This window comes from Exiguobacterium sp. s89 (genome assembly GCF_018617735.1).
GTDB lineage: Bacteria > Bacillota > Bacilli > Exiguobacteriales > Exiguobacteriaceae > Exiguobacterium > Exiguobacterium marinum.
Window position 1 is genome coordinate 629,465 of record NZ_JACSKS010000002.1, and the last position, 115,343, is coordinate 744,807.

The 115,343-nt window shown below is 48.5% G+C and carries 107 protein-coding genes, 1 other RNA gene, 1 pseudogene, 3 riboswitches and 1 other annotated feature (1 of these 113 cut by a window edge); of the genes and pseudogenes, 85 read left to right on the plus strand and 24 right to left on the minus strand.

All coding sequences use genetic code 11. The features are described from left to right. The first annotated feature begins 80 nt into the window (after positions 1-80). The 7 genes from KNO96_RS09160 (at position 81) to KNO96_RS09190 (ending at position 6,257) form a co-directional block, all read left to right on the plus strand. Complete coding sequence (locus KNO96_RS09160) at positions 81-833, plus strand: alpha/beta hydrolase (protein WP_371742748.1); 753 nt, start codon at positions 81-83, stop codon at positions 831-833. A gap of 15 nt (positions 834-848) precedes the next feature. Beyond that, positions 849-3,254: a ribonuclease R gene (rnr, locus tag KNO96_RS09165; RefSeq protein ID WP_214703427.1), complete on the plus strand. Its 2,406-nt coding sequence runs from the start codon at positions 849-851 to the stop codon at positions 3,252-3,254. A 54-nt stretch (positions 3,255-3,308) separates the two neighbouring features. Continuing rightward, positions 3,309-3,779, plus strand: a complete 471-nt coding sequence (gene smpB / locus KNO96_RS09170) for an SsrA-binding protein SmpB (protein ID WP_026825453.1) — start codon at positions 3,309-3,311, stop codon at positions 3,777-3,779. A 49-nt stretch (positions 3,780-3,828) separates the two neighbouring features. Then, positions 3,829-4,184: a transfer-messenger RNA gene (gene ssrA, locus KNO96_RS09175) on the plus strand. Between the two features lie 114 nt (positions 4,185-4,298). Next, positions 4,299-4,442, plus strand: coding sequence for an alcohol dehydrogenase (locus KNO96_RS09180; protein ID WP_214703428.1), 144 nt, complete (start codon positions 4,299-4,301; stop codon positions 4,440-4,442). A 176-nt stretch (positions 4,443-4,618) separates the two neighbouring features. Beyond that, a complete protein-coding gene (locus KNO96_RS09185) occupies positions 4,619-5,227 on the plus strand; it encodes a hypothetical protein (RefSeq protein ID WP_214703429.1) in 609 nt (202 codons plus the stop codon). Positions 5,228-5,297: 70 nt separating this feature from the next. Then, on the plus strand, positions 5,298-6,257 hold the full coding sequence (locus KNO96_RS09190; RefSeq protein WP_214703430.1) for an HNH endonuclease signature motif containing protein: 960 nt from the start codon (positions 5,298-5,300) through the stop codon (positions 6,255-6,257). 37 nt (positions 6,258-6,294) lie between these two features. Here KNO96_RS09190 and KNO96_RS09195 read toward each other — a convergent pair whose 3' ends face one another. Both KNO96_RS09195 and KNO96_RS09200 read right to left on the minus strand, forming a co-directional pair. After that, positions 6,295-6,795, minus strand: coding sequence for a hypothetical protein (locus tag KNO96_RS09195; RefSeq protein ID WP_214703431.1), 501 nt, complete (start codon positions 6,793-6,795; stop codon positions 6,295-6,297). 79 nt (positions 6,796-6,874) lie between these two features. After that, positions 6,875-7,063, minus strand: a complete 189-nt coding sequence (locus KNO96_RS09200) for a hypothetical protein (protein ID WP_214703432.1) — start codon at positions 7,061-7,063, stop codon at positions 6,875-6,877. Between the two features lie 135 nt (positions 7,064-7,198). Here KNO96_RS09200 and KNO96_RS09205 point away from each other — a divergent pair, with 135 nt between their 5' ends. Further along, a complete protein-coding gene (locus KNO96_RS09205) occupies positions 7,199-8,611 on the plus strand; it encodes an NAD(P)H-binding protein (protein WP_214703433.1) in 1,413 nt (470 codons plus the stop codon). Between the two features lie 133 nt (positions 8,612-8,744). Next, entirely contained in the window at positions 8,745-10,301 is a 1,557-nt protein-coding gene (locus KNO96_RS09210; RefSeq protein ID WP_251125095.1) for a SulP family inorganic anion transporter, read from the plus strand. Here the strand turns inward: KNO96_RS09210 and KNO96_RS09215 are convergent. Beyond that, complete coding sequence (locus KNO96_RS09215; protein ID WP_214703435.1) at positions 10,298-10,627, minus strand: YolD-like family protein; 330 nt, start codon at positions 10,625-10,627, stop codon at positions 10,298-10,300. The genes KNO96_RS09210 and KNO96_RS09215 overlap by 4 nt on opposite strands. After that, complete coding sequence (locus KNO96_RS09220; RefSeq protein ID WP_214703436.1) at positions 10,624-11,919, minus strand: Y-family DNA polymerase; 1,296 nt, start codon at positions 11,917-11,919, stop codon at positions 10,624-10,626. Before KNO96_RS09220 ends, KNO96_RS09215 begins: the two co-directional genes overlap by 4 nt. 252 nt (positions 11,920-12,171) lie before the next feature. Here KNO96_RS09220 and secA2 point away from each other — a divergent pair, with 252 nt between their 5' ends. The 6 genes from secA2 to KNO96_RS09250 all read left to right on the plus strand — a co-directional run bounded on the left by secA2 (position 12,172) and on the right by KNO96_RS09250 (position 21,699). Continuing rightward, entirely contained in the window at positions 12,172-14,538 is a 2,367-nt protein-coding gene (secA2, locus tag KNO96_RS09225; RefSeq protein ID WP_214703437.1) for an accessory Sec system translocase SecA2, read from the plus strand. Further along, a complete protein-coding gene (locus KNO96_RS09230; protein WP_214703438.1) occupies positions 14,538-15,341 on the plus strand; it encodes an SLAP domain-containing protein in 804 nt (267 codons plus the stop codon). Before secA2 ends, KNO96_RS09230 begins: the two co-directional genes overlap by 1 nt. A gap of 134 nt (positions 15,342-15,475) precedes the next feature. After that, positions 15,476-18,229 carry a bifunctional 2',3'-cyclic-nucleotide 2'-phosphodiesterase/3'-nucleotidase gene (locus KNO96_RS09235; RefSeq protein ID WP_214703439.1) on the plus strand — a complete coding sequence of 918 codons (2,754 nt, stop codon included), beginning with the start codon at positions 15,476-15,478 and terminating at the stop codon, positions 18,227-18,229. Between the two features lie 185 nt (positions 18,230-18,414). After that, the gene (locus KNO96_RS09240; RefSeq protein WP_214703440.1) at positions 18,415-19,857 is read left to right on the plus strand and encodes a carbon starvation CstA family protein; all 1,443 of its coding nucleotides are present in this window, start codon (positions 18,415-18,417) and stop codon (positions 19,855-19,857) included. Between the two features lie 95 nt (positions 19,858-19,952). After that, positions 19,953-20,624 (plus strand): PAQR family membrane homeostasis protein TrhA, encoded by a 672-nt coding sequence (gene trhA, locus KNO96_RS09245; protein ID WP_026825468.1) that lies wholly within the window; start codon positions 19,953-19,955, stop codon positions 20,622-20,624. A gap of 157 nt (positions 20,625-20,781) precedes the next feature. Continuing rightward, positions 20,782-21,699 carry a proline dehydrogenase family protein gene (locus tag KNO96_RS09250; protein WP_026825469.1) on the plus strand — a complete coding sequence of 306 codons (918 nt, stop codon included), beginning with the start codon at positions 20,782-20,784 and terminating at the stop codon, positions 21,697-21,699. An 87-nt stretch (positions 21,700-21,786) separates the two neighbouring features. Here KNO96_RS09250 and KNO96_RS09255 read toward each other — a convergent pair whose 3' ends face one another. Continuing rightward, positions 21,787-22,212 carry a hypothetical protein gene (locus tag KNO96_RS09255; protein ID WP_214703441.1) on the minus strand — a complete coding sequence of 142 codons (426 nt, stop codon included), beginning with the start codon at positions 22,210-22,212 and terminating at the stop codon, positions 21,787-21,789. 251 nt (positions 22,213-22,463) lie between these two features. Next, positions 22,464-23,366, minus strand: coding sequence for an SDR family oxidoreductase (locus KNO96_RS09260; protein WP_214703442.1), 903 nt, complete (start codon positions 23,364-23,366; stop codon positions 22,464-22,466). A gap of 214 nt (positions 23,367-23,580) precedes the next feature. Between KNO96_RS09260 and KNO96_RS09265 the strand changes: the two genes are divergently transcribed. The 17 genes from KNO96_RS09265 to KNO96_RS09345 all read left to right on the plus strand — a co-directional run bounded on the left by KNO96_RS09265 (position 23,581) and on the right by KNO96_RS09345 (position 41,953). After that, positions 23,581-25,992 (plus strand): 3-hydroxyacyl-CoA dehydrogenase/enoyl-CoA hydratase family protein, encoded by a 2,412-nt coding sequence (locus KNO96_RS09265; protein ID WP_214703443.1) that lies wholly within the window; start codon positions 23,581-23,583, stop codon positions 25,990-25,992. 18 nt (positions 25,993-26,010) lie between these two features. Beyond that, positions 26,011-27,183: an acetyl-CoA C-acetyltransferase gene (locus KNO96_RS09270; RefSeq protein WP_214699386.1), complete on the plus strand. Its 1,173-nt coding sequence runs from the start codon at positions 26,011-26,013 to the stop codon at positions 27,181-27,183. A 13-nt stretch (positions 27,184-27,196) separates the two neighbouring features. Continuing rightward, positions 27,197-28,981, plus strand: coding sequence for an acyl-CoA dehydrogenase family protein (locus KNO96_RS09275; protein WP_214703444.1), 1,785 nt, complete (start codon positions 27,197-27,199; stop codon positions 28,979-28,981). Between the two features lie 89 nt (positions 28,982-29,070). Then, a complete protein-coding gene (locus KNO96_RS09280) occupies positions 29,071-29,802 on the plus strand; it encodes a hypothetical protein (RefSeq protein ID WP_214703445.1) in 732 nt (243 codons plus the stop codon). A gap of 47 nt (positions 29,803-29,849) precedes the next feature. Beyond that, positions 29,850-30,203, plus strand: a complete 354-nt coding sequence (locus KNO96_RS09285) for an arsenate reductase family protein (protein ID WP_214703446.1) — start codon at positions 29,850-29,852, stop codon at positions 30,201-30,203. 48 nt (positions 30,204-30,251) lie between these two features. Continuing rightward, entirely contained in the window at positions 30,252-30,635 is a 384-nt protein-coding gene (gene gcvH, locus KNO96_RS09290; protein ID WP_026825478.1) for a glycine cleavage system protein GcvH, read from the plus strand. Between the two features lie 188 nt (positions 30,636-30,823). Next, positions 30,824-31,081: a thioredoxin family protein gene (locus KNO96_RS09295; RefSeq protein ID WP_051545961.1), complete on the plus strand. Its 258-nt coding sequence runs from the start codon at positions 30,824-30,826 to the stop codon at positions 31,079-31,081. A gap of 450 nt (positions 31,082-31,531) precedes the next feature. After that, positions 31,532-31,637, plus strand: a riboswitch (SAM riboswitch). A gap of 77 nt (positions 31,638-31,714) precedes the next feature. Further along, on the plus strand, positions 31,715-32,743 hold the full coding sequence (locus KNO96_RS09300; protein WP_214703447.1) for a methionine ABC transporter ATP-binding protein: 1,029 nt from the start codon (positions 31,715-31,717) through the stop codon (positions 32,741-32,743). After that, positions 32,733-33,395: a methionine ABC transporter permease gene (locus KNO96_RS09305; RefSeq protein WP_214703448.1), complete on the plus strand. Its 663-nt coding sequence runs from the start codon at positions 32,733-32,735 to the stop codon at positions 33,393-33,395. The genes KNO96_RS09300 and KNO96_RS09305 overlap by 11 nt, the downstream gene beginning before the upstream one ends. Before the next feature lie 30 nt (positions 33,396-33,425). Continuing rightward, the gene (locus KNO96_RS09310) at positions 33,426-34,259 is read left to right on the plus strand and encodes a MetQ/NlpA family ABC transporter substrate-binding protein (RefSeq protein ID WP_214699356.1); all 834 of its coding nucleotides are present in this window, start codon (positions 33,426-33,428) and stop codon (positions 34,257-34,259) included. A 101-nt stretch (positions 34,260-34,360) separates the two neighbouring features. After that, positions 34,361-35,575, plus strand: coding sequence for an MDR family MFS transporter (locus KNO96_RS09315; protein ID WP_214703449.1), 1,215 nt, complete (start codon positions 34,361-34,363; stop codon positions 35,573-35,575). A 178-nt stretch (positions 35,576-35,753) separates the two neighbouring features. Beyond that, positions 35,754-36,515 carry a Fe-S cluster assembly ATPase SufC gene (gene sufC, locus KNO96_RS09320; protein WP_214703518.1) on the plus strand — a complete coding sequence of 254 codons (762 nt, stop codon included), beginning with the start codon at positions 35,754-35,756 and terminating at the stop codon, positions 36,513-36,515. A 12-nt stretch (positions 36,516-36,527) separates the two neighbouring features. Further along, positions 36,528-37,796 carry a Fe-S cluster assembly protein SufD gene (gene sufD / locus KNO96_RS09325; RefSeq protein WP_026825485.1) on the plus strand — a complete coding sequence of 423 codons (1,269 nt, stop codon included), beginning with the start codon at positions 36,528-36,530 and terminating at the stop codon, positions 37,794-37,796. Between the two features lies 1 nt (position 37,797). Beyond that, positions 37,798-39,018: a cysteine desulfurase gene (locus KNO96_RS09330; RefSeq protein ID WP_214703450.1), complete on the plus strand. Its 1,221-nt coding sequence runs from the start codon at positions 37,798-37,800 to the stop codon at positions 39,016-39,018. Further along, entirely contained in the window at positions 39,008-39,442 is a 435-nt protein-coding gene (gene sufU / locus KNO96_RS09335) for a Fe-S cluster assembly sulfur transfer protein SufU (protein ID WP_026825487.1), read from the plus strand. Before KNO96_RS09330 ends, sufU begins: the two co-directional genes overlap by 11 nt. Positions 39,443-39,461: 19 nt before the next feature. Continuing rightward, positions 39,462-40,859 (plus strand): Fe-S cluster assembly protein SufB, encoded by a 1,398-nt coding sequence (gene sufB / locus KNO96_RS09340; RefSeq protein ID WP_026825488.1) that lies wholly within the window; start codon positions 39,462-39,464, stop codon positions 40,857-40,859. A 110-nt stretch (positions 40,860-40,969) separates the two neighbouring features. After that, positions 40,970-41,953, plus strand: a complete 984-nt coding sequence (locus KNO96_RS09345; RefSeq protein ID WP_214703451.1) for an L-lactate dehydrogenase — start codon at positions 40,970-40,972, stop codon at positions 41,951-41,953. 34 nt (positions 41,954-41,987) lie between these two features. Here the strand turns inward: KNO96_RS09345 and KNO96_RS09350 are convergent, their stop codons facing one another. Further along, the gene (locus KNO96_RS09350; protein ID WP_026825490.1) at positions 41,988-43,370 is read right to left on the minus strand and encodes an alanine/glycine:cation symporter family protein; all 1,383 of its coding nucleotides are present in this window, start codon (positions 43,368-43,370) and stop codon (positions 41,988-41,990) included. Positions 43,371-43,462: 92 nt separating this feature from the next. Between KNO96_RS09350 and KNO96_RS09355 the strand changes: the two genes are divergently transcribed. The 8 genes from KNO96_RS09355 to KNO96_RS09390 all read left to right on the plus strand — a co-directional run bounded on the left by KNO96_RS09355 (position 43,463) and on the right by KNO96_RS09390 (position 50,417). Beyond that, positions 43,463-43,738, plus strand: a complete 276-nt coding sequence (locus tag KNO96_RS09355; protein WP_214703452.1) for an acylphosphatase — start codon at positions 43,463-43,465, stop codon at positions 43,736-43,738. A 205-nt stretch (positions 43,739-43,943) separates the two neighbouring features. Beyond that, entirely contained in the window at positions 43,944-45,263 is a 1,320-nt protein-coding gene (brnQ, locus tag KNO96_RS09360; RefSeq protein ID WP_214703453.1) for a branched-chain amino acid transport system II carrier protein, read from the plus strand. Positions 45,264-45,368: 105 nt separating this feature from the next. Then, positions 45,369-46,550: an MFS transporter gene (locus KNO96_RS09365; protein ID WP_214703454.1), complete on the plus strand. Its 1,182-nt coding sequence runs from the start codon at positions 45,369-45,371 to the stop codon at positions 46,548-46,550. A gap of 11 nt (positions 46,551-46,561) precedes the next feature. Beyond that, positions 46,562-47,407, plus strand: a complete 846-nt coding sequence (locus KNO96_RS09370; protein ID WP_214703455.1) for a DUF72 domain-containing protein — start codon at positions 46,562-46,564, stop codon at positions 47,405-47,407. Between the two features lie 9 nt (positions 47,408-47,416). Beyond that, positions 47,417-48,763, plus strand: coding sequence for a bifunctional metallophosphatase/5'-nucleotidase (locus KNO96_RS09375; protein WP_026825495.1), 1,347 nt, complete (start codon positions 47,417-47,419; stop codon positions 48,761-48,763). Between the two features lie 48 nt (positions 48,764-48,811). Continuing rightward, positions 48,812-49,180, plus strand: coding sequence for a YutD family protein (locus KNO96_RS09380; RefSeq protein ID WP_026825496.1), 369 nt, complete (start codon positions 48,812-48,814; stop codon positions 49,178-49,180). A gap of 155 nt (positions 49,181-49,335) precedes the next feature. Then, positions 49,336-49,641 carry a hypothetical protein gene (locus KNO96_RS09385; protein WP_026825497.1) on the plus strand — a complete coding sequence of 102 codons (306 nt, stop codon included), beginning with the start codon at positions 49,336-49,338 and terminating at the stop codon, positions 49,639-49,641. Positions 49,642-49,742: 101 nt separating this feature from the next. After that, entirely contained in the window at positions 49,743-50,417 is a 675-nt protein-coding gene (locus tag KNO96_RS09390; protein WP_026825498.1) for a DUF975 family protein, read from the plus strand. 41 nt (positions 50,418-50,458) lie between these two features. Here the strand turns inward: KNO96_RS09390 and glpX are convergent, their stop codons facing one another. After that, positions 50,459-51,439, minus strand: a complete 981-nt coding sequence (glpX, locus tag KNO96_RS09395) for a class II fructose-bisphosphatase (protein ID WP_026825499.1) — start codon at positions 51,437-51,439, stop codon at positions 50,459-50,461. Positions 51,440-51,597: 158 nt separating this feature from the next. Here glpX and KNO96_RS09400 point away from each other — a divergent pair, with 158 nt between their 5' ends. Both KNO96_RS09400 and KNO96_RS09405 read left to right on the plus strand, forming a co-directional pair. Next, positions 51,598-52,041, plus strand: a complete 444-nt coding sequence (locus KNO96_RS09400) for a DUF86 domain-containing protein (RefSeq protein WP_026825500.1) — start codon at positions 51,598-51,600, stop codon at positions 52,039-52,041. A 4-nt stretch (positions 52,042-52,045) separates the two neighbouring features. Then, positions 52,046-52,825, plus strand: a complete 780-nt coding sequence (locus tag KNO96_RS09405) for a TIGR01457 family HAD-type hydrolase (protein WP_214703456.1) — start codon at positions 52,046-52,048, stop codon at positions 52,823-52,825. A gap of 19 nt (positions 52,826-52,844) precedes the next feature. On the opposite strand, the gene KNO96_RS09410 is transcribed toward KNO96_RS09405, so the two are convergent. Continuing rightward, positions 52,845-53,072 (minus strand): NifU family protein, encoded by a 228-nt coding sequence (locus KNO96_RS09410; RefSeq protein WP_012726833.1) that lies wholly within the window; start codon positions 53,070-53,072, stop codon positions 52,845-52,847. A gap of 129 nt (positions 53,073-53,201) precedes the next feature. Here KNO96_RS09410 and KNO96_RS09415 point away from each other — a divergent pair, with 129 nt between their 5' ends. Together KNO96_RS09415 and KNO96_RS09420 are read left to right on the plus strand one after the other, a co-directional pair. After that, on the plus strand, positions 53,202-53,489 hold the full coding sequence (locus KNO96_RS09415; protein ID WP_214699329.1) for a YuzD family protein: 288 nt from the start codon (positions 53,202-53,204) through the stop codon (positions 53,487-53,489). Between the two features lie 127 nt (positions 53,490-53,616). Next, positions 53,617-54,900: a globin-coupled sensor protein gene (locus tag KNO96_RS09420; protein ID WP_214703457.1), complete on the plus strand. Its 1,284-nt coding sequence runs from the start codon at positions 53,617-53,619 to the stop codon at positions 54,898-54,900. A gap of 79 nt (positions 54,901-54,979) precedes the next feature. Here the strand turns inward: KNO96_RS09420 and KNO96_RS09425 are convergent, their stop codons facing one another. Beyond that, on the minus strand, positions 54,980-56,035 hold the full coding sequence (locus tag KNO96_RS09425; RefSeq protein ID WP_214699325.1) for an NAD(P)/FAD-dependent oxidoreductase: 1,056 nt from the start codon (positions 56,033-56,035) through the stop codon (positions 54,980-54,982). 101 nt (positions 56,036-56,136) lie between these two features. Between KNO96_RS09425 and KNO96_RS09430 the strand changes: the two genes are divergently transcribed. Together KNO96_RS09430 and KNO96_RS09435 are read left to right on the plus strand one after the other, a co-directional pair. Next, on the plus strand, positions 56,137-56,370 hold the full coding sequence (locus tag KNO96_RS09430) for a YuzB family protein (RefSeq protein ID WP_483297374.1): 234 nt from the start codon (positions 56,137-56,139) through the stop codon (positions 56,368-56,370). Positions 56,371-56,573: 203 nt separating this feature from the next. Continuing rightward, positions 56,574-57,785, plus strand: a complete 1,212-nt coding sequence (locus KNO96_RS09435; protein ID WP_214703458.1) for a NupC/NupG family nucleoside CNT transporter — start codon at positions 56,574-56,576, stop codon at positions 57,783-57,785. 37 nt (positions 57,786-57,822) lie between these two features. Here KNO96_RS09435 and KNO96_RS09440 read toward each other — a convergent pair whose 3' ends face one another. Continuing rightward, positions 57,823-58,398: a nucleotidyltransferase family protein gene (locus KNO96_RS09440; protein ID WP_251125093.1), complete on the minus strand. Its 576-nt coding sequence runs from the start codon at positions 58,396-58,398 to the stop codon at positions 57,823-57,825. Between the two features lie 65 nt (positions 58,399-58,463). Continuing rightward, positions 58,464-59,051 carry an ECF transporter S component gene (locus tag KNO96_RS09445; protein WP_214703459.1) on the minus strand — a complete coding sequence of 196 codons (588 nt, stop codon included), beginning with the start codon at positions 59,049-59,051 and terminating at the stop codon, positions 58,464-58,466. A gap of 163 nt (positions 59,052-59,214) precedes the next feature. After that, a riboswitch (FMN riboswitch) is annotated at positions 59,215-59,357 on the minus strand. A gap of 97 nt (positions 59,358-59,454) precedes the next feature. Here KNO96_RS09445 and KNO96_RS09450 point away from each other — a divergent pair. Further along, positions 59,455-59,811: a HesB/IscA family protein gene (locus KNO96_RS09450; RefSeq protein ID WP_026825509.1), complete on the plus strand. Its 357-nt coding sequence runs from the start codon at positions 59,455-59,457 to the stop codon at positions 59,809-59,811. Positions 59,812-59,922: 111 nt separating this feature from the next. Then, complete coding sequence (locus KNO96_RS09455; RefSeq protein WP_214703460.1) at positions 59,923-60,777, plus strand: NAD-dependent epimerase/dehydratase family protein; 855 nt, start codon at positions 59,923-59,925, stop codon at positions 60,775-60,777. 39 nt (positions 60,778-60,816) lie between these two features. On the opposite strand, the gene KNO96_RS09460 is transcribed toward KNO96_RS09455, so the two are convergent. Further along, the gene (locus tag KNO96_RS09460) at positions 60,817-61,794 is read right to left on the minus strand and encodes an NAD(P)/FAD-dependent oxidoreductase (RefSeq protein WP_026825511.1); all 978 of its coding nucleotides are present in this window, start codon (positions 61,792-61,794) and stop codon (positions 60,817-60,819) included. Positions 61,795-62,058: 264 nt separating this feature from the next. On the opposite strand from KNO96_RS09460, the gene KNO96_RS09465 reads away from it, so the two are divergent. The 6 genes and pseudogenes from KNO96_RS09465 to KNO96_RS09490 all read left to right on the plus strand — a co-directional run bounded on the left by KNO96_RS09465 (position 62,059) and on the right by KNO96_RS09490 (position 69,526). Then, a complete protein-coding gene (locus KNO96_RS09465) occupies positions 62,059-63,270 on the plus strand; it encodes an NAD(P)/FAD-dependent oxidoreductase (protein ID WP_214699311.1) in 1,212 nt (403 codons plus the stop codon). A gap of 128 nt (positions 63,271-63,398) precedes the next feature. Next, positions 63,399-63,716 carry a YuiB family protein gene (locus tag KNO96_RS09470; RefSeq protein ID WP_026825513.1) on the plus strand — a complete coding sequence of 106 codons (318 nt, stop codon included), beginning with the start codon at positions 63,399-63,401 and terminating at the stop codon, positions 63,714-63,716. A 104-nt stretch (positions 63,717-63,820) separates the two neighbouring features. Further along, positions 63,821-64,666, plus strand: coding sequence for a glucose PTS transporter transcription antiterminator GlcT (gene glcT, locus KNO96_RS09475; protein WP_026825514.1), 846 nt, complete (start codon positions 63,821-63,823; stop codon positions 64,664-64,666). Between the two features lie 220 nt (positions 64,667-64,886). Beyond that, a pseudogene (gene ptsG, locus KNO96_RS09480) lies at positions 64,887-66,386 on the plus strand (glucose-specific PTS transporter subunit IIBC); the annotation flags it as partial. A gap of 137 nt (positions 66,387-66,523) precedes the next feature. Beyond that, on the plus strand, positions 66,524-68,563 hold the full coding sequence (gene ptsG / locus KNO96_RS09485; protein ID WP_214703461.1) for a glucose-specific PTS transporter subunit IIBC: 2,040 nt from the start codon (positions 66,524-66,526) through the stop codon (positions 68,561-68,563). A gap of 129 nt (positions 68,564-68,692) precedes the next feature. Then, a complete protein-coding gene (locus KNO96_RS09490) occupies positions 68,693-69,526 on the plus strand; it encodes an aldo/keto reductase (protein ID WP_214703462.1) in 834 nt (277 codons plus the stop codon). A gap of 52 nt (positions 69,527-69,578) precedes the next feature. On the opposite strand, the gene ptsP is transcribed toward KNO96_RS09490, so the two are convergent. Beyond that, a complete protein-coding gene (gene ptsP, locus KNO96_RS09495) occupies positions 69,579-71,297 on the minus strand; it encodes a phosphoenolpyruvate--protein phosphotransferase (protein ID WP_214703463.1) in 1,719 nt (572 codons plus the stop codon). A 326-nt stretch (positions 71,298-71,623) separates the two neighbouring features. Here ptsP and KNO96_RS09500 point away from each other — a divergent pair, with 326 nt between their 5' ends. Together KNO96_RS09500 and KNO96_RS09505 are read left to right on the plus strand one after the other, a co-directional pair. Then, the gene (locus tag KNO96_RS09500; protein WP_214703464.1) at positions 71,624-73,066 is read left to right on the plus strand and encodes a leucyl aminopeptidase; all 1,443 of its coding nucleotides are present in this window, start codon (positions 71,624-71,626) and stop codon (positions 73,064-73,066) included. Between the two features lie 132 nt (positions 73,067-73,198). Continuing rightward, positions 73,199-73,858, plus strand: a complete 660-nt coding sequence (locus KNO96_RS09505) for a DUF429 domain-containing protein (RefSeq protein WP_214703465.1) — start codon at positions 73,199-73,201, stop codon at positions 73,856-73,858. Positions 73,859-73,868: 10 nt separating this feature from the next. On the opposite strand, the gene ytvI is transcribed toward KNO96_RS09505, so the two are convergent. Next, positions 73,869-75,002: a sporulation integral membrane protein YtvI gene (gene ytvI / locus KNO96_RS09510; RefSeq protein ID WP_214703466.1), complete on the minus strand. Its 1,134-nt coding sequence runs from the start codon at positions 75,000-75,002 to the stop codon at positions 73,869-73,871. A gap of 79 nt (positions 75,003-75,081) precedes the next feature. Between ytvI and KNO96_RS09515 the strand changes: the two genes are divergently transcribed. Both KNO96_RS09515 and KNO96_RS09520 read left to right on the plus strand, forming a co-directional pair. Continuing rightward, the gene (locus KNO96_RS09515) at positions 75,082-75,864 is read left to right on the plus strand and encodes a MazG nucleotide pyrophosphohydrolase domain-containing protein (protein WP_214703467.1); all 783 of its coding nucleotides are present in this window, start codon (positions 75,082-75,084) and stop codon (positions 75,862-75,864) included. A gap of 126 nt (positions 75,865-75,990) precedes the next feature. Then, positions 75,991-77,904, plus strand: a complete 1,914-nt coding sequence (locus tag KNO96_RS09520; RefSeq protein ID WP_214703468.1) for an N-acetylmuramoyl-L-alanine amidase family protein — start codon at positions 75,991-75,993, stop codon at positions 77,902-77,904. A gap of 107 nt (positions 77,905-78,011) precedes the next feature. Here KNO96_RS09520 and KNO96_RS09525 read toward each other — a convergent pair whose 3' ends face one another. From KNO96_RS09525 to KNO96_RS09535, 3 genes are read right to left on the minus strand one after another with little or no spacing between them, the layout of a single operon-like run. Beyond that, a complete protein-coding gene (locus KNO96_RS09525) occupies positions 78,012-79,052 on the minus strand; it encodes a ribonucleotide-diphosphate reductase subunit beta (RefSeq protein ID WP_026825523.1) in 1,041 nt (346 codons plus the stop codon). After that, a complete protein-coding gene (locus KNO96_RS09530) occupies positions 79,009-79,515 on the minus strand; it encodes a flavodoxin domain-containing protein (RefSeq protein WP_214703469.1) in 507 nt (168 codons plus the stop codon). The genes KNO96_RS09525 and KNO96_RS09530 overlap by 44 nt, the downstream gene beginning before the upstream one ends. A 52-nt stretch (positions 79,516-79,567) precedes the next feature. After that, on the minus strand, positions 79,568-81,835 hold the full coding sequence (locus KNO96_RS09535; RefSeq protein ID WP_285800479.1) for a ribonucleoside-diphosphate reductase subunit alpha: 2,268 nt from the start codon (positions 81,833-81,835) through the stop codon (positions 79,568-79,570). 518 nt (positions 81,836-82,353) lie between these two features. Here KNO96_RS09535 and KNO96_RS09540 point away from each other — a divergent pair. The 12 genes from KNO96_RS09540 to KNO96_RS09595 all read left to right on the plus strand — a co-directional run bounded on the left by KNO96_RS09540 (position 82,354) and on the right by KNO96_RS09595 (position 92,328). Next, positions 82,354-82,584 (plus strand): DUF1871 family protein, encoded by a 231-nt coding sequence (locus KNO96_RS09540; protein ID WP_026825526.1) that lies wholly within the window; start codon positions 82,354-82,356, stop codon positions 82,582-82,584. 12 nt (positions 82,585-82,596) lie between these two features. Beyond that, on the plus strand, positions 82,597-82,845 hold the full coding sequence (locus tag KNO96_RS09545) for a NifU N-terminal domain-containing protein (RefSeq protein ID WP_026825527.1): 249 nt from the start codon (positions 82,597-82,599) through the stop codon (positions 82,843-82,845). Beyond that, the gene (locus tag KNO96_RS09550; RefSeq protein ID WP_026825528.1) at positions 82,842-83,642 is read left to right on the plus strand and encodes a glycosyltransferase family 2 protein; all 801 of its coding nucleotides are present in this window, start codon (positions 82,842-82,844) and stop codon (positions 83,640-83,642) included. Before KNO96_RS09545 ends, KNO96_RS09550 begins: the two co-directional genes overlap by 4 nt. 2 nt (positions 83,643-83,644) lie before the next feature. After that, a complete protein-coding gene (locus KNO96_RS09555) occupies positions 83,645-84,139 on the plus strand; it encodes an Lrp/AsnC family transcriptional regulator (RefSeq protein WP_012726802.1) in 495 nt (164 codons plus the stop codon). Next, the gene (locus KNO96_RS09560; RefSeq protein ID WP_214703470.1) at positions 84,136-85,323 is read left to right on the plus strand and encodes an aminotransferase; all 1,188 of its coding nucleotides are present in this window, start codon (positions 84,136-84,138) and stop codon (positions 85,321-85,323) included. The genes KNO96_RS09555 and KNO96_RS09560 overlap by 4 nt, the downstream gene beginning before the upstream one ends. Positions 85,324-85,381: 58 nt before the next feature. Next, entirely contained in the window at positions 85,382-86,626 is a 1,245-nt protein-coding gene (locus KNO96_RS09565; RefSeq protein WP_214703471.1) for a lysine N(6)-hydroxylase/L-ornithine N(5)-oxygenase family protein, read from the plus strand. Between the two features lie 196 nt (positions 86,627-86,822). Beyond that, positions 86,823-87,215, plus strand: a complete 393-nt coding sequence (gene yugI, locus KNO96_RS09570) for a S1 domain-containing post-transcriptional regulator GSP13 (protein WP_026825531.1) — start codon at positions 86,823-86,825, stop codon at positions 87,213-87,215. Between the two features lie 102 nt (positions 87,216-87,317). Continuing rightward, positions 87,318-88,310 (plus strand): Gfo/Idh/MocA family protein, encoded by a 993-nt coding sequence (locus KNO96_RS09575; protein ID WP_214703472.1) that lies wholly within the window; start codon positions 87,318-87,320, stop codon positions 88,308-88,310. 74 nt (positions 88,311-88,384) lie between these two features. After that, positions 88,385-89,548: an iron-containing alcohol dehydrogenase gene (locus KNO96_RS09580; protein WP_214703473.1), complete on the plus strand. Its 1,164-nt coding sequence runs from the start codon at positions 88,385-88,387 to the stop codon at positions 89,546-89,548. Between the two features lie 106 nt (positions 89,549-89,654). Next, positions 89,655-91,007 carry a glucose-6-phosphate isomerase gene (locus tag KNO96_RS09585; RefSeq protein ID WP_214699278.1) on the plus strand — a complete coding sequence of 451 codons (1,353 nt, stop codon included), beginning with the start codon at positions 89,655-89,657 and terminating at the stop codon, positions 91,005-91,007. 99 nt (positions 91,008-91,106) lie between these two features. Beyond that, on the plus strand, positions 91,107-91,580 hold the full coding sequence (gene ytkD / locus KNO96_RS09590; protein WP_026825535.1) for an RNA deprotection pyrophosphohydrolase: 474 nt from the start codon (positions 91,107-91,109) through the stop codon (positions 91,578-91,580). After that, positions 91,561-92,328 (plus strand): alpha/beta hydrolase family protein, encoded by a 768-nt coding sequence (locus tag KNO96_RS09595; RefSeq protein ID WP_214703474.1) that lies wholly within the window; start codon positions 91,561-91,563, stop codon positions 92,326-92,328. Before ytkD ends, KNO96_RS09595 begins: the two co-directional genes overlap by 20 nt. Before the next feature lie 18 nt (positions 92,329-92,346). On the opposite strand, the gene pckA is transcribed toward KNO96_RS09595, so the two are convergent. After that, the gene (gene pckA / locus KNO96_RS09600) at positions 92,347-93,918 is read right to left on the minus strand and encodes a phosphoenolpyruvate carboxykinase (ATP) (RefSeq protein ID WP_214703475.1); all 1,572 of its coding nucleotides are present in this window, start codon (positions 93,916-93,918) and stop codon (positions 92,347-92,349) included. 322 nt (positions 93,919-94,240) lie between these two features. Further along, positions 94,241-94,360, plus strand: a riboswitch (SAM riboswitch). 133 nt (positions 94,361-94,493) lie between these two features. Between pckA and metK the strand changes: the two genes are divergently transcribed. Further along, complete coding sequence (gene metK, locus KNO96_RS09605; RefSeq protein ID WP_026825538.1) at positions 94,494-95,702, plus strand: methionine adenosyltransferase; 1,209 nt, start codon at positions 94,494-94,496, stop codon at positions 95,700-95,702. A gap of 39 nt (positions 95,703-95,741) precedes the next feature. Here metK and KNO96_RS09610 read toward each other — a convergent pair whose 3' ends face one another. Then, positions 95,742-96,263 (minus strand): hypothetical protein, encoded by a 522-nt coding sequence (locus KNO96_RS09610; protein WP_214703476.1) that lies wholly within the window; start codon positions 96,261-96,263, stop codon positions 95,742-95,744. A 164-nt stretch (positions 96,264-96,427) separates the two neighbouring features. Here KNO96_RS09610 and KNO96_RS09615 point away from each other — a divergent pair, with 164 nt between their 5' ends. Both KNO96_RS09615 and KNO96_RS09620 read left to right on the plus strand, forming a co-directional pair. Next, a complete protein-coding gene (locus KNO96_RS09615; RefSeq protein WP_214703477.1) occupies positions 96,428-96,898 on the plus strand; it encodes a GNAT family N-acetyltransferase in 471 nt (156 codons plus the stop codon). A gap of 88 nt (positions 96,899-96,986) precedes the next feature. Then, a complete protein-coding gene (locus tag KNO96_RS09620; RefSeq protein WP_026825541.1) occupies positions 96,987-97,700 on the plus strand; it encodes an alpha/beta hydrolase in 714 nt (237 codons plus the stop codon). Between the two features lie 30 nt (positions 97,701-97,730). On the opposite strand, the gene mnmM is transcribed toward KNO96_RS09620, so the two are convergent. Both mnmM and mnmL read right to left on the minus strand, forming a co-directional pair. Beyond that, complete coding sequence (mnmM, locus tag KNO96_RS09625; RefSeq protein WP_026825542.1) at positions 97,731-98,306, minus strand: tRNA 5-(aminomethyl)-2-thiouridylate-methyltransferase MnmM; 576 nt, start codon at positions 98,304-98,306, stop codon at positions 97,731-97,733. After that, positions 98,260-99,234: a tRNA modification radical SAM protein MnmL/YtqA gene (mnmL, locus tag KNO96_RS09630; protein ID WP_214703478.1), complete on the minus strand. Its 975-nt coding sequence runs from the start codon at positions 99,232-99,234 to the stop codon at positions 98,260-98,262. The genes mnmM and mnmL overlap by 47 nt, the downstream gene beginning before the upstream one ends. Positions 99,235-99,410: 176 nt before the next feature. Here mnmL and KNO96_RS09635 point away from each other — a divergent pair, with 176 nt between their 5' ends. The 5 genes from KNO96_RS09635 (at position 99,411) to KNO96_RS09655 (ending at position 106,236) form a co-directional block, all read left to right on the plus strand. Further along, positions 99,411-100,601: an MDR family MFS transporter gene (locus KNO96_RS09635; RefSeq protein WP_235181828.1), complete on the plus strand. Its 1,191-nt coding sequence runs from the start codon at positions 99,411-99,413 to the stop codon at positions 100,599-100,601. A gap of 39 nt (positions 100,602-100,640) precedes the next feature. Next, positions 100,641-100,856: a binding site (T-box leader), on the plus strand. Positions 100,857-100,896: 40 nt separating this feature from the next. After that, positions 100,897-103,302: a leucine--tRNA ligase gene (leuS, locus tag KNO96_RS09640; protein ID WP_214703480.1), complete on the plus strand. Its 2,406-nt coding sequence runs from the start codon at positions 100,897-100,899 to the stop codon at positions 103,300-103,302. Positions 103,303-103,419: 117 nt separating this feature from the next. Continuing rightward, the gene (locus tag KNO96_RS09645; RefSeq protein ID WP_251125092.1) at positions 103,420-104,544 is read left to right on the plus strand and encodes a hypothetical protein; all 1,125 of its coding nucleotides are present in this window, start codon (positions 103,420-103,422) and stop codon (positions 104,542-104,544) included. Between the two features lie 17 nt (positions 104,545-104,561). Continuing rightward, on the plus strand, positions 104,562-105,074 hold the full coding sequence (locus KNO96_RS09650) for a pyrophosphohydrolase domain-containing protein (RefSeq protein ID WP_214703482.1): 513 nt from the start codon (positions 104,562-104,564) through the stop codon (positions 105,072-105,074). Positions 105,075-105,222: 148 nt separating this feature from the next. Then, positions 105,223-106,236 (plus strand): DUF2268 domain-containing putative Zn-dependent protease, encoded by a 1,014-nt coding sequence (locus KNO96_RS09655; RefSeq protein WP_251125091.1) that lies wholly within the window; start codon positions 105,223-105,225, stop codon positions 106,234-106,236. Between the two features lie 95 nt (positions 106,237-106,331). Here the strand turns inward: KNO96_RS09655 and KNO96_RS09660 are convergent, their stop codons facing one another. Continuing rightward, positions 106,332-107,597: a BaiN/RdsA family NAD(P)/FAD-dependent oxidoreductase gene (locus KNO96_RS09660; RefSeq protein WP_214703483.1), complete on the minus strand. Its 1,266-nt coding sequence runs from the start codon at positions 107,595-107,597 to the stop codon at positions 106,332-106,334. A 144-nt stretch (positions 107,598-107,741) separates the two neighbouring features. Between KNO96_RS09660 and KNO96_RS09665 the strand changes: the two genes are divergently transcribed. Further along, positions 107,742-109,439, plus strand: a complete 1,698-nt coding sequence (locus KNO96_RS09665) for a putative polysaccharide biosynthesis protein (RefSeq protein ID WP_214703484.1) — start codon at positions 107,742-107,744, stop codon at positions 109,437-109,439. Beyond that, complete coding sequence (locus tag KNO96_RS09670) at positions 109,439-110,149, plus strand: pseudouridine synthase (RefSeq protein ID WP_214703485.1); 711 nt, start codon at positions 109,439-109,441, stop codon at positions 110,147-110,149. Before KNO96_RS09665 ends, KNO96_RS09670 begins: the two co-directional genes overlap by 1 nt. 104 nt (positions 110,150-110,253) lie before the next feature. On the opposite strand, the gene KNO96_RS09675 is transcribed toward KNO96_RS09670, so the two are convergent. Continuing rightward, positions 110,254-110,475 carry a DeoR family transcriptional regulator gene (locus KNO96_RS09675; RefSeq protein ID WP_026825552.1) on the minus strand — a complete coding sequence of 74 codons (222 nt, stop codon included), beginning with the start codon at positions 110,473-110,475 and terminating at the stop codon, positions 110,254-110,256. A gap of 308 nt (positions 110,476-110,783) precedes the next feature. Here KNO96_RS09675 and pepV point away from each other — a divergent pair, with 308 nt between their 5' ends. The 5 genes in view from pepV to pulA are tightly spaced (at most 59 nt apart) and all read left to right on the plus strand, a layout consistent with a single transcriptional unit that may run on beyond the window. Next, positions 110,784-112,169 carry a dipeptidase PepV gene (gene pepV, locus KNO96_RS09680; RefSeq protein WP_214703486.1) on the plus strand — a complete coding sequence of 462 codons (1,386 nt, stop codon included), beginning with the start codon at positions 110,784-110,786 and terminating at the stop codon, positions 112,167-112,169. A 59-nt stretch (positions 112,170-112,228) separates the two neighbouring features. Continuing rightward, the gene (locus KNO96_RS09685) at positions 112,229-113,380 is read left to right on the plus strand and encodes an MFS transporter (RefSeq protein ID WP_214699253.1); all 1,152 of its coding nucleotides are present in this window, start codon (positions 112,229-112,231) and stop codon (positions 113,378-113,380) included. A 5-nt stretch (positions 113,381-113,385) separates the two neighbouring features. Further along, positions 113,386-113,961, plus strand: coding sequence for an RNA 2',3'-cyclic phosphodiesterase (gene thpR, locus KNO96_RS09690; RefSeq protein ID WP_214703487.1), 576 nt, complete (start codon positions 113,386-113,388; stop codon positions 113,959-113,961). Further along, positions 113,931-114,770: an NERD domain-containing protein gene (locus KNO96_RS09695; protein ID WP_214703488.1), complete on the plus strand. Its 840-nt coding sequence runs from the start codon at positions 113,931-113,933 to the stop codon at positions 114,768-114,770. The genes thpR and KNO96_RS09695 overlap by 31 nt, the downstream gene beginning before the upstream one ends. A gap of 19 nt (positions 114,771-114,789) precedes the next feature. Beyond that, on the plus strand, positions 114,790-115,343 hold the 5' portion of the coding sequence (pulA, locus tag KNO96_RS09700) for a type I pullulanase (protein WP_214703489.1). It continues 1,612 nt past the right edge of the window; the window shows 554 of its 2,166 coding nt (coding positions 1-554); the start codon lies at positions 114,790-114,792; the stop codon falls past the right edge of the window.

Sequence of the window (115,343 nt, forward strand, 5' to 3'; positions counted from 1 at the left end):
GATCGTTCTCGATTTTCACGTGAGGCGGTCAGCCTTTGTTTTTTCGATTTATTTTTGGGGAATAATGTAGATACGAGGAGATGACGTACGAAATGAAAGTAACAGCACCAAAACCGTTCTTCTTCGAGGGCGGAAAACGTGCCGTGTTGATGTTACATGGCTTCACTGGATCGAGCGCGGATGTCCGCATGCTCGGTCGCTTCCTTCAAAAAGAAGGATACACATGTATGGGACCGATCTATCGGGGTCATGCCGTCCCACCGGAAGAATTACTCCAATATGGACCGAAAGACTGGTGGGAAGACGTCTTGAACGCTTACCAGACACTCGTCGACAAAGGCCATGAGGAGATCGTCGTCTGCGGACTCTCGCTAGGTGGCGTGATGTCGCTTCGTCTCGCCGAGGAGAAAGACGTCAAGGCGGTCATCCCGATGTGCGCGCCGACGGGAATCGATGCCGAGGACCGCTTGTATAAAGGAGTCCAGGCATATGCCCGAGAATATAAGGGTAGAGAAGAAAAGTCGCCGGAACAGATCGAGCAGGAGATGGCAGAGTTCAAACCGATGCCGACGCTAAAAGACCTCCGTGCCTTCGTCCGCGACACGGCGTCGAAGCTCGAGGACATCTTCGTCCCGACACTCGTCGTCCAAGGCGCCAAAGACAACATGATCGACCCGGAATCGGCGAATCAGATTTACGAGGCGGTCAACACGTTCCAAAAAGAGTTGCTCATCTATGAGGACTCGGGACATGTGATCACGCTCGACAAAGAAAAAGAGAAACTGCACCAGGACGTGCTCGATTTTCTCGAAACGTTAGACTGGTCAGTCTAAGAAGGAGGTGTCACGTTGAATTTACGTGACCAATTACTAGAGATTTTACAGGCGAGCGAGAAACCGCTCTCTGTCGATCAACTGACCGAGCGACTACAGCTCGCGTCGACGGATGACTTCAAAGAGCTCATCCGCACATTGAATGCCCTCGAGGAAGAGGGTGCCATCGGCCGGACGCGGACGAACCGTTACGGGACGCTCGCCGTACTCGGCCAAGTCGCGGGGATCATCTCGATCCACCAGCGCGGCTTCGGCTTCTTGTCGGTCGAAGGGGAAGCGGAAGACGTGTTCTTGCCGCCCGACCAACTGAAGGACGTCTACCACGGCGATACGATCCTCGTCAAAAAGCGCGAGGACAATCGTGGCAAGACAGAAGGAATTTTATTAAAAGTATTGAAACGCGGACTCTCCGAGTTCGTCGGGACGTATACGCTCCCGAGCGGTCGACTCGACCAGTTCGCCTTCATCGAGCCGGATGACAAACGCATCAACTTCTGGCCGGTCGTCAACCCGGACAAATCGCTCGGTGCCGTCGACGGACATAAAGTCGTCGTGCGCATCACGAAGTATCCGGACGGACGCTTCGCCGGTGCCTGTGACGTCGTCCGTATCATCGGACATAAGAACGATCCCGGCGTCGACATCTTATCGATCGTCTATAAGCATGGCATCCCGACGGAGTTCCCGGAGGACGTCATCGCTCAGGCGAACGCCGTACCGGACGATGCGGACGAGAAAGACTTCATCGGACGCGTCGACCTTCGTGATGAGACGATCTTCACGATTGACGGCGAAGATGCGAAAGATTTGGACGATGCCGTCCACGTCAAAAAACTCGATAACGGCAACTACGAGCTCGGTGTCCATATCGCCGACGTTTCGCATTACGTGAAAGAGGGATCACCGCTCGACGTCGAGGCGTTCGAGCGCGGGACGAGTGTATATCTCGTCGACCGCGTCATTCCGATGATTCCGCACCGACTCTCGAACGGGATCTGTTCCCTCAACCCGCACGTCAACCGCTTGACGCTCAGCTGCGTCATGGAAATCTCCCCGCAAAACGGGAAGGTCGTTCGCCATGACTTGTTCCCGAGTGTCATCAAGACGACGGAGCGGATGACGTATACGAATGTCCGTGAGATCATCGAGCGCGATGACGAAGAGACGTTGAAAAAGTACGAGCCGTTCATCGGTGAGTTTGACCTCATGGCCGAGCTCGCGGAAGTGCTTCGGAAACGCCGTAACTCGCGCGGTGCCATCAACTTCGATTTCGCCGAGGCGAAAGTCGTCGTCAACGAGGAAGGGAAGCCGGCAGATATCGTGCTTCGTCCACGTTCGGTCGCCGAGAAGTTGATCGAGGAGTTCATGCTCGCGGCCAACGAGACGGTCGCGGAACACTTCCACAAGATGGACGTGCCGTTCATCTATCGTGTCCACGACAATCCGAAACCGGACAAGCTCGACTTCTTCTTCGACTTCGTCGCAAACTTTGGTGTTCACATCGAACGCATCAAAGGGCAGACAGTCGAACCGAAGACGCTTCAAAAGATTTTGAAGGCGATCGACGGGGAACCGGAAGAGCCGGTCATCAGCACGATCATGCTTCGCTCGATGCAACAGGCGAAATATGATGACGTCTCGCTCGGTCACTTCGGACTCGCGACAGACTTCTATACGCACTTCACGTCACCGATCCGTCGTTATCCGGACTTGATTGTCCACCGTCTCATGCGCACGTACGTCTTCAACAATGATTTGTCGGAGCAGACGATTGCGAAGTACGAGGACCGTCTCGGGGCGATCGCTGAACAGGCATCGAAACGGGAACGTCGCTCGGTCGACGCAGAGCGCGAGACACAGGCACTCAAAAAAGCCGAATACATGGAAGCCCATCTCGGTGAAGAGTTCGATGGTGTCGTCGCCGGCGTCACGAATTTCGGGATGTTCATCGAGCTTCCGAATACGATTGAAGGGCTTGTCCGTCTCCAGTCGATGGATGACTACTATCACTTCGATGAGTCACAGCTCATGCTCCTCGGGGAGCGGACGAAACGTCAGTTCCGTATCGGGGACGCCGTCCGTGTCAAAGTCGACGCCGTCAACTTAGACGAGCGGACGATCGATTTTACGGTCGTCGGCATGCCGAAACGAGAACCGTCGACGCGTCGCCAACCGACGACGATCAAAGCGAAAGGCGGTCGTCCGAAGAAGGACGAGAAAGACCGTCGTGGCGGTCGCGGTCGGGACGACAAGAAGAAGCGCGGCAAACCAGGAAGACCCGGCAAGCCGGGTAAACCAGGCGAGAAACCGAAGCGAGACGGGGAGAAGTCATCCCAAGGCCGTTCGGCACTCGACCTGAAGAATAAAGACAAGCACAAACGAAAAGGCGACGCTAAACGAGGTGCGAAGAAGCGTCGCTGACGGGGAAGGGCTCGTCCCTTCCTCCGTATCTTGTAGATAAAGGACTGAATGTGTATGGCCAAGAAGAAAGATTCGAACGCACTCGCCCAAAACCGCAAGGCGTCCTTCGATTACGCGATCGAAGATACGATTGAGGCAGGCATGGTGCTCACAGGGACGGAGATCAAGTCGGTCCGTCAATCGAAGATCAACATCGCGGATGCGTACGTCCGATTCGACGGGGGCGAGGCGACACTTCACAACTGTCATATCAGCCCGTTCGAACAAGGGAACCGCTTCAACCATGACCCACTCCGCGTCCGGAAGCTATTGTTGCATAAGAAGCAGATCAATCAGCTCATTGGAGCATCAGGGCGTGACGGCTACACGATCATCCCGCTCAAAGTGTATATCAAGAATGGGGTCGCGAAGTGCCTGCTCGGTGTCGGAAAAGGGAAGAAGAAGTACGACAAACGTGAGGACTTGAAGAAGAAAGACGCGAAGCGTGACGTCGACCGTGCGATGCGCGATCGGCAAAAATACTGACAACGAATCCTAATTGTGGTATATTAAATAGAGTACCAATTACCACCCCGGGGACGTTATGGATTCGACGGGGGTAGGTCGGTCGTATGTTGCGTGTCGAGGGGTCGGCCTCGTTAAAACGCAAACGCCTATAACTGGCAAAACTAACACACAACTCGCAGCAGCCTAAGTGCCCTGCGGATCCTGACATCCATCGCTTGTGTGGATGACTTTCAGGGTCTCAAACTAAGCAAGCTACGCTTCAACCTCGCCGTCTGAGGGCGCGAAGAAGAGATGAAACAGACTGGATGCGACAACGCCTGTTTATCGGCAGTGTCACATCGAGATTCAATAGATAAACTACACACGTAGAAGCATACGTTACGATGCCTTCGGACGCGGGTTCGACTCCCGCCGTCTCCATTTTGAAGCAGTCTGTAACGACTGCGATCAATGATTTTCATGAAGACCTTCTAATTTCATTGAGATTAGAGGGTCTTTGCTTTTGATTGAAGCCATAAAGAAAGGAAGGTGAAGAGCATGGGGAAATATCAATTGGATACGAAAAGCAAAGTAGCTGCGGCGAAGTACCAAGACGGGAAAAAGCCGACTGTTTCAAACAAGAAAGAACGGTTGAACCAGCTTCGTGAAGCGTATTTGCAGAAGCAACAAGAGAAGAAGTGATCTGACGAAGGATTATTGAGTGACTGCTCATTAATCCTTTTCTTATGGATAGCGGATACCGGTCATTAGGTTTTTGAATGAATTCAAGGGATTGATCATTGCTTTGTTGAATAGAAACTATGAGTTGTTTTTTTGAAAATCGTCAAGTAAACATACATACCAAAGGAGGATTCCTCATGTCTAAAAAATCGACGGAACTTATTGTGAATGGGGTCAAAAAATATGGTCCGACAGTAGGCAAACTTGCATTAAAACATAACAAAGAAATCATTGGGGCTTTAGGGTCAATCAATTTAAAGAAACGATTTAATAAGTCCGATGAACCTAATCAAAGCCCTAAAAAAGCCAAAGCCAAGAACATGCATCCGCGAAAGCAACGATACCAATACTATTTAACTGAAGTGACCCCTACGTTAGATACTCGAAATCGCGATGAGTTACTTGAATACAAATTGGAAGTAGAGCAATGCATTCGACAAACCAAAATGGAGCAAGCACAAGACATCGTCATCAAAAAACAGATTCATGAGGGGCGGATTAAAGAGTGGGAGGCCATTCTCACTCACATCGTGAGTCAAATGACCATCAAGGACTATATGGAATATTTGAGGCTCTTCAACAATCCAGAGTATCAAAGTGAGTATTTCGCAGGCTTTGAAGCGGATGTGGAGAAGTTCAAAAAACTGAATACGGTCGAACAGTATGATGCGCTCGTTCAGTATGTTCACGAAAAAACAATGATCGACATCGAACAAATTAAAAGAGAGTTTTCTGCTCCTGTTTGATGGACCGAGATCCACTTCCTCTCTGCATTCGTTATAATCAATAGTGTTGTAATGGATGGAGGTGAGACCGTTGGGGTGGGATTTAAGTGTCGCTGAAGCGAAAGATGTGTATTTAACCGAATCGGACTTATGGCGCTTTACGCAACAATTTCTGATGAACGCTTCTCATACGACCACGTATAAACACGTATTGATGAAGGCATTACTTGAATGTACGATAGAATTGAATGAATCTGGTGTCGTGTCATTTCATCAGATTGCCAAGCATGTGACGAAAATCTATTGGAATCTCATCGTCAAGCATAAGCTGACACAGATGAATCAATTAGGGAAGCAGAGCGCTGTTGAAAAAGTGATGGTCTCCTTTCAGAAAGAACACAACATTCCACCAGATTGGAACTTCGACCGTTTACCAGAACATCAACAAAATCAATTGATTCGGAACGTAAATCAATTTTATAAAAAATACGTATATGGTTCTTTCTATCGCTCCTTTAACGAAACGATTTACTCTTTCAATCGAAAAGAAGAGTGGATTCAACTCGTTCCTTCGTACGTTGTATTTTTTGAAAAATACAGACGTATTCTAATGAACGTGACGAACTATCAGTTAGCCATCTTTTTAGAGAAATACAATTCCCAAGATGCGATGGAACGGATTTTGAGCAAGCTGGAGTTTGTGTCTGCCCGTCAATCGCTTGAGGAGTTTAAACAAATTTTATTAAGCCATGGGCACTCAACATGTTTCTACTGCTTAAAACCTGTAAAACAAATTCACGTGGATCATTTCATTCCTTGGTCTTATATGCAAAATGATGTCTTATGGAATTTTGTTCTGTCATGTCCGACGTGCAATACGAGTAAAAATAATCGATTAGCGAACATTGATTATCTCTACACTTTGGTAGAACGAAATCATGAACTGCGCACGGCAGAACATATGTCTGCATACAAAGAATCGAAACTCACTCACTTATATCACTATGCCGTTCAAAATGGTTTTGAAAACAATTGGGCACCGAAGACATGAAAAGAGTCGAACCTCGTCAAACAGGTTCGACTTTTGTTTAATCAAACACTCGTCTGATCCAGCGTTTGAAAAAGGGTTGGTCTGATTGTGTCACGCTATGATTGTCGAGCTCCACCTCTTCGATCTCTTCATTCGGAGACCTCAATTGAATCGTCATCTCGTCACCGAGTCCGGTCGTGACACCGCTCTCAAATTGAAGATTTCGCGTCACATAAGCGTTTGCGTATAAGAAGCCGCCTTTTTCATCCACTTGTACATCCTGAATCGTATAGTGAAATTGCTCAACCCAATCCCGCTGACCGAGGAGAAGCCGGACGACGTCATCTTCGTGTGACAGTTTCGTTCGCTCGATATTCTCGAGAGGAGTATACGCTTCAATCGCTGTTTGCTGCGCTTCTAAGATGTCTTTGAAGTGATGTGTCGCAACTTCCGTCGTCCATGCAGCGGCACCCGTCTTCGACTCGGTCGCATAATGGAAAAGAGCAAATCCAATCAAGGAGAATAACGCCACGGCACTTACTCGTTTGAACTGTTTCATCGTCGAGCTTCCTCCATATCAATTATAGATTGAAGACGTTAAAAAAATTGTCAATGATTCTCGCTATTACTCTAGTGACTTATCGACCGGTGATTTGATCAAACCAATTCGCGACCAAGTCCGCACTGCCATCTTGGAACATAAATATGGATACTCCGACCATCACAAGCCCAATTAAAATCAACCCACCTTGCTTCGCGCGACTTGCAATCCCTCGCACGATGAGGATAATTCCCAATCCAAGCAAAAGAAAGTACCAAAATCCCATGAATATCCCTCCTTTTTCTAATTATTCTCATTTTAGTATGAATCGGTCGAGCAGGCTCTACATACTTAGACTGATTTATCTTTTAAAAAAGAAGGGTACATTACCTCTATGCGAATAATTAGGGGAGTGAACATTATGCGGAAAACAATTGTCATTGCGGGGGCGAGCGGCTATATCGGCTCGAACGTGATGGAACAGCTAAAAGAAGAATACGACATCATCGCGTTGTCGCGATCGACGAAGAATAAAGAAGATGAAGCCCATATCACATGGCGTGCCTGTGATTTGTTCTCATATGAGGCAACAAAAGAAGCATGTGAGGGAGCGGACTACGCGATGTTCCTCGTCCACTCGATGATTCCGGACGGGGGATTGACGCAGGCGACGTTCGAAGACATGGACGCGCTCATCGCGGATAATTTCGCCCGGGCAGTGAGCGCGAAAGATATCGAACAGATCGTCTATTTGAGCGGTATCATCTCAGAAGAGTCGAAGACGTTGTCGCGCCATTTGAAGAGTCGACTCGAAGTCGAACGCATCCTCGGCGGACAAGGCGTGCCGGTGACGACGATTCGGGCGGGGCTCATCATCGGTCCAGAAGGTTCGTCGTTCCCGATTTTAGCGAAGCTCGTCAAACGATTGCCGTCGATGATCTTGCCACGCTGGACGAAGACGGAGACACATCCGATCGACATTCGGGAAGCCGTTCAGGCACTCATCTCGGTCGTCGGTGCCGAGTCGCTTTATGACCGTCATATCGACATCGGGGGTCCCGAGGTGATGACATATCGGAAGATGATTGAGCAGACGGCCGAAGTCATGGACAAGCGCCGCGTCTTGATTGACTTCCCGTTCCCGACAATCAAACTGTCGCGGCTGTGGGTCATGGCCGTCACGGGTGAACCGAAGGCGACCGTCTATCCGCTCGTCGAGAGCATGGGGCATGCGATGGTGGCGGAAGATACGGTCGACGGCATCGGACAAGGTGAGATTCCATTCAAACAGGCTGTCGAACATGCGCTTGAGGAAGAAGAGAAGCAGTCCTCGGGCGGGAAGAAGAAAAAGCAACCGAAATCGTATACGGTCCGTTCGATTCAGCGGTTCGGTCTGCCGGAAGAGAAGTCGGCACTTTGGATGGCGGACACGTACTTCGAGTGGCTCGGTCGTTTTATGTATCCGCTCATTCAGACGACGAAAGAAGACGATGATTGGGAGATTGCGCTGCTCGATCCGTCATTCGTCGCGCTCCATCTATCGCTTGAACGGGAAGCAACGGACGATATGGCATCCTTCGCGATTGACGGAGGCAAGTTCGTCAAATTGAGTGAAGAGGATCAGACGGGGCGTCTCGAGTTCCGGCGATTACCGGAGTCGGATGAAGGACTCGTCGCCATCCATGAGTTCGTACCGGCCCTCCCGTGGTGGTTCTATACGAAGACGCAGGCGAAAGCCCATCTCGTCGTCATGTGGCTGTTCGGTCGTCATGTGAAGTTGCTGGCGAAAGACGCGGAAGATGGCGGTCAAGTCGTAGAAGCTCCGACGAATTGAAGGGAGGCGCATCGAAAGGTGCGTCTTTTTCTTTTGTACATTCTGTTAACGTTTTTCTCAACCCGTTTACAAGCCCTCTTTCCAGGCGTACACTAAACTCGTTTTTGAACTGATTGGAAAGAAGGAATGTATGATGCAAGAATCACTCTCCACACGTGAGATGTGGCAAAAGGACATCTCGGCCGGCATCACGGTCGGTGTCGTCGCCATCCCGCTCGCCATGGCATTCGCCATCGCCTCAGGAGTCCCACCGGTATACGGGCTCTACACGTCCATTTTCGCGGGGATCCTCGTCAGCCTGTTCGGGGGTTCGACGTTTCAAATCGCCGGACCGACGGGAGCGTTCATCCCGATCGTCTCGGGTGTCGTCCTCGTATATGGATATGAAGGGTTACTCGTCACGACCGTTCTTGCGGGAATCTTACTGCTCCTCATGAGCGTGCTCCGGGTCGGACGGCTCATCCGCTTCATGCCTCGTGCCGTCACGATCGGCTTCACGGCCGGGATTGCCGTCGTCATCTTTGTCGACCAGCTCGATGAGTTGTTCGGGGTCACGTTTGAGAAGGCGCCGCATTTTCATGAGAACTTGCTTCGCCTCGGTCAGGCGTTGCCCGAAGCGAGTCCGTGGCCGATTGTCATTGCTGGGATTGGCTTTTTGACGCTTTGGCTCGTCCCGAAGCTGCCGTTCCGTTTACCGCTTTTACTCATGGCGATGCTCGTCCCGACGTTTGTCAGTCTTCTCATCCCGGGTGAGGTCGCGACCATCGGAAGTGCATACGGTGGCATCCCGAGCGGACTACCGGAATTCAACTGGCTTGCGATCGACATCAACCTAATCACAACGCTCATCCCGTCCGCGTTCGCTATCGCCTTCCTCGGTGCGCTCGAGTCACTCCTTTCAGGAACAGTCGCTGACGGGATGGCGGGGACGAAGATGAAGCCAGACAAGGAGCTGTTCGGGCAAGGGCTTGCGAACGTGATCACACCGTTCTTCGGTGGGATTCCATCGACAGGTGCGATTGCTCGGACGGCGACGAACATCCAAGCCGGAGCGGTCAGCCGACGTGCCGGTGTCATCCATGGACTCACGGTCCTCGTTGCGGTACTCGTCCTCGCCCCATTCGCGAGTTACGTGCCGCTCGCCGCACTCGCCCCGATCTTGATGCGGGTCGCCTGGAACATGTCCGAACGTCATCATGTGATGGCGATGTTACGTCATCGTTCATCCGAGTCGCTCGTCTTACTCGTCACGCTATTGTTGACGGTATTCGTCGACTTGGTCGTTGCCGTCGAGGTCGGCGTCATCTGTGCTCTCGCGCTCTTCGCGAAACGGATGGCGGATACGATCGATGTGCGTGAACGGACAGAACGGTACGTCACGCGGGACGGCCAAATCGTCTTCAGCGTCGAAGGCCCGCTCTTCTTCGGTGCGGTCGAGCTGTTCGAGCACGTCCTCCATCACATTCATCGGGAGCCGAACGTGTTCATCTTCAACTTCCATCGTTGTCCGGTCATCGACGTGACCGCGGTCGAGGAGTTGCGTCGTGTCGTCACCGAACTGAAAGCGGCCGAACGTCACGTCATCTTCGCGCACCTGTCTCCCTCGGTCCGCGCGACGCTTGCTCACTATGGTCTGCTCGACGGAATCGAGACGTTCGAGACGACCCAGGAAGCGATCGAGGCGTCTTAACGAACGGACAAGATGTCGGTGAACGGGACGCGGCGCACCTCGCCGTCGAACAGCTCGACTTCGCGCTCGGCATAATAGATGGCGTGGACATAGCCGCGCATGCTTTTCGTCAAGCCGTCCACGAACAAGGTCACTTCGACCTGGTCGCCTTCACGGATGGCCCGTTCGAGCTCGGTCTGCCAGAGATAGAGGAGCTGTTCGTCCAAATCGGGCAGTTCGATTTTTTGGATTTGTGCATAATAACGTTTCAGTAGGGCGACGTGCTCGGGCATGAGAAATGGGATCCATTTCAACTCACCCCGGTCACGATAGCGGGTCTTGCTCATGAGGAATCGCCTCCTTGTTTATGTCCGCCGATTAAACGTTGGCGCGTCCGGAGCGGACTGTCTTTTAGTAGGCTCGATGCCGGTCGGATCGTGCCGCGACCGAACCGGACGTTCAAGCCGTCAATCAAATCGAGGAAGTCGAGCCGTTTCGCCTTCGCCCATTCGTCTTCGAAGAACGATAACTGGACGTGGTCGCTCCGCGGCTCGAGCTTGCCGAGAGCGACCGAGACGTAGCGGACGGCCTCCGTCTCTTCCCAGCCGTCTAAAAATAACTGCACTAAGATGGGGAGAAACTCTTGCTCGTCCGCTGTGAAGCGGGGGAGCTTCTTTTGTTTACTGAAGCCACCCCGGTCGCTCGTTCGCGTATAGCGCACCCCGAGGTGGAGCGTCCCCCCGACGAGTCCCGCTTGCCGTGTCCGCATGCCGACCTCGACCGCGATCGCCTGTAAGACGAGCCGGATTGCGGAATACGTCGTGTAGTCTTTCATGAGGGTGATGCCGTGTCCGATCGACTTCGGTCGCGTCCGTTTCGCCCCGAACAAGGAGCTCGCTGGCAGGATGGTCGGCGACTCGTCGATGCCCCAGGCGTGATGCCAAAGTTCTGCACCGATCACACCGAACTTTTCATGAAGGGATTCGAGCGGATAGCGGGCCAAGTCCCCAATCGTCCATATACCGAGCCGCTGCAGGTGGACCGCCATCTTCGTCCCGACGCCCCACATCTTCTCGATTGGGGCCGGATGGATGAGTCGCTCGACGTCGTGGAGAAGGCACGTGGCGACACCCTTCTTTTTCGCATGCAAATCAAGGACGAGCTTGGCGAGGACGTTGTTCGGTCCGATGCCGATGGTGACGGGAATCCCTGTATAGCGAAAAATCGTCGCACGCATGAGGTGGGCGACGTGCTCGTCACTTCCGAACAGTCGCTCCGTCCCGGTCATGTCGACGAGCGTCTCGTCAATCGAATAGACGCGAATCGCCTCGGGCGGGGCGAACTGATGAAGGATGTGGATGATTTGGATGGAAACGTTCAAATAATGACTCATCCGCGCCTCGGCATAGAGGACGTCTTGCCGTTCGTGCCACGGGAGGCGGTCGATGTGGAAGCGACGTGACCCGGTCTTGATGCCGAGCTGTTTCATCTTCGGGGTCGCCGCGAGGACGAGCGCCCCGCTGTCCCGGAGGTTCGAGAGGACGACGAGCTTCGTGTGATAAGGATTTTTGTTGCGCGCGGCACACTCACAACTGGCATAGAACGAGACGCTGTCGATACAAAAGATTCGTCTGCGCATCGTCACCACTCCTTTTTACGAACGAATGTTCTGTTTTTTTCATCGTAACACGGTCTCACGTCATCTCAAATAGTGAATTGAAAATATTTTTACAAAGATTTTTTGAAAATTACCCAAAATTTATAGGTTTTCACGTGTCTAAAAACCAACTTTTAGGAAGTTTTCGTAAAAAAGTATCCGAATCGGTTCGATTTTCGTTATAATAGACGAGTATGTAAGTGATGAATTGATAGAAAGATGGAGGCTATTAGTGTGATCCAATTTGTAAAACAGTTAACGAATGATCAAAGCCGGCGTTTGAAAGCGTACGAACGACGGGTCGCGCGTATTAATGGATTAGAGACAACGATGAAAGCCCTCTCGGATGACGAGATGCGTACATATACGGAGACGCTCAAAGCACGTCTCTTGGATGGAAAGAAAGTGAATGACATCGCGGAAGAAGGGTTCGCTCTCGTCCGAGAAGCGTCGGTCCGTGTGCTCGGCATGCGTCACTATGACGTCCAGCTCATCGGTGGGTTTGCCCTCCTCGAAGGGAACATCTCGGAGATGCCGACCGGGGAAGGGAAGACGCTCGTCGCCGCCTTACCGAGTTACGTCAAAGCGCTCGAAGGAAAAGGTGTCCATGTCATCACCGTGAACGATTATTTGGCGAGACGTGACGCTGAACAGATCGGGAAGATTCATGACTTCCTCGGGTTGACGGTCGGCTTGAACGTACCAGACATCGAGGCGGACGAGAAGCGTTCTGCGTATCAGGCAGACATCACGTATGGGGTCGGGACGGAGTTCGGATTCGACTACTTGCGTGACAACCTTGTCCATAAGCCGGAAGAACGGGTCCAACGCCCGTTCCATTTCGCAATCGTCGATGAAGTCGACAGCATCTTGATCGATGAGGCGAAGACACCGCTCATCATCGCGCAAAAGGACCGATCGCACATTCGGTTGAAACAATTGGCGCAACAGATCATTTCCGAGTTCGGTGAGACCGATTACGAGGTCGACCTCGAGTCGAGATCTGCGACGTTCACGGAAGAAGGAATCGTCAAGATTGAAGAGCTGTTCGCCATCGACAATCTGTTCAGCGCCTCGCATCAGGTGCTCTATCACTATCTCGTCCAGGCGCTCCGGGCGAACGTCTTGTTCGAGCTCGACGTCGATTATATCGTCCGTGAAGACAAGATTGAACTGATCGATTTGTTCACGGGACGCATCATGGAAGGGCGGAGCTTGTCGGAAGGGTTGCATCAGGCGCTCGAGGCGAAAGAAGGCGTCACGATCACCGAAGAGAACAAGACGACGGCGGAAATTACGATCCAGCACTATTTCCGCATGTATCCGCTCGTCGGTGGGATGACGGGGACGGCCCAGACGTCACGCCAAGAGTTTTTGAAGACGTACAACATGGACGTCGTCCAAGTGCCGACGAACCGCGAGCGTCAGCGTGTCGACCATCCGGACCGCATCTTCATGACGACCGAGCAAAAGTATGCGGCGGTCACTGAAAAAGTGGCGGAATTGCATGCGACGGGACGTCCGGTGTTGATTGGGACGACCTCGATCGCACAGTCAGAAGCGATCAGCAAGCACTTGAAGAAGAAGCGGATCGAGCATGACGTGTTGAACGCGAAGACGGTCGCACAGGAAGCGGACATCATCGCAGATGCCGGTCAGTTCGGCAAAGTGACGATCGCAACGAACATGGCCGGACGCGGGACGGATATCACGCTCGATGCAAAAGCGAAGGAAGCGGACGGTCTCTTTGTCGTCGGGACGGAGCGCCACGAGTCAAAACGTGTCGACAATCAGCTCCGCGGTCGTTCGGGGCGTCAAGGCGACCCGGGTGCGACCGAGTTCTTCGTCTCGCTCGAAGATGAGATCGTGAAACGCTATGCGGCGCAGAAGCTAGAGCGCATAGAGAAAAAATTGAAGCCGAACGCGACAGGTGAGGTTTCGTCGAAAGATGCAATCGAGATCATCGAATATGCGCAGACGACGATTGAAGGACTTGGCGTCTCGATTCGGGACTACTTGTTCAAACTCGACGATGTCTTGAACGAGCAACGCAATATCATTTATACGATTCGCAATCAGGCCGTCAACGCCGACGCGGATGCCATCACGAAAAACGTCCTCGGCATGATGCGCCTCGCTCTCGAGAACAGCATCGATATGCATGTATCGGATGAACTCGTGCCTGAGGAATGGCCAATCGATGAGTTGAAGGAAGACTTGCGCTACTTGACGATGCAGGAGCCGACATGGGCAAATGACATCGCGGATACGCGTGAACTGAAGGATGCCTTAAACGACTGGATGGAGACCATCATCGCTACGACGGCGTCACGCCTCGAACAGGACGACATCGTCCTCTTCGCAAAAGAGTCGCTTCTTCGTGCCGTCGACATGAAGTGGACGGATCATTTGACGACGATGAGCGGGTTGAAAGAAGGGATCGGTCTTCGTAGCTATGGGCAGGAAGACCCGAGCCGTCAGTTCGGGAAAGAGGGACTTGAAATCTTCGAACAGACGTATATCAATATCGCACGGGATGTCACGACGGAACTATGCCAGCTCGATCGCTACTTCGCAGAGATGGCAGAGGAGGAAGTATAATGTTAGGATTTCGTAAACGTAAACAAATCGAGACAGGAAACAAAGAGGAAGGACGCCAATTGACGCTCGTCATCGACGATGCGATGGGGATTCCAAAAGAGGATGAGTACGTCTTCCGTTACCACGCGAAACGACTTCCCGCACTTCTCGACAACCAGCTCTCGATCGAGTTGTTGAATGCCGAGTCGCTCGGACATGACTTGTCAATCGTGGCGTTGTTCCGCAACACGCTTCCGAGCTCGTTCGAAATCAACGAGTTGCCGGTCCTCTTGTTGGACGCGAACAACGTCCCAATCGGACGGAAGGTACTAGGGCGTTCTGAACTGCCGAGCTTTGAAGCGTGGACGAGCAAGCCGGTCTACTTGGACTTCTTCTTGGATGAGATGTTCGGCGAGGTGGAGTCGTACGACTCGCTCCGACTCGTCTTCCAAATGAACCCGATTGACCCGCTACAACTCGTATCACCGGAAGAAGAAGCGACATTCTCGAAACGAGCATGGCAACAGCTCATGAGAACGAATATCTCGACGCCACCGGTCGGGGAGAACGAGTTCAATTTGATGCTCGTCTCGGTAGAGAAAGAAGAGACGAACGTCACGGCGACGATTCTCCTCCGCAACGGTTATGACCGCCACTTGAACGTCGAGAAACTCCCGCTTGAACTCGTGAGCGGGGATGACGTAATCGGCTTCACGATGATTCGTCTTGAAGAGCCAGTCCATGGTAAACATGCGTACCCGGTATCGGTCACGTTTGAAGAAATTGAGGGCGATGGACCGTTCACCGTTCGTATTAAACAATGATAGGAGAATAGACCTGATTTCTGTAAAAAGAAATTAGGTCTATTTTTATACAAAATTTTAATAGGAGGGCAAGGCGGCTGGTGTTATATTGAATATGGTTAGACAATTATCAGCCAAAAAAAGGGGACAATCACATGAAAACCGCATTGAAATGGTCGATCGCGACCGCGCTCGTGTTACCAACCGTTTTGCCGCTACAGGCACCGAACGTTTTGGCAGAAGTGGACGAGGATATCGTCAAGCTCCGTTTCTTAGAGACGACAGACTTACATACGAACATCACGAACTACGATTACTTCCAAGACAAGGTTGACAACACGATCGGGTTGACGAAAGTCGCGACACTCATCAATGAACATCGTACAGCCGCTGGGGAAACGAACACGTTCTTGTTCGATAACGGGGATACGATTCAGGGGACACCGTTTGGCGATTACGTCCGTGAGAGCCAAGCTGAAAAAAATGAAGCGTTTGAACATCCGATGTACAAGGCGATGGCCGCATTGAACTACGATGCCGTCACACTCGGGAACCATGAATTCAACTTTGGTCTCGAATTCTTATACAACGCGATGGAAGGGTCGAAAGGGAAACTTCGCTTCGTCAACTCGAACGTCAACGATCTAGAAGGCAACCCGATCGTCTCGAAGTTCAACGTGGATGGACAAGAGGTCCAAATCATCGAACGAACGGTTACAGACATGGATGGGGAAACACATACGATCAAAGTCGGTGTGTTCGGAGTCGTCCCTCCGAAAATCATGTCATGGGATTCGGGGAACCTTCAAGGTCGTGTGACGGCAGAGGATATCATCCCGTCAGCACGTGAAGCGGTTCAAAAATTGAAAGACCAGGGAGCGGACCTCGTCGTCGCCCTCGCGCACTCAGGCATCGGCGACAGTGCAACACTTGCAGATGAACAACTCGACAGCGAGGAGAACGTCGGTTACGCGCTCACGAAGATTGACGGACTCGACATGGTCATGACAGGGCATCAACACGGTCGCTTCCCAGATGCGAAAGGTATGTTCGCCTCGTTCCCGAACGTCGACATGACGAAAGGGACAATCAATGGCAAACCGGTCGTCATGGCGAATAACCAAGGGAAAGACCTCGGCGTCATCGACTTCGAGCTCGAACTCGTAGATGGGAAATGGCAAATCATCGATGCATCAGCAACGCTCGACACGGTGACGGCTGATACGGCGGTCGACCCGACGATTCAAGCGTTGATTGAAGACGACCACTTGGCGACAATCGACTATATCAACCAACCGGTCGGTGAGATTCAAGACGACATCCAAAGTTACTTCGCACTCGTCCGTGATGATGCATCAGTCCAGTTCGTGACGAATGCACAGAAATGGTATGTCGAGAAAGAACTCGAGACGAACCCGGAACTTTCAGCGTATAAAGAATTGCCACTGTTGTCAGCGGGCGCACCGTTCAAAGCCGGTGGCCGTGAATTGACGGATGCGAGCTACTACACGAACATCCCGAAAGGGCAAATCGCTTTGAAAAACGTCGCGGACCTTTATGTGTATCCGAACACGCTCGAAGTCGTCAAAGTGACAGGAAAAGATGTCATGGACTGGCTCGAGATGTCAGCGGGTGCGTTTGACCAAATCGAAGAAGATGGCGAAAATTTACTCAACCTTCAATTCCGTAGCTACAACTTCGATGTTCTCGACGGTTTGACGTATGAGATCGATGTCACGGGTCCTGCGAAGTTCGATGTCGGCGGGAAGCTTGTCAACGAGAACGCGAACCGCGTGAAAAATGTCGAATATAACGGACAACCGATCAAGATGGACCAGGAGTTCTTGGTCGCGACGAACAACTATCGCGCCGGTTCTTCATCGTTCCCAGGTCTCGGTGGCGGGAAGAACATCGTCTATCGCTCAGCGTATGAGACACGTAACGTCATCTCGGACTACATTGTCGAAAGTAAAGACAAGTTAGACTACAAAGCCGACAACAACTGGAAGATTGTCGCGGACGCGAAACGTTCGGTGACATTTGAAACAGCGGATGCAGGGAAGCAGTACTTGAACCTTTACGAAGGAATCGAAGCGACAGACGCGACGCGTCAAGATGCGGCAGGTCGTCTCTTCCGCACCTATACGACTGAGCTCGAAGCGGCACCCGTTGACTTGACCCTCTCGGTCGATGTGATCAAGCCGGGTGCAAAAGTCGTTACCGGGAAGACGGCTCCATCTGCGAACGTGACGTTGAAAGATGGCAAGACGGTCCTCGCGACGACGAAAGCCGATGCACAGGGCATGTACCGTTTGACGGTCAAACCGCTCAAACTCCGTCAGTCGTTGACGATTGAAAGCGAATTGAATGGCAAGACGATGACAGAAACGAAAGTCGTCGGTGCAGGATTCGTCGGAGCGCCAGCGATTTCGAAGCGCTTGACATACACGAACACAAACGTTTTGACAGGAACGACTTCACCGGGTGCTAAAATGGTATTGAAACGTGATGGGAAACGAATCGCCTATGCGACGGCTGACACAGCAGGTAAATTTGAGTTCACAAAACGAATTGGTTTCGTTGCGGCAAGCTATGAAATCGAAGCGAAAGATGTCACAGGTAAAGTAGTGGAAACTAAATCATTTGTTCTCGAAGAACCTAAAGTGGTGACGCCGAAAAACACGAAAGGTGTGAAAATCGGCACTCGTGCATTGATTGGAAAAACGACACCGGGCGCGAAGGTCGTCTTGAAGGATGCCAAAGGAAAGCAAGTGGCGAAAGTGAAAGCGAGCTGGGCGGGAACGTATACGTTCACATTCAAAAAAGGTCTTGCGAAAGGAACGTATAAAGTCATCGCGAGTGACTATGATGGTTCTGGTGCAAAAAAAGCTACATTCAAACTAAAATAAGAGTTGAACGACGTCCGATTCGGGCGTCGTTTTTTGTCGGATAAAAGTGTCTAAAATGTGAATGAAAGCCCTTACGTTATCGTTATATATTATGTATAATCAATCCTGTAATCGGTTACATGACACATGTAAACTTAAGAGCTGACGGGGATCGGCTACATACGTACGGAAAAGGGGACTGACAGATGATTACATTCTTCGTCGCACTCGCACTACTTTTGGTCGGGTATTTGGTATACGGTCGTTACGTCGAGAAGACGTTCGGCATCAAGGAGGAGCGGACGACGCCCGCCTACGCTTCCCAGGACGGCATCGACTACGTGCCGATGGGCAAGAAACGGAACTCGATGATCCAATTACTGAACATCGCCGGCGTCGGACCGATCTTCGGGCCGATCATGGGGGCGCTCTATGGACCGGTCGCCTTTCTTTGGATCGTGTTCGGGTCGATTTTTGCCGGAGCGGTTCATGACTATTTGACCGGGATGATTTCCCTGCGGAATAATGGGGCACACTTGCCACAACTAGCGGAAAAGTTCCTCGGACGTTCGCTTCGCCATATCGTCAACGGGTTCGCACTCTTACTTTTACTTCTTGTCGGAACGGTGTTCGTCACGTCTCCGAGTAACATGATCAACAACTTGTTCGACGGGGACGCCTCGACGCTCATGTTCGTCATCTTCGGCATCTTCGCCTACTACATCTTGGCGACTCTTCTCCCGGTCGACAAGATCATCGGGCGCATCTACCCGTTCTTCGGGGCGCTCCTCGTCGTCAGCGCCATCGGGATTGCGGTCAGCCTGTTCGCACAAGGCTACCAGATCCCGGAGATGACATTGACGAACATGCACCCGGACGGTCTGCCGGTCTGGCCGCTCCTCTTCTTCACGATCTCGTGCGGGGCGCTCTCCGGATTCCATGCGACACAGTCGCCGATCATCTCACGGACGACGATGAACGAGAGCAACGGCCGCTCCATTTTCTACGGCATGATGATCGCGGAGGCGGTCATCGCGATGGTATGGGCCGGGGCGGCGATGGCCATCTTCGAGCCGGGTGAATTGCTTGGACTTATCAGCGCGGGGACGCCGGCACTCGTCGTCCAGGAGGTGGCGACGCTCATGCTCGGCAGCATCGGCGGGACACTCGCAATCCTTGGTGTCATCGTCTTGCCGATCACGTCAGGCGACACGGCGTTCCGTAGCGCCCGGATGATCATCGCCGACTACTTATCGATCGCACAGAAGAAGTTCTCGTCACGCCTTTGGATCGCGCTCCCACTCTTCGGGGTCTCATACGTGCTCACGAACATGGACTTCCAGATGCTTTGGCAATACTTCAACTGGGCGAACCAGACGACGGCGGTCATCGCACTGTTCGTCGGGGCGATGTATCTCTATATCAAAGGACGCAACCATTACATCGCGCTCCTTCCGGGGACGTTCATGTTGTATGCGGTCTGGTTCTACATCTTGACGGCGCCGATCGGCTTCGAGCTCGATGGGGTCCTGCCGTACGTCATCTCGACACTCGGGACGCTGACGCTGCTCGTCCTGTTCCATAAGCGGGCACGCGCGATGCGGGCGGCACAGATGGAGTGTGACATTCCAGTGAAAGAAGTCGCATAATTTTAACACGGGCCAATCTGTGGTCCGTGTTTTTGATTGCTTTCAAATCGGGAACTGTCCATACTAGAGGGAACAGTTAAGGAAGGTGGGAGCATATGGAACAAAAGCAACTAAAAGAGATGCTCCATGCCGACACGCTCGGGGAAGAGATTGCGAGCGCGATCACGCACGGCTTAGGAGTCATCTTCAGCATCGTCGCCCTCGTCTTACTCGTCATGAGTGCGACGGAAAGCGGGAGCACGTGGAACGTCACCGCGGTCAGCGTGTTCGGGGTATCGATGATTTTACTCTACCTCTTCTCGACACTCATGCACGCCATCCCGCATCCACGGGCGAAACGGGTGCTACAAGTGTTCGACCACGCGGGCATCTACTTACTCATCGCTGGAAGCTACACACCGTTCGCCCTTGTGACCCTTCACGGGACGCTCGGTTGGATTCTTTTTGGGATTGTGTGGGGTGTGGCGATTCTCGGGATCGTCTGGAAGCTATTTTCGACCGGGAAGTACATGTGGGTATCGAATGTGACATATCTCGCACTCGGCTGGATCTGTATTATCGCCATCCGTCCATTGTACGAATCACTCGGTCATCAAGGATTCATGCTTCTCCTCGCGGGAGGGATCGCCTATTCGGTCGGAATCGTGTTTTATGTGTGGCAAAAATTGCCGTTCAATCATGCGATTTGGCACTTGTTCGTGTTAGCGGGAAGTGTGCTCATCTTCCTCAGTATTCTGCTCTATGTCGCACCTTCGACAAGCCTATAAGACAGCCGTCCTACGGGGCGTCTGTCTTTTTTGAAAGCGAAGGAAGAAAGTGTTGAAAACGGTTACAAAAATACAGACGAATTGACGTTTGTGTGTCATAATAATTTCAGACATCATCATAGAGATAGATGGGTGTAAAAGTAAGGGGGACAATCAGATGGAAAAAGTGTTGCGCGATGGATTTATCTACATGTCACAAAACAAAACACTCAACAGTTTGGCAAAGAAATATGGCCTACGATTTGGTGCATCACGCTTTGTAGCAGGGGAAGACTTTAAGGCGTCTGTTCCGACGATTCGCGAACTAAACGCGAAGGGCTTGTCGGTCACAGTCGATCATCTCGGGGAATTTATTCAGACAGTCGAAGAAGCAAATACGAATCGCGATGAAATTATTCGTGCGGTTGAAATTATGGCAGAAGAGCAATTAGATGCCTATATGTCACTCAAACTGACGTCACTCGGATTCGATATATCGGACGAGTTGATCGAAGACAACATGCGTCACATTTTGACGGTCGCACAAGAAGTAGGGGTCTTTGTGGCCATCGATATGGAAGATGAGCAGCGTTGTGAGAAAACGCTTGAGCTGTTCAAAAAGCTGAAAGCGGAATTTGATGGCCTCGGGACGGTCATCCAATCGTACTTGTACCGCTCAGAAGATGATATTAATCATCTCGCGCCGCTCAAGCCGAACCTCCGCATCGTCAAAGGGGCATATAAAGAGCCAGCGACGGTCGCGTTCCCAGAAAAAGAGGACGTCGACCACAATTACTTGAAACTCGTCAAACTCCACCTTGCGAACGGAAACTACGCATCCATCGCGACACACGATGACCATATGATTGACGACGTGATCGAACACGTCAAAGAAAACAACATCCCGCTCGACCAGTTCGAGTTCCAGATGTTATACGGCATCCGCGTCGAGCGTCAACTCGAGCTCGTGCGCCAAGGATACAAAGTCCGTGTCTACGTGCCATACGGCCGTGACTGGTACGGTTACTTCATGCGCCGCCTCGCGGAACGCCCGGCGAACGTGGCGTTCGTGTTAAAAGGAATGGTGAAGAAATGAGAAAAGCACGAACGTCCGTCGAGGATGTTCGTGCTTTTTGATGTATGGATCACGTCGATGCGTTCGGCCATCTAACTAGCGGAGGTGCTACGATTTCTTGTTCTCGTCCTCACTTACCCAAAACTCCGGACCGATTTGATCGGACAGCCAAAAGAACAGTTCTTGATGTTCTTCTGGATGCACATCCTGCAGAGCACCTGGATTAAATATATACTGTTTATTTTGAATGAAATCTTCTCGGATGAAATCAGCCATATGGTACGGACCGTATCCGTAGGAAGTATTTACGTCAGGCGGAGGATTTTCTTCCATTCGAACAGCCATATGTGTTTGCGCTAAAAATGTAAACATTCGCGCGAGAGCGAGATAGCCTTCAGCGTTGCCGACGAAGTTGACGCCTGCTGCATTCAAATTGATTTCCATCTTGGCATCATGGTCAAAATGCGGATCGAACTCTAAAATATCTTCGTCGTGCTCTTCGTCGTACGCATCATCATTGTATTGGTTTGTCATTGACTAGCCTCCATATTTACCTATTTGTCATTATTATACTCAGTGTACGACGTAGATGGTCAGGTTGTTTTTCAGTGCCAGGTAAATGCGTCCGTCGGCACCCTGACTCATGCAGGAAAGCAATCCGACGAAGACCCCGCAGTGCCGGGAACGGCGCGAGGAGGCTTCAGGATTGCCTGCTGAAAGCATGGGCGACGAAAGAATGCACTGCACAAAAAGAAGACTCAGCTACGAACTGAGTCTTCGATCGATTATCCGTTCACGACCGTCCCACCGTTGACGTGAATGACTTGACCACTGACGTATGTCGAATCATCGCTTGCGAGATAGACGTATGCCGGTGCGAGCTCGGCCGGTTGTCCCGGTCGCTGCATACCGGACGAGTCTCCGAACGATTTGACTTTCTCCGCGTCGAAAGTTGACGGAATGAGCGGCGTCCAAATCGGTCCCGGGGCGACCCCGTTGACGCGAATCTTCTTGTCCGCCAAGTTTTTGGCGAGGGAGCGGGTGAACGCCGTAATGGCACCTTTCGTCGACGCATAGTCGATCAATTGGTCGTTTCCTTCATATGCCGTGATGGAAGTCGTATTGATGATGCTCGCCCCTTCTTTTAAATAAGGGAGAGCCGCTTTCGTTAAGTAAAACATGCTGAAGATGTTCGTGCGGAACGTCTTCTCGAGTTGTTCGTCCGAGATGTCGAGGAGCGATTCCTGCGGATGCTGCTCGGCGGCGTTGTTGACGAGAATATCGATGTGTCCGAACGTTTCGAGCGTCTCTTCGACAACTTGCTGGCAGAATGAAGATTCTCCGAGATCCCCTTGAAGGAGCAGACAGGCTTGACCTAAGTCCTCGATCCGTTCTTTCGTCGCTTCCGCGTCCTCAAGTTCGTTTTGGTCTTTGTAGACGATGACGGAGTTCGCGCCTTCATGGGCGAAGAAAATGGCGACCGACTTCCCAATCCCGGAATCTCCACCGGTGATGATGGCGACCTTGTCTTTTAACTTGTCACTTCCTTTATAATCTTCTCGTTCATAGATGGGGAAAGGTTCCATCTTCGAATCGATCCCTGGTTGATGCGCCTGTTCTTGGGCACTCTTTTGGAACGACTCAAAATCCTTTCGATTGCCGGTAGTATTTAAACGATTATCTCGCATGTATACGTTCCCCTTTCTAAATTTGACTCTTTTTGTTTATACCACACCCGTTGAAAACTAATCGTTCATTCAAAAAATGGAATGAAATTGAAAAATGAACGCTTGCGAATGAATGTTCATTCATTTATGATAGAAGAGTAAACACGATGGTGATTGCGATTTTTTTTACGCGTGAAATGAATCACTATTCATTCTCATTTTAGGGGGGAACACTATGACGAGTCACATCGAACAATCAACCGACCTCCGTTTGACGAACTCAATTCGTTTTGCGGTCGTCATCGGTTCAGGAGTAATGGGGGCGGGGATTGCGGCTCACTTGGCGAACGCGGGGATTCGTTCGCTCATGCTCGACATCGTACCACGTGAATTGACAGCCAAAGAGGAAGCGAAAGGATTGACGCTCGAGTCACCTGAAGTACGGAATCGTATCGCCTCAGAAAACCGGCAAAAGCTATTGAAACAAAATCCAGCACCACTCGCGACAGCCGACCACCTCAACTTCATCGAAGTCGGGAACTTAGAGGATGACTTGGAGCGCTTGAAAGAGGCGGACTGGATCATCGAAGTCGTCGTCGAGCGCCTCGATGTGAAGCAACAGCTCTTCGAGAAGATTGCACCTTACATCCGTGAAGATGCGATCCTCAGCTCGAACACGTCAGGGATTTCAATCGAAGCGATGGCAAGTGCCCTTCCGGAAGGATTGAAATCCCGCTTCCTCGGCACACACTTCTTCAACCCACCGCGTTACTTGAAGTTGCTCGAACTCATCCCGACGGAGCAGACAGCCCGTCCGGTCATCGACTTCATGTCACGCTTCGCGGAAGACCGTCTCGGAAAAGGTGTCGTCGAAGCAAAAGACACGCCGAACTTCATCGGGAACCGCATCGGGACGTACGGTCTTCTCGTCACGTTCGAAGAGATGCTCAAGCAAAACGCCTCAATCGGAGAAATGGATTCAATCACGGGTCCACTCATCGGTCGTCCGAAATCTGCGACGTTCCGCACACTCGACGTCGTCGGAATCGACACGTTCGTCCACGTGGCAGGTAACGTCTATGAGACACTCGAATCAGGCGAAGAGAAGGACACCTTCGACGTTCCCGCAGAAATGAAGCAACTCGTCGAAAAAGGATGGGTCGGACAAAAGGCCGGTCAGGGCTTCTATAAGAAAGAAGGCAAGGTCATTCAGGAATTGAACCTTCAGACGTTCGAATACGAACAATTGAAAGCGATTACAGGTGCTGAACTCGATCAAATCAAGTCACTTCCTGGATCGAAGGCGAAATTGAAAGGTGCTATCTTGAACAAAGGTCGCATCGGACAACTGCTCTGGCCAATCACGGCGAAGACGCTCGCTTACTCGGCGCGTCTCACTGGAGAAATCGCCGATACGATCGTCGCTATCGATGACGCGATGAAGTGGGGCTTCGGTTGGAAGTTTGGACCGTTCGAGATGTGGGATGCCCTCGGTGTTGAAAAATCAGTCGAGCGCATGAAAGCGGAAGGTTATGACGTCCCGGCATGGATCGATGAGATGCTTGCTGCAGGTAATACGTCATTCTACAAGGGAGACCAGTATTACGATAAAGCGTCGAAGGCGTATGTCGAGAAGACCGTCAACCCGAAAGAATTGAAACTCAAACCGCTCGCAAAATCAAACGGTATCATCTTAGAGAACGGTGGGGCACGCCTCGTCGATATCGGCGATGACGTCGTCGCACTTGAATTCACCTCACCAAACAACGCAATCGGAGTCGACATCATGCAGATGATTGAACAATCGATCGACCGTGTCGAGCAAGACTTCAAAGGGATGGTCCTCGCCAACGATGGCAAGAACTTCTGTGTCGGCGCGAACCTTGCGATGATGCTTATGGAAGCAGAAGACGAGAACTGGTTCGAACTCGATTGGATCATCAACAAGTTCCAACAAGCCGTTCAAAAGATTCGCTATTCAAGTCGCCCGGTCGTCGCCGCACCATACGGCATGACGCTAGGTGGTGGGACGGAAATCAGCTTGCCAGCAGCGCGTATGCAAGCCGCGCTTGAGACATACATGGGTCTCGTCGAAGTCGGGGTCGGACTCATCCCAGGTGGGGGCGGAAACGTCAACACGTATCGTCGTCTCCTTGAGCAGACGCCAAAATCGATGCAAAACATTGAGAAGGCTGCACAGCAGACGTTCGAGAACATCGCGATGGCGAAAGTATCGAAGTCGGCATTTGATGCGAAGACGCTCGGTTACCACCGTGCGGTCGACGGAATCTCAATGAACCGTGACCACTTAACGTTCGATGCGAAACAGACGGTCCTTGAACTGGCTGACGGGTACACGGCACCCGTTCGCGAGAAGTTACCGGTCGTCGGTCAAACGGGTAAAGCGACGCTCGAACTCGCGGCGTATGAAATGTTCTATGGTGGTTATATTTCAGAGCACGATTTGAAGATTGCGAAGAAACTCGCACACGTCATCAGCGGTGGCGATTTGGCATACGGTACACTCGTCGACGAGCAGTACTTCCTCGACATCGAGCGTGAAGCCTTCTTGAGCCTCATCGGGGAGCCGAAGTCACAACAACGGATGCAACATATGCTCGTGAAAGGCAAACCACTACGGAACTGATAAAGGGGGACAATACAGATGAGGGAAGCAGTCATCGTAGCCGGCGCACGGACGCCGGTCGGAAAAGCAAAGCGCGGTTCGTTCCGTAACGTTCGTTCGGACGAGCTCGCGGGATATGCCATCAAGGCAACGCTTGAGCGTTCAGGATATAAAGGCCCGATTGATGACGTCATCATGGGTTGTGCGATGCCAGAAGCGGAGCAAGGGATGAACATCGCTCGCTATGCGGCGGTCCGGGGGGGACTGTCGCACGAAGTACCAGCGATTACCATCAACCGCTACTGCTCGTCAGGCCTTCAAGCTATTGCGGATGCAGCGGCAAAAATCATGATCGGTCAAGCGACGGCAATCATCGCCGGCGGTATGGAATCGATGAGCCAAGTCCCGATGGGTGGTCACGTCATCCGTCCAAACCCACACATCATGGAGACGGCACCAGAGTACTACATGAGCATGGGTCATACGGCAGAACGTGTCGCGGCTGAATATAATATCTCGCGTGAGGACCAAGATGCATTCGCCATCAACAGTCACCAAAAAGCGGCGGCAGCCATCGCAGGTGGCAAGTTCCAAGAAGAGATTGCCCCTGTGACGGTCATCGAGCACGTACTCGGTGAAGACGGAAAAGTCGCTGAAGTGGAGAAGGTCGTGAAGCATGACGAAGGTGTCCGTGCCGACTCGACGGTTGAAGCGCTAGGCAAACTCCGTCCTGCGTTCAAAATCAAAGGTTCGGTCACGGCAGGTAACGCCTCACAAGTTTCAGACGGAGCGGCAGCTGTCCTCGTTATGGACCGTGAAGAAGCAGAACGCCAAGGGTTACAACCGATGGCGAAGTTCCTCTCGTTCGCGGTCGGCGGTGTCCGCCCGGAAGTGATGGGAATCGGTCCGATCGTCGCCATTCCAAAAGCACTCGAGATGGCTGGTGTGAAGTTAGAAGAGGTCGGATTGTTCGAGTTGAACGAAGCGTTCGCGAGTCAGTCACTCGGTGTCATCCGGGAACTCGGAATTGATCCGTCGAAAGTAAACGTGAACGGAGGCGCTATCGCCCTCGGCCACCCGCTTGGATGTACAGGAGCAAAACTTTCGGTCTCGATCTTGCATGAGATGAAACGACGCAATGAGAAGTATGGGGTTGTCACGATGTGTATCGGCGGCGGTATGGGCGCGGCTGGTGTCTTCGAATTACTTTAAGGGGGAATCGGATATGGAACGTACAGAACATGAATTGATTAAAGGCGGTAGCTTCGTCATTGACGAACTCGACGCAGCGCGTCTCTTCACTCCAGAGGATTTTTCAGATGAGCATAAGATGATCGGGGACACGACAGCAGGATTTGTTGATGACCGTGTCATGCCAGTCCTCGGACGCATCGAGAAACATGAGTTCGACCTCTCTGTCGAATTGTTGAAAGAAGCAGGAGAGCTCGGACTCCTCGGAGCAGACGTTCCAGAAGAGTACGGTGGCTACCAGCTTGATAAAATCTCATCTTCCATCATTACGGAGCGTTTTGCGAAAGCGCGTTCGTTTGCACTCAGCTACGGCGCACACGTTGGGATTGGGACGCTCCCGATCGTCTTCTTCGGATCAGAAGAGCAAAAACACAAGTACTTGCCAAAACTCGCGACAGGCGAATGGATTGCAGCTTACGCACTCACTGAGCCGGGCTCAGGATCTGACGCCCTCGGTGCGAAGTCAACAGCTGTCTTGAACGAGGCGGGCACGCACTACGTCTTGAACGGGGAGAAGCAATGGATTACAAACGCTGGTTTCGCAAACGTCTTCGTCGTCTACGCGAAAATCGATGGCGACAAGTTCAGTGCCTTCATCGTCGAGCGTGACTTCAAAGGAGTTTCAACAGGCGCAGAAGAGCAGAAGATGGGAATCAAGGGATCGTCGACACGTACGCTCATCCTTGAAGATGTTGAAGTACCAGTCGACAACCTTCTCGGTGAAGTCGGAAAAGGCCACGTCATCGCCTTCAACATCTTGAACGTCGGTCGTTACAAACTCGCAGTCGGAGCAGTCGGGTCTTCAAAACGTGCATTCGACCTCTCGGTACAATACGCGAACGAGCGCAAGCAGTTTAAGACACCGATCAGTCAATTCCCGCTTATCCAAGAAAAACTCGCAACGATGGCAGCGAATATCTATGCGATGGAAAGTTCGGTCTACCGTACAGGTGGCTTGTTCCAAGACAGCCTCGACGCACTCGGTGACGAGAATATGCGTGATGGATCGAAAGTTGCACAAGCGATCGCGGAATACGCGATTGAATGCTCACTCAACAAAGTGTTCGCTTCTGAAACATTCGACTATGTCGTCGATGAAGCGGTTCAAATCCACGGTGGATACGGATTCATGTCAGAATATGAAGTCGAGAACCTCTACCGTGACTCACGCATCAACCGAATCTTCGAAGGAACGAACGAAATCAACCGTTTAATCGTACCAGGTACGCTTCTCAAGAAAGCGATGAAAGGTGAATTGCCTCTTCTCGCAGAAGCACAAAAACTTCAAAAAGAGCTCATGAGCTACATGCCACAAGAATTGGACGGCTCACCGCTCGCACGTGAGAAGATGCTCCTTGCGAACATGAAGAAAATTCACTTGATGGTCGCTGGTACAGCGGTACAGAAGTATCAACAAGACCTTCAAAACGAACAAGAAATCTTGGCGAAGATCGCAGACATGATCAGTGCCATCTACGCGCTTGAAGCAGCCATCGCTCGTACAGACAAAGCGATCGCACGTACAGGCGAAGAGAAGAACACGCTCAAAGTCCGCTACACAGAAATTTTTGCGGAGCAAGTATTCAAACAAGTCGAACTCATGGCGAAAGAAGTGTTGTACGCAGCGGCGTCTGGTGACGAGCAGCGTATGCTTCTCTCGGCGATGAAAAAGTTCAGCCGCTACCAGCCAATCAATGTGATCGGTACGAAGCGTGAAGTCGCAGCGAGCCTCATCAAAGCGAATAAGTTTATCGTCTAATCAAATTGACAGAAAGGGTGGACCGGACGCGGTCGGCCCTTTCTTTTTTTGAGCTCTGCCACGTACAATAGAGACGAGGGGGAGAGACGATGAAAAGACGAGATGTATTACTCGACCGGATGGAGCGAATTGGACGGTCCGTTGCCGAACATGACGGCACGCTCATGTTGCTTGCATTAGGATCGATTGGACAAGAGACAGAACGGCTAGATGATTATTCCGACCTCGATTTCTTTTTGATTGTCGAGGACGGGCATAAGGCACGCTTTATTGACCGACTTGACTGGCTCGAAGTCGAACCGCTTCACTATCAGTTCCAAAATACGAAAGACGGGCATAAAATCATGTATCACGATGGTATTTATGGGGAATTTGCCGTCTTTGAAGTGCACGAACTCGCGACAATCGCTTACACGCCGGGGCGCGTCGTTTGGAGACGTGATGAGGCGCTAGATGTGTTCGCGACACCGGACCTCGCTATCGAGCGTCATGCATCCTCTTATTACTACGAAGAAGCATTGACGAATCTATATGTGGGCTTGTTACGCGAACGTCGAGGGGAGACGCTTGCCGGATTCGAGCTCATTCAAGTCGCAGCCGTTCAAAATGTCTTGAAAGCAATCGGTAAACAAGGCGACGCCTTCAACCCGACACGTCGGGTCGAGTCGAGACATCCGCAGATGATTTCTTTCCTGTTGGGCGGGGTATTAGGATATGGTAGATCAGGCGTCGCGGCGTCGGCCATCTTACGTTTTATCGAAGAGCGACATGTTGTCAACACGACGATGAAGCGAGAGATTGAGCGGTTGCTTGAGACGTGAATTGATTTCTCAGAATATGCTACATTGATGAGAGAGGTGATGAACAGATGGTGACACTATACGGCTATCCACCATGCAGTACGTGCAAAAAAGCAGAAAAATGGTTGAAAGAGCAAGGCATCGATTATACATACGTCCATATCGTCGAATCGACGCCGACGAAAGAAGAACTCGCTGATTTATGGAAGCAATCGGATTTACCGCTCAAGAAATTCTTCAACACGAGCGGGCAAGTTTACCGGAATGAAGGAATTAAAGACAAGTTGCCACATTTATCAGAAGACGAACAACTCGAGTTATTAACGAGCAATGGTATGCTTTTGAAGCGACCAATCGTCACAAATGGTGAAAAAACGACCGTCGGATTTTCAGAAAAGTCCTTTACGGACGTTTGGGGCTAAGTGCTATAATACAGATGTGAGTCTAATTTATTTGAGGGGGAAGTTAGGATGAGCAAAGTACCAGCAAATTTACGTTATTCAAAAGAACATGAATGGGTAGAAGTCAACGGAACGAAAGCCCGCATCGGCATCACGGATTTCGCACAGAGCGAGCTAGGGGATATCGTGTTTGTCGAACTCCCAGAAGTCGATGGTACAATTTTGCTCGACGAGCCATTCGGTTCGGTCGAATCAGTGAAGACGGTCTCTGAGTTGTATGCACCGGTATCAGGACGCATCACAGCAGTGAACGAGGACCTCGCGGATTCTCCAGAACTCGTCAACGAGTCACCGTTTGAAAACGCATGGATGGTCGAAGTCGAATTGACGGAAGAGTCAGACCTCGACAAACTCATGTCTGCGGAAGAATACGAAGCGATGATTCAAGGATAATCAAAACCGGCCTCTCCCGAATCGGAGAAGCCGTTTTTTTGTTTACTCGAAGTCGAGGCGGTAGTGATCGGATTTGATGAGCGTCGCTCGTTCAAACACGAGATAGAAGAATATTCTAAAATTTCAACAGAGCACGATTTTTGAATGAGAATCCATCGCCCATTATAATGACAGGAGAGGTGAGAAGAATGATTACAGACGGATACTTATATATATACGCCCCGATGTGTGGTACATGCGCTGTGGCGGAGAAAATGTTGACGGTCGTCGAAGCGGTCGACCCTGACATTAAAATTGAAAAGCGGGATGCGAACTATATCCCAAAAGAGCTCGAAGCATATCAGGTGATGAGTGTTCCGGCACTATTGAAGCTTGAAAACGGCAAGGTGCGAGATCGTCTTTACGCGTTTCAAAATGTGCAACACGTCCTCTCTTTCATGAAGTAAGAGAGGAACATTAGAATAATCTGAAAATTTTAAATAATCAGTTGACACAGAAAGTTCACGAATGGTATATTCATTACAACATCTTACTTGAACACAAAATAGGACGCGATATTCCCGACATCAAGACGTTTTAGCGAAGCCGCTGCTACACTTTACACGAATACACGTCAGTCTTCCCTTCGATTGTCCCCCAAAAAAATCAAGCGAAGAGAGACGTTTCGTATAATCGCACGGTCCAAGCTAAGATTGAGTGGTGATTGGTGAATCTCCCCCATGTAAGGGTGGAATTCTTGAACGGGCAAAAGATTCTCATCTATGGGCTGTCCTTCCGTGACTCAAGGTGCTACGTTCTGTGTCGTCCTCGGACGGCACCTTTTTTTAATTTTTTGAAAAAAGGATTTGACAGCAGAAAAAGCTGTCGCTATGATAAAGCTAATCGAATATACAACACTCTTATCAAGAGAGGCTGAGGGACTGGCCCTATGACGCCCAGCAACCGCGGAGTAATCCGAAATGGTGCTAATTCCAGCAAGGTGAAAACCTTGAAAGATGAGAGCAATCGTTGTCCGTACGATAAAGTGCGCACGTTTGCTCAAACGTGTGCGCTTTTTTTGTTGTCAGGAGGGAAATATATTGATTCAATTACGAAACGTCGCCAAATGGTTCGATACGAAAAATGGTCGTGTCCAGGCGGTTGATGATGTATCACTAACGATTGATCGCGGTGAAATTTTTGGAATAATCGGATATTCAGGGGCAGGGAAGTCAACGCTCATCCGATTGCTCAATCGTCTCGAATCACCATCAAGCGGTGAAATCGAAGTTGCCGGGAGCGAGCTGACGAAACTCAGCCCGAAAGAATTACGAGGTGTCCGTAAAAACGTCTCGATGGTCTTCCAACACTTTAACCTTCTATGGTCGCGTACGGTCGCAGAAAATATCAGTTTTCCGCTCGAGCTGATTGGGGTGCCGGCAAGTGAGCGGAAACGTCGGGTTCAAGAACTCGTCGAACTCGTTGGATTGGCCGGTCGCGAGGACAGCTATCCGTCACAATTATCGGGCGGTCAAAAGCAGCGAGTCGGGATCGCACGCGCGCTCGCCACAAACCCAGAGGTGCTCCTCTGTGACGAAGCAACGAGTGCACTCGACCCGAAGACGACGGATTCGATTCTCGAACTGCTCGTCAGTATCAATAAGAAACTCGGATTGACGATTGTCCTCATCACGCATGAGATGCACGTGATTCAAAAGATCTGTCACCGAGTCGCCGTGATGGAAGCAGGAAAAGTCGTCGAGACGGGTCAAGTCTCGGACGTGTTCCAACATCCGAAACAACCGATCACGAAAGAGTTCGTCAAACAAATCGGAGCGGTCGACGATCTATCGCTCACGTTCGAACATTTGAAGGAACGGTATCCGAGCGGTCAAATCGTCAAATTGAAATTCTTGAACGAGACGGCAGAACAACCAATTTTGTCTGACGTTCTTAAAACACATGACATCGGATTCAACATTATCGGTGGGAACGTGACCCAGTCACAAGTCGGTGCGCTCGGTACGCTATTCATCCAACTGATTGGGGAAGCAAGTGAAATCGAACGCGCCATCGCGTCGATTCGTTCGCAATCCGTAGAAGTGGAGGTGGAAAGCGATGTTTCCTAACGTAGATTGGCAAATTATGATGGAGCAGACTTGGGAGACGTTATATATGACGCTCGTCGCAGGTGTGGCGACGTTTGTGATCGGACTCGCTTTAGGTTTGGTTCTCTATATTACAAACGAATCGCTATTATTGAAGAATCGTCCGATTTACGTCTTTGTCAGCGCAATCGTCAACGTGTTCCGTTCGATCCCGTTCATCATTTTGATTATCTTACTCATCCCGTTCACGCTGTTCTTACTCGATACGATGCTCGGTTCGACGGCGGCGCTTCCGGCGCTCATCATCGGCGCGGCACCGTTCTATGCTCGAATGGTCGAACTTGCGCTTCGCGAAGTAGACCGAGGGGTCATCGAGGCAGCAGAGTCGATGGGAGCGACGAAATGGCAAATCATCTATAAAGTGTTAATTCCTGAAGCACTCCCGGCGCTCGTCTCCGGGATTACAGTGACCATCGTTGCAATCGTCGGCTATACGGCGATGGCCGGAGTCGTCGGAGGCGGCGGTCTCGGGAACTTGGCCTATTTGGAAGGGTTCCAGCGTTCACAAAACGACGTCACGTTCGTGGCGACGGTGCTCATCTTGTTGATCGTGTTCGTCATCCAGTTCATCGGTGACCGACTCGTTACAAAAATTGATAAACGTTCAGCTTAATACAACATATATTATTTGGAGGGATTCATTATGAAAACTTGGAAAACAGTACTCGGATTGACAGCTTTATCAGCATTCACGGTTCTCGCGGCTTGCGGCGGAGAAGAGGCAGACTCGGGGTCTGGCGATGAAAAAACATTGATCGTCGGTGCATCGAACGTACCGCACGCTGAGATTTTAGAGCACGTCCAAGAAGAATATGAGGCAAAAGGGTACAAGCTTGAAATCAAGAAGTTCCAAGACTACGTACTTCCGAACAAGACGCTCGCGAGCGGGGAGCTCGATGCGAACTACTTCCAACATGAGCCGTACCTCAAGTCACAAATGACTGAAAACAAAGATTACAAATTTGCCTCAGCGGGTGGCGTCCACATCGAGCCGATCGGGGTCTACTCACAAACTTACAAATCGCTCGATGAACTTCCGGAAGGGGCAGAAATCATCATGAGTTCATCGGTCGCTGACCACGGACGAATTCTTACGATGCTCCAATCAGAAGGACTCATCACACTCGCAGAAGGCAAAACAGTCGATGCGACAGTATCTGATATCGTTGACAATCCGAAAGACTTAGAGTTCAAGACGGACGTAGAAGCGACTTTACTCACAACGGCATTTAAAAATGGAGAAGGCGATGCGGTCCTTATCAATACGAACTATGCGATTGACGCAGGTCTCAACCCGCTTGAAGATGCCATCGCACTTGAAGGGGAAGATTCACCATACGTCAACTTAATCGTCACACGTGAAGGGGACGAAGAAGATGAGCGCGTCAAGGCACTCCTCGAAGTGTTGACGTCTGAAGAGACACAGCAATGGATCTTAGACGAATATAAAGGTGCGGTCGTACCGGTACAACAATAAATCAGCTCGGCTCAGGGGTTATATCCCCTGAGTCTTTTTTGTCTAGTGTTCTTTCATGAAGAGAAGTACACTACATATATGAAAGAAAAGGGGGGATTTGGATGAAGTTCAGACAGATTCATCCACTGACGTGGGGCGTCTTGTTCGGGACGTTTTTTGCACGACTGGCGACGTTTTTTGTCATGCCATTTTTTGCGATTTATTTGGCCACGCTCGGCTTTTCAGCGAGTGTAATTGGAACGATTTTTGCCGTGACGGCACTTTCGGGCCTGTTCATGAGTTTCTTTGGAGGGACGCTATCTGACCGCTATGGACGAAAACAGCTCATGCTCATCGGGATCGTGCTCAATGCCGTCACGTTCGCAGGACTTGCGCTCGCGACAGAGCTATTTTGGTTTTACATGCTATCGATTTTGATGGGGATGTCACGCTCTTTTCTAGAACCGGCTTCACGTGCACTCATCAGTGACACGACCCAGGCAGAAGAGCGAGTCATCGTCTATAACGTCCGTTACTTTATGATCAACATCGCCGCAGCCATCGGACCACTGTTAGCAGTCGTGTTGTCACTAACTGGTGTGAAGACCGCCTTTTTTGTCGTGACCGCCGTCTACATCATATACGGCATGATCATCTCATTCTTATTCTATAAATATCCGTTTGAAGAAGGGGATGGAGTAAAGGTACGTCCGCGCCTGACGGAGACATTCCGCGTCTTACGGGACGATCGGACGTTTCGGGCGGTCATCATCGGTATGATTTTTGCAATCATCGGTTACAGTCAGTTCAATTCGACACTTCCTCAATTCATTGCGCTGAGTGATGGGTTAGAAGACGGCTCAAGATTATTTGCTTACTTATTGACGACGAACGCCATCACGGTCCTCATCGTCCAGTATCCGATTATGCGTTTCGGGATTCGTGTCTCCCCGATCAAATCGCTCTTTTTCGGCATCTCGACACTGTCGTTCGGGCTGTTGTTGATTGGATTCGCTACAGTGGAATGGGTCCTCTTTGTCGCAATGGTCATTTTCACGGTCGGTGAAGTGTTGATGTTCACGATGACGGACGTCTTAACGGATGAACTTGCGCCGGAACATTTGCGGGGAACTTATTTTGGAGCGATGGGATTGACGTCGCTCGGACAGACGATTGGGCCGATTATCGGGGGCATGTTACTCGATACGTTTGGTCAATCTTCGCTTCCGGTATTCGGTAGTTTGGCGATATTGACAGGATGCGGTTCCTTCTTCTTCGCCGCTGCTGTACGAGAACGAAAAGCTGTTCTCGCACTCATGGAGGAGACTGCCGGCTAATGTCTTGATTTCCTACTATTAGCATTCTCAACTTTTATCATTCTATTGAGAATGAATCGTAAGGTGAGTCGCTTGAAATAAAAAATCGACTAGTCTAAGATTAGAATATATCTAATCTACGCCAAACAATTTGGCAAGAAAATACGGAAGGGGTATCCGAATGTCTAACGTACCACAAATGAAAATTGATGACCTCCGCGTCTCAATCGAAGGAAAAGAGATTGTCAAAGGTCTTAACCTAGAAATTAAAGGTGGCGAAATTCATGCCATCATGGGTCCGAACGGGACTGGTAAATCAACACTCGCATCAGCACTCATGGGCCATCCACTTTATGAGGTCACTGGGGGAAGCGTCGAATTAAACGGCGAAGATGTCCTCGAGATGGAAGTCGACGAGCGCGCACAAGCAGGGATGTTCCTTGCGATGCAGTACCCGGCTGAAATCAGCGGTGTCACAAACGCGGACTTCTTGCGTTCAGCAATCAACTCACGTCGTGAAGAAGGTCAAGAAATCTCGCTCATGAAGTTCATCCGTGAACTCGATACGAAGATGGGGCTTCTCGAAATCCCTTCTGAAATGGCACACCGTTACTTAAACGAAGGATTCTCAGGTGGTGAGAAGAAACGTAACGAAATTCTTCAAATGATGATGATTCAACCGAACATCGCCATCTTGGATGAAATCGACTCTGGACTTGATATCGATGCTCTGAAAGTTGTCGCAAAAGGTGTAAACGAAATGCGCTCAGAAGAGTTTGGTTGCTTGATCATCACGCACTACCAACGTCTCCTCAACTATATTGAGCCAGATTTTGTACACATCATGATGGACGGGAAAATCGTCTTGTCTGGTGGTAAAGAGCTCGCACAACGACTCGAGGCAGAAGGTTACGACTGGGTGAAGCAAGAACTTGGAATGACAGTAGACACAGAAGTGTAAGGAGGCTGTACGATGACCGTACAATTTGAATTGGATGCACAAGCGTTGTCGGCACGTGCAGAAGCGCTCGGTGGACCAGCATGGATGGTCAACCGTCGTAAAGAGGCAGCAGAACTTGCGCCGACACTTGCTTTGCCAAAAGTTGAAAAGATTAAGATCGATAAGTGGGACTTCACAGCGGGAGATGTCGAACTCGAAACGAAAGACGGTTTGACAGCAGACATCGAATCACTTCTCGGAGACCACCGGACAAACGTGCTCGTTGAACGCAACGGTCATATCGTCTATAACGAATTATCGATGCCAGAAGGCGTCTTATTTATGGGAATCAAAGAAGCGATGGAGCAACATCCTGAGCTCGTTGAGAAATATTTCATGACAGAAGGCGTACGTGTCGATGAAGAGCGTCTTTCGGCGTTAAATGCTGCCCTCACAAATGGTGGTGCGTTTATCTATGTACCGAAAAACACGCAATTAAAAGATCCGCTCCAAGCGATCTTCACGATGGAACAGGCGAACGGCGCCCTCTATCACCACACGATCCTCGTCGCAGACGAAGGCAGTGAAGTGACATACATCGAAAACTTCCTTTCTGGTACGAACGAACCGCACACGGTCAACGTCGTGACTGAAGTGTTCGCTGGAGAGAACGCGAAAGTCGTCTTCGGTGGTGTCGATCAGCTCGCTGAGTCAGCACTCACGTTCATGAACCGTCGCGGTGTCGTCTATGCGAACGGTCGCCTCGATTGGGCGCTCGGTCACATGAACGACGGGAACTCGGTCGTCGAGACGAAGACTCACCTCGTCGGTGACAACACGTATTCGGATACAAAAGCTGTGACGATCGGTCGCGGTGCACAAAAACAAAACTTCAACATCCGTACCGACCACTTCGGGAAAGCATCTGAAGGGTTCATCATGATTCACGGTGTTCAAAAAGACGCAGCGACTGCGATCTTCAGCGGGACATCGATGATTCACCACGGTGCGTCAAAATCGAACGGTGTACAAACAGAGCGCGTCTTGATGCTCTCTGAAAAAGCACGTGGTGATGCCAACCCGATTCTTCTCATCGATGAAGATGACGTAATGGCAGGTCACGCAGCATCGGTCGGTCGTGTCGATGATGTTCAATTGTACTACTTGATGAGCCGTGGATTGTCTCGCCAAGAGGCAGAGCGTTTAATCATTCACGGATTCTTGACGCCTGTCGTCGAAGAACTCGCAATCGATTCGGTCAAAGACCGTCTCCGCGAAGTCATCGAAGGGAAAGTACGTTAAGATGTTGAACGCCTCGATTCGTGAACAGTTTCCGATTTTAGATCAGGAAATCAATGGACACCCGCTCGTTTATCTTGATAGCGCGGCGAGCTCACAAAAGCCGCTCGCTGTCATCGAGGCGATCGAGGACTATTATCGTCGCAACCATTCGAACGTGCATCGTGGCGTCCATACGCTCGGGACGCAAGCGACGGATGCATATGAAGGAGCACGCGAACGCGTCCGCTCTTTCATCCATGCGGCGGTTCCTGAAGAAATCATTTTCACTCGTGGAACGACCACGGCGATCAACTTGGTCGCGTCGAGCTACGGGGATGCGAATGTCGGTGCAGGCGACGAAATCGTCCTCACTCCGATGGAACACCATGCGAACTTAATCCCGTGGCAACAACTCGCCAAGCGAAAAGGCGCAACGCTTCGATATGTCGAACTTACGCCGGATGGACGTGTCACACTCGATGCGGTTCAAGCGGTCTTATCGGATCGTACAAAAATCGTCGCGATGAGTCACGTCTCGAACGTGCTCGGTACAATCAACCCGATTGCCGAAGTCACTCGACTTGCGCATGAGTTGGGTGCCGTCATGGTCGTCGATGCCGCACAGAGTGCACCGCATCGTAAACTTGATGTCCAAGCGCTCGATTGTGATTTCCTCGCCTTTTCTGGGCATAAGATGCTCGGACCAACTGGAATCGGTGTCTTATACGGGAAGAAACAGCTTCTCAAAAACATGGAGCCGGTCGAGTTCGGTGGCGAGATGATCGACTATGTCGATTTATATGAATCGACGTGGAAAGACATCCCGTATCGCTTCGAAGCGGGTACACCGATTATCGCCGGGGCGGTCGGACTTGCGGCAGCCATCGATTTCTTAGAAGAAATCGGTCTTGAGAACGTCGAAGCACACGAACGTGAACTCGCAACTTATGCGATCGAGCAGATGAAAACGATTGATGGGATTGAGATTTACGGTCCTGAAGATCGCGTCGGTCTCGTCACGTTCAACTTGAAGGACGTGCACGCGCACGACCTCGCGACCGTTCTCGATATGCAAGGCATCGCGGTTCGTGCCGGTCACCACTGTGCACAACCACTCATGCGTCTTTTGAAGCAATCATCGACGGCACGGGCGAGCTTCTATTTGTACAATACAAAAGAAGAAGTCGACCGCTTCATCGAAGGATTACGTCAAACGAAGGAGTATTTCAATTATGAGTTTTAATAATCTCGACATGTTGTACCGACAGGTCATCATGGATCACTATAAAAACCCAAGAAACCGTGGTGTCATCGAAGATGGCGTGACGGTGGACTTGAACAACCCGACGTGTGGGGACTCACTTCGACTTCAACTACAAGTCGAAGACGACATCGTCAAAGATGCGAAGTTTGAAGGGGAAGGCTGCTCCATCAGTCTCGCCTCGGCATCGATGATGACCCAAATCGTTAAAGGGAAAACAGTAGAAGAGGCGCTTCAACTCGCCAACATCTTCTCTGAAATGGTTCAAGGCAAAGAGTACGACACGGATACGTTTGACCTCGGTGATATCGAGGCGCTCTCAGGCGTATCGAAATTCCCGGCTCGAATCAAGTGTGCCACGCTCGCGTGGAAAGCGCTTGAAAAAGGAGTAGACGAGGACGCATAAGGAGAAGGAGGAGACCGATATGGCAAAGAACATGCCGGAAATTGGCGATTATAAATATGGCTTCCATGATCGGGACGTTTCGATTTTCCGTTCAGGCCGCGGCTTGACGACAGAAATCGTAGAGACGATCTCGCGCATGAAAGAAGAGCCACAATGGATGCTCGACTTCCGTTTGAAGTCGTTGGATCACTTCAACAAGATGGCGATGCCGACATGGGGCGGAGACCTCTCGGCACTTGATTTCGATGAAATCACTTACTATGTCAAACCATCTGAGAAGACAGAACGCTCATGGGACGAGGTACCGGAAGAAATCAAACGTACGTTTGACAAGCTCGGTATCCCAGAAGCAGAGCAAAAATACTTGGCCGGTGTCTCGGCTCAGTATGAGTCTGAGGTTGTTTACCACAGCATGCAAGAAGACTTCGAAGAAAGAGGCGTCATCTTCAAAGATACAGACACAGCACTCAAAGAAGACGAAGAGATCTTCAAAGAGTACTTCGGGAAGTTGATCCCGCCGACGGACAACAAGTTTTCGGCCCTCAACTCAGCAGTTTGGTCGGGTGGCTCGTTCATCTACGTACCAAAAGGCGTGAAACTCGAGCAACCACTCCAAGCCTACTTCCGTATCAACTCGGAAAACATGGGGCAGTTCGAGCGTACGCTCATCATCGTCGACGAAGGCGCATCGGTTCATTACGTTGAAGGATGTACGGCACCGGTTTACACAACGAACTCGCTTCACTCAGCGGTCGTTGAGATTTTCGTCAACAAAGATGCATACTGCCGTTACACGACAATCCAAAACTGGGCGAACAACGTCTACAACTTGGTAACGAAACGTGCAGTCTGTGAAGCGGGTGGATCGATGGAGTGGATCGATGGAAACATCGGATCGAAACTCACGATGAAATACCCGGCTGTCATCTTGAAAGGGGAAGGCGCACGTGGGATGACACTCTCGATCGCCCTTGCTGGTAAAGGACAGCACCAAGACGCTGGAGCGAAAATGATTCACCTCGCACCGAACACGTCGTCGTCAATCGTCTCGAAATCGATTTCGAAACAAGGCGGAAAAGTATCATACCGTGGTATCGTCCACTTCGGCCGTAAGGCGAAGGGCGCACGCTCGAACATCGAGTGTGACACGCTTATCATGGACAACGAGTCGACGTCAGATACAATTCCGTACAACGAAATCTTGAACGACCAAGTCTCACTCGAGCACGAAGCGAAAGTCTCAAAAGTGTCAGAAGAGCAACTCTTCTACCTCATGAGCCGTGGAATCTCGGAAGAAGAAGCGACAGAAATGATCGTCATGGGCTTCATCGAGCCATTCACAAAAGAATTGCCAATGGAATATGCGGTCGAAATGAACCGTCTCATCAAGTTCGAGATGGAAGGTTCGATTGGATAAATCGTTTAAAGGACGGACTCCTTAAAAAAAGGGGTCCGTTTTTTGTTATGTCTATCCCGTATGTAGGGTATGCTAAACAAGAGAATGATTCATGGAAAGGAAGGATTTATATGTCACATATTCTGGATAAAGATTATATTGACCCAAAAGACATCACCCGTATCGCCGTCATCGGTGCCGGTTGGGTTGGGGTCAGTTTTGCCTATCAATTATCGACGGCTGCCCTTTGTGAAGAGCTCGTCTTAATCGACTCGAACCATGCCAAGGCGGAAGGGGAGGCGATGGACCTCAATCACGGCATCTCCTTCGCCCCGACACCGGTCCGGATTTGGGCAGGTGATTACTCGGATTGTAAAGACGCAGACATTGTCGTCATCACGGCAGGGGCAGCACAAAAGCCGGGTCAGACGCGGATGGACCTCGTCGACCAAAACGCCAAGGTCGTCCGCACCGTGACAGAAGACTTGATGAAGAGCGGATTCGACGGTATCTTAGTCGTCGCTACGAACCCGGTCGATGTGGTGGCGCACGTCGCCTGGAAAGCATCGGGCTTACCGAAAGAACGCGTTATCGGTTCAGGCACCGTGCTGGATACGGCACGACTCCGCTACAAACTTGGAGACTATTTCGAACTGTCATCACGGAACTGTCATGCCTACTACATGGGCGAACATGGCGATACCGGATTTGTCGCGTGGCATAACGCCCGCATCTATGGGAAGAGTATCGATGAACTGTTAGCTGAAAATGAAAAGTATCAGTTTGAACACTTGGAAGCCATCTATACAGAGGTACGAAACGCCGCCTATCAAATCATTGAGCATAAGAACGCTGCCTACTATGCGATTGGGGTCGGTTTGCTTCGCATCATTAGGGCCATCGTGCGAAATGAAAACTCTGTCGTGACGATTGGCGCCCACTTAGACGGCGAATACGGGGCGAGTGACGTGCATATCGGCGTACCGGCCTTGATTGACCGGAGCGGTATTCGAAAGATCATCGAGATTGAATTGACGGACGAAGAACAACAGAAGTTTGATGCGTCGGTACAAGCCATCAAGGCGGGAATCGAGAAGGTCGAACCCGCATCCTAAAAAAATCCGACTGCGCGAGCAGTCGGATTGTTGGTTAAGACGCCTTTTCTTCGGCGATATCTTTTTTATAATACTTCTCTGACGTAAAGAACTCGTTCGTCAATCGTTTTACTTCACTGCTTAAAAGTAGGACGGCAATCATGTTCGGGATGAGAATCATCGCGAGCATCAAGTCGAGGAAGTTCCAGATCATCTGCGCTCCACCGATCGAACCGATGACGATGGAGACGATATAGACCGCCTTCATGACCTTACCTGCCGTCAACCCGAACAAGTACTCGGCCTGACGTGAGCCGTAAAAGATGATGACGATGATCGTCGAGAGCACGAAGAAGATGAGTGAGATCGTGACGAGTAAACTTCCTGTGTAACCGAAGTATTCGCGGAAAGCGATTGTCGTCAAGGCAGCAGGGTCTTCCATCGCACCGTCAGCCGTCCAGACACCTGAAGAGAGAACGACGAATGCGGTCGTGCTACAGATGATGAGCGTGTCGATGACGATACCGATGACCGCCCAGAACCCTTGTCGTACCGGATGGTCAGTCTGTGCGGCGGCATGAGCGATTGGTGCCGTCCCAAGACCTGCTTCATTTGAATAGAGTCCGCGGGCGAAGCCCCAACGAATCGTCTCGGCGACTGCGGCCCCAGCGAATCCACCGAACGCTGCCATTGGCTCGAACGCATAAGAGAAGATGAGACTGAGCACGTCGGGGATTTCAGATAGGTTCATCAAGACGATCACGAGTCCGGCCCCGACATAAATGAGTGCCATACCGGGTACGACGACCTCGGTCACTTTGGCGATGCGCTTCAGTCCTCCGAAGACGATGATGCCGACGAGACAAGCGATGAGAATGCCAGTGATGAGCGTATTCCCATTGAATGTTTCACGGACTGCGGAGCTAACAGCGTTTCCTTGAACCATGATACTCGGAATGAGTTCGATCATAAGCGCGAAAGCGAACCAAGTTGCGAGCCATTTCCACCGAAGTCCTTTTGCTATGTAATAGACCGGTCCCCCGACGAATTCGCCGGCATCATTTTTTTCACGATAGTGGACGGCCAACACGCTCTCTGAGAATTTGATGGCCATGCCGATGATGGCGATGACCCACATCCAAAAGATGGCACCCGGTCCCCCGAACATAATCGCTGCAGGTACACCGATGATGTTCGCGGCCCCGACTGTTGAAGAGAGGGCTGATGTCAATGCTTGTCTCGGGCTGATGTCGCCTTCACCTTTTGGTTTTTTGAAGATGCTGCCAAACGTTTGCTTGAATATGTAGATTGGGTAACGAAACTGAAAAAAACCGAGCTTGATCGTGAGGAAGACACCGGATAAGACGAGTAACGAGATGATGGGCACGCCCCAAAGCCAGTCCGAAATCGTTGTCACGAAATTAATAAAGTCATTCATAAAACCACTCCAATTCCATTATTTTACTTAAATACTGTTTCCTAAAGTAAGGACGTCTAAACATCTTTGTCAAAATGAAGGAGGAAAATAGAATGAGAGTCGTCGCTAAATATTTGATTGTATCTGGACGTGTCCAAGGAGTCGGGTTTCGGTATTTTTCACAAGAGACCGCACAACAATACGGAATCAAAGGTTGGGTTCGAAATCAAAGTGATGGGACAGTCGAACTTCATGTAGAAGGACCAGAAAAAGACATTGAAGCCTTTAAAAAAGCTTTGAAAGACGGTAACCGTTTCGTCGGTGTTGAAAAGATTGAGGAGAAGGAAACAGAAAATCAAGCTTTCCGTTCGTTCGATATTAAGTATTAAGCGCTTACGACTTCCTTGTAGATTTCAGGGGAGTTTTTTTATGAAATCCACCTTTTTAAAAATTAAACCTCTAATTTTGTAGATGGGGTGGTCAAACAGTAGGAAGTGTGTATAATGAAATAGACCAAGCGATATATTGTCAGAAAATTTAGTTATTATTTTTTTGTTAAGTCGTTCGGAATATCAAGTGTATGGAGGTAGTTGTATGAAAAAATCGACATTGTTCCCGTTAGCGTTTACGATTTTTGCTTTATTCTTTGGGGCCGGGAACTTGCTGTTCCCACCAGAACTCGGCGCCTTGGCGGGAGAGAATCTCGTACCGGCGATGATCGGGTTCGTCATTACGGGTGTCGGTTTACCGCTTCTTGCTTTGTTCGCAGTCGCTCGGGTCGGCGGTGGAACAGATCAAATTGCTCGTTATATTCCTAAACGTCTCGCACTCATCTTGACGGGATTAATGTATGTGGCCATCGGACCATTCTTCGGAATCCCGCGTACGGCCGCTGTCACGTATGAAATGGGACTCGTTCCGTTTCTCGATTCACCTTCTACTTTGACACTTGCGATGAGTTCGACCGTCTTCTTCGGGTTGACGTTCTTCTTGACGCTCCGTGCTCAAAAGTTGATTGAAGTCATCGGACGCATCATCACACCAATCCTCTTGTTCTTGCTCGCGTCGATTGGGCTCACGAACCTCATCGCACCGCTCGGAGAGCCAGGAGCTCCGGCGGCAGGATTTGAGACGTGGGTCGGTGCGCTCGGTCAAGGTTTCCAACAAGGCTATTTGACGATGGATGTATTCGGGGCCCTCGTCTTTGGGGCAATCGTCCTCGTCACGTTGAAAGCCAATGGATTGAGTGATCAAAAAGAAGCATCATCTCTTCTTCGCTCTGCAGGTATGCTTGCCGTAACCTGTTTGATGCTCGTTTACATCTCGCTCGGATCAATCGGAGCAAACATGGCGGTCGCTGAAGGGACGACGAGTGGTGCAAGCCTTCTTCAAGCGTTTGCTGGTACGTCTTACGGACAAGTCGGAATGCTTGCTCTCGGACTAGCGGTCTTCCTTGCTTGTTTGACGACAGCGGTCGGACTCATTTCAGAGTTCTCACGCTTTATCAGTAATCAATTTGATTCACTCAAGTATCACCATGTCGTCGTTGCGACTACATTGTTCGGTTATTTAATTTCACTCGTCGGATTGGGTACGTTGATTCAAATCGCGATCCCACTTCTCACGCTTCTCTATCCGGTCATGATCGCCCTTGTGCTCGTATCGGTGACGGAACGTCTTCAACGCAACCCTGGTGTGGCGATGAAAGCGACGATCTATACAGCCCTCGTTTTTTCAATCTTCGAAACGTGGAACGGCATCCAACCTTCTGCGGCAACAGCTTGGATCACTAGCTTGCCAATGGCGGACATTGGTCTTGCTTGGGCAGTTCCGACGATGATCGTGTATGTGATCACGCTTCTCCTTCCGAAGAGTGGAACCCAAGAATCGCTTGCACAATCACGCATCTCTTAAATTTTGCCCATCCTTTGGTCGAGGATGGGCTTTTTTCTGTCTTATTGTTTGCCCATACCCGAGCACAAACAGTAAAATGAAGAGATGAAAAGGGAGTGACATGCATTGACGACAAAACAAAAAAAACAATTGGCGATCCTCATGTTGAACATGTTTATCGCCGTCGCTGGATTCGGGATCATCATACCGATTATTCCGGACTACTTAAAGATGATCGGCGAAGGGGGAACGGCCGCCGGACTCATGATTTCCGTATTTGCGGGTGCCCAACTTGTCATGTCACCGATTGCCGGAAAATGGGCAGATGTTTATGGACGTCGATTGATGATTATTTTGGGACTGATTGGATTCACGATCTCAATGGGTGTCTTTTATCTATCCGATAACTTGACGGTCCTTCTCGTGTCTCGTGCCATCGGGGGTGTCGGTGCTGCGCTATTGATTCCAGCCATTTTTGCCTATGTGGCGGATATCACGACACTGGAGCAACGAGCTCGAGGGAACAGTTATATTTCCGCGGCAATGTCACTTGGAATCGTGGTCGGGCCAGGGATTGGTGGTTTTTTTGCTGAGTTCGGATTGAAGGCACCGTTGCTCGTTTCAGCCATTGTATCCTTTATTGCCGTCATTTCTTCGATACTTCTCCTGAAAGAACCTGACCGTGCTCCATACAAGGCGCCGACGGTAAAAGAGTCGTTGCCGACACAACTGGTCATGTCGACGCGAAAGCCTTATTTTTTCGTGTTGGTCATCAACTTGGTCATGGCGTTTGGACTAATGGCGTATGAATCGGTGCTTGGGCTATATGTCAGCGAGATGTTCGATGCGACACCACAAGAGATTGCTATCATGGTTACCGGGACAGGAATTGTTAGCGTCATCGTTCAATTATTTGCAGTAGATCGTCTCGTTGAACTCTTGGGAGAGGTCAAGGTCGTGCTCGCCTTCATCGCGCTTGCTTCCTTTGGCTTTTTGTTGTCTTTATTCGCAGGGACATACATGTTGTTCTTCGCTGTAACGCTCGTCATCTTCTTATCGACCTCGATTTTACGACCGGTGTTGAATACGCTTGTTTCGAAACTGGCAGGAAATGAGCAGGGGCTCGCGATGGGGATGAACAATGCGTATATGAGTATCGGAAACATTTTAGGGCCGACTTTGGCAGGTATTGCCTTTGATATCGATATGCGCTATCCGTTCATCATGGGTCTTGTCTTATTGTTGATCACATATACAGGGACATGGAACTGGTCGAAGCGAAAGGCAGCCGCTATTTCAGAATCGTAAAGGAGGACGCTATGATTTACATTGGTGTGACGGGTTGGGGGGACCATGATCTGTTATATACAACTCCAGAAGAACGAAAACAAAAACTTTCAACGTACGCAGGTCATTTTCCGACCGTTGAAGTTGATTCGACATTTTATGCAATACAACCTGTTAAAAATTTCGAGAAGTGGGATGACGAGACACCGGACCACTTCCAATTCATCGTGAAAGTTTCCAGGGAAATGAGTGGACACGATCGTGAACCGAAAACGCCACTAGTTGAGTTGTTTGAACGATATCGCGTTTCTGTCGACCCATTGAAAAAGTCAGGGAAATTACGAGCTGTGCTCGTTCAACTACCGCCATGGTTCGATGTCTCAAAACCGCATCTCGATTATTTACGAACACTACGTGCCGAGCTTTCCGACTATGAGATTGCCGTCGAGTTTCGAAATCCTTCTTGGTTCTCCGAAGCGTTCCGAGACCGTACGCTCCAATTTTTAGCTGAACAACGCTTCATCAACACAATTTGTGATGAGCCCCAGACGAAAGAGAGTAGCATCCCCTTCGTACCGGTCGTGACAAATCCTGACGTCGCGGTCGTTCGATTGCATGGACGAAACACGTCCGGATGGCTTAAAAAGCCGGGGATGACGAGTCAAGAATGGCGGCACGTTCGTTGTCTGTATCGGTATAGCGAGGAGGAACTTCAGGAATTGGCTGTTTCACTTCGCGAGATTGACCGTGAGGCGAAAGACGTGTATGTATACTTTAACAACAACTCGGCCGGGGATGCAGCGCCGAATGCGAAGCGTCTAATTGAAATTCTTGGGCTCGAATATGAGCTTGCACCGAGACAAATCAGTTTGTTTTAGAAAGAAGGGATGGCCGTGACGATACTTACTATTTTTCACTACAATGATCTTCACTCAAAGTTCGACCAATGGCCGAAACTTGTTTCATTTTTAGAAGAACATCGCACTGACGACACGCTGTACTTTGATTTAGGAGATCATGCCGATCGCACACATCCGGCGACTGAAGTGACGCGTGGGAAGTTGAACGTTCGATTACTTGAGCGGCTCCAACCGACGGCTGTCACCATCGGGAACAACGAAGGGATTACGTTCCCTCATGATTGGCTAGCCGAGCTGTATGACGAAGCGACATTTCCTGTTTTACTTGGAAATGTGTATGAGGGTGACGGTTCACGACCGGATTGGGTCGAGGAGACGCTCGTTCTCGAGCAAGATGATTTAAAAATCGGGTTGTTTGGTGTGACTGCTCCATATGAAGAGTTGTATCCAGAGCTCGGATGGCAAATTGAGTCGCCATTGGACGCGACGAAGCGAGCGTTGAAGCAGTTGGCGCATTGTGACGTCATCATCGCGCTCAGTCACCTCGGATTTTTTGGGGATGAGCGATTAGCTGAGATGTTTCCTGAAATCGACGTCATTCTCGGTGCACACACACATCACGTCTTAGATGAAGGTGTAACGACGAACGGTGTGTTGATCGCACAGGCAGGGAAGTATGGCAAGTATGTCGGGGAAGTCACGCTGACGATTGACGGGACGAAAGTTGTGGCAAAAGAAGCACGTCTGCACGAACTAGCACATCAATCTGATAGTCCGGATACATTGAGTTTGTTGCATACGGAAAGGGCAGAGGCCGAACGACTTCTTGACATTACAATTGCTGAAACGGACGGGTACACGTCAGATTGGTTTGGACACTCCCCTCTCAGCGATTTGCTTGTAGAAGGCATGGTCGACTGGTGTGAGGCAGACGTCGGGATTATCCCTTCCGGTGTTGTGCTAGAAGGACTTGCTCCCGGGAAAGTGACGTTGAATATGTTGCATCACATTTGTCCGCATCCAATCAACCCTTGTGTTCTGACATTAGACGGCAAAACGTTGGCACGTTTTTTACATGATGTAAACGAAGAAACGTTCACGAATATGCATGTGAGAGGTCTAGGATTCAGAGGTACCGTTCTCGGAGAACCGAGCCTCTATCAAATCGAGCAACGCGATGGACAAGTTTATGTGATGGGACAGCTCTTGGATCTGAACCGGTCATACCGCGTCGCGACGGTCGATATGTTGACATTCGGTCCGCTTCTCCCATATTTGGCAGACCAACCGAAACGATATTTCATGCCTGAGTTATTGCGGGACGTATTACGGGAAACCATTGTCGCCCGTCATGAAGTGATTCGAAAAGGATAGAGCGCATCGATGGTGACATGCTATGATAACAGAGTGGAGGTGGGAGCGATGATTCGAGTGAATCGCCACGGTTATACCGTCTTAGAAGAAAAACGAGACGGCTTCGATGAAGAAGCGTTTATCGCACGATATAGTGACGTGCTTGATAAATACGACTATATAGTAGGTGATTGGGGACATGGTCAATTGCGGTTGAAAGGATTCTATGAACCGAAATCCAAATTGGCGACGTACGAGAACCGGATTGATCACGTGATGGACTACGTATACGAATATTGTAATTTTGGTTGTCCATATTTCGTTTTGAAGAAAGAAACAGAAATCAATGAAGAAGAGAGTGGACCTGTCTTTGGTGGAACGAAGCAAAAACTGAAGTTGAAGCGGAAATTCAACAAGACAGAAGAATCAAATGCGTGAAGTGCTGAGACGTCAGCACTTTTTTTATTACAATTGATTTCCAAATATTTCGTTTAGGTAAAAAGTCGTGACTTCGAGTTTTGAGGTTGGAAAAATGTGATAAATTGTCATTAAGGATAACTACGTAGTTTTGGTTTTTAGAGTGAGGTGATTGGATGCAACATGTACAAACGACCGTCGGGGATCGGGATGACGTCCATAATCGAATTCATAACTTCGGACTCGGGATATTGGCCATGCTCTTCTTTGGTTTCCATATCATGATGACCTTCTATTTTACGGCGGCAGTCATTCTGTTTGAACTCTTTCATGTGTTGATCATCCGTCGCTTTGAATACGGCCATTCGTTCTTACGAAGCCGTGTCTTTAAAGTCGCATCACATCTTGTGTTATCACTCGGGGTGTTGCTATTGATCTTATCCATGTCTCAGTTCTTTTTAGGTAACGTGATGATTCGCTAGTCGGAAAGGGAAATTCCTTTCCCTTTTTTTATGATTTTTTGAAACGTACTTCAACCTTTTCACGTACACTATAGAAAGACTATGAAAAAGGATGGGTTACTATGAGATCTGAATGGAAACAACATGCACGGCAAGCATTGAAAGGGAAATGGTGGTTGATGGCCGGGTTGGCGCTCTTATTCCTCATCATCAATGGGATTCCGCAATGGTTTGCTCCCGAGATGGACGTCAATTCACCAGAACCGTTCACGTCGACGGACCTCACGTTAAGTTTCGTGTCGAATGTCTTGCAAATCTTGATCGCCCCACTTGCCATCGGTTGGTCATGGCTCGCACTCGGCGTATCCCGTGAAAAGGGGGCGTCGCTCTCGACGATGTTCAAGCCGTTTCAGATGCGTTATGTGAAACATGTCATTACATCGTTTGTGATGGGTGTATTCCTCGTGTTATGGACGTTATTGCTCGTCGTACCGGGAATCATCAAAGCATTCTCGTACTCGCTCACACCGTACATTTTGCGCGACCAGCCTGAACTGTCGGCACTTGAATCCATCACAGAATCACGTCGCCTCATGGACGGTCACAAGATGGAAGCATTCATGCTCTTCTTGTCCTTCTTCGGCTGGTTCCTCGTCGGGCTCTTGACACTTGGAATCGGGTTCTTCTTCATCGGACCATACTTCTCGACAACGTATGCGACATTTTACGACTCGATTCGTGACAACCATATAACTGGTGCAGACGAGCCGGTGCATGGGACAGAACAAGGATTTTAATCAAACAAACGCCTCGCTCATATTGAGCAAGGCGTTTTAGTTTAGGCGTTGACTTCAGCTTTTTGTAAGTAGGGCTTCAATGATAAATAATGCTCGGCCACGACTTTTCGGATCGTACGTGTCTTCGAGCGCATGACGAGCGATGTCGTTTCAACGATATCATCCGTCAAGAACTTGACGCCATCGAGCAACTCACCCGACGTGACACCTGTTGCAGCAAAGATGCAGTCATCACTCTTGACGAGGTCGTCGAGCGTGAGGAGTTGGAGCGGGTCTTTTAATCCCATCGAAATGACGCGGGCAGACTCTTCTTCATTCATCGGATGAAGACGGGCCTGCATGTCGCCACCGAGTGCCTTGACGGCAGCGGCCGTGATGACGCCTTCCGGGGCACCACCCGTGCTAATGAAGATATCGATCGGGTTCGTTTTGACGGCAGCCGCGATTCCGGCTGATACGTCGCCATCCTCGAACAACTTGACACGTGCCCCGACATTCATGACGGCTTGACGAAGATGTTCGTGGCGATCGCGGTCTTGCATGATCACGGTCACTTCTTCAATGCGTTTGTTGTTATACTTTGCTGCCTTTTCAATGATAGATTCGAGTGGTTCGTCGAGTGAGACTTTCCCTTTCAAATTCGGTCCGACGACGAGCTTATCCATATACATATCTGGTGCGTGGAGGAGGGCACCTTCATCCGCGACAGCGATGACGACCATCGCATCACCGAGTCCTTTCGCAACGATCGATGTCCCTTCGAGTGGGTCGACGGCGATGTCTACTTTGGGACCGAACGTGGTACCGAGTCGTTCTCCGATGTATAGCATCGGTGCTTCATCGAGTTCACCTTCTCCGATGACGACTGTCGCATCCATGTTGACCGTGCCAAGGACCTCTCGCATAGCAGAAGTTGCAGCGTCGTCGGCTTCATTTTTTTGTCCACGACCAATCCATTTCGAAGAAGCGAGTGCTGCCGCTTCTGTTGCCCGTACGATTTCTAATGCTAATTCACGTTCCATAGTGTTGTACCCTCCACGTCATATCTATTTAATGTGTTATACTTTTTAAGGTTTAAATCCGTTGATTAGTGTATCACATTTTTATAAATGATGTAAATAGGACAGATTCTTTTCTCCTGAACGAAAAAAGATTAGTATTAACAGCAGGGGGGATCATCATGTATTTTGTGAATAGAGAGAAGATTAATCAGACACTGGAACAAATCGAGACGATGTTGGCACATACCGATCAATTGAGCGGAGATGCGTTTACGGTGGAGCTCGCGAAACAACGCATGGCCGTACTACTCATGGAAGGGATTATCGACGTAGGGAACTCGATGATTGACGGATTCATCATGAGAGACCCAGGTAGCTATGAAGACATTGTCGAGATTCTACTCGATGAACGCGTACTCGATGAAAAGACGGCACATGCGACAAAAGCACTCGTCGGATTGCGGACTTACTATGTACGTGAGTTTGTCGATGCAGATGCATCGCGGTTCGATGAGTGGCTGAAGACGTCAAAACAAGAATTTACCGCGTTCTCCGAGCAAGTTCGTCGCTACTTAGAAGTCGAACTTGGACCAGTGTCCGCATTTTTACCAGAAAGCGAGTGATTGGATGGAACCGATTAAAGGATATTTGTTTGATTTAGACGGTACGATGTATGCCGGTACGGAACCGATTCAAGCGGCAGTCGATTTCGTGAATGAATTGGAGGCGACAGGCGTTCCGTATTTGTTCGTCACGAATAACGCATCAATGACGCAACAGCAGATCGCCGATAAGTTGATTTCGATGGGAGCGAATGTGAAGGCGGAAAACGTCTTGACGAGTGCGATGGCGACGGCATTTTATATCGAGAAGATGTCTCCTGGGGCAACCGTCTATATGATTGGGGAAGATGGGCTTCGTCTCGCGCTTGAATCTCGTGGGTTTCACGTCACTGATGAACCGAAAGCGGATTATGTGGTCATTGGCCTCGATCGTCATATCACATATGAAAAATTGGCACGAGGAGCAATCGCTATCCGTTCGGGGGCTCGATTCATTTCGACGAACGGTGACATCGCCATTCCGACTGAACGTGGTTTGTTACCTGGGAACGGGTCACTCACGTCTGTTTTAACGGTGACGACAGAAAAAGAACCATTCTTTATCGGGAAGCCGGAACCCGTCATGATTGAGATTGCACTGGACATGATTGGGTTGACGAAAGAGAGTGTCGTGATGGTCGGGGACAACTATCATACGGATATTTTGTTCGGAATTGATGGTGGCATTCGCACGCTTCATGTCAACACAGGTGTACATGGGCCGGCATTTATTCAGGAACAAGAAAAACTCCCAACCTATATGGTCGAGAGTTTAGATGAATGGAAGCACGAAAAAAAGGGATGACGAAAGTCTCCCTTTTTGCTTAGAATACTTGCTCTACTTCGACGATGCCTGGTACTTCTTCGATGAGCGCACGCTCAATACCAGCTTTTAACGTGATTGTTGAAGACGGGCAGCTGCCGCAAGCACCCATCAAACGGAGCTTGACGATGCCTTCTTCGACATCAACGAGTTCGACGTCTCCGCCGTCACGAAGCAAGAACGGACGCAATTTATCGAGCACTTCTTGGACTTGATCAAACATTTCCATGGTATCTACCCCTTTCTCGTTCTACTTTATTCTAGCAAGTTTGAGATTGTTTCTCAATCATTTACGCTGAGCGTTTCCTCATCGGGAGTGGGCAAGATTTTTGTATAATGGTTTCGAGGGGGAATGAAGATGAAAATTACAGTGTATGGGGCAGAAGTTCAATGTGCGAGTTGTGTCGGTGCACCGAGTTCGACCGAAACGTATGAGTGGTTGCAAAGTGCGCTCGGACGCAAGTATCCGGAGCAGTCCTTTTCTTTCGAGTATATTGATTTCGAACAGAGTGAGGACGAGTTTGCGCAGGCGCTCAAAGATGATGAATGGTTCTATCCGCTTGTCTTACTCGACGGGGAAGTGATTGACGAAGGGGTCGTTCAATTACGAAAAGTGTACGCGGCGATAGAAGCGACTCAAAAATAAAATATGACAGATGAGGCGATTTCATGTGTGATGAAATCGTCTTTTTTGTCTACGAAAACACCTTATTTTTGAATGAAGGGAATAACTTCATCTTTTTGTATCCTATTTATTGTAGGAGGCGATGGCGATGTTTCGGAAAAAGAAAGACGTACAGATAAAATTGGATAAAGTGATCGAAATTGATAAAGTCAACATTGATCTTTCACCAGAATTAAATCAACAACGACAGTTGATTCAACTGACATTAGAAGACTTAGCATATTTGAGAAGCTATCGATATGAGATTCAAGAAGTATTGCCTCAACTTGTTCAACTGTTTTATAGTCACTTAGAAGAAATAGAAGAGATGAATCATATCATCAATCAACACTCATCTTCGGACCGACTCAAAGTGACATTAACTACCCATATTGGTGAAATGTTTGAAGGAATCATTGACTCAGCTTACATTGAAAAACGATATCGGATTGCGAAGCGCCATCATATGATTGGCCTTAAAGGGAAATGGTATATGGCGGCCTTCCAAAAAATATTCGATTATATTTTAGAGAAAATCGAAGCGGAATCGTTCGACTCATTTTCAAAAATGAAACTCATCTCAGCGGTGGCAAAGATTTTCAACTTTGAACAGCAAATCGTTCTAGAAATGTTTGATGAAGAAGCAGCTAAAATGAAAAATCAGATTGACTATCGTGAACAAATAAGTAAGGCAGTTCAATCGACCACAGAAGGTCTAGTTTCGATGACACAAGAGATGACGGCTAATTTTAGTTTGATGAACGGTATGGTCGGAGAGATGCGTTCTATGAGCGAAGATGCTAAGGAGACGCTCGGCGACATGCGTGAGTCATCACAGTTTGGGAAAGAGGCGCTAATGAATGAGACGAACCAGTTGACGATTATCTCAGAAGAGCTATCGAACTCCGCTCACCAAATGGGTGAACTCAATCAATTGATGTCTGAAATCTCTTCAATCACTATCGGAGTCAAACGAATCGCAGACCAAACGAATATGCTTAGTTTGAACGCGGCGATCGAGGCTGCACGTGCTGGGGAACAAGGAAAAGGTTTTCAGGTCGTTGCTTCTGAAGTGAGACAACTCGCTAATCAATCAAAAACATCAGCCGAACAAGTTGAACACTTAACAGAGCGTTTAAATCGACGAATTGAAGAAACAACTGAACGTGTGATGATCACAGAGCGAGACATGAGAGATTCGATGAATCGTATGCATCATGTAACGGATCTGTTCGTCAAAATCGCTACAGACTCGACGATGACTGATGGTAAGATGAATCATTTGTTTGATGAGATTCAAGAAGTGACAAATGCTATTCTGGAGTTGCAACACGCAACGAGACAAATTGCGACGTCGTCCGAAGATTTGTTAGTCTCAACAGAGAAGCTTTGAACTGCCCGCTATGGATGGGGAGACGGAGTTTCGATATTAAATGAAAGAGTGGCAGTCCGGCGACTGCCACTCTTCCTGTTTATTTGATGACTTTATGTTTCCAAAGAATGCCGGACTTCAATAGACGGGCAACTTTACCGGTAAGTGATTGTTTCCCCATAAACACCCCAAAGCCAGCCTTCTTCCCGAGGGAGCCGAGCGTCCCTTTCAGTTTGATGTCTGGTAACTCCGGATAGGCAACGCCTTTCCATTTACAGAGAAGGATTTGAACGATTTGTTCTGCCTGGGCTTCCGCGAGTTGTCCGGACGGTGCGTAAGGCAAACTTGCATTGTCACCAACGATGAAGACGTCCGGCAAACCGGGAACGAAGTGGTGTTCCGTCAATTTGACACGCCCGCCCCCATCGAGCTCCCAACCTTGATTACGTACCACAGCGACCGGTTGAATCCCGGCCGTCCATACGGTCAAGTCAGACGGGAACAAGTCTTCATGGTTCCATAAGCCATCGGCATCGACGCGTGTGATATTCGCATTGTTGACGACTTCAACGCCATGTTCTTCAAACCAAGACTGGACATACATCGAGACCCGATTCGATAAGAACGATAGCACTGATGGACCTCGGTCGAACAAACGGACCGTCAAATCGGGTCGGCTCTCACGAAGTTCGCTGGCGAGTTCGACACCGGACAGTCCTGCCCCAACGACAGAGACGACCGAGCCAGGTCGCAAGCCGTTGATTGCTTGTTGCGTTTTACGTGACTCTTCAAGTGTTTGAATGCTATACGTGAACTCCGCTGCCCCTTGAACGTTGTGATACTTGTCCTCACAACCTAATCCGATGACGAGGTCATCATACGGCACTTTTTCTCCACTTGCGAGCAGAACCATTTTGTCTTCGGTATCGATGTCCGTGACTTGTCCGTATATGTAGTCAATTTCTTCTGGAAAGTCGATACGAATATCTCGATCTGAGACCGTTCCTGCGGCTAGCGCATAATACTCTGTTTTCAATCCATGATAAGGTAAGCGGTCGACGAGCGTGACCGAGATGTCTTGTAATTGATGCCCAAGAACTCTTTCGATGACACGCATTCCCCCGTAACCGCCACCTAAGACGACTAATTTGCGCATAATAATCCCCCTTTGTTACTCTTCAACTGTATCATGTTATAATCTGCCGTAGAAGAACCATTTTCCGATAATTCACGTAAAGAAAGACGGTGACATATATGATGAATCCAATCATTGAGTTTTGTGCCTCGAATTTAGCGATGGGCTCACAAGTGGCACGTGCAAAATTGGAATCCGACCCTGATCTTGATGTGGTTGAATACGGCTGCACAGGCTACTGTGGTGTCTGTTCGCTTGATTTATTCTGCCTTGTCGACGGAGAAGTCGTGACTGGTGGGACACCGGACGAGTTGGTATCGAAGGTGTATGAAAAAATAGAAGAGATGGCTTGGTAAAAAGTTTGGGGGAATGGCCTCAAACTTTTTTATTTCACCCGTTGCATTTTAAAAAGAGGGATGGTATATTCTAAGAGGTTCGAATGTAGGTTGTCTGACGTTTAACAACGGTAAAAAGAAAGCGTTTCAAACGGTAGGGCACATCTCTTTTCGGGTATGACACATATAATCGCTTTGTTTAATATGAAAGGAGCACAACATCAATGAAAATCATGAGTGTGGTTGGTATTTTGGCACTAATTGCAATCGCTTACATCTTCTCTACCAACCGTAAAGCCATCAAATGGCGTACTGTCCTTGCTGCATTTGCAGTCCAGTTCACTTTCGCTTTCCTCGTATTGTATTCAGCTTGGGGGCGTGCGGCACTTGCTTGGATCTCTGGAGGAGTTCAAGCGGTATTGAATACAGCAAACGAAGGGATTAGCTTCGTCTTCGGTACAGCTGTAGGGGAAGGGAACTTTGTATTCGCTTTCCAAGTCTTGACAATCATCGTGTTCATGTCATCATTAATCGCATTGCTTTACTACCTTGGCGTCATGCAATGGGTCATCCGTATTCTTGGTACGGCACTTTCGAAAGCACTCGGGACATCACGTAAAGAGTCACTTTCAGCAACGGCGAACATCTTCGTCGGTCAAACGGAAGCACCGCTTGTTATCAAGCCTTATCTTCCAACAATGACACAGTCTGAGCTCTTCGCGGTCATGGTCGGTGGTCTTGCATCGGTTGCCGGATCTGTTCTTGCTGGTTACGCAGCGCTTGGTGTACCGCTTGAGTACTTGCTAGCAGCGAGTTTCATGGCAGCGCCAGCCGGTCTATTGTTTGCTAAAATCATCGTTCCTGAGTCTGAGGAAGCCGATGATGACATCGAAATCGTTGAAGACGAAGAGAATAAAGCAGCAAACTTTGTCGATGCGGCTGCACGAGGGGCATCTGATGGTCTCTTCCTTGCATTGAACGTTGGTGCGATGCTTCTTGCATTCGTCTCATTGATTGCACTCGTTAACTTAATCCTCGGATCAGTTGGTGGTCTTTTCGGATTTGACGGATTGTCATTACAGTTGATTCTTGGTTATGTCTTTGCGCCACTTGCTTTCGTCATCGGTGTACCGTGGGCAGATGCTGTACAATTCGGTAGCTTCCTTGGCCAAAAATTAGTCTTGAACGAATTTGTCGCATTCTCTGAATTTGCACCAATCATCGGTTCAGGTGATTTGTCAGCTCGTACAGAAGCGATGATCGCATTCGCACTTTGTGGTTTCGCAAACATCTCATCACTCGCAATCCTTCTCGGTGGTCTTGGTGGTATGGCACCAAACCGTCGTGGAGATATCGCACGCATGGGTGTTCTCGCGATTCTCGCAGGTACGCTTGCAAACTTGATGTCAGCTACTTTGGCTGGACTTCTTCTCTAATCGGTATAAAAAAAGCGATCACTTCGGTGGTCGCTTTTTAGTATGCAGATGATTGGTGAAGTGTGATGTTCGGCCATTGGGTGCGCCAGTTTTTTTGTTTTAGTCGCTTCAAATAGATCGGATGGTTTGAAGAGTTTGCTTCAAAGAACGGTGTTGGCTTCACTTGTAGACTGAGCAAATCTTGAATCCCATATGGCGCGGCAAGGATGAGCTCGTCATTTGAATCGAGTCTCACCCCAACTGCTGTCACGGTCTCGGGGAAGTGTGCAAGTGCATCGGTCGATGAAGTGTACGGTGGGAGATGGTTCACATGATGCATTCTTGCTTGGTTTTTGACTGACCAAGGTACGCCTGGGTTCAGTTGATACAACGTCCGCTCTAATTTTTTCTCGATGGATTCTTCCGGATGAATCGGGTCGAAATAAATCACATCCACGTCATCCGTCTCTGTCGGTGTATCGTATCCGTGAAGATGGTCCCACACTTTCGCGCGAATATAACCCGCGCAAATCAACCAATCCGGTAGATTGAGGGTGGCGACAGTATGGAGATGCTGCATGAGTTCTGAATCTTGCTGAAAAAAATGAATCAAATTCTGTTCGTCAGTCATCATTGAGTGCCCTCCCTAAATTTCGGTTAAAAAAGCACCTAGGCAAAGCCTAGATGCTCGTATATCGATTATGCTAGAAGTTGGACGCGTTGACGTTCGATCCACGGCTTCAATTTCATGAAAAGAGGGACGAAGAGCGCGCTGATTAAGATCGCTTTAATCAAGTTGAACGGTAAAATCCCGTAAAGGACGAGGTCCGTTTTCACTGCCGGGTCTGCCATGTCTGCCATTCCGAAAAAGAACGCATAGGCGGGCAAGATGACAAGATAGTTTAAAATGGCGAGGCTAAGTGCCATCGTAATTGTTCCGGCGAGTAAGCCAGAAGCGAGTGCTTTGTTCGTCTTACGTTTGTGGTAGAACCAAGCAACTGGGTACATGAAGGCCACACCTGCGAAGAAGTTTGCGACTTCTCCGACTGGTACACCGCCACCGTTAAAGACGTAGTACAAGACGTTTTTCAATCCGACGACCACGACACCTGCGAGTGGGGAAAAGACGATTCCGGCAATGAGTGCGGGAATGTCACTAAAGTCCACTTTGAGGAATGGCGGTAAGAATGGGAGCGGGAAGTTGAATAGCATGAGTACGAACGAAATCGTCCCGAGCATCGCCAACGTCACCATTGTAGTCAGTCGTTTATTGCGCGTAGTTTTCATCAGAATCTCTCCTTTAGGTCGCTCCTCGATGAATGGCACCCGTCGCATATAAAAACCCGATTGCAATGAAGACAATCGGGAGAGTTTACGCGCATACGAAATAGATGTTTTCCGAGGTGGAAGAGTCCACGTCAAAGAAAACATCCGGATATCGGTCGGATGCCGCCATCTTCTCCCATCCAGACTATACTGTCGGCTTTCGAATCTCACGAAATCAGCAAGCAACGCCTTGCTCGCTCACGGGCTGAGAAGAATCAATTCTTCAATACCGCCGGTCGGGAATTTCACCCTGCCCCGAAGATGGAACGATTTAATTTTTTTTGTTACAGTTTAGTTATACAAGAAAATGCACAAAACTACAAGTCAATTGACTTGAAATGAAGATATATGAGGAGGAGTTCAAATGATTCATTTAACAGAGTCAGCCGCACTTCAAGTGCAAGAGATGATGAAACAGGCCGAACGCCCGGAAGCGCAATACTTGCGAGTAAAAGTACAAGGTGGTGGATGTACGGGACTATCTTACGGGATGGGCTTTGACGAGGAAAAAACGGACAAAGATGTTCAATTCGATCATCACGGCGTCCGCGTCATCGTCGCTGAAGCAGACCATGGAGTCGTCGACGGACTCGAGATTGACTACAAGCAGTCGATGCTCGGTGGGGGCTTCACGATTAAAAACCCGAATGCCATCGCAACATGTGGCTGCGGGTCGAGTTTCCGGACGGCGACGAATGCCGGGACACCAGGAGATTGCTAACTAGTTTAGACTATGGAACGCCATAGTCTTTTTTTGTGCGATTCGAGCAGTTACGGAACGGCAGGGAAAGGGAATGTAGGAAAGAGAATCGTATCAAAGGGGGCTAGGGTGATGAGGAAAGTATTGATTTTTGGAGGATCACGCTATTTCGGGAAACGGCTCGCGCTGCGACTTGCTGAAGCGGGGGACGATGTGACGATTGTGACGAGGGGCCAACTGCAAGTACCAGAAGCCGAAGGGATTCGGTCCGTCAAAGGAGATCGTCAATCGGTGGCGACATTGAAAGACTTAGCACGTGAACGGTACGATCTCGTCTACGACAATATTTGTTTTACACCGTATCAGGCGAAGATTGCATCAGATGCGTTCATGGGAAAGGACGGGAAATACGTACTGACGTCAACGATGTCGGTGTATGCACCGGGGCCTGATTTAAATGAAAGTGATTTTAATCCACTTCATTATGAATATCACTTAGACGCGGAACACGATTATGGACAAGGGAAACGAGAAGCTGAATCGTTTCTCTTCCATCGCGCCTCGTTCCCGGTGGTGACGGTACGCCTACCCATCGTTTTAGGTCCGGATGACTATACGGATCGACTCAAATTTTATGTAGATGCGATCCGAAACGAAGAACCGGTCGTTCTGCATCACCCGGAAGCGAGGATGGGATTCATCTCGAGCGCGGAAGCAGCAGGCTTTTTGGAATGGGTAGGACGTGCAAACGTCACTGGTCCATTCAATGCAGCGAGTGATGGCCTTATTTCCATAGGAGCGTTGATGGAACGAATTGGTCAACACGTCGGAAAACCCGTTCAAATTATAAAAGACGGAGAGTCTTCCCCGTATGATTCGGATGTCGACTATTATATGTCGATTGCCGAAGCGAAGAAGGCGGGCTATGTGTTCACACAACTCGATGATTGGATCGACCGAGTCATTCTCCAGACAATGCGGAAATGAAAAAAATCCTCTGTGGGCATATCCACAGAGGATTTAACATTATTTCCCGGCAAATACAGACGTCGAGTGTTGTGGATGACGAGCGGTCGGGTCCACAAGTTGCTTCACTTGGTTGATGGCAATTGGGGCTTCACCGAAACCGGTCGCGATCAATTTCACTTTTCCTTCGTATGTGGCGATATCACCGCAAGCGAAGATGCCGGCTACGGTCGTCTCCATGCGCGAGTCGACACGGATCGTGTTTTTTTCGAACTCCATTCCCCAGTTCTTGATTGGACCTAGCGATGAAACGAATCCGTAGTTACAAATCAAATCATCGATTTCAACGATTTTTGACTCGCCGTTCTTATCAGTCAATTCGACAGATTCGATGTGCGTATCACCTGACAATGACTCGATGTTGTATGGTGTGAGGACGTTAATCGTCGAAGCTTTCATCTGTTCGACCGTATGCTCGTGGGCGCGGAAGCGATCACGGCGGTGAACGATGTGTACTTCTTTCGCGATGCCTTCGAGCATGAGTGCCCAGTCAACAGCTGAGTCGCCACCACCGGCAATCATGACACGACGGTCACGGAATTTTTCCATATTGTCAACGAAGTAATGAAGGTTGGCGTAATCTTCACAGCCATCGAGACCGAGTGGACGAGCGGAGAAAGCACCGTTTCCGGCTGTGATGATGATAGCTTTTGTATGATACTCTTCTTTATTTGTCGTCAAAATGAATGTCCCGTCCTCGAGACGCTCCACCGTTTCAACGGTTTCACCGAGGCGGTAATCTTGTTCGAATTGGTCAGCTTGTGCTTTCAATTGATCGATTAAGTCCTGTGCTTTCACTTTTGGAAAACCAGCAATATCATAAATATATTTTTCAGGATAGAGCGTTGACAATTGTCCCCCGAGTTGCGGTAAGCTTTCAATCAACGTCGTATCGAGTTGGCGCATGCCTGCATAAAATGCGGTGAACAGTCCGATCGGACCACCACCGATGATGATTACATCTTTTGTCGTCTTCATCGAATTCCTCCTCAAAGCGTATACAGTTATTATAGAGAGTTTATTGAATTAAATCCATTCAGTACAAACATGCAACATTTTTAAAAAAAATTCAAGAAGGGGAGCTTTTTCATTGAGAATTCAAATTAAAGAGCGTACAATGAAGCAGAAGCAATTGTGAACAGACGTTGAACAAGAATAGGCTTTATTGTGAACATCTATGTGAAGAAACACACAACATGGTTGTTCGAAAAAACAAAACTTTTAAACAAGGTGGAAATGAACATGAAACGACCTAACATTGTTATTCTTGGTGCAGGATTTGGCGGACTCATTACAGCCGTCAACCTTCAAAAGACACTCGCTGCAGGAGATGCGAACATCACGCTAATCAACAAACATGATTATCACTACCAAACGACTTGGCTTCACGAACCGGCAGCTGGAACGATGAACCCAGACCAAGCGCGCGTCTACATTAATGATATCGTGAACCCATCACGTGTGAAATTTGTCAAAGGAATCGTCGATCGCGTCGATACTGCTGGAAAACAAGTGATGCTTGAAGACGGTTCGGTCGTCGAATATGACTACGTTGTCTTTGGTCTTGGTGGTGTGCCTGAGACATTTGGTATCCCAGGTCTTAAAGAACATGCGATGACTATCAGTTCATTGAACAGTGTTCGTAAAATTAAAGAACATATCGAGTACTCATTCGCTCAATATAAAACAAACGGTTCTTCTGACAATTCGTTCGTCACAATCGTTGTTGGTGGTGCTGGCTTCACAGGAATCGAATTCCTTGGTGAAATCGTCAACCGAATTCCTGAACTCTGCAAGCAATATGACGTACCACGCGAAGCGGTCCGCATTGTCAACATTGAAGCAGCACCGACGGTTCTTCCAGGATTCGACCCTGAACTCACGACATATGCGCAGAAATGGTTGGAGCGTAACGGTGTCGAGATGAAACTCGGTAACGGAATCAAAGGTGTTGAGCCAGGCATCGTCACATTCGGCCCGCTTAAAGGTGAGACGACAGAAACGATTAAGGCTAACACAATCATCTGGACAGGTGGTGTAAGCGGTAGCCCAATCATCGAAAAATCAGGATTTGAAGCAGTCCGTAATCGTGTCATGGTCGAAGCGGATAACCGTGCACCAGGTCACGATAACGTCTTCATCATCGGTGACTGCTCGGCGGTCATGGACCCGGCATCAAACCGTCCATATCCACCGACGGCGCAAATTGCGACACAACAAGCTCACAACGTTGCGAAAAACATCGCGGCACTCATTAATGGCAAATCGACATCGAAGTTCACTTACGAGAGTAAAGGAACAGTTGCTTCGCTCGGACACAACGATGGTATCGGGATCGTGATGGGCAAAAAGATCTTCGGTCGCAACGCGTCATTCATGAAGAAAGTCATCGACAACAAACACTTCATCGAATTGAAAAAATACGGACTCGTCCTCAAAAAAGGGAAGTTCTAATCCTAAATGATGTATGGCTCGTTCTGAAAGTGGAACGAGCCGTTTTCTTTAGAAATCTTCACATGAAGTTCTTTGACCACATGAGTTGAAATTTTGTATAATGAAGAGCGGACAAGGGGGAACAACAGATGCATATAATTCAGGCGGTCATTGGGGCCGTTTTGTATATGACGATTTTTTTCAGTATCGGCTTCATCTTGAATATGTTACTCAAAAAAACATGGACACTTGTGTTCATTTATCCAATTTTCGTCATCATGATGATTGATAATGTCAAACTTTCAAGTTACGTGACCGAGACATCTACCGCGCTTACGAGTGTCTATCAGGGACTCGTCGGGTTGCAACTTCTCGATTTGTTCATGCTTGGCTTTGGATTGCTCGGTGCAATCTTGGCTGGTGTGACGATTCGTTTCTTACGAAAGAGCGGTTATTCAATGTTTTAATTGGCGACAGAAATGTTCGCCTTTTTTGTTTTGTCCCTACTTTTTTAGGGCATGAACCGATATACTAGATAGCGAAACGATTTTTAGTAAGGGATGCGATGCGAATGACATTACCGATGTATACGATCAAAAAAGTGTTGAATAATAGCGTTGTCATTTGTCAACATGATACGGATCCGGAAGTCATTCTGCTCGGGAAGGGGATTGGCTTTGGTAAAAAACCTGGCGATGTCGTCGACCCGGCCAGCGTCCCGGAGAAAGTGTATCAGTTGACGGACAAAGAAGAACAGTCGCAATATCAAGAACTTGTTAAACATGTCGATGAGGACTTTATTGCGTTCATGCAAGAAATTGTCGGATTTATTGAAACGAGCACGGGCAAGAAAGTGGATGAGCATATTCATATCGGCTTGACCGACCACTTATTCTTTACGATGAAGCGAATCGAGCAAGGGATGGAAGTGACGAACCCGTTTTTACTTGAAACGGAATCTCTTTACCCAAATGAGTATGCGCTCGCGGAGCGAATCGTCGATATGTTCCACGAACGATTGAACGTATTATTGCCTGATGCGGAAACTGGATTTATCGCGCTGCATATCCATTCAGCAACGACATTTAAAAACGTCCTGGAAGTCAACCGACACAACCAGATTATTGGACAAATCGTAAAGACGATTGAGAGTCGTTTGAACGTGAAAATGGACCGTTCCTCACTGGATTATAAGCGCTTACTTCGGCACTTAAGGTATGCTGTTGAGCGGGTTGCGACCGGTGAGATGGTCGAAGCCCCACAAAAAATTGAAAAGGTGTTGCGCGACGAATATCCGCTATGCTATAGTACTGCTTGGGAGCTGATGGGCATCATGGAACGCGAATTAAAGCGTCCCGTCCCACGAGGTGAAGCGACATATTTGACGATGCATCTCCAGCGCCTTACAAGTAGATAAATGATACCACGTGTCTTACGTGTTACTGATTCGATCAGGCATGAGTAAGGAGTGGAACGTTATGTGATTTCTCCATTGGGGGAGGTCTACGTTCTATCCTTATTCATGCCTTTTCTATTTTTATAAACGTGATTTATGAAAACGTTTAGATACGTCGGTTGTCTGACATCTACATCGCTATCATTTGTTTATATGTACTTACAAAAAGGAGGAAATGTTGATGTTTAAGCAGATCTTTGGTGTTCTTCAAAAAGTCGGTAAAGCACTTATGCTTCCTGTTGCGATCTTGCCGGCTGCCGGTCTTCTTCTTGCATTCGGTAACGCAATGCAAAACCCGCAACTTACGACACGTGCCGAGTGGTTAACAAACGATGGCATCGTGAAATTCGCTCAATTGATGGAGCAAGCAGGTGGAGTCATCTTCTCGAACTTGGCACTCTTGTTCGCAGTCGGTGTCGCCATCGGTTTAGCAGGTGACGGGGTTGCCGGACTTGCAGCAATCGTTGGATTCTTGATCATGAACAAAGTCATGGGTGTTTGGCTCGAACTCACACCTGAAGTGTTAGCTCAAGGTGACCCATCGTACGCGAACGTACTCGGTATCCCGACACTTCAAACAGGGGTATTCGGAGGAATCATCATGGGTCTCATCGCCGCATGGGCCTATAACAAGTACTTCAATATCGAATTGCCACAATTCCTTGGTTTCTTCGCTGGTAAACGTTTCGTTCCAATCGTAACGGCAGTTGCAGCAGTTGTCGCTGGTTTCGTTATGCTCTTGATCTGGCCACCAGTACAAAACGGATTGAACACATTCTCGAACTTCATGTTAACTGAGAACCGCACATTCGCGGCGTTCATCTTCGGTTTGATCGAACGTTCATTGATTCCGTTCGGTCTTCACCACATCTTCTACTCACCGTTCTGGTTTGAATTCGGTTCATACACGGATGCGGCGGGCAACATCGTACGTGGTGACCAAGCGATCTTCTTCGCACAAATTCGTGACGGTGCTGAATTGACAGCAGGTACGTTCATGACTGGTAAATTCCCGTTCATGATGTTCGGTCTTCCTGCAGCAGCACTCGCAATGTACCATGAAGCACGTCCTGAGCGTAAAGCGGTTGTCGGTGGTCTCTTGGCTTCTGCTGCCCTTACATCGTTCTTGACTGGTATCACAGAACCAATCGAGTTCTCATTCTTGTTCGTAGCACCACTTCTCTTCGCAGTACACGCAGTATTCGCAGGGCTTTCGTTCATGACGATGCACCTCTTGAACGTTAAGATCGGGATGACGTTCTCAGGTGGTTTGATTGACTTCTTGCTCTTCGGTGTTCTTCCAGGTCGTACGGCTTGGTGGCTCGTCATTCCAGTCGGTCTCGTGTTCGCGGTTGTTTACTACTTCGGATTCCGTTTCGTTATCCGTAAGTTCAACCTTAAAACACCTGGTCGTGAAGATGAGGTTGTTGAACAATCAACAGCTACTGGTTCGGAACTTGCACAAGATATCCTTTTAGGTCTTGGTGGCTCACAAAACATCAAGCACCTCGATGCATGCATCACACGTCTTCGTGTCGAAGTAAAAGATAAAGAACAAGTTAACAAAGATGAGTTGAAACGTCTTGGCGCATCTGGTGTCCTTGAAGTGGGTAACAACATTCAAGCAATCTTCGGACCACGTTCGGATGCATTGAAATCAGAGATCCAAGCGGTCATCGCTTCAGGTAACGAAAAGAAAGCTAACTAATGCTTCACCTAGACCAATCCTACGGGGTTGGTCTTTTTCTTTTTTATGAAACGGTTTCATCCAAAGGTCAGAGGGAAAAAGTAAGTATTCTGACAAAGGAGGGAACCATGATGTGGAAGAAAGTATTTGGTGTCTTACAACGAGTCGGGAAAGCACTCATGCTTCCGGTTGCAATCTTACCGGCAGCCGGTCTTCTCTTGGCGTTTGGTACCGCATTCCAAAACCCGGACCTCGTTGAATTACTCCCGTTTCTGGCAAATGATTCACTTGTCCTGATTTGGCAAGTCATGACAGATGCCGGGGACATCGTCTTTGCGAACTTAGGGTTACTGTTTGCCGTCGGGGTCGCAATCGGTCTTGCGAACGGGGACGGGGTTGCTGGCCTAGCAGCGATTGTCGGTTATCTGATTATGAACAAGGTTATTAGCACGTGGAACGGTATTACCGCGGAAATCGCCCAAGGCGACCCGCAGTACGCGTCTGTTCTCGGTATCCCGACACTCCAAATGGGGGTATTCGGGGGTATTATCGCCGGTCTTGTCGCAGCCTACGCGTACAACAAATATTTCAACATCAAGTTGCCGGATTTTTTAGGGTTCTTTGCTGGGAAGCGGTTCGTTCCGATTGCGACAGCCGCATTCAGTTTGATTATCGGGATTGCGCTTGCGTATATATGGCCACCGATTGGGAATGCGATTAACAACTTCTCAAGCACGGTTATCGAGGCAAACGTTGCCTTATCAGCATTCATCTTTGGGTTAGTAGAACGTTCCTTGATTCCGTTCGGTCTTCACCACATCTGGTATTCTCCGTTTTGGTTCCAATTTGGAGAATATACGAATCAGGCCGGCGATCTCGTACAAGGGGACCAACGGATCTTCTTCGCGCAACTGCGCGACGGGGTCGAGTTCACAGCCGGTACATACATGACCGGGAAGTTTCCGTTCATGATGTTCGGCCTACCTGCTGCCTGTCTCGCCATGTTCCATACGGTTCCGAAAGAACGTCGGAAAGACGTAGAAGGACTCTACTTCTCAGCTGCCCTCACGTCATTCTTGACAGGAATCACAGAACCGGTCGAGTTCTCATTCGTCTTCGTCGCACCACTTCTCTTCGGAATTCACGCTGTCTTTGCAGGACTTTCCTTTATGACGATGCATCTACTGAACGTCAAAATTGGGATGACCTTCTCGGGCGGACTCATTGACTATCTTCTCTTTGGTGTCTTGCCGAATCGGACGGCCTGGTGGCTCGTCATTCCGGTCGGTCTCGTCTTTGCGGTCATCTATTACTTCGGATTCCGTTTCGCCATTACGAAGTTTGACCTGAAAATCCCTGGACGTGACGTTCAGACCGGCGCGAAAGGGGACAAAGCAGGCATTGGGGATGACTTGCCGTATGAAGTACTCGTCGGACTCGGAGGACCTGAAAATATCAAACACTTGGATGCTTGTATCACACGACTTCGGGTCACCGTAAACGACGTGAAACAAGTCGACAAAGACCTCCTGAAAACTCTCGGTGCTGCCGGTGTGCTTGAGGTAGGAGATAACATTCAAGCCATCTTTGGACCGAAGTCGGATACGCTCAAATCACAAATCGCAACCATCATCGAAGGTGGCGAATATAAACCGAAAGAGAAAGTAGAAAAAGCGGTCATCACGCCGGAAGCGGCCGAACAGGCAGACCATCGCTTCTTAGCTCCGATGTCGGGTGTGTTGCTCTCACTCGATGATGTGCCGGACCAAGTCTTCTCCGGTCGCATGATGGGAGAAGGGTTTGCGATTGAACCAAGCTCAGGACAGGTCGTTTCGCCGGTGACAGGTCAAATCACGACATTCTTCCCGACGAAACATGCGATTGGCATCTTGGCTGACGATGGGCGTGAACTATTGATTCATGTCGGTCTCGATACGGTCAATCTGAAAGGGGAAGGATTCACTGCGAAAGTGGAAGAAGGTGCACGAGTTGAAGCGGGAGACGTGCTTCTCGAAGTCGATCTTGGTGCGATTCGAGATAAAGTGCCGTCACTCATCACACCGATCATTTGGACGAACGGAGACGGTAAAGTCGTAATGGTTCCGTTCGGTGAAACCGTCGTCGCTGGTGAAGCGCTCGATTTTAGAGCCGACGACAAAGGACCAGAATAACGCATCATTCGAGCCACTCCAGAGAGAAATGGAGTGGCTTTTTTGAGTAGTTACCTCAATGTGCCTTATTCCAGAGAATGAGAGTCTCCATTATAGTAAAGGAGAATTCTCACGAAAGAAGGGGTACAGATGGAGCAAGCGATTCAACTTAATCACGGACAAAAAGCGATTCCGGCCATTGGGCTCGGCGTATTCAAAGTAGAAGATGGAGGCGCAGTCATCGATGCAGTCGTCGAGGCGATTCGCCAAGGATACCGACATATCGATACGGCAGCCGTTTACGAGAACGAAGAAGGTGTCGGAATCGGAATTCGGAAAGGGATGGAAATCGCAAATATTTCCCGGGATGAGTTGTTCATCACATCGAAACTATGGAACGCCGATCAGGGTTATGATTCTGCCATCGCCGCGTATGAAGCTTCACTCGAACGTCTTGGATTAGAAAGACTTGATTTATATTTGATTCACTGGCCAGTCGAAGACAAAATGATCGAGAGCTGGCGTGCCCTTGAGACATTATATCGAGAGGGACGTGTCGGAGCAGTCGGAGTGAGTAACTTCCAGATTCACCACCTCGAGACACTTGTGGCGAACAGTGATCTCGTTCCAGCTGTGAACCAAGTCGAGCGGCATCCGTTGCTTCGTCAATCCGAATTGGCAACGTACATGAATGAACATGGAATCGTACCGGTCGCTTGGGCGCCGCTTATGCAAGGTGGATTGTTCGAAGAGCCGACTTTACTGGAAGTCGCGAAAGAAGTGGAGCGTTCTGTCGCTCAAGTGATTTTACGCTGGCATCTACAGACGGGATGGGTCATCATTCCGAAATCGATTAAACCGCATCGAATCGAAGAAAACTTCAGCTTGTATGACTTTGAGCTGAGCGAAGAGCAAATGAATCGTATCGATACGCTCGATCGACATAAGCGTGTCGGTCCGGACCCGGACGATTTCGATTTCTAAATAAGTATGCAAAAAAGTCCTTCTCTCGCGCTTGAGAGAAGGACTTTTGACGTTATTTTTTGATGTCAAACTTTTCGCTAAGGAAGTTCACGACTTCTTCAGCTGTGTCCATATTGAGGACTTCGTTGACGATTGATTCTGTTTCTGTCTTCGTCAAGCGCTTCACGAGGCTACGTGCACGAAGGACGCTTGAAGCTGACATTGAGAATTCATCGAGTCCAAGACCGAGAAGGATTGGAATCGCGAGTTCTTCTCCAGCCATCTCGCCACACATTCCGACCCATTTGCCGGCTTTATGTGCTTCCGTGATGACGTTGTGGAGGAGGTTCAAGATGGCAGGGTTGAACGGTTGGTACAAGTAAGAAACTTTTTCGTTCATGCGGTCAGCCGCCATCGTGTATTGAATCAAGTCGTTCGTACCGACTGAGAAGAAGTCGACTTCTTTTGCGAATTGCTTCGCCATGACAGCCGTCGATGGGATCTCGACCATCATTCCTGTTTCATATTGACCGACTTCGATTCCTTCTTCTTTCAACTTCGCTTCTTCTTCAAGGAGAAGGGCTTTCGCTGCGCGGAACTCTTCGAGTGTCGCAATCATCGGGAACATGATGGCGAGGTTACCGTGAGCCGATGCGCGGAGAAGGGCGCGAAGTTGCGTCCGGAACAAGTCTGTTTCCTCAAGGCAAAGGCGAATCGCACGATAGCCGAGGAATGGGTTCATCTCTTTTGGTAGGTCAAGGTATGACAACTCTTTATCTCCACCGATGTCGAGTGTACGGATGACGACCTGCTTGCCTTCCATCCCTTCAATAACCGTTTTATATGCCGTGTATTGTTCTTCTTCTGTCGGGAACGTTTCAGAGTCCATATATAAGAACTCGGTACGGTAAAGCCCGATTGCGTCCGAACCGTTTTTCAAGACGCCCTCTAAGTCGTTCGGTGTCCCGATGTTCGCTGCAAGCTTCACTTTATGGCCGTCCGCTGTAATAGACTCTTCGTTGACGAGTTGCTTCAACTCTTCTTTGTAAGCCTCGAAGTCAGCACGTTTGCCTTCATACTCTTTGACGAGGTCTTCTGAAGGGTTGACGAACACGTCACCTTCCGTCCCGTCGATGATGACGAGGTCACCATTTTTGATTTCTTCAAGAGCCACTTTCGTCCCAACGACTGCTGGAATTTCGAGTGAACGTGACATGATGGCAGAGTGAGATGTGCGTCCACCGATGTTTGTCGCAAATCCTCTGACGTACTTACGGTTAAGTTGTGCCGTATCTGAAGGCGTCAAGTCTTCGGCGATGATGATGACTTCCTCTGAAATCGAAGCAGGTGTCACGAATGTCACCCCAAGAATATGAGCCATGACACGTTTTGTCACGTCACGAACGTCAGCTGCACGTTCGCGCATGTACTCGTTATCCATCGATTCGAAAATCATGATCATCGTTTGTGCGACTTCGTCAAGCGCTTTCGCAGCGTTCATGTTTTCGCTTTCAATTTTCTCGTTCACTTGCGATACGATTTCTGGGTCCTCAACAATTAAAAGGTGAGCTGAGAAAATCTCGGCTTTGTCTGGACCAAGTTCACGAAGCGTATGTTCGCGGATTTGTTCAAGCTCAGTTTTAGACTGTGCGATTGCATCTTGGAAACGTGCCTTTTCAGCAGTGACATCTTCAATCTTGTGTGATGGGATATCGAATGAAGGTGTCTCCATGACGAATGCTTTTGCAACTGCAATCCCTGCAGATGCACCAATACCTTTAATGTGTGACATAAGCGTAGTCCCTCTTTTCAAAGAAATAGTGTACTTTCCTGTCTCGTTACTTCATACCCGAAAAGAAAAAAGAACTAACGAGAACATAGAAAGTTAAAGTAGCAACGGTCTACGACTAGGGGAAGCCTCGACCAGTCAAATTGGCCTCACTTCAGGATGAAGAGAAGCCCGATTGCGTACTTTCTTATCCTATCATAAAATAAAACAACGTCACAACGAGGAGATAGCCCATGAATTCGAAGATTTCTTGACTCTTGCGCATACTATTTCATTATTTTGGAGAAGTTCGTTATGCTTACCATATATTATAGAAGGGAAGTGGCAACATGTATCAAATTGCCCAATTAAATTGGACAGATTCATATGAGACGATGGTCGTCGGAATCGGCGCGGCTGATTCAATCGATAAAGGACTCGACACATTGTTCGGAGGACGCGTCAAAGCGCTCATTCAGTCAGGAGACCTGTCAACAAAAACGGGAGAAGTGACATTGCTGCCGACATTCGCTGGCGAAACGGCACGAGTCTTGTTTGTCGGACTTGGTCAGCGGAACGACATGACAACAGAGAACGTTCGGAACTGGTTTGGGAAAGTGGCGAAAGTCATAAAGGGTCGTGGGTTTAAAAACGTTGCGGTAGCACTCGAAACGTTTACAGATGGTGCGACACGTATGTTCACAGAAGCGTATGAGATGGCGACGTATGAACATCCTACATACAAATCTGAGCCGAAACAAGCGGTTGAAGAGCCGACGATCACACTCCTTGGTGACGTGGATCAAAAGGACATCGATGCCGGTGTCGCCTATGGAAAAGGGGTCAACGTTGCACGCGAGTTAACGATGATGCCAGCCAATATTTTGACAGCGGAGACACTGGCGGATTACGCGATCGAGTTAGCGAAACGACATGATTTCAAATACCGCATCCTTGAAAAAGAAGAGATGGAATCCCTCGGCATGGGCGCATTGCTCGCAGTTAACCAAGGTTCGACGATTCCACCGAAATTGATTGTAATCGAGTATCGCGGTGCGGATGAAGAAGCTCCGATCGCCGTTGTCGGGAAGGGTGTCACGTTTGATACGGGCGGCTATTCAATCAAGCCGAAGGATGGCATCGTCGGGATGAAGGGGGACATGGGTGGTGCAGCTACCGTCCTCGGATTATTCGAGACCCTTGGATTGACGCGACCAAAACGTAACGTGATCGGAATTATCGGTGCGACGGACAACATGATTTCAGGTGATGCGTTCAAACCGGATGATGTGATTACAGCGATGAACGGAAAGACGATCGAAGTATTGAACACCGATGCAGAAGGACGTCTCGTCTTAGCGGATGCTGTCACATTTGCCAAAACGTACGAACCGACGGCCATCATCGATGTGGCTACGTTGACAGGCGGTGTCCTTGTCGCACTCGGTACGGACGTGACGGGATGTCTGACGAACGATGATACGCTCTATCGTTCACTTGAAACGGCGAGTCACGAAACGAATGAGCTTGTATGGCAAATGCCATATTTTGATGTCTTTATCGACAAGGTGAGAAAATCGGAAGTTGCCGATTTGAACAACTCACCAGGTCGTTTCGGACATATGATTTTTGGTGGCGCGTTTGTCGGTGAGTTTGTCGGAGATACACCGTGGCTACATCTCGATATTGCGGGAACGAGCGAACGTGCGGCAGCGAATGACCTCGGTCCGAAGGGGCCGACTGGTGTCATGGTTCGGACACTCGCACGGATGATTGAATCGTGGGAGCGGTAAGAGCAGGTATATTAATCGGTTTGGCGATTCTGTGTGGCTTTTGCTACACGGTCTGGCCGAACCGTATTTGGTTAGGGAGCACAATGTTTCTCGCCGTATTTGGCGTGTTGATGATGTTACAGGAGGTACGACATGGTAGGAGTAGGGATTGATGGTGCACGTGGCGGCTGGGTACGGATCACATACGACAGCATCTCACTTTGTTTAACGATTTCGGAAACGATAGAGGAACTACTGATCGACGGTGCCATGCATTTTGTAGATATGCCGAAAGATCTAGGGACGGTCGACCATCCAAGTCGCGAATGCGATGCGTGGATGCGGAGCCGACTCAGTCAACGAAAGTCGTCCGTCTTCACCCCGCCGATTCAAGAGGTGTTGCATGAAGCGACGTATGAGGAAGCAAACGAAAGAAGTCGGGCGTTGGTTGGTAAAGGGATTAGTAAACAAGCTTGGCATCTCGTTCCGCGTATCCGTGAGTTTCAACGCGTGGAAGCAGAGAACGTCTACGAGTCGCATCCGGAAGTCTGTTTTTCGGTCATGTTGGGACAAGAGGCGTCACATCGGAAAAAGACGAGCGAGGGTCAGGAAGAGAGAATCGAGTTGCTTCGGAAGTATTCCAAAAGCTCTCCTTGGAAATGGAAGATGTCGAACGTGCAAGTGGATGATATTATCGATGCCTGCATTCTAGCAGTAGCGGCGTACGAAGCCGGGACAAGCGGTCTTTTGCTACATCCAAGTAAAACAGATGAGCCCAATGTGGCTGTACCTCAAATGAAAAAAGAGCGATGAAATCAACATTTCATCGCTCTTTTGCTGTCGTCGTAGGCGGTCCAACGATGAACCGCCACATATAATGAAACACTTTGGCGTTGTATAGCGCCTTTAAGAGAACGGCAAGCACGGGTCCGACGATGAAACCTAATACACCGAATAGCTTCAAACCGACAAAAATTGAGATGAGTGCGGCCAGTGGGTTCAAGCCAATATGGGAGCCGACAATCTTCGGTTCAGCCAAGTTGCGTTGGGCGATAACGACGATATACAACACAATCAACCCGATTGAAACAAACCAGTCCCCTGACACAGCGGCATAGGCTGCCCATGGAATAAGCAACGTCCCGACCCCTAAATATGGTAACAGGTCAAAGAACCCTGCAAGTAGAGCGAAGGAAAGGGGGTTGTCGATACGAAGGATGAACATGCCGACAAGTACGATTCCGAACGTGATAGAAATAAGAGTGAATTGAGCTCGTACATAGCCAAAAAGGGCGGATTTAAGATTGATCATCACTTCCTCAAATTCTTTAAAACCTTTACGTTTATTCAAACGATTAAGTGAATCGATATATGATGGCCAATCTTTTGTGATGAAGAACCAAGCGAGAACAATGACGACAACGAGTAGTAAGACGAGCGGGAGGGCAGCTAACATGCTCTGTAGGACACTTGCGACTCCTCGTGAGAGAACGCCGATCGCAGCAGCGAGTTGGACGCCGAGTTCCGTGATTCCACCTTCTAAAGATGTCGTCTGCCCGGGGTTTAGCTGTTGATAGCTCTCGTACGCATCATTGACGAGCGGCGCTATTTTCTCATTGAATACCCGTTGGATGAATTCGGTGAACGTCTCGATTTGTTCAGGGAGTCTCTCTGCAGCAATTGTTGCGTAGTGAATCAATTGAATGATAACAATGGTAATGATACCGACGACGATGCTGAGCACGATGACTAAGGAAATGAGTGTACCGAGTGCGCGTGGCATATTTGTTTTTCGTTCAAAAAAATTGACGAGCGGGACGGTCATCAAGGATAAGAGAAGGGCAAATACGAAAGGATACGTATATTCAAAAAGTATGTTCAATACCCAGGTGAACATAAATAAACCAATCACAACGAGTACGAATCGAAGCAATTGCCAAAGTCTTGCCGATGACATATAAAACCCACCCTTTCCGGACAACTGAATTGAGCATAGTATATCATGTAAGCGGTAAATAAAGCAGAAAGATAGGTGAATGAGCGTGAGAGAAGTTCAACAAAAAATTGATGAGATGATTCTTCATTTAGGTGGTTATTGGAGACCTTTATCCGGTCTGGCAAGATTGTTAGAAGAAGTGGGAGAAGTGGGAGGAGCATTGCGAAGAGGTGCGATGGATGAATTAAAAGAAGAGTTGCTCGATGTCCTTGTCATCTCGACGTGTCTGGCGAATCAATATGCGATTCAACTCCGACAACCGGAAGCGAACACTGAAGGAGAGACGCAAGAACAGCTTTATTTTCAAATCGTTGAAGAAGCGGGCGAAGTGGCTCGAATTTTGAACGCTTATGAAGGAGATAAGAAGCTGAAACCGAACCGGCATGGACAGTCGCTTCAACGCCACATCGAGCAATTGCAATGTGCCGTTTTATCAATCGGTACATTGAGTAACCTCCATTTGTTCGATTCACTGTTCGACCTGATCGAAGAAAAATCGAATCGTGACTTTGGTCGCTTCGATCATACACCGGACCCCATCACGGAAGCATCCGTTCGTACTTATATGAGGCACCAATCAGGTCGCTACTGGGGTGGAATTCCGGTTCAATCATTTGAACGGTTCGACCGATATATAGAACGAGAACATCATATAGAGCGTTTCTATCGAATCGCTTCAATTGAAGGATTAGATGGATTTGTGATTCATCAAAAACGAGATGGACTCATTCGAGTCGAGGATTTTCTTGTTACAGACGGGTTCATGATAACAGTAGAAGACTATGAATCGGAGCGGTTTTTAGTCATTCGGCCGATTCAATAAAAACATTTACCTTTTTATCAAAAACATTCATCTTTTTTTCAAATATTTACTTTTTTTAAAAAAGCATTATGCTAATATGTAATTGTTGTTAGTAGGAAATGCCGCAATGAGAAAGGAATATTTTGGATGAAAATGAAACTATTGAAAGTTGCCCTCATCTTAACGGTTCTATTGTTCGGGATGCAACTTCCGTCTGTCGAAGCTGCTACTTACGATGGAGAAACGACTGTCAATTTGAACATTCGTACGAAACCTAGTCTAAGTGGAACGGTAGTGAAAACATTACCGAGAGGCACGAAAGTAGAGTATGGTACGTATAATCAATCTTGGCATAAAGTGTATGTAAACAATCGTACATATTACGCCTCGGCCCAGTACATTCGTAAACTTTCATCCACCTCAAATTCGTTGACGACCCAGTCGACAACGTCTACCGGTGTGACTACTGCGAACTTAAACATCCGCGTCACGTCCCATCGATCAGCGACGATTGTGACCACGCTTAAGAAAGGGACGGAAGTGAAGTACGCTGTTCACAATTCGTCTTGGGCAAAGGTTTATTTAAATGGTAAGACGTACTATGCCGCAAAAGCCTATATCGCACCAAAACTCACAGAGTCGAATGTCGAACGGGTGGACGGCTATACAAATCGTGATTTGAAGTTATTCTCTGAACGAAACCAGCGTTCGAAAGTGCAGAAAGTCCTTCCGAAAAACACGGCTGTCGTCTCGAGTAAATATAACTCGAGCTGGTCGATTGTCTATCTTGGAAATGAAACCTATTACACACCGACTTGGGGAATCACACCAGGCGAATTGGATACAGGTGTGGAGAAGAAAGACGGATATGCGAATCGTGATTTGAAATTATTCTCTGAACGAAACCAACGTTCGAAAGTTCAGAAAGTCCTTCCATTAAACACGGCTGTCGTCTCGAGCAAATATAATTCGAGCTGGTCGATCGTCTATCTTGGAAATGAAACATATTACACACCGACTGCTTGGATCTCTACATCGAAAACGCCAACGGAACCACCGACGTCAACGGAGCCGAATGACGGACACACACAAGGGTATGCGAACCGAACGGTCAACTTGTTCGGAAAAACGCACCAGAGTTCACCTATCCAGCTCGTTCTTCCAAAGTATACGGCCGTCTCCTATAAGGCGTACAACTCGAGTTGGTCGACGGTTCATATCGGCTCGAAAGTATACTACACAGCGAGTTCGTGGTTGACGAAAGGGAAAGCCCCTGCAGCACCGGAAGCTGCACCGAAAGGGACGGTATACATCAACACACCGGGCGATGTATTGAATGTGCGCTCGAAAGCAAGTCTTGATTCGAACGTGGTTGGTCAGCTCAAGCACACTACAGCTGTTTCTCACTATGGAACAGTGAACGGGTTCCATAAAATCAAATATAACGGACAAGATGCCTATATTTCTTCAGGTTTCGTTATGACAACAAAACCAAGTACATCTACTGGGACTGTCATCATTCTCGATCCTGGACATGGTGGGAAAGACCCTGGAGCACTAAATGGTTCTTTGTATGAAAAAACGATTGTTCTTGATGTCACAAAGCGTGTCGAGGCATATCTTCGTTCGAAATACGATTACAATGTGCGACTCACACGCTCAACAGATCTCTATTTGACACTTGGTGAACGCGTAGCTGCAGCTAAATCATTACGCGGTGACTTATTCGTCAGCATGCACGTCAACGCAGCGGGTTCTTCTGCCGCCAAAGGTTTAGAGACGTTCTATTCTTCACAGTCTGCGCATAGTTCTCGGAGTCGTGTACTTGCATCAAACATTCAAAGTAACTTGGCAAATAAGATGAGCGGAATGTCTAACCGAGGGGTAAAGACGGCGAACTATTACGTGATTACGTATAATACGATGCCATCTGCACTCGTCGAATTAGGATTCATCTCTTCGCCGACAGACTTAACTTACCTTCGCAGTAATACTTCTCGTCAGCGTATGGCAGAAGGTGTGGCTGAAGGAATTGCTAAATATGTTCAAACATACTATTGACTTAACGGCCTCAGAATTTAACGTCTGGGGCTTTTTTGTTCACGCTCGGATGTTGCACTAATTCATGACGTCAAAAAACCGAACCTTTGGAAGGTTCGGTTCGCTTTTTATAAATCATCAAATCCGTTCGCGTCTGTCACTTTCGCATAAGAACGTGACTTCTGTTCGAAGAAGTCAGATTTTGTCGCATTGAGCGAGTCGTCTGAATAGGCACGGATCCATGGCATGACATCTTCGTCAAATCCTTCATACAAGTCGTTTAGGCCGATGACGCGTAAGCGCTTGTTCGCCAAGTATTTGACGTAATCACGCATTTCACTGACGTCGAGTCCGTCGAGGTCGCGGAGAACATATTCACACCATTCGATCTCGAGGTCGACCGCTTCTGCCATCGTGTCGTATACGAATTGACTGAACTGTCCGTCTGCATCAATCTTAGGATTTTCTGTCAATACGGCACGTAAGAGCTGACTGATGAAGTATGAATGTTGCATCTCGTCACGTTGGATGTAACTGATCATCGTCGATGTACCGACCATCTTTTGGTGACGAGCGAGATTATAGAAATAAGCGAAGCCTGAGTAGAAGTTGATTCCTTCTAGGATGACGGATGCGACGAGTGATTTCGCGAAGTTCTCTGCATTAGGCGTTTCACGGAAATCTTCGTATAGGTCCAAAATAAATTGGTTTCGTTTCATGACCATTTCGTCATCTTTAGCGATGTCGAAGATGCGATTTTGTTCAGCTAGTGGCACGAGACTTGATAAGACATAGCTATACGATTGGTTGTGTACGACTTCTTGTTGCGCAATGACCGCAAGCACTGCGTGAACCGAAGAGTCGGATGAGAACATCGAAGACTCGAGGATATAACGTGTCTGGACCGAGTCGAGAATCGATAACAGTCCGATGATTCGTTTGAATGCATCCTGTTCACGTTCGGTCAGCTGCGACCATTGTTGCATGTCTTTCGACATCGAGATCTCATCGGGAATCCAAAAGTTGGATAGCAACTGTTTGTAAATCGTATAGAACTGAGGATACGCGATGTCGTTCCAGTTGACGATTGAGCTCGTTTCACCACCGATGATGGCAGTTGCCCGGTTAGGATGTTTGGGCGACAATAATTTGATTTTCTGAATCGACATGGTGCATTACTCCTTCTTCTACATGGTGAGCCATTCGTTCTGCCCAATGTTGGACGTTGTATGGTTGGTTACGTGGTGACTGCTCGATTTTGAGTAGTTCACCGGCAAGCGGAATTCCGTATTTCGAAAGGTGGTACGCCATCTCATCGACCGCACGACAGAAGTGAACAAACATCTTGTCACCCGTTCCGAATACCGCTGCTTGCCGAATCGGCACATTTAATTCTTTCAACACGAGACGGAACGTGTCTTTCATTTCCTCTGGTAAGACGCCATCTGCCCATGTATAAGAACCAAAATAGACGAGATCGAATGTAGCGAGGGACTGAGCTTCACGATAACCGACTCGATCGGCATCATAGCGGACGATCGAGTCGCCACGGTGATGATGTGTCGCTTCGATGAGCGTTGCCACTTCTTCCGTGTTTCCACTCATCGAGTGACAAATGATTGCGATGTTCATATGGTGGACCACCTTTCATAAAAACGGACTAACTTCGTGATAATGAGACTAGTTATGAGGCACAAGACTCACATTCATCCACTTCAATGGTTGTTGAGCGCGTATAGTAAATCGATTTCATGCCGAGAGACCAGGCTTCGAGATGCATCGCGAGAAGTTCTGTCGCCTTTACATCGTTCTTGACGTACAAGTTAAAGCTGATGGCTTGGTCGATGTGGCGTTGACGCGATGCGTTCTGACGAATGCTCCATAATTGATCGACTTCGAACGCTGATTTATAGAACCAGTTCGTCTCCGGCGTCAAATCCGGTACCGTGACGGGGATCTTATAATTTTTCTTTTCTTCCGAGTAGACTTTCTTATAAACCGGGTCAATCGATGCAGTACTACCGGCGATGATTGCAGTAGAGGAGTTCGGTGCGATGGCCATCATATAGGCATTACGGACACCGTTTTGATGAACCGCTTCTGCAAGCCCGTCCCAATCGAGGTCATCGTGTGAACGATAGTTCCGACGCTTGAAGTACTCACCCGTGTGCCACTCTGAACCTTCAAAGACACCGAACGCACCTTTTTCCTTGGCAAGTTCCATCGATGCCTGAATCGTGAGATACGCAATTTTTTCATACAGTTTTTCTGCATATTGTACGGCATCGACCGACTCCCAACGGATTCCTTCGAGTGCGAGTAAGTGATGCCAACCGAATGTACCAAGACCGACCGCACGGTATTTTTGGTTCGTGATCATCGCCTGTGGAACTTCGATCGTATTCAAGTCGATCACGTTATCGAGCATACGCATTTGAATTGGGATGAGACGTTCGAGTACGTCTGCTTTCACAGCCCGGGCGAGCGCGATTGAACTCAAGTTACAGACGACGAAATCACCAGGAGTCTTCGTGATGACGATTTTTCCGTCTTGCGTGTACTCCTCTTCAATCGTCGTAGCCGACATGTTTTGCGCGATTTCGGAACAGAGGTTTGAACTATAAATCATCCCTGCATGTTTGTTTGGGTTCGCGCGGTTCACGGCGTCGCGGAAGAACATGTACGGTGTGCCTGTCTCTAGCTGTGAACGCATATAACGTTTCACAAGGTCGATGGCAGGAACCGTCACGCGAGACAATTCTGGCGTATTGACACATTCCATATATTTCTCTGTGAAGCTCCCACCGTTCTCAGTTTCGTCGAAGTAGTCCTCGAGGCTGTAGCCCATTACCGTACGAATTTCATGTGGGTCGAACAAGTGCCAATCCCCACGTTCTTCGACGGTACGCATGAAGAGATCTGGTAAGCAGACACCAGTAAACAAGTCATGTGTCCGAAGGCGTTCGTCTCCGTTATTCAATTTCGCATCGAGGAATTCGAAGATATCCTTATGCCAAATATCTAAATAGACGGCGATTGAGCCTTGGCGCATGCCGAGCTGGTCGACGGAGACAGCCGTGTTATTCAATTGTTTCATCCACGGAAGGGCACCGCTTGAGACGCCTTTGAATCCTTTAATGTCACTTCCACGTGAACGGATTTTCCCGAGATACACGCCGATGCCGCCGCCCCCTTTCGAGAGTGTCGCCACGTCTGTATTTGAATCGTAAATCCCCCGAAGTGAGTCGTCGACCGTATCGATGAAGCAAGAGCTGAGCTGTCCGTATGATTTGCCGGCATTTGACAAGGTCGGTGTCGCTACCGTCATGTAAAGGTTTGAAAGAGCCCAGTACGCTTCTTCGACGAGTTTCAAACGAGTCGTCTCATCTTCCTTTTGCATAAGGGTCATCGCGATAACCATGAAGCGTTCCTGTGGAAGTTCATAAAGATTCTTCACGTGGTCGCGTCCGAGGTAGCGGTCCGACAACGTCCGGAGTCCGATATATGTGAAGAGACGGTCACGGGATGGATCGATTAACGATTCAAGATGATCCATATCTTCTTTAGAGTACGTATTTAAAAGTGCTGGAGTAAAGATGCGTTTTGACGTCAACGTCTCGACTAAGTGATAGAAGTTGCCATAGCGCATTGAAGCCTCGTAGCCTCGGTTGCGTGCCGCTTCGAGATAGAGACGGTTCAAATACATCTCTGTCGCAACGAACGTCCAGTCAGGTTCTTCGGCTTTCAACATGTCGAGCGCATGCATCGTCAATAAGTCATACACTACATCTTGTGTCAGCGTCTTCGTTTCGAGCGCCCGAATCGCCCGTTCTTCATAGCGCTCCACACTTAATTGAGGATACCGCGTCTGGATAGATTGAATAAGAGAGGCGACGTCAGCGAGCGTTGGGGCCGCCGGTAGCATCGTCTCGTGATGGATAGGGGATGTCAAAATCGATCACTCCTTTAATAAATGTAGACGTTATGAAAGTATAATAAGAACTTCCTAACCTGCCACAATATTGTGTTAACGACCAAAATACCTGTTAACTATATATTGACACTTTTATCTCTTTTTAATCATAAAACATCTATATTTAGTTTTGCAATGCTTGACATTCTTGGATGTATCGACCGATCTTTTGCTTTTGCTCAAAAAGGGCTTCATGAGCCGATTTGAGACAGAGAACTGAGATGAAAAAAATTTATGTAATATGATTGCTTGTTTTTTCACAAAAAACGAATCCGATTTCATCATCATCGCTACATTGAACATTACGTCACTTTCGGACAGAATAGATAGTGTTTGACGTTTTGTTTAAACAATTATCCCTATTCGTTCCATACTAGATATAGTGTTGTGTCAAAGTGAGACAGAGGAATCCATTTGTCAAGGCTGGTATCCTAATGAAAAGTAAGGTAGATTGATGAGGTAGGACATTGATTTCAACGAAAAGAAGGGTTTAACAAGTGCGTACAGAAGACTTATTATTGACATGGGACCCACTCGGTTATGGGACAGGTTCATACGGACCAGAGTTCGATGAGGTGATGATGGCATTGATTGACGTCAATTCTCCTGAACAGTTAACCGAAATCATTCGGCGCACACTTCTTGACGCGTTCGATGAGTGTCCACCAGAATCAGAAATCATCGAGATGGCACAGCGACTCTTCGCATCGTCATCTTGCCAATTATAAGGAGGAATAAATATGTTACGAATTGATCCAACACCTAACCCGAATGCAATGAAAGTGACACTTCCAGAAAACGTGTTCGGTGCGAAAAGTCAGAGTGTGAAAGCAGGCGAAGCGACAGATCAACCGCTCCTCGCAAAACTTGTCGAGATTGAAGGCGTAGAAAGTGTGTTTGCATATGGTGACTTTGTGACCGTTTCGAAAGAGAACGGTGTGAGTTGGGAAGCAATCCTCCCACAAGTCGAGACGGCATATCGCGGATGAATCCGACTGTTACGATTGTCATTCCGGCTTATAAACGCGAGACGGAACTGACAGAACTGCTTGAAAGTTTAACGGTCCAAACGTTTCAACAGTTCGAAGTCTTGATTATGAATAATGAGGGGCCGCCAAAACAACATCTTTTGGCGCCTTTTTTGAATCAATTGGATGTACGTGTCATAGAAGTCGGCGAAAATCATCACGTCCGTGCCCGAAATCGTGGTGTTCTTGAAGCGAAAGGCGATGTCATCCTGTTGTTAGACGATGATGACCTCCTCATGCCGACTCATCTCGAGGACAGCTTACGGGATCTTCAACAGGCTGACCTTGTCTATACGGATGCCGAATTGTTTCGGTTTGAATGGAAGCATGGACGTCGTGTCGTGACCGAATGGGAACCTTTTGCATACGAGTTCGATCAAGAGCGGATACGTCAAGATTCAACATTTATCCCGTCTGGTACAATGTATCGAAAGTCGATTCATGACACGATTGGTCTGTTCGACGAAGACGTCTATAACTACTGGGATTGGGATTTCTTATTAAGGGTCGTGGAACAATTTAGTGTGTCGCATCCTGCCCGCGCGACAGTACTTTACGCATTCAACGGGACCGATAACTTGTCGGCAAAACAAGACGAAACGAGACGTCGTTACTTTGAGCGCTTCTGTCAAAAACATGGACTGACAGACATGGAAATGAAGAACTTCCATATTGTTCAGGAAGAACGACGTTCATATGTGAGACAGACAGAGAGAACGTTTACCGGCGTGCTACCTGGTCGGACAGAAGGAGATTAAGTATGTATTCATCAAAAGAACTAGAATTGTTAGAGTTGTTAGAAGAGAAAGGCTATCTCGAAACGAAGATGTTAGCTGATTTGTTGGCACTCGATGAAGAGACGATTGAATCGATGCTTGAGAAGTTCAAACAAGACGGAATCTTACTTGGTTTTCGGGCAATGGTCAACTGGCAAAAAATAAATCGGCATGATGTCACGGCATTCATCGATGTCAAAGTCACCCCAAAACGGGGACGAGGGTTTGATGATGTGGCCGAGCGCATTTATCGCTTCCCGGAAGTGACGGCGCTTTATTTGATGTCAGGCGCATACGACCTCCAAGTCGTCATTCGTGCGAACTCACTGCAAGACGTCGCTTCATTCGTTTCGGATAAGTTGTCACCGCTAGATTCAGTATTGTCGACGACGACTCACTTCAAATTGAAGACGTACAAGCATGACGGCATTTTGTTCACCCCACAAACTGAAGACAAGCGGTTAAACATCACACCATGAAGTCTTTATCAAATCAAGTCGTCTCGATGAAGCCATCGGGCATTCGCCGTTTCTTCGATTTGGCACAGACGATGGAAAATGTTGTCTCTCTCGGGGTGGGAGAGCCGGATTTCATCACGCCATGGAACGTGCGAGAAGCGAGCTATGCTGCTCTTGAAGAAGGATATACAGCATATAGTGCCAACGCAGGACTCATCGAATTGCGAGAAGAGATTGCTAATTATATGAAGAAGCGATTTTCAGTTGAATACGATCCGACTTCGGAAGTCATCGTTACTACAGGGGCTTCACAAGCACTCGATATTGCATTTCGTTCCCTCCTCAATCCGGGAGATGAGGTTATCGTGGTCGAACCGGCATTCGTATCGTACGGTCCCCTCATCGAGATGGCGGGCGGAAAAGTGGTCCCTGTAGCATGTCGTCCGGAAAATGGTTTTCGTCTCGATCGAGATGACGTTGAACGTGTCATCACCGAACGAACGAAAGCGATTTTACTTTGCTTCCCATCCAATCCGACAGGTGCCACGATGAATGGTGAGGAACTCGCACAAATTGCTGAACTCGCGACCAAGCATGACCTATGGGTCGTCAGTGACGAGATTTATGCAGAACTTTGTTACGATGAACCGTTCGTCAGCTTTGCGACGCTCCACGACATGAGAGACCGAACGATTGTCGTGAACGGCTTCTCGAAAGCGTTCGCGATGACAGGATGGCGCCTCGGCTTCACTTGCGCACCAGAAGTCGTGACGCGGGAGATGTTGAAAGTCCATCAATATGGCATGATGTGTGCGCCGACGCTCGTTCAATTTGGTGGTCTTGAAGCACTGCGCTCTCGCCATCAACATGTGCCGAACATGGTGAAGAGCTATCGTCAACGCCGGAACTACTTTATTCAGGCGCTGAACAAGGCAGGTTTGCCGACGCATGTACCAGGTGGTGCTTTCTATGCGTTTCCTTCGATTCGGCATACCGGATTGACGAGTGAAGAATTTGCGGAACGACTCTTGATTGAAGAGCGGGTCGCCGTTGTTCCTGGTAATGCCTTCGGAGAGAGTGGAGAAGGGTTCGTTCGAGCAAGTTATGCGACATCGCTCGAACAATTGCAAGAAGCGATTCGTCGAATCGAACGTTTCATGAAGCAATTCGAAATGAAGACTATCGAACAAGACTCTCAACGATGAGGGTCTTGTTCTGTTCTACAAGAATCGAATGTGTAAAAACAAGAGGTGAGGTGAAAATATGGAACGTTACGATTACATAGCAGTTGGGTGTGGTCCGTATAATCTTGGTCTCATGGCTCTTGCAGAAAAGACAGCACTACAAGGAATCTGTTTTGAGCAGCGGACGGAAATGATGTGGCATGAGGGTATGTTGATTGAAGGGATGACGATGCAGACACATTATTTACAAGATCTCGTCACGTTAGCGGACCCGACCCATCCGTCGAGTTTTCTGAACTATTTGAGTGATACAGGTCGTCTCCAAACATTTATCACGCAAGAACAAGGTAAGATTCCTCGAACGGAGTACAATCGTTACTTGCGCTGGGTTGTAAATCAACTGTCGACGATTCGCTTCGACCATTATGTATCTGACGTTCAAGCGGAAGAAGATGGGTTCGTCGTGACAGTCGAATCAGATGGTCAATCAATACAAGTTCATACAAGACATCTCGTCCTAGGAACGGGTGCAGCACCATTCGTGCCAGATGGATTTGAACAAGTCATTCATACGAGCGATTATTTGACCTATCGGGACGTCCTCAGAGACCGATATCGTGTCGCGGTCGTTGGGAGTGGGCAGAGTGCGGCGGAAGTCTTCCTAGACTTGTTGCGTGACGCGACGGACGAGCAACGGGTCGACTGGATCACACGCTCCGATCACTTTGAGTCACTAGAGGCAGGAAAGCTAGGAGACGAAATCTTTAGTGTGGATTATGTCGATTATTTTCATGGGCTGCCGTATGACGCTCGTCAAGAACTACTCGGGTCATTCGAACGTTTCCGTCATGGCGTCAACCCTGAGACGATGACCTCGATTTATGAGACCTTGTATCACCGAACGGCAGAAGGGGAAGAGAAGCTAGCTGACATGATGACACAGGTCGAAGTGGAATCGATCTCTTATGATTGGTTAACACATCGTTTGAAAGGGACGCGACGATATACGGGAGAAGTGATTGAAAAAGAGTACGATCTCGTTGTCGTGGCGACAGGGTATCGACCGGTCATGCCGAGCTGGATTGAGCGATTCCCGATTGTGTGGGAATCAGAGGGAGAATGGGCTGTCCGGGAAACGTATGAGGTGGTCATGAGCGAGTCGTTAAAGGGAAAATTGTTCACGCATACGAATATAGAACATTCGCATGGTCCGGCCGCGACGAATCTCGGGATGGCCGTCTATCGAAATGCAATGATGTTGAACGAAATGGCAGGGGAAACCGTCTATCCAATCCGTCATCAGAAGCCTTTTACGACGTTTTGAACAAAAAAAGGGCTAGGCGAGTCGCCTAGCGGAATCAGGGGGGAATACTTGAAGTCTTGCTTGATTTGTATTTACCCCGACCTTCGACTTTAAAACATTTCAACGAGGTGAAATAATCTTTTTTACTAATTTCTACACTTTATCGAAAAAAGTATGTTATAGTAAGTTGATGAATTTAGCATAGGAGTTGTTTGTAATGGCAAAATACGAAAAAGATCAAGTTTTAAAAGGTAAAGTAACAGGAATTCAACCATTCGGTGCTTTCGTAGCACTTGACGACGAGACTCAAGGTCTTGTCCACATTTCAGAAATCTCACACGACTACGTAAAAGACGTAAACGATTACGTTCAAGTTGGTCAAGAAGTTGAAGTGAAAATCCTTGAAGTGGATGAAGCTTCTAAAAAAATCAAGCTTTCAATGAAAGCGACTCAAGAAGCTCCAAAACGTGAGAAGTCTGCGAAGACAGCTCGTCGTGCGCCACGTCGCAACGAAGCATCTTCTAACTTCAAGCAAGAAGAAGCTCCAGGATTCACAGTCCTCAAAGATAAACTTGAAGACTGGATCAAAAACACGAACTTCAAGAAGTAAGTATTTAAAGGTGACCCGTTCTATACGGGTCACCTTTTTTTGTGTTTTACAGGAATCGGTGGACCGTATGACGAAACTGTAAACCGAATAGGAGGAGATCATATGAAGATTGGCATCATCGGAACGGGCGGGATTGCCACAAGCGCCCACATTCCGAATTATGTCAAAGCAGGGGTTGATGTGGTAGCCGTCATGAATCGAACACGAGCCAACGGGGACCGTGTCGCGCGGCAATTTGGCATCCCGAACGTCTATGAGACGGTCGAAGAGATGCTTTCGTGCGAACAGCTCGATGCCGTCAGCATTTGTACACCGAACGCCTTGCATAAAGACCAAGTGATTCTAGCTCTTGAAGCAGGGTGTCACGTCCTTTGTGAGAAGCCGCCAGGGATATCGGAGAACGACGCAGTTGAGATGTTAGAAGCGGCAAAGCGAGCCGGTAAAACGCTTCATTATGGATTTCACTACCGAAACCGTGCCGACACCATTCTATTAAAACGGATGATCGATGCGGGAGAGCTCGGAGACATCTATGCGGTGACGGCGCTCGCGCTTCGACGACGCGGGATTCCAGGTTGGGGTGTGTTTACAAACAAGGAACTACAAGGCGGGGGCGCACTGCTCGATGTCGGTGTCCATATGTTGGACCTCGCACTCTATTTGATGGATTATCCCGAGAAGAGCGAGGTCGTCGGCCACGTCGGGCAATATTTAGGGAATCGACCGGGTGTCGGCTTGTTAGGAGAATGGGACGCAAGCTCGCTCTCAGTCGAAGATACGGCGAGGGCGATGGTCACGTTCGAAACAGGGGCATCCTTGCTGCTTGACGTCAGCTACATGGCCAATATCGAAGAGAAGGATACGATGCGTGTGGAATGTCGCGGAACGAAAGCTGGGGCCAGCTTATTTCCACTCACCCTTCATACAGAAAAATATGGAGCGCTCTTTGACGAGCAACCTGCTTATTTGACTGAACACGACCCGTATGAGCGGCAAATCCGACTCTTCCTTGAAGCCTGTCGACAGGAGCCGAATTATCGTCAAGCGGAGGAAGCGGTCATCCTGCATCGGATCATCGACCGCATCTATCAGTAAGCACGATACTTTTCATTCCGTAAAAACAGGGTATATAGTGTAGGTGTTACATATTTCTATGAGGAGGATGACTTATGCACAACTTTGAATACAAAAACCCGACAAAACTAATTTTTGGGACACATCAGGTCGAAAAATTAGCTGGAGAACTCGAATCGCTCGACGCGAAGAAAGTGATGCTCGTCTATGGTGGCGGAAGCATCAAAAAGAACGGGACGTACGATGAAGTCGTGGCCGAACTTGAAAAAGCCGGTATCTCATACGTAGACTTCTCAGGTGTTGAACCGAACCCTCGTATCGAAACGGTACGTCGTGCTGTGAAATTTGCCCGTGAAGAGAACGTAGATGCCTTACTCGCAGTCGGCGGAGGTTCCGTCATCGACTGTACGAAACTGATCTCAGCGGCAATCCCTTATAAAGGGGACGCGTGGGACATTGTCCTCCGTGAGCATATCCCGACAGAGGCGGTGCCATTCGGGACGGTCCTCACACTCGCAGCGACAGGGTCAGAGATGAACTCTGGGTCGGTCATCACGAACTGGGAGACACAAGAGAAGTTCGGTTGGGGCCATCCGCTCGTATTCCCGACGTTCTCCATCCTTGATCCACGTTACACGGTGTCGGTTCCGAAAGACCAGACGATTTACGGCATCGTCGACATGATGAGCCATTGCTTCGAACAATATTTCCACCCGAACCATGCACCGGTACAGGAACGCATGACAGAAGGTGTTTTGAAAGCGGTCGTGGAGTCGGCTCCGAAACTCGTGAACGATTTAGAGAACGTCGACCTTCGTGCCATCATCTTGTTCTCGGGTACGATGGCATTGAACGGTGTGCTTCAAATGGGTGCTGCGGGAGACTGGGCGTCTCATAACATCGAACATGCGGTATCGGCTGTTCACGACATCCCGCACGCAGGCGGTCTCGCGATCCTCTTCCCACGTTGGATGGAACACGTATTGGATGAAGACAATGCCGCTCGTTTCGCACGACTCGGTACCGAAGTATTCGATGTCGAGCCGGGTGAAAGTGACTTGGAGACAGGGAAACGGACAATCCAAGCTGTTCGTGCATTCTTCGACCAACTCGGTGCGCCAAACTCGCTCCGTGACTACGAAATTGATGAGTCGACATTCGATGCGATTCTCGATTCGGCAATGAAGCGTGGTGCATTCGGTCGCTTCCGTACACTTGAACGGGAAGATGTCTCGAAAATCTTAGAACTTAGTAAATAAGGCGAATTCTTGCCTATTTCGCAATAATGATTGAACGAATCCGACGTTTCCGTTTATGATGGGTCATGTATGGCTCTTTTACGAGCGATTTAAAGGAGGAAATGACATGTCAACTGTACGTTTCGATTATTCAAACGCGCTCTCATTCGTAGGGAAGCACGAAATCGACCAAATGCAAGAAACGGTAAAAACGCTTCACTCGGTGATTCACGAGCGAAGCGGAGCCGGAAGTGATTTTCTTGGGTGGGTCGATCTTCCGACCGAATACGATCAAGATGAGTTCGCACGAATCAAAGCTGCGGCGGAACGAATTCGCGAGAATTCAGACGTTCTCGTCGTCGTCGGAATCGGAGGATCTTACCTCGGTGCCCGTGCAGCGATCGAAATGCTTCAACATTCGTTCTTCAACGTATTATCAAAAGAAGAGCGCAAGGCTCCACAAGTATTCTATGCGGGCCACAATATCTCATCGACGTATATGAGAGAATTGCTTCAAGTGCTCGAAGGAAAAGACGTCTCGGTTAACGTCATCTCGAAATCAGGGACGACGACAGAACCTGCGATTGCTTTCCGTGTTCTTAAACAGTTCATGGAAGAAAAGTACGGACAAGACGGGGCGCGTGAGCGCATCTACGCAACGACAGATCGGGCTCGCGGTGCACTCAAGACTCTCGCGGACGCGGAAGGATACGAATCGTTCGTTATTCCGGATGATGTCGGTGGACGCTTCTCTGTCCTCACACCAGTCGGTCTTCTTCCGATTGCCGCTGCCGGAATCGATATCGATGCCTTGATGGAAGGGGCACGTGACGCACAGAACGCTTACAGCTCTCCTGAATTGGCAGAGAATGAAGCATATCAATATGCGGTTGTACGAAACGCCCTTTACGCAAAAGGCAAATCGATTGAGATGCTCGTCAACTACGAACCGGCTCTTCACTACGTGTCAGAGTGGTGGAAGCAGCTTTACGGTGAATCAGAGGGGAAAGACAATAAAGGTATTTTCCCTGCGGCTGTCGATTTCTCGACGGATCTTCACTCGATGGGGCAATACATCCAAGAAGGTCGTCGCGACTTGTTCGAGACAGTCATCCGTGTGAAAGAAGTTCGTCATTCGATGAACGTTCCAGAAGACGCACAGGACTTGGATGGCTTGAACTTCCTTGCCGGTGAAACGATTCAATTTGTGAATGACAAGGCGACAGAAGGAACACTTCTCGCACACACAGACGGCGATGTACCGAACTTAGTCGTCGAATTGCCGGAGATGACCCCGTATCACCTTGGTTACTTGTTCTATTTCTTTGAGAAAGCATGCGCGATGAGCGGTTACATCCTCGGAGTGAACCCGTTCAACCAGCCAGGCGTCGAAGCGTACAAAGCAAACATGTTCGCTTTGCTCGGTAAACCGGGATATGAAGAACAAAAAGCAGAACTCGAAAAACGCTTGAATCAATAAGAAAACGAATCGGTCCGCAAGTCGGGCCGATTTTTTTGTTTGAAACTGGGTGAAGACAAGGTAAAGTGAGAGTAGACAGGGGAAAGAAAGGGATGGACTATGAAGACATTCAAGGATTACTATCATAATCAAGTTGAGCTAAGCTTCACCCATTATCCATTCTCAGACACACCGCTCCACGTCTGGGTCGTCGCCCGTTACGAGGATAAGTGGGTATTGACGAAGCATAAACAAAGAGGACTCGAGTTTCCGGGCGGGAAAGTCGAGCCGGGCGAGCATGAGGACGCCGCCGCAATCCGAGAAGTTTACGAAGAGACCGGTGGGATCGTGCAGACACTACGCTACTTGGGACAGTATCGGGTGCTCGGTCGAGGTGATACGGTCGTCAAAAATATTTACTTTGCTGAGATTGAGCGATTTGAGGATCATCCTGCCGTCGATGAGACGGATGGGGCCGTCTTGATTGATGCATTGCCGGGTAATTTGTTACGCAATCAACGTTATAGTTTTATGATGAAAGACCGAGTCTTACCGGAGACGATGAGGGTTCTACATGAACAACAGTTGGTTTGACCGAGTTGATGTGTTACCACCGTACGCAGGTTATCGGGTGACAAAAGGGTGGTACACGACAAATGATGGAGAAGAGGTCGTAGCGTATTCAATCGAACCAAAACGACCGAATGGGCACGTGTTGATGTACTTACGTGGAGGGACGGCACGAATCGGGGACGTCCGTTTACCGCGGCTCATGCAATTCGCATCACGCGGCTTTCATGTCGTCGCTCCCGTCTATCGTGGCAACCATGGTGGGACTGGAAAAGAGGATTTTGGTGGGGATGATTTGGAAGATGTGCTCTCGCTATACGATCGCGTTCAAACGAGCGGACGACCGGTTCACGTGCTCGGCTTTTCGCGAGGGGGCATGATGGCACTATCGCTCGCATCCGAACGACCGGTCACCACGGTCACATCCTGGGCAGGCGTGACGAACCTAGAATGGACATATGAGGAACAGCGTTCGATGCGGAAGATGTTACGTCGCATGACAGGTGGGGACCCCGAATCAGCAGAATCTGCCTATGTTGATCGTTCCCCCCTCTATAAAGAATGGATTGCCCCGACGCTCATCATCCATGGTACCGACGATGAGCAGGTTCGCTTGCGTCATGCGACAGCTGTCGCTGAGAAGTTAGGGGAGCAGGCTGAATTTTGGGTGGTCCCATTCGGACACCAGCTCCCATTTTGGGATAAATGGGAGACGACAGAGCAGGCGATGGACTGGATGATACAGCAAGAAAAAACACCGACTCATGATTGAGTCGGTGTTTTGATGTAGTTAGATGACGAGCGGACCGGCTGCGATGATTGATTCACTTGCTTTCGTGAAACGCTTGAAGTTCTCTTTAAATTTCATGGCAAGTGCTTTTGCCTCCATGTCGTAACGAGCTGAATCGTTCCATGTATCTCGTGGATTGAGAACAGTACTCGGTACACCTTCGATGGCTACTGGAATCTCGACATTGAAAATGTCATGTTTCATCGTTTCGACATCACGAAGCTGTCCATTGATTGCGGCGTTGACCATCGCGCGCGTATAAGCGAGTTTCATACGTGAACCTTCACCGTATGCACCACCTGTCCAACCTGTGTTGACGAGATAGACATCGACATCATGTTTTTCAATCAATTGACCGAGCATATCCGCGTAACGCTCAGGAGCGAGCGGGAGGAACGGTGAACCGAAGCAAGTCGAAAACGTCGCTTGTGGTTCTGTGACACCGCGCTCCGTGCCGGCAAGTTTTGACGTATAGCCAGACAAGAAGTGATACATCGCTTGCTCTTTCGTCAATTTGCTGATCGGTGGCAAGACGCCGTACGCATCTGCCGTCAAGAAAACAATTGTATTCGGATGACCTGCGCGTGATGGGAGCATCGCATTGTCGATGAACTCAATCGGATATGCCGCACGCGTGTTTTCCGTTGAAGAAATGTTTTTGTAGTCTGGTGTTCGATCATCGTTTAGCACAACGTTTTCAATCAATGAACCGAATCGAATCGCATCATAAATTTGTGGTTCGTTCTCACGTGATAAATTGATTGTCTTTGCGTAGCAACCGCCTTCAATGTTAAAGATGCCGTCTGGTGACCATCCGTGTTCATCGTCACCGATCAAGTGACGCTCAAGGTCAGCCGAAAGTGTCGTCTTCCCAGTTCCCGACAACCCGAAAAAGAGAGCCGTTTCGTTCGCATCATTGACATTTGCCGAACAGTGCATCGATAACACGTTTTGTTCAGGCAACAAGAAGTTCATGACGGAGAAGATTGATTTTTTAATTTCACCACCGTATTCTGTTCCCCCGATCAGAATTGTACGTTTGGCGAATGAAACGAGAATGAATGTCTCTGAGTTTGTGCCATCGACCGCAGGGTCTGCTTTATAACTCGGTGCATAAATGACCGTAAACGGGTCGAACGCACCTTTCGTCGGCCATTCACGTAAGAAGAGTTGTTTAGCGAATAGACTGTGCCACGCATACTCTGTGATGGCACGAACGGGTAAAGTGTAGTGTTCATCCGCGCCAGCCGCAGCTTCAAGATAGTAGAGCTTATCTTTCTTCTCTAAGTGATTGAGTACTTTTTCAAGAAGTGCTGAAAACTTCTCTTCAGCGATTGGTTGGTTGACCTTCCCCCAATCGACAAGGTTGTTGCTGACTTCATCTTGTACGACGAATTTGTCTTTCGGTGACCGTCCGGTAAAAGCACCGGTGCTGACAGATAATGCCCCGTCTTTTGTCAGTACACCTTCACCATTTTGAATGGCTTCTTCTACCAGCTCTGGAACCGTCAAGTTCCGTAACATGTCGGTACCATTAATTAATTCTTCGATTTTCAGGAGCGTTGTCGCCATCCTGAATCCCACCTTTCCCCTAAATAGATGTGGATGAAATCCGCATACTTCCGCAATCAAGATTAATTAGTATGACATTTTTAATTATATGTGACACACTAATTAAAAACAAGCATTTCTTCTCTATTAAGTAAGCGCTTTCTTACAAGGATAGTTTAACACATTCTCTTATCACAAGGTGTTAAAAAAAAGAAACGAAATAAAAAAATGGTTGACGATTCACAAACAGAAATGTTTAGCAAGTCTGTGAAAAAAATACGAATTCGTTCAATTCCCTTGACATAATCGGATGTCATTTATATGATGGTTTTCGTAACGGATACTCTTATTCTGAGCGGTGGAGGGAACAAGGCCCTACGAAGCCCAGCAACCGTCCGACATGAAGTCTTGTGCGGAAAAGGTGCTATCCTGAAGCGAAGCCATTAGCTTCGAACGATAAGAGGGTAAGGAAGAACGATTCAACCTTTCCCCATGTATGTCATCGGGGGGAGGTTTTTTTCATTACCGTCCCAAAGCAACGCGTAAGGGGAACGAGTACCGTCCACATATCACCCTTATTATAGGAGGTTTTTTGAATGTCAAATTTGAACCGTCGACTTTTTACTTCAGAGTCGGTTACTGAAGGACATCCAGACAAAATTTGTGATCAGATTTCTGACTCGATTTTGGATGCCATTTTAGCGGAAGACCCGAATGCCCGTGTTGCGGCAGAAACGTCTGTCACAACAGGTCTTGTACTCGTAGCTGGTGAAATCACAACGTCAACTTACGTGGATATCCCGAAAGTTGTCCGTGAAACGATCCGTGAAATCGGATACACACGTGCGAAATATGGTTTCGATGCTGAAACATGTGCAGTCTTGACATCGATTGACGAACAATCGGTCGATATCGCGCAAGGTGTAGACCAAGCCCTTGAAGCTCGTGAAGGTCAAATGACTGAAGAGGAGCTTGATGCAATCGGGGCAGGAGACCAAGGTCTCATGTTCGGATACGCAACAAACGAGACACCTGAACTCATGCCCCTCCCAATCTCGTTGGCACACAAGTTGTCACGTCGTCTTGCGGAAGTACGTAAGAACGGTACGCTTGAGTACCTCCGTCCGGATGGGAAAACACAAGTAACGGTTGAGTACGATGAGAATAACAACCCTGTTCGTATCGATACAATCGTTATCTCGACGCAGCATGCAGAAGAGATTACACTCGAGCAAATTCAAGAAGACTTGAAAAAATATGTCATCGAAGCAGTCATTCCGGCTGAACTTATCGATGCTGAAACGAAATACTTCATCAACCCGACTGGTCGCTTCGTAATCGGTGGACCACAAGGGGATGCAGGTTTGACAGGACGTAAAATCATCGTCGATACGTACGGTGGATACGCTCGTCACGGCGGTGGTGCATTCTCTGGTAAAGATCCGACAAAAGTTGACCGTTCAGCGGCATACGCAGCCCGCTATGTAGCGAAAAACATCGTTGCAGCAGGACTTGCGGATAAAGCGGAAGTACAACTCGCGTATGCGATCGGGGTTGCACACCCTGTATCAATCGCTGTCGATACATTCGGCACTGGAAAATTGAGCGAAACAGAACTCGTTGAACTCGTTCGTGAGAACTTTGACCTCCGTCCGGCAGGTATTATCAAAATGCTCGACCTTCGTCGCCCGATCTACAAACAGACAGCAGCTTACGGTCACTTCGGTCGTACAGATGTGGAACTCCCTTGGGAGCAAACAGATAAAGCAGCAGTTCTTGAAGAAGGCGCGAAGCGTTTCGCGTAATCAAAAACGACCTTTCCGCGGAAAGGTCGTTTTTTTGGTTCATGTAGTTGATGGTGTCTGTTTATTTTCGTCTGACTCAGAATCGTTGGAAGTTGTTTCTTGTCCGAGAGCTGTATCTTTCGCTTCGACGACCTTCTCACCGATATCTTGTAAATCAGACTTGGCTTCTTGTGCTGTATCAACGATTTTATTGACGTCTTCTTTAACTGTATCTACTTCTCCGACGACTTTTTCATATACGTTCTGAACGTCTGTAGATACTTCCTGAATTTTGCCGGAAGCCGTCTTCACTTGTTCAATAACCTGTGAGGCTTTACCAGCAGGGTCTTGTTTCATTTCATTGACAATGCCGCCGACCGAAGATTTTGCGCTCGAGAGGGATTGTTTCGTATGATCTCGATTCGAGGAGCTAAGTAATGCGAGAAGACCACCGACAAGTGCACCGAGTAACATGCCGGTCACGACGTTGATTTTCGGACTTCCCGCGTTCATTTGGTCAAATTGACGATTTGGGTTCTCTGTTTGTTCGACTTTCGGGTCATGCTCTAATTTTGGTTCCATGTTGTTCCACTCCTTCATTTGATTGGCATTGCTAGTTTTATACCCAAGTCGAATGCTAAGATAACGTTTTCTAATGAATCGTCATGAAAAAGAAATGTAGTGCAGGATAAAAACACTATGATAGGGAATGATACAAATAGATTGGCCTAAAGGGGGAAGCGATCATGAATATGCGAGAAGCAGTTCCAGAAGATGCGGCGTTAATTCGAACGATTGCACTTGCAACGATTTCAAAGAATGATTCCAATCGGACAAGAGCGATGGAGCGCGCCTATCGACAAGAAGAGATTGTACGAGCAATCAGTTCAAGTGAAGAAGCACGAGAACAATATTTTATCGTTGGCGAGTACGAAGGCCATGTCATCGGATTTTGTCATGCCATCGATCGAGGTGACATGTGGGAGATGCTTCGTCTCTATCTTCATCCCGATCACCATCGGAACGGGTACGGTGCAGATTTTTTAAGGCACCTTCAATCGAAAAAAACACAACCGATGGAAGTGTACGTTGAAAATTCGAATGATCAGGCGATTGCTTTCCTCTTGCATCAATCATTTAAAGAAGTGAATCGAATTCAAGAAGAGGTCTTCGACCAACCGATGGAACTCATTCATCTAAGATATGTCCCGAGCTAAGACTCCAGACGGATTTTGTTTAAACATCAGTTGCGGCTGATGTTTTTTTGATACAATGAATATAGTCTATAAATGAGGTGACGGCAGCATGACATATGAAGAAACACAAAAAGGGGTCATCGTCATCGTTTATCCGCTACAGTTCACATCTCGGATCAGCGAGAATTTTATTCGACGACTTCAAGACGAGTACGAAGTAATTGTCGTCCGCGACCAATCGATGGGCTTGACGGCAGAAGATCATAAACAATTGATCAAACGGGCGTTACGTGAGGCCGGCGAGTATAAATTACCGATTCATGTCGTGGCGTTCAGCCTCGGGGCGCTCTTTACAAACCGGCTTCTTCAGGAGTATGATGTGCCGCTCGGGAGCCTGACTTATATCTCTCCATTGTTTGATTGGCATGCGACTCGTCAAATCGGTGGATTGAAACAAGTCGTCGCGAGTGCAGTCGATCGTTTTCGCCCAGACTTACCACTCGGAATGATGACATTCACCGGCGGCGGCGACGAATCGTCCCGATTTGGTGAAATCACATATGCCCAATATCGGGAAATCGAAGAAGAAATCGTAGAGCATCAAGAAGAAAAGAAACATTTGCCACGTCTCCCGCTCGCTTGTTTCTACGCACCTGATGATCAATTTGCAGACGTGAAGTTGACGTTGAACGTCTGCCGAAAGATTGGTGGAGATCAAGTGTATATCCGTCGATTAGAAGGATTCCCGCATTTTGGGTATGAGCGGTTGAACACCAAATTTGCAGAAACGCTCATGACGTTTTATGAATTGATTCAAGAATAAAAGAAGGCGACTCACAGGAGCCGCCTTCTTTTATTTTGAACGTTTTTCAATCGCCACGATGAATGGAGGGTGGTTGATCTGGTTGATGAAGCCGTAACGCAGTACACCCGCCTGCTTTTGGTCAAGCGACTCCACATAGCGAAGCACATCATCCCGTTCGACCTTCCCGCTCTCATGGCCGTGGTAGATGACGATGACGATGACACCACCGATAGCCATGACCTCTAATAATTGAGACAATGCGGCAATGGTCGTATTCCCTTGTGTCGTGACGGATTTGTCACTTCCTGGTAAATAACCCAAATTGAAGACGGCTGCGGTGATTGGTCGTGTCTCATTCGCGACGACCGTATGAACCGTATCGTGACTATCATGAATGACGGTCACCCGTTCATCGACACCTGCTTCCTGTATACGTGCACGGGTTGAAGCAACCGCTTCTGTTTGGATGTCAAATGCGTATACGTGTCCCGTTTCGCCTACGGCGTTCGCCAAGAACAACGTGTCGTGCCCGTTCCCGGCAGTCATATCGATAGCGACATGTCCTACTTCGAGGTGGTCATGTAGTAATTGTTTTGCAAATGGTAGTACTCTCATTAATCCCATCAATCTCATCCTTCTTTTTTCCTTGGAAGGAATCACGTCGCTCCAATTCCTCACGAATCTTGTTTAGCACCTGCATCTTGTGACGGCTCCATAATGGACCAATCAATAAGTCAGGCGGGCCGTCTCCCGTCAATCGATGGACGATCACCTCGGGTGGTATCCGTTCGAGTTGATCACAAACGAGGGAGATGTATGTGTCTTCCTCCATCAAGTCGAGCAAGCCTTTCTCGTATTGACGGGCAAGTGGTGTATGTTTCAAGACGTGGAGCAAATGGATTTTGATTCCTTGTATGTCCATTTTAGCAACTTCTCGGGCTGTGTCGAGCATCATCTCTGGTGTTTCACCGGGTAGGCCATTGATGATGTGCACGCATACGCGAATGTTGTGACGACGCAGTTTTTCAAGACCGTTCAAAAATGTTTGATAATCGTGTCCGCGATTGATTTTTTTTGCGGTCGTATCATGTACGGTCTGTAAACCGAGTTCCACCCATAAAGAAGTCCGCTCATTCAGTTCGGCTAAATAGTCGACAACGTCATCAGGCAAGCAATCTGGGCGTGTCGCAATCGAGAGACCGACGATACCTTCTTGCTGAAGCGCTGGTTCGAATAATTCGCGTAATCTTTCGACTGGCGCATAGGTATTACTGTACGCCTGAAAATAGGCGATGTAGTCGGCGTTCTTCCATTTTCGATGAAGTCGCGTTTTTACTTCTTCGAATTGAACGGGAATCGGGTCACAGGCATTACCCGCAAAATCGCCACTTCCATCATCTGAACAGAATGTACATCCGCCTTTGGAGACGCGGCCATCACGGTTCGGACATGTGAAGCCACCATCGAGCGGCACTTTAAACACCTTGTTCCCGTATTCCCGACGATATGCCTCATTCAATGTATGATAGCGGTTTTGACCAAATGGATTCATGGTTATCTCTCCTTCCTTGCTCATCCTATCACAAATGAAAAATGACAAAACTTCATAATGAGTAATTTTTCTTGACACTTCTTTGGCATTCGTTTAGGTTTGATAAGGAAATCTTGTCGATTCGGCCTTTTGTGCCGATTTTTTTAATGTGAAGAGGGATGAAAGGAGGACTTGGTGTGAACAATAAAATGCCAATCTCGGTATGGATTCTAGTCATTGCGATGGCGCTCAATACAACGGCGGCGTCTTTTTTATGGCCATTTAACACCCTGTATATTCATGATTTTTTAGGTGAGTCGATGACGCTTGCCGGAGTGGCGCTTCTCGTGAACTCCGCACTCGCAATCGTCGGTAACTACATTGGAGGGACGCTATTCGACCGAATCGGAGGAAAGGCGACGCTCGTCATCTCCGTCGGCTTGTTGCTTGCGAGTTCGCTTGGATTTTTACTGTTCCACGCCACGTTCTTCGGTTATTTGGTGTGGCTCGGTTTAATCGGGTTCTCTGGGGGACTCGTCTTTCCGACCGTTTATGCGTTTGCTGGACTCATTTGGCCAGAAGGGGGACGTCGTTCCTTCAACGCGATTTATGTCGCGCAAAATGTTGGGGTCGCCCTCGGTACAGCGATGAGCGGTCAAATCGCGCGATTGAACATCGAGTGGATTTTTTACGCAAACTTCTTCTTGTCGGTCCTATTTGTTGTGGTTCTTTTGTTTGGACTTCGCTATTTGAAGAACCCGACACGTCCTGTCGTGCAATCCCAGCTAGAAGCAGCGGCCACGACGCTCTCGAGCGCGACGATGAAGTCGATGTGGTATGTCGCTATCGGTTATGCGGTGCTTTGGTTCGTCTACGTTCAGTGGCAAGGAACGATCGCGGTTCACTCGAAAGACCTCGGTGTCACAATCAGCCAATACTCACTCCTTTGGACAGTGAATGGGGCAATGATTGTTTTTGCACAACCATTACTCAATCGGGTGTTGCGACAGTTTGAGGATGATTTGAAACGTCAATTGATCATCGGGGCATCGATTTTCCTCGGTGCTTTCTTGATCGTGCCGTTCGCTGGTGGCTTCGGTATGTTCATGGTAGGGATGGTCGTCATGACAATCGGCGAAATGTTCGTTTGGCCAGCGGTTCCAACGATTGCGGCGAAACTTGCCCCGCCTGGGAAGGCAGGTCAATATCAAGGGCTCGTCAATATTGCGGCTTCCGTCGGTCGGATGATTGGCCCAACGTTATCTGGGTTTATCTACGATGTGTTCGGGATTACGGCAGTCTTTGGTATGCTGCTCCTACTCGCCACGTTTGCCCTCAGTCTATTCGTATTCATGAAAGACATTCGCGTTACTGAAAAATCAAGTTGACGTTGAATTTCAGAATGGGCTAAAATAGACTACGATGAATAGCAAGCGATGAAGAGGATTAGTAACGAACATTCCGTTTCAAAGAGAGTCGATGTGTGGTGTGAATCGATAAGCGGATGTTGTGAACTCGCCTTGGAGCTGTTTTCCTGAAACGAGTAAGGAAAACCGGGGTTACGCCTCGTTACCGGCGTCTCAAGTGGCAGTAATGCAACATGGGTGGTACCGCGGAGAGCTTTTAAGCCTTTCGTCCCATTTTCGGGGACGGAAGGCTTTTTATTTATGCAGAGGAGGAAGAATGTTGAGCTATTTTAAACATCAAGAAATCGAGCCGAAATGGCAAAAACGCTGGGAAGAAAAAGAAGCGTTCAAAACGACAGAAGACCCGGAGAAGGATTGTTTTTACGTCCTTGATATGTTCCCCTACCCATCAGGTGCCGGCCTTCACGTCGGTCACCCGGAAGGTTATACGGCAACGGATATCATTGCCCGGATGAAACGGATGCAAGGATATAACGTCCTTCACCCAATCGGATGGGATGCATTCGGTCTTCCTGCCGAGCAATACGCACTCGATACGGGGAACGACCCACGCGAGTTCACAGCGCGTAACATCGAGACGTTCCGTCGTCAATTGAAGGATCTTGGATTCTCATATGATTGGGACCGTGAAATCAGCACGACGGATCCGAAGTACTATAAATGGACGCAGTGGATTTTTACTCAACTTTTCGAACGTGGACTCGCCTACGTCGATGAAGTCGCGGTCAACTGGTGCCCAGCGCTCGGTACGGTCCTTGCGAACGAGGAAGTCATCGATGGCTTGTCAGAGCGGGGGAACCACCCGGTCTATCGCGTGCCGATGAAGCAATGGGTGCTTCGCATCACCGAATACGCGGAGCGTTTACTTGAAGATTTGGAAGGTCTTGACTGGCCGGAGAGCGTGAAAGAGATGCAACGCAACTGGATCGGCAAATCGGTCGGTGCCGAGGTCGACTTCAAGGTCGATGGTCACGATAAGATCGTCACCGTCTTCACGACACGTCCAGATACGCTTCACGGAGCGACTTACGTGACACTCGCACCAGAGCATCCGTTCACGAAAGTGATCACGACGCCTGAACAATCGACAGCAGTCGAAGCATACATTGAAGAAGTCTCGAAGAAAACAGACCTTGAACGTACGGATCTCGCCAAAGAGAAGACGGGTGTCTTCACGGGCGCATATGCGATCAACCCGGTGAACGGCGAGAAACTTCCGATTTGGACAGCGGACTATGTCCTCTCGACATACGGGACAGGTGCGGTCATGGCCGTCCCTGGGCACGATGAACGCGATTATGAGTTTGCGAAAACGTTCGACCTTCCAATCCGTGAAGTCGTCAAAGGTGGGAACGTGGAAGAAGCGGCTTACGTCGAAGATGGAGAGCACGTCAACTCAGGTAGCTTGAACGGACTTAATAAAGCTGATGCCATCAAGACGATCATTGAAGAACTTGAAGCTAGTGGCACAGGTCGTGCGAAGACGACATACCGTCTTCGTGACTGGTTGTTCAGCCGTCAACGTTACTGGGGCGAGCCGATTCCGGTTGTTCATATGGAAGACGGTACGATGAAGACGGTACCGGTCGAAGAGCTTCCGCTCGAACTTCCGATCATCGATGAAATCAAACCATCGGGTACGGGCGAATCACCACTTGCGAACGCAGAAGAGTGGTTGACGTACACAGACCCTGTCACTGGGGAGAAGGGTCGTCGTGAGACAAATACGATGCCACAATGGGCCGGCAGCTGCTGGTACTACATCCGTTACATCGATCCGGATAACGAGGAGATGATTGCGGACCCTGAGAAACTCAAACGTTGGCTTCCGGTCGACTTATACATCGGTGGTACGGAGCATGCCGTCCTTCACTTGCTCTATGCGCGTTTCTGGCACAAAGTCCTCTTCGATATCGGCGTTGTCCCGACGAACGAACCGTTCCAAAAACTCTACAACCAAGGGATGATCCTCGGTGAGAACAACGAGAAGATGTCGAAATCTCGTGGGAATGTCGTCAACCCGGATGATATCGTGAAGTCACACGGTGCGGATACGCTCCGTCTTTATGAAATGTTCATGGGACCACTTGATGCAGCGATCGCATGGTCGACGAATGGGCTTGACGGGGCACGTCGCTTCCTCGACCGCGTATGGCGTTTGTTCGATCAAACAAACTTCGCGGACGTGGCACCGACTGCCGACTTTGAACGCACGTATCATCAGACCGTGAAAAAAGTGACGGAAGACTACGAGGCACTTCGCTTCAACACGGCCATCTCGCAATTGATGGTCTTCGTCAATGAAGCGAACAAACAAGAGACGTTGCCGAAGTCACAAATGGTCGACTTCATTAAAATGCTCTCACCGGTCGCACCTCACTTGTCTGAAGAGTTGTGGGAGAAGATGGGCATGACTGAAGCATTGACGTATGCGGCATGGCCGACTTACGATGAGTCAAAACTTGTGAGTGACACGATTGAAGTCGTCATTCAAGTGAATGGGAAACTTCGTGCGAAAATGCACGTTTCGCGTGACGCGTCGAAAGAAGCACTCGAAGCGGAAGCACTCGGTAACGAGCGTGTCCAAGAGTTCACAGAAGGCAAGACGGTTCGTAAAGTCATTGTCGTTCCAGGGAAACTCGTCAATATTGTAGTCGGGTAACATGAAGAATGTGTGACATTGTCGCACATTCTTTTCTTTTTAGTGGGGTCATTTTCTTTTACTGGCGGTTTTGATACACTAAAGGGCGATACTGAAGTAGAAGGGGACGACATGTCCATGAAACGTTCTTATGTGCTCTATACGACACTTTGTGCTGTCGTAGTCGGTGCGGTGCTTTGCTATATCTTCGTCTTTTCAGATGAAGAGATTCAGCGACAGGTCGCTTCGACATTTGAAAAAATTGATATTCAAACAAGTCATCAAACGGCTTCACTCCCACCCGTAGAGGCGGCCCAAGATGATGACGATATTGACACGACCGATGCACTCGAACAGATTAACCAAATCGATGAAGTGTATTACAGTGACACGATTGGGGCCTATCTCGTCATAACCGAGCAGGCTGAATTCTTTGAAGTGAGTGGAAACGGAACCCGTGTCAACTCAGTACTCCAACTTGAAAACTCAGGGAAAGCCAGCCTCGATGACTTCATCGGTATGCGAATGATCAAAGAGGATTTAGTTTATGCGGTTACTGCAAATGGGACGCTTGTCACCATTGAACGGGAAGAGGGGCGCTGGGTCGAGCGGCCACGTAAACAAATCAAAGGTCTCGTGTCGGAAGACCGGATTTTTGGTGTTGGCTATGACCGTGAATCGAATCGATTGTTCATGATGAATCGGTTGGCGGACACGCCGGACCTTGAGCTCCTCTATATTGAAGAGCGGGAGATTGAACTGGAGACGCCAGTGGATGACAAGTCCCAAGAAGAGTCAACTGAAGCTGACACGAGTGCTGAAAATACAGAAGAACCATCAGAAGATACAGCGACAGAGAACGTCTCGACGAATGACAACGACTCGACCGAAACGGCTGCTTCTGAAGACGCACCTGACAATGAGCCAAACGCACAAGAAGAGGATGAGAAAAAAGAACCCGAGACCGAATGGATGCTTGATTCGCGACAAGCGTTATCCGCCGACGGCATGAGTGCTTCCATCCAACAAAAATTCGAACGGTTCGAAGGCGTCGGGCTTGTCGAGAGGCAAGGACGTATCTATGTGCTCGATTCAGAAGAACTCGTCCTCTACACGGTCAACCCGGAAGAAGGGACGATCAACGGTCAGATGGTGACACCTCGTGTGTATGACTCGACCGGTATGTTTTTACAAGACAATGAAATCTTTGCAATCGTCCACCCGGAAGTATTCGATTTGGATGCCTTCGTCTCGGTGGACTGACAATGGGGGAACTATAGATGAGTAAACGTTATTTTTTTGAAGAAGTGAAGCAATTCCACGAAACATTCGGACATCCGGGAGCGGAATCTCCGCAACCGTTGACGCTTGATCGCGCGACGAAACGGTCGGTGTGGACGGCAGAGGAAGCGGTCGTCGAGTTTTTGCATCAATCGTCGCAATCGGAAGAGGAGTTCTTACAAGCCATCGAGCAATTCCAAGTAGGATTCCAAAAGGCCGTTCAAAAATCGTTACAAGACGCACCACCGTCAGATGATGTGGAACGTCTCGTCGGTCAAGGGGATGCATTAACGGACGCGTTGTATTTTGTCATGGGAAGTTTCGTTGAACTCGGGCTTGATCCCGTCCCATTGTTTGAAATCGTCCAGCGCGCCAATATGGCGAAACTTGGACCGGACGGGAAGCCGATTTTACGCGAGTCGGACAATAAAGTCATGAAACCTGAAGGATGGATGCCGCCGGAGCCAGAGCTCGAAAAAGAAGTGCGTCGTCAACTCGCAGGGAAAGAATAATCACAAACGGCTTGAGTCTTTCATCAGAAAAGGCTTGAGCCGTTTTGTTGTGATTGAAGATGTGAAAGTCCTAGCGACATCATGATATTGGAGCGTATAAAAATGGTGATTAGAGTAATTTGTGGTATAATTTAACATAAGTAAATGATTGAGAGAATTGATTATTGAGATGGAGGTCATTCAACTGAAAAAGTTATTCGGTATTCTATGTTGTAGTTTAGCACTTCTATTAACAGCATGTAGTGATGATGAAAAGTCGCTAGAATCTAAACGGTCAGAGCCTGACGTTTCAATGGAAACGATAAAAATTAACGAAGAGAACGAATTGACAATCGTGCCACTCTACACCCAGTACCAGCAATATTTGAACGCATCCCTTGAAACAACCGATTCGGAGGAGAACAAACAAAACTTCAAAAAATATGTATTGGATTACATAGGTGAAGTCGGAGAGAAAGAAAAGATCGATACATCCATATTAAAAACTAATTTTAATCTAAAACCGACTCCTCATAAGCAACAATTGTTGAAGCAGTTGGACACATTAATGGAGCAGCATGACGAGATTAAAGAGATTATTAGAACTACTTACGCAGATTCAAATCAAATCCTTCCTAAAGAGAAGAGTACGGTGTTTATTGCCCCGTATAATCCTGAATTCTTCTATGATATTGAACCGATGAAAGGTGTAGGCGCAGCAGCATACAAAGACGCCTTCATCTTGTTTCTCGATACAGATTTTGACAAAGATGTTCTAGCCTATTCGACGGCTCACGAGTATCATCATCTAATTCTTCGTGATCAAAACGAATACAATCTTAGTTCGATTCTTGAGTCTATCATCATCGAAGGGAAAGCGGACGCATTTGCTGATCGGATTGTCAAAGGGGTTTCTCCCCCATGGCATGTGCAATTAGATGATGCGACCATGGAACACATCGCGAGTCAAGTGAATGATTATGAAACATCCTTTACTGATTTTGTAGTAGGTAATAGTCAAAAAGACATTCCGCGTTGGAGTAACTATATTCTAGGGAAGGATGTGCTCCATGACTATTTGACGTCGCACCCAGAGCTATCGATTCCCGAATGGACATTCAAAGAAGGTCATGAAATTCTAGAAGAGTACAAGTATCGAGATGTGATGAAATTGGAAAATTAAGTTGAAAACAATTAAAAGGCTTGACCCTGTCTCGTTCAGGGATCAAGCCTTTTGGTTGTTTTTAAGGGGGCTCGTCGCACAACGAACTTATACTCTTACCGCTCTGTAGCCAGTTCGGCTGCGTGCGATCCGGCGCAATGACCTGTCGTGAAAGCGGCCGTGATATTGTAGCCACCCGTATATCCATGGATGTCGAGTACTTCTCCTGCGAAGAAGAGACCCGGTGCCTTCTTCGACATCATCGTCTGTGGCGCAACTTCTTTGACCGATACGCCACCACCTGTGACAAACGCCTTATCAAAGTCAAGCGTACCGATGGCATGCATCTCGAACAGTTTCAAACGCGATGCGAAGTCGATGACGGATTGCTTCTTCAACTGACTCGCGTCTTCTTCGCCAAATGTGAGCTCTTCTAGCAACAAGTCAAGTAGTCGCTCGGGGATGTAGCCTTTCCACACGTTTTTAACGGCACGCTTCGGTTGGTTCTGAACTTGATTCCATAGCTCGTGGACGAGCTCATCTCGTGACGTGTCAGGGAAGAAGTCAATTGAAAGGAGAACGACTTGTTCTTTGCTACGCTTTCGTTCTTTGATCGTGTATTGGCTACAACGGAGAGCGATTGGACCTGAAATTCCAAAATGGGTAAAAATCATGTCGCCCTGGTGCGTCTTGATGGCCTTCCCTTTTTTACCGTGTACCGTCAACGCGACGTCACGTAACGATAAGCCTTGAAGTTGTTTCGTTCCGATGAACGAATCGTTCAATTTGATTGGCACCTCTGTCGGGAAAAGTTCGGTGATTGTATGACCGGCCTTTTGTGCCCATGGATAACCGTCCCCGGTCGAACCGGTGTGTGGGACGGACTGTCCGCCGACCGCGACGACACATGCTTTTGCTTCAAGCATCTCGCCATCCATCAATTCGACAGCGTAAAACTTATTTTCTTCATTAAAATGCAGTGTTTTGACTTCGGCTTTTTTTCGAATCTCGACACCGAGGTCTTCAATCGCCCGAAGTAACGTGTTGACGACATCCTGTGCTTTATCCGTCACAGGGAACATGCGCCCATTGTCTTCCTCTTTCAGCGGAATGCCGAATCCTGTGAACAGGTCGATGATGGATTGATTGTCGAACTGGGCGAGGGCGCTATATAAAAAGCGACCATTCCCTGGAATGAATTGAATCAATTCATCGATTGGTTTTCGGTTCGTGACGTTACAGCGTCCTCCACCTGATATGGCCAATTTTCGACCGAGCTTGGATCCTTTATCGATCAACAAGGTCGAAGCACCACTTTTCGCCGCTGCATACGTTGCCATGAGACCGCTCGGGCCTCCACCGATGACGATGACATCTTTCATAGGTAATCTCCTCATTTCTTCATCTATATGATTAGTAAAATTATCGTAACTTTATTATCCGTAACAGTAAGAGTATAATGAGAAGCGGTTGTTTTGTAAAACCGAACTCATTTGAATAGTTGATTTTATAGATGGAGGTGCCTCATGTCATCAAGCGCCAAACAAGATTCCGGAAGAGCCTCCTTCGTCAAAGGAACGCTTCTTTTATCGGCGGGAAACTTGACTTCCCGAATGCTAGGACTGTTGTACACGTTCCCGTTCCAAGCGATGGTCGGGATAGCCGGAGTGACGTTATATCAAGCGGCATATACGTATTACGCAATCATGATCTCGATATCGACGGCAGGTATTCCCGTTGCTGTCTCAAAATTTATCGCCAAATATAATGCGTTAGGAGAGTACGGGACAAGTCAACGATTGTTCCGTCAAGGAATGAAGCTGATGCTTGCGACCGGTGTCGTCGCTTTTTTATTACTCTTTTTTGCGGCACCATGGTTATCCGAGCTGATGGTTCGAAATTCAGAAAACAATCAGCAGTACATTGAGTCGCTCACACTCGTGACGCGAAGCGTCAGTTTTGCGTTACTGCTCATCCCGGCAATGAGTATGGTGCGTGGTTATTTCCAGGGTCATCAAGACATGGCGCCGACGGCAATTTCACAGGTCGTTGAACAAATCGTGCGCATCTTGTTCCTACTTAGTGGAACGATGCTCGTCTTATTCGTCTTTGCAGACTCTGAATTCATTCGTCCGATTGCCAATGCTCTCGGTGGGACGCAGTCGGTCGAAACGACTGAACTGAACGGATTAAAAGTCATTGCGGTCACGATTGCGACGTTCAGTGCGTTCATCGGGGCAATTGGTAGTTTTGCCGTGCTCATCATGTATTGGAAACGGCGAAAAGACATTCATCGCCAGACAGAGAATCCGGCGGGCACACCCGTCCGTTCGATGAAGTCGCTGTTGCTCGAATTGCTCAGCTACTCCATTCCAATCGTGATGGTCGGGGTATCGACCCCTCTCTATCAATTGATTGATCAGCTGACGATGGTCAATACGTTACTCAGCTCAGGTGCGACGGTTTCGGAAGCGACGTCGGCTTATGGATTCTTGACCGGAAACGCGCATAAAATTGTCTTGATTCCTGTATCTGTGGCAGCGAGTGTCTCGATGGCGACGATTCCACTCGTGACCCGCTCATTCACGACAGGAGATATGCAAAAAGTACGAAATCAAGTGAACCATATTTTCCAAGTGTCGTTCTTCGTGACGATTCCTGCTGTCATCGGTCTCGTCGCCCTTGCGGAGCCATTGTTTGGTACGTTGTTCCCGGGTGACCGTGAAGGATGGGTGTATTTGTTCCACTATGCACCGAGTGCTTTCTTCTTGGCCTATTATTCGGTCGCGGCTGCGATTTTGCAGGGAATCAATCGTCAATATTTCACCATTTTTGCTACATCGATGGGTCTGTTGGCAAAACTTGCTCTGAACGTGCCGTTCGTCTATTGGCTTGGTGGCATCGGTGCAGGTTATGCGACGATTGCTGGATACATTGTGGCAATCGTGCTCATGGTATGGATGATTCAGCGCTCTCTTCACTTCCCGTATAAGCAATTGCTCCGTCGGACCATCTTGATGTTCTTGATGGGGGCGGCGATGTTTGCGGCTGTGTATCTGTCACTTCTTATCACCTTGAATGAAGAAGCGAGTTGGGGGAACGACATCTTTGCGACTGTCGTTGGAGTGACCATCGGGATCCTCGTATACGGTTATCTCGGCTGGAGAAGCCATCTCGCAGGGAAATTATTAGGGAAACGCTTTGAATATCGGAGGAAAAAGTAATGCGAATTGATAAGTTGTTAGCGAACATGGGATACGGTTCACGAAAAGATGTAAAGATTCTATTGAAACAAGGTGCGGTAAGAGTAGATAATGCACCTGTGAAAGATGCCAAACGGCACGTCGACCCAACATCTGAGAAAGTCACGGTGCTTGGGGAAGTGGTCGAATATCGTCCATATATCTATTTCATGATGAACAAGTCGGAAGGAGTCGTCAGCGCAACGGAAGATCGAGTCGAGACGACAGTCATCGACTTGATTGATCCGGAGTATGCCCATTATGACCTCTTCCCGGTCGGACGTCTCGATAAAGATACGACAGGGCTTCTCCTCATCACAAACGATGGTGCATTCAATCATGCGCTCATGTCACCTCGCAAGCACGTCGACAAGGTGTATATCGCTGAAGTCGATGGAGAGATGACGGCAGAGGACATCAAGACGTTTGCGAACGGCGTTGAGTTAGAGGATGGGTATACGACAAAGCCGGCTCGTCTCGAGATTCTGAGCCGGAGCGAACGTCGCTCTGTCATCCGTCTTACATTGTCTGAGGGGAAATATCACCAAGTGAAACGAATGGTCGCAGCGGTCGGCAAACATGTCGAGCGATTGGAGCGTGTTCAAATCGGCGCGCTAGAACTCGATGAAACGCTTGAACTCGGGGCATATCGTGAGTTGACGGAAGAAGAAGTTCAATTGTTTCTTCAATAATTAATAATTAAAGAGGTGAGAGAGAATCTGTCCGATGGGACGGATTCTCTTTTTCATAAAAAAGAGACCTGAATGCCAGGTCTCTTGAATCTACATATACTTTTTCAATTTGCCGTCTTGAGTGTACGTTTAGACGACGTCCACGTTCCCCGGCTAGGACTCTTCACAAGGTTATTGTACTCAAGCACGTTCAAATCACGTTGCACCGTACGGGACGTGATGCCGAACTCTTCTACTAGTTCTGAAGTGGTAACGGATTCCCTTTCATTGATGAACAAATAAATGGACTTGATGCGTGTTAACATCCGATCTGTTGAGCCTTTCATTGGATAACCTCCCAATGTGTAGAATAATGTTAAACCATACCTACAGACGACAAAATGAAATATAAAATTGTTATTTTCTAAAATTACACCTTTAGTATACCGCTCTCGTGGGAAAATGCAAGTAGAAAGAACGAACAATTTGATTGTAAATATTTGATTATGAACGTAAATGTCGAATGAAGAATGTTATTTTAGATTAAAAATAAGGTTAAACACGAACGAAAAAAACTTTTCTAAATGAATGTTCGTCTTTCATACATTTGGATATACTAGTAAGGGAGAGAACATTCGCAAAAGGGGAGATGAACATGAATTGGAGACAAGAAGTCGACAATCGTAAAGATGCATTTTTGGAAGATTTAAAAGGATTATTACAAATCCCTAGTGTGCTCGATGAATCGAAAGCCGCACCGAACATGCCGTTTGGACCAGAGGTTCGAAAGGCACTCGATTACATGTTTGATATGGGTGAGCGTGACGGATTCAGAACGAAGGATGTCGGCGGGTTCGCAGGACATTTAGAGTATGGAGATGGCGAGGAAATCGTCGGGATCTTGTGTCATCTTGATGTGGTTCCTGCAGGTGAAGGATGGACGTATGGTGCATTCAATCCGACGATCACAGACGGAAAAATTGTTGCCCGTGGAAGCAATGATGATAAAGGGCCATCGATGGCCGCTTATTACGGTTTACGCATCGTCAAAGAACTCGGTTTACCGCTCTCTAAGCGAGTCCGCTTAATTGCAGGTTGTGATGAGGAAAGTGAGTGGCGCTGCGTTCGTGAATACTTCAAGCAAGAACAGATGCCATCGTACGGTTTCGCACCAGATGCTGACTTCCCGATTATCAATGCGGAGAAAGGATTGTATGACGGCGTATTGACGCAACTTCCGATTCAGCGCGTATCAGAATCTGCATATCATCTTATTTCGTTCTCAAGTGGGGAGCGGCCGAATATGGTCCCGGACTTTGCGAAAGCTGAATTGAAGACAGACGAGGTACTTGAAGAGAAATTCGAAGCTTATTTAGCGAAGTATGAAGCAGATGGGACGTGTATCTACGACCGTGGAACCTATACGTTCACGATGAAGGGGAAAGCAGCGCATGCGATGGAGCCGGATAACGGGATCAATGCCGCTTACGTCCTTGCCGGATTTTTATTGCACCTTCCGCTCGACATTCAAGGGGAGCGCTACATCGAACTCGTTCGTCATGTATTCGCAGACTCGCGTGGCATTTCTCTCGGGATTGAAGCGAGCGATGAGACGGGCGATTTGACAATCAACGGAGGCGTGTTCCGCTACAGTGAAGAAGAACGCACAGCAACGGTCAACATTCGCTATCCATATACGGCGAAATTCGAAGAACGTTTACAAAACCTTCGCGAAATCGCCTTGTCTCTTGGGTTCGAGTTGAAGACGCGACAACATATGCCACCGCATCATGTCGCAGAAGATCATCCACTCGTGAAGACATTGGCAGGCGTGTACGAGCGTCAAACGGGTGAGCATGCGAATTTGATGGCAATCGGAGGCGGAACGTACGCTCGTTCACTCGAAGCCGGGGTCGCGTTCGGAGCATTATTCCCAGGCGCTAAAGATGTGGCACATCAGGTCGATGAATATATGGAGATAGAAGATTTATTACGTGCTGCAGCCATCTACGCTGAAGCCATTTACGAGCTCGCTAAATAAGAAACAAGGAGAGCTGGCTGGTATAGTCGGCTCTCTGTCCTTTAGGAAGGAAGTTATCATTGGATTCGCAAAAAAGATTGTTTCAGTCAGTGTACGTCGCGATTTTCTTCGCACAAGGGGCGTTAATCCCTTACATGACCTTGTATTTTTCGCAAACTAAATTTGGACTGACACCGAGTCAGGTCGGAATCATCGTCGCTATCTTACCGATTCTCTCGATCGGGGTACAACCGCTTTGGGGCATGTTGACCGATCGTACAGGTCGGGTTCGGGCTTGGCTCATTCTCGCGATGGTAAGTGCCGCCCTTATTTCGTTCACCTTTTTAGTTGCGACCTCATACGTTTGGATTATCGTGCTCATGGTGATTTGGTCGGTGTTCCAATGTGCCCATATTCCACTCGTGGACATGATGACGCTCGATTATACGACGCGCTCAAAAGTCGATTATGGTGCGATTCGTCTATATGGGTCGGCCGGTTTCGCTATCGCTGTATTTGCTATGGGTCGAATTTCTGACACGACATGGGGACTAGCTAGTACGTTCGTCTTAAGTGCGATTCTTCTCCTCATCGGAAGTGTCTTCGTCCGAATGATTCCGGAGAAACGCTCGGTTCGTGACGTGACCTTGGCCCCCGTCTCATGGACGGCCGTGTGGAACAAGTATTTTGTGTTTTTCTTACTTGGTGGGATGCTCGTTTTCGGACCAATCTATGCGAACAACTATTACTTTGGGCTGTATGTGACAAGTAGTGGGGGTTCGACGACGTTAGTCGGAACATTATTCCTCGTTGCGGTGCTGTTTGAGATCCCGTTCATGAAAGTGGCTTCTCAGCTTATGGAACGTTACGGAAGTGTCAGTGTGTTGGTTGGTGCAGCCATCATCTCGGCTGTGCGGAACGGGATACTCGCTTTAGAACCACCGATTTGGGTCGTATGGCTCCTCGCCATCGCGCAAGGTCTCGTCGTCGGGCTTTTAATTCCGGTCGCGCTTCAGTTCGTTCGGACGCTCGTCGACCGGCAAGTTTCCTCGACGGCAATCGGAGTATACATGGCATTGACATCAGGACTTGCCACGGCAGGATTTAATATGTTGAGTGGTAAAATTATTGAACTCGATGACATTTTAGGAGTGTTTTGGATGTATACGATCGTTACGGCACTCGGGGCATTGATTTGGATTGGGATGTCACGTCGCGCTACGAAAGGATGATCAAGATGAGTACGCATTATTTTATTGCGATTCCCATTGAGGCGACCGAACTAATTAATGTACAGCGTGCTATTTTGCCTTATTATTCGTATCGGCGTATTTATCGACCGGACGAATTTCATATGACGATTCAATTTTTAGGATACGTAGACGGAGAAGAACTGGATGAAGTGAAGGAAATCACACGTAAAATCTGTGAAGATACGCTACCGTTCACGTTGACGTTTCGTTCCATCGATCATTTTGGTAGACCAGATCGTCCACGCGTTCTGACAATCGTGCCGGATGATTCGGAGCCCCTTCAGCGGTTGGCGCACGCACTCCGTCAAGAACTTGTCGACGTGATCCCAAGATTGGATCGAAAGGCGTTTGTCCCTCATGTGACGCTCGCAAAAAAATGGGATGCCGGGGAACGCGTTCCCTACGTATCACCCGAGTTTCAAGTGACTGAATCTGTAGAAGAAGTGATTCTGTATGAAGTACAGCCGCATCATACACCTGCCTATCGGGCAATAGAAGTATTTCCGTTAAGACGGCCAGAGGAGGACATATGGCAATCCCGGTTAAAGTTTTTGACGTAATTTCAAAATATGAACGTGATGTATTAGACCAATATAATCGCTATCTGGAGTATGTGGACTCCGATACGGCACGTCTACAGCGCCTTCATGAGAACAATCGCCTAAGCCCGGTCGAAGTGCTCGAAATCGACCGACCATGGTGGAAATTTTGGGCGAAGACAGAGCGAATCGAATTGGAGCCAAAACCGCTCTCTGATTCACAATATCAAAAGATGTTACGGGAACGACGACACATTCAAAAACTTCAATTTGCCTGTGAAGGTGTACTCGAAGCTGATTTGCCGCATTTGGCATTTACTCGAGACTTTGCCTATCGGATGATGCGCTCCGAGTGGAATGAACGACACTTCTTCTTGTATCGCCCAGTCATCGAATGGAGCGGTGCGAGCGTAGAATTAAGTCATATCATCGTTGGCCCAACGCATCTCTATGTCGTGGAATGGCTCGAAGGAGACCGAAGTATCTATCACATATCAAAAGAGAAGACATGGGTTCATCAACCGTTGAAAGGGGAAAATACTCGTGTAGTGAACCCGCTCATCGCATTGACAAGAACGGAAGAACTTGTTCGACAGATTTTACCGAACTATGCGGGGGTATTGCACAAAGTCGTCGTTGCGACAGATGGGTACTTCGATAACGTTCCAAACGTTCGATCGACACATTATGTGGGACGGAATGAGTATACAGAATGGATGAAACAAGTGAACGGGCGCGCGCCGATTGTTAAAGCGCAGCAAATTCGGGATGTCGCTACCTTATTAGAGGTGACAGCCAAGATGCCGTTTCGCCAATTTATGGATCAGTGATTGAGAGGAAGGGAAGCATATGCATCATACACCAGATCAAAAGACCGCCTCGCATGTAAGCATCGAGAGTGCGTCTTTCGTATCATTTGAGACAATACAACTTGAGATTTTGCGCGAATATGAATCCGTTCCAGTACAAATTGAGCAAAATGGACGCCCCATCGATTACTTAGTCGAGCACCAACATGTGACGGAGTCGGGGAGGGTCGAACAAATTCTTCGTCTAAATGAACCAATAGCTCTAGATATGATGTATACAGTGTTTCATCCGGGACAAAAAACGATGGTCATTATCCCTCGAGAAGTCGTTCGTTCGGAAGAATTCGAACGTCGATTTTCATATGACGGTCCTCTCGGTGTGTCGTTTGCGCCGAATGGGATAGAAGTGGTGGTGTGGTCGCCTGTCGCCCTCTCTATGTGGATTACAATCCATGACGACACAAACCATCGTGAAATGGAACGGTTTCGTATGAATCGCGGCTCCCGTGGCGAGTGGAATGGGGAAGTGCCGAAAGAATTCGAAGGAATGCTGTATCGTTTAGAAGTGAAGACACCGGTCGATACAAGGGAAGT

Excerpts from the sequence above, each read along its gene's own strand:
- KNO96_RS09160 (WP_371742748.1), top strand. The coding sequence starts at position 81 with ATGACGTACGAAATGAAAGTAACAGCACCAAAACCGTTCTTCTTCGAG.
- smpB (WP_026825453.1), top strand. The coding sequence starts at position 3,309 with ATGGCCAAGAAGAAAGATTCGAACGCACTCGCCCAAAACCGCAAGGCG.
- KNO96_RS09180 (WP_214703428.1), top strand. The coding sequence starts at position 4,299 with ATGGGGAAATATCAATTGGATACGAAAAGCAAAGTAGCTGCGGCGAAG.
- KNO96_RS09185 (WP_214703429.1), top strand. The coding sequence starts at position 4,619 with ATGTCTAAAAAATCGACGGAACTTATTGTGAATGGGGTCAAAAAATAT.
- KNO96_RS09195 (WP_214703431.1), bottom strand. The coding sequence starts at position 6,795 with ATGAAACAGTTCAAACGAGTAAGTGCCGTGGCGTTATTCTCCTTGATT.
- KNO96_RS09200 (WP_214703432.1), bottom strand. The coding sequence starts at position 7,063 with ATGGGATTTTGGTACTTTCTTTTGCTTGGATTGGGAATTATCCTCATC.
- KNO96_RS09205 (WP_214703433.1), top strand. The coding sequence starts at position 7,199 with ATGCGGAAAACAATTGTCATTGCGGGGGCGAGCGGCTATATCGGCTCG.
- KNO96_RS09210 (WP_251125095.1), top strand. The coding sequence starts at position 8,745 with ATGCAAGAATCACTCTCCACACGTGAGATGTGGCAAAAGGACATCTCG.
- KNO96_RS09215 (WP_214703435.1), bottom strand. The coding sequence starts at position 10,627 with ATGAGCAAGACCCGCTATCGTGACCGGGGTGAGTTGAAATGGATCCCA.
- KNO96_RS09220 (WP_214703436.1), bottom strand. The coding sequence starts at position 11,919 with ATGCGCAGACGAATCTTTTGTATCGACAGCGTCTCGTTCTATGCCAGT.
- KNO96_RS09230 (WP_214703438.1), top strand. The coding sequence starts at position 14,538 with ATGTTAGGATTTCGTAAACGTAAACAAATCGAGACAGGAAACAAAGAG.
- KNO96_RS09235 (WP_214703439.1), top strand. The coding sequence starts at position 15,476 with ATGAAAACCGCATTGAAATGGTCGATCGCGACCGCGCTCGTGTTACCA.
- KNO96_RS09240 (WP_214703440.1), top strand. The coding sequence starts at position 18,415 with ATGATTACATTCTTCGTCGCACTCGCACTACTTTTGGTCGGGTATTTG.
- trhA (WP_026825468.1), top strand. The coding sequence starts at position 19,953 with ATGGAACAAAAGCAACTAAAAGAGATGCTCCATGCCGACACGCTCGGG.
- KNO96_RS09250 (WP_026825469.1), top strand. The coding sequence starts at position 20,782 with ATGGAAAAAGTGTTGCGCGATGGATTTATCTACATGTCACAAAACAAA.
- KNO96_RS09255 (WP_214703441.1), bottom strand. The coding sequence starts at position 22,212 with ATGACAAACCAATACAATGATGATGCGTACGACGAAGAGCACGACGAA.
- KNO96_RS09260 (WP_214703442.1), bottom strand. The coding sequence starts at position 23,366 with ATGCGAGATAATCGTTTAAATACTACCGGCAATCGAAAGGATTTTGAG.
- KNO96_RS09265 (WP_214703443.1), top strand. The coding sequence starts at position 23,581 with ATGACGAGTCACATCGAACAATCAACCGACCTCCGTTTGACGAACTCA.
- KNO96_RS09270 (WP_214699386.1), top strand. The coding sequence starts at position 26,011 with ATGAGGGAAGCAGTCATCGTAGCCGGCGCACGGACGCCGGTCGGAAAA.
- KNO96_RS09275 (WP_214703444.1), top strand. The coding sequence starts at position 27,197 with ATGGAACGTACAGAACATGAATTGATTAAAGGCGGTAGCTTCGTCATT.
- KNO96_RS09280 (WP_214703445.1), top strand. The coding sequence starts at position 29,071 with ATGAAAAGACGAGATGTATTACTCGACCGGATGGAGCGAATTGGACGG.
- KNO96_RS09285 (WP_214703446.1), top strand. The coding sequence starts at position 29,850 with ATGGTGACACTATACGGCTATCCACCATGCAGTACGTGCAAAAAAGCA.
- gcvH (WP_026825478.1), top strand. The coding sequence starts at position 30,252 with ATGAGCAAAGTACCAGCAAATTTACGTTATTCAAAAGAACATGAATGG.
- KNO96_RS09295 (WP_051545961.1), top strand. The coding sequence starts at position 30,824 with ATGATTACAGACGGATACTTATATATATACGCCCCGATGTGTGGTACA.
- KNO96_RS09305 (WP_214703448.1), top strand. The coding sequence starts at position 32,733 with ATGTTTCCTAACGTAGATTGGCAAATTATGATGGAGCAGACTTGGGAG.
- KNO96_RS09310 (WP_214699356.1), top strand. The coding sequence starts at position 33,426 with ATGAAAACTTGGAAAACAGTACTCGGATTGACAGCTTTATCAGCATTC.
- KNO96_RS09315 (WP_214703449.1), top strand. The coding sequence starts at position 34,361 with ATGAAGTTCAGACAGATTCATCCACTGACGTGGGGCGTCTTGTTCGGG.
- sufC (WP_214703518.1), top strand. The coding sequence starts at position 35,754 with ATGAAAATTGATGACCTCCGCGTCTCAATCGAAGGAAAAGAGATTGTC.
- sufD (WP_026825485.1), top strand. The coding sequence starts at position 36,528 with ATGACCGTACAATTTGAATTGGATGCACAAGCGTTGTCGGCACGTGCA.
- KNO96_RS09330 (WP_214703450.1), top strand. The coding sequence starts at position 37,798 with ATGTTGAACGCCTCGATTCGTGAACAGTTTCCGATTTTAGATCAGGAA.
- sufU (WP_026825487.1), top strand. The coding sequence starts at position 39,008 with ATGAGTTTTAATAATCTCGACATGTTGTACCGACAGGTCATCATGGAT.
- sufB (WP_026825488.1), top strand. The coding sequence starts at position 39,462 with ATGGCAAAGAACATGCCGGAAATTGGCGATTATAAATATGGCTTCCAT.
- KNO96_RS09345 (WP_214703451.1), top strand. The coding sequence starts at position 40,970 with ATGTCACATATTCTGGATAAAGATTATATTGACCCAAAAGACATCACC.
- KNO96_RS09350 (WP_026825490.1), bottom strand. The coding sequence starts at position 43,370 with ATGAATGACTTTATTAATTTCGTGACAACGATTTCGGACTGGCTTTGG.
- KNO96_RS09355 (WP_214703452.1), top strand. The coding sequence starts at position 43,463 with ATGAGAGTCGTCGCTAAATATTTGATTGTATCTGGACGTGTCCAAGGA.
- brnQ (WP_214703453.1), top strand. The coding sequence starts at position 43,944 with ATGAAAAAATCGACATTGTTCCCGTTAGCGTTTACGATTTTTGCTTTA.
- KNO96_RS09370 (WP_214703455.1), top strand. The coding sequence starts at position 46,562 with ATGATTTACATTGGTGTGACGGGTTGGGGGGACCATGATCTGTTATAT.
- KNO96_RS09375 (WP_026825495.1), top strand. The coding sequence starts at position 47,417 with ATGGCCGTGACGATACTTACTATTTTTCACTACAATGATCTTCACTCA.
- KNO96_RS09380 (WP_026825496.1), top strand. The coding sequence starts at position 48,812 with ATGATTCGAGTGAATCGCCACGGTTATACCGTCTTAGAAGAAAAACGA.
- KNO96_RS09385 (WP_026825497.1), top strand. The coding sequence starts at position 49,336 with ATGCAACATGTACAAACGACCGTCGGGGATCGGGATGACGTCCATAAT.
- KNO96_RS09390 (WP_026825498.1), top strand. The coding sequence starts at position 49,743 with ATGAGATCTGAATGGAAACAACATGCACGGCAAGCATTGAAAGGGAAA.
- glpX (WP_026825499.1), bottom strand. The coding sequence starts at position 51,439 with ATGGAACGTGAATTAGCATTAGAAATCGTACGGGCAACAGAAGCGGCA.
- KNO96_RS09400 (WP_026825500.1), top strand. The coding sequence starts at position 51,598 with ATGTATTTTGTGAATAGAGAGAAGATTAATCAGACACTGGAACAAATC.
- KNO96_RS09405 (WP_214703456.1), top strand. The coding sequence starts at position 52,046 with ATGGAACCGATTAAAGGATATTTGTTTGATTTAGACGGTACGATGTAT.
- KNO96_RS09410 (WP_012726833.1), bottom strand. The coding sequence starts at position 53,072 with ATGGAAATGTTTGATCAAGTCCAAGAAGTGCTCGATAAATTGCGTCCG.
- KNO96_RS09415 (WP_214699329.1), top strand. The coding sequence starts at position 53,202 with ATGAAAATTACAGTGTATGGGGCAGAAGTTCAATGTGCGAGTTGTGTC.
- KNO96_RS09420 (WP_214703457.1), top strand. The coding sequence starts at position 53,617 with ATGTTTCGGAAAAAGAAAGACGTACAGATAAAATTGGATAAAGTGATC.
- KNO96_RS09425 (WP_214699325.1), bottom strand. The coding sequence starts at position 56,035 with ATGCGCAAATTAGTCGTCTTAGGTGGCGGTTACGGGGGAATGCGTGTC.
- KNO96_RS09430 (WP_483297374.1), top strand. The coding sequence starts at position 56,137 with ATGAATCCAATCATTGAGTTTTGTGCCTCGAATTTAGCGATGGGCTCA.
- KNO96_RS09435 (WP_214703458.1), top strand. The coding sequence starts at position 56,574 with ATGAAAATCATGAGTGTGGTTGGTATTTTGGCACTAATTGCAATCGCT.
- KNO96_RS09440 (WP_251125093.1), bottom strand. The coding sequence starts at position 58,398 with ATGATGACTGACGAACAGAATTTGATTCATTTTTTTCAGCAAGATTCA.
- KNO96_RS09445 (WP_214703459.1), bottom strand. The coding sequence starts at position 59,051 with ATGAAAACTACGCGCAATAAACGACTGACTACAATGGTGACGTTGGCG.
- KNO96_RS09450 (WP_026825509.1), top strand. The coding sequence starts at position 59,455 with ATGATTCATTTAACAGAGTCAGCCGCACTTCAAGTGCAAGAGATGATG.
- KNO96_RS09455 (WP_214703460.1), top strand. The coding sequence starts at position 59,923 with ATGAGGAAAGTATTGATTTTTGGAGGATCACGCTATTTCGGGAAACGG.
- KNO96_RS09460 (WP_026825511.1), bottom strand. The coding sequence starts at position 61,794 with ATGAAGACGACAAAAGATGTAATCATCATCGGTGGTGGTCCGATCGGA.
- KNO96_RS09465 (WP_214699311.1), top strand. The coding sequence starts at position 62,059 with ATGAAACGACCTAACATTGTTATTCTTGGTGCAGGATTTGGCGGACTC.
- KNO96_RS09470 (WP_026825513.1), top strand. The coding sequence starts at position 63,399 with ATGCATATAATTCAGGCGGTCATTGGGGCCGTTTTGTATATGACGATT.
- glcT (WP_026825514.1), top strand. The coding sequence starts at position 63,821 with ATGACATTACCGATGTATACGATCAAAAAAGTGTTGAATAATAGCGTT.
- ptsG (WP_214703461.1), top strand. The coding sequence starts at position 66,524 with ATGTGGAAGAAAGTATTTGGTGTCTTACAACGAGTCGGGAAAGCACTC.
- KNO96_RS09490 (WP_214703462.1), top strand. The coding sequence starts at position 68,693 with ATGGAGCAAGCGATTCAACTTAATCACGGACAAAAAGCGATTCCGGCC.
- ptsP (WP_214703463.1), bottom strand. The coding sequence starts at position 71,297 with ATGTCACACATTAAAGGTATTGGTGCATCTGCAGGGATTGCAGTTGCA.
- KNO96_RS09500 (WP_214703464.1), top strand. The coding sequence starts at position 71,624 with ATGTATCAAATTGCCCAATTAAATTGGACAGATTCATATGAGACGATG.
- KNO96_RS09505 (WP_214703465.1), top strand. The coding sequence starts at position 73,199 with ATGGTAGGAGTAGGGATTGATGGTGCACGTGGCGGCTGGGTACGGATC.
- ytvI (WP_214703466.1), bottom strand. The coding sequence starts at position 75,002 with ATGTCATCGGCAAGACTTTGGCAATTGCTTCGATTCGTACTCGTTGTG.
- KNO96_RS09515 (WP_214703467.1), top strand. The coding sequence starts at position 75,082 with ATGAGCGTGAGAGAAGTTCAACAAAAAATTGATGAGATGATTCTTCAT.
- KNO96_RS09520 (WP_214703468.1), top strand. The coding sequence starts at position 75,991 with ATGAAAATGAAACTATTGAAAGTTGCCCTCATCTTAACGGTTCTATTG.
- KNO96_RS09525 (WP_026825523.1), bottom strand. The coding sequence starts at position 79,052 with ATGTCGATTCAGAAAATCAAATTATTGTCGCCCAAACATCCTAACCGG.
- KNO96_RS09530 (WP_214703469.1), bottom strand. The coding sequence starts at position 79,515 with ATGAACATCGCAATCATTTGTCACTCGATGAGTGGAAACACGGAAGAA.
- KNO96_RS09545 (WP_026825527.1), top strand. The coding sequence starts at position 82,597 with ATGTTACGAATTGATCCAACACCTAACCCGAATGCAATGAAAGTGACA.
- KNO96_RS09550 (WP_026825528.1), top strand. The coding sequence starts at position 82,842 with ATGAATCCGACTGTTACGATTGTCATTCCGGCTTATAAACGCGAGACG.
- KNO96_RS09555 (WP_012726802.1), top strand. The coding sequence starts at position 83,645 with ATGTATTCATCAAAAGAACTAGAATTGTTAGAGTTGTTAGAAGAGAAA.
- KNO96_RS09560 (WP_214703470.1), top strand. The coding sequence starts at position 84,136 with ATGAAGTCTTTATCAAATCAAGTCGTCTCGATGAAGCCATCGGGCATT.
- KNO96_RS09565 (WP_214703471.1), top strand. The coding sequence starts at position 85,382 with ATGGAACGTTACGATTACATAGCAGTTGGGTGTGGTCCGTATAATCTT.
- yugI (WP_026825531.1), top strand. The coding sequence starts at position 86,823 with ATGGCAAAATACGAAAAAGATCAAGTTTTAAAAGGTAAAGTAACAGGA.
- KNO96_RS09575 (WP_214703472.1), top strand. The coding sequence starts at position 87,318 with ATGAAGATTGGCATCATCGGAACGGGCGGGATTGCCACAAGCGCCCAC.
- KNO96_RS09580 (WP_214703473.1), top strand. The coding sequence starts at position 88,385 with ATGCACAACTTTGAATACAAAAACCCGACAAAACTAATTTTTGGGACA.
- KNO96_RS09585 (WP_214699278.1), top strand. The coding sequence starts at position 89,655 with ATGTCAACTGTACGTTTCGATTATTCAAACGCGCTCTCATTCGTAGGG.
- ytkD (WP_026825535.1), top strand. The coding sequence starts at position 91,107 with ATGAAGACATTCAAGGATTACTATCATAATCAAGTTGAGCTAAGCTTC.
- KNO96_RS09595 (WP_214703474.1), top strand. The coding sequence starts at position 91,561 with ATGAACAACAGTTGGTTTGACCGAGTTGATGTGTTACCACCGTACGCA.
- pckA (WP_214703475.1), bottom strand. The coding sequence starts at position 93,918 with ATGGCGACAACGCTCCTGAAAATCGAAGAATTAATTAATGGTACCGAC.
- metK (WP_026825538.1), top strand. The coding sequence starts at position 94,494 with ATGTCAAATTTGAACCGTCGACTTTTTACTTCAGAGTCGGTTACTGAA.
- KNO96_RS09610 (WP_214703476.1), bottom strand. The coding sequence starts at position 96,263 with ATGGAACCAAAATTAGAGCATGACCCGAAAGTCGAACAAACAGAGAAC.
- KNO96_RS09615 (WP_214703477.1), top strand. The coding sequence starts at position 96,428 with ATGAATATGCGAGAAGCAGTTCCAGAAGATGCGGCGTTAATTCGAACG.
- KNO96_RS09620 (WP_026825541.1), top strand. The coding sequence starts at position 96,987 with ATGACATATGAAGAAACACAAAAAGGGGTCATCGTCATCGTTTATCCG.
- mnmM (WP_026825542.1), bottom strand. The coding sequence starts at position 98,306 with ATGGGATTAATGAGAGTACTACCATTTGCAAAACAATTACTACATGAC.
- mnmL (WP_214703478.1), bottom strand. The coding sequence starts at position 99,234 with ATGAATCCATTTGGTCAAAACCGCTATCATACATTGAATGAGGCATAT.
- leuS (WP_214703480.1), top strand. The coding sequence starts at position 100,897 with ATGTTGAGCTATTTTAAACATCAAGAAATCGAGCCGAAATGGCAAAAA.
- KNO96_RS09645 (WP_251125092.1), top strand. The coding sequence starts at position 103,420 with ATGAAACGTTCTTATGTGCTCTATACGACACTTTGTGCTGTCGTAGTC.
- KNO96_RS09650 (WP_214703482.1), top strand. The coding sequence starts at position 104,562 with ATGAGTAAACGTTATTTTTTTGAAGAAGTGAAGCAATTCCACGAAACA.
- KNO96_RS09660 (WP_214703483.1), bottom strand. The coding sequence starts at position 107,597 with ATGAAAGATGTCATCGTCATCGGTGGAGGCCCGAGCGGTCTCATGGCA.
- KNO96_RS09665 (WP_214703484.1), top strand. The coding sequence starts at position 107,742 with ATGTCATCAAGCGCCAAACAAGATTCCGGAAGAGCCTCCTTCGTCAAA.
- KNO96_RS09670 (WP_214703485.1), top strand. The coding sequence starts at position 109,439 with ATGCGAATTGATAAGTTGTTAGCGAACATGGGATACGGTTCACGAAAA.
- KNO96_RS09675 (WP_026825552.1), bottom strand. The coding sequence starts at position 110,475 with ATGAAAGGCTCAACAGATCGGATGTTAACACGCATCAAGTCCATTTAT.
- pepV (WP_214703486.1), top strand. The coding sequence starts at position 110,784 with ATGAATTGGAGACAAGAAGTCGACAATCGTAAAGATGCATTTTTGGAA.
- thpR (WP_214703487.1), top strand. The coding sequence starts at position 113,386 with ATGAGTACGCATTATTTTATTGCGATTCCCATTGAGGCGACCGAACTA.
- KNO96_RS09695 (WP_214703488.1), top strand. The coding sequence starts at position 113,931 with ATGGCAATCCCGGTTAAAGTTTTTGACGTAATTTCAAAATATGAACGT.